Origin of the sequence: Streptomyces sp. NPDC059166, from assembly GCF_042755185.1 — a bacterium.
Taxonomy (GTDB): Bacteria; Actinomycetota; Actinomycetes; order Streptomycetales; family Streptomycetaceae; genus Streptomyces.
Genome location: NZ_JBHZCI010000035.1, coordinates 1 through 81,864, shown reverse-complemented (window position 1 = coordinate 81,864; position 81,864 = coordinate 1). Strand labels below are relative to the sequence as shown.

The window sequence follows — 81,864 nt, the reverse complement described above, 5'->3', positions numbered from 1 at the left end:
ACCACCCCCCCCCCTCCGGCCGCCCCCTTTTTTTTTGATTCCGCCCCGGGGGGGGGGGGGGGGCGTGGGGGGGGGCGGGCGGCCCGCCCGGCCGCCCCCGGGCGCCCCCCTCTCTCATTTCCCGGTGCTGTTCAGAACAGGGGGCGGGTGGCCGGTCCGTACCCGGCGCGCCCGTACCAGCTGCAGCACCGCCGGGTTGTCGTCTCCCGGCGCCGGAAGGAGATCCACGGCTTCCACGGTGAAGCCGTGGCCACTCAGGAGCTCCTCCCACAGCCCTGGTGCGAGCACCCACATCCGTACGGGAATGGGCTCGTCGTCCCGGAGCCGGACCGGCAGCTCGCGGGCGGAGACAGAGTCGGAGGGGCCGACACCGTCGCTGTCGGTGTGCAGGGCGCTGAAGACGAGCGGCGCGTTCGCCGTGAGACCGTGCCGAAGGGCCGGAAGCAGATCCGACGGGTCGATGCAGGCGACGCTGCGGACGCTGTAGGCGGCGTCGTACGGCTGGGACTTCCGAAGGTGCTCCGCGACGTCCGAGTGGAAGAAGCGGACCCCCGGCTCGTCGCTGTGGGCCTGCATCGCGCGGCGGTGCTGGGTGGGGGACAGGTCGACACCGTCGACGAGGGCGCCGTGCGCCCGGGCCAGGTGGACGGCGTGATGGCCCGGCCCGGAGCCGATGTCCAGCACGCGCTTGCCGTGGACGGGGCCGAGCGCCTCGGCGCCGTGGCCGCCGCCGAACCCCCAGTCGATCCGGTCGGGGACCGGCGGTGTGTAGCCGTGGTCCAGCTGCCTCTGTCCGTAGAGGGTCCAGGCCTGTTGGTTCGCCGGTGATGCGGTCACGGCTTCTCCCAGGAGGAACGGATTCCGACGGGTCTCAGGGCTTCAGTGCGTAGCAGCGCAGTACGTCGAGTTCGGCGGTCCGGACGGCCGACCAGCCGGCGGTCAGGATCTCGGCCTCCGAGGCTGTGATCCCGAGGTGGTGGAGCGGGTCGGTCCGCTCCCGGCGGCCCTCGATCTCGGTGACGACCCAGAAGCAGCCGCCGGGTGCGAGCAGCCGGCGTACGCGGTCGAGGAACTGCGGCTTGGGTTCCACCCATCGGTAGACCAGCCGGCAGGTGATGACCGCGTAGGCCGGGTGCGGCAGGGAGGCAAGGTCGTCCGCACCGAAGTCGGTGCACCGCCAGACGGGGTTCGTGCCGGGGCGGGAGTCCTGTCCGGAGGCCAGGACGACAGCGCTCGGGGCGCAGTCGACGCCTGTGGCGCGGTAACCCATCCGGTGGTGCAGATGGCGTGCGAGAGCGCCGTCACCGCAGCCGATGTCCAGAGCGGGCCGGCCGTGGCCGGGGCCGAGGTGTTCGGCGAGCAGCGTCTCCTCGCGGCCGTCGATCCCACGGTAGCGGCGGCCGCTCGCCCAGTGCGGCTCCCAGTAGGCCCGTGGGGACGGGATCACCGGCGAGGCGTCGCCCACGTCGAGTGAGTCACGCGGTCCGTCGTGCACAGGCACCCACCCCCGGGGCACATGCTCCCCGGGTGCGCTTGCCGGCACAAGACCGCGTCGCGTGAGGACGGCGCACCGCCGGCCGCCTCACCTCAGGGGGGTCGGCGTCCTCGTCGGTGCCGGCCGGTGGTGACCGGGAGTCCGGCGGAGCGGCGTGTGCCGATCGCCGCGGGGCGCAGGCCCTACGAGACCGATTCCGCCCCCTCGCGCGCGTCCCTCTCCTCGTAGCGGCTCAGCGCCAGACCGAGACCGAAGAAGGTCGGGGCCCACTCGCCGATGAAGATGCCCCAGCGGTCGGCGCGGGCGTACCCCTGCTGCTCCAGCTTCACAGAGCCCAGCCACGAGACGAAGGAGAGGCCGATGGAGGCGAAGGCGGCGGTGTAGACGTGCTCACTGGTCAGACCGCTCTCGTGCAGTTTCTTGACGATCATCGTTCTCTCCCGACCGGAGGTGATCGGAGCGCGAATGCTCCGGAACCGGGCGGGGCACCGGACCACGCCCGGACCACCCACGATTCTCCGGGAGGGCCCCCGCCGCCTGTCGCATCGATTGTGCGTCGACCGGGCGAGGCGGGCGCGGTCGTCGGGTGTCCGGGGCGCGGGGGCGGGTGCGTCGCCCGGAGCGCGTAGGCCGGTTCGCCTCCGACCACCTGCATCCAGGGAGCGGGCGGGGAGCGAAGTAAGGGGTGTGGCGGGCCGTGCAAGGAGCCCGCCGCCACTCAGATCAGAGGTGAAGGTCATGACCGCCGTCAACAGCCGTCTCAAGGGACTCGCCGTCGCCGGAGCCGGAGCGCTGCTGGTACCTCTCGGACTCGTCGCCGCCGCACCCGCCGCACAGGCCGGCTCGGCCGCGGAGCCGTTCGGCCCCGCGTGCTCCTCGCTGCCCGCCGACGGCGAGGGGAGCGCCTCCGGCATGGCGGACGATCCGGTCGCCACCGCGGCAGCCAACAACCCCGAACTGTCCACGCTGGTCAGCGCGGTGCAGAAGGCCGGTCTCGTCGACACGCTGAACAAGGCTGAGAACATCACGGTCTTCGCGCCCACGAACGACGCCTTCGAGAAGATCCCGAAGGCCGATCTCGACAAGATCCTCAACGACGAGGAGCAGTTGAAGAGTCTGCTCAACTACCACGTGGTGGGCGAGAAGGTGACCGTCGACCAACTGCCGAACGGCACCTTCAAGACACTCCAGGGCGGTGAGATCACGACCTCCGGATCGGGCGAGAACTTCACGGTGAACGACTCGGCGAAGATCGTCTGCGGTGACCTGGAGACGGAGAACGCGACCGTCCAGCTCGTCGACACGGTGCTGATGCCCGCGTCCTGAGCCGTGGTCCCCGCCTGGGCGGGCCGTCTCAGAAGGCGTATCTGATGGGCAGCCAGGGGGCGTTCTCGGCCACGAGGCGGCGGACGGTCTCCACCGACGCCGCCTTGACGGCGCCCCGGTAGCGCACGTTCCAGCTGCCGTTCTGCGAGAGCTTCGGTTCCTGGAGTTCCGGGCGCCAGACGGCCTCCTCGGCGCGAGGGTGCCACAGGAGGTTGACGTCGTGCAGATCCTGATTGTGCGTCAGCATGATGACCTCGGCGGCCGCCTGGCGTTTGACGGCCTGCGGCAGGACCTCGTCCATGTGCTGGAGCAGCTGCCCCCACGCCTCCTTCCAGCCGGGGCGCACGACCACGGGGGAGAGGTTGAAATGCACCTCGTATCCGGCCTCCACGAAGTCCGCGGCGGCGGCGATCCGCTTCTCGACGGGGCTCGTGCGGATGTCCAGCAGACGTGAGTCGTCCGGTGGCATCAGCGAGAACCGTACGCGGGTGCGCCCGCGCGGCTGGAGCAGCAGGAGGTCCGGGTTGACGAACTTGGTCGCGAACGACGCCTTGGCGCCGGGCCAGGCCGAGAAGGCGTGCACCAGGTCCGCGGTGTTGTCGCTGATCAGGGCGTCGACGGAGCAGTCGCCGTTCTCCCCGATGTCGTAGACCCAGGCCCGCGGATCGCACTGATCCGGCTCCTTCTTGGGCCCCTGGGCCGCGATGTGCCGGGCGAGCCGGGTCAGAATGCCGTCCATGTTGGTGAACACGGTGACCGGGTTGGCGTAGCCCTTGCGCCGGGGGACGTAGCAGTAGGCGCAGGCCATCGCGCACCCGTTGGAGGCCCCGGGGGCGATCCAGTTCGCCGACCGGCCGTTCGCCCTGACGGTGAGTGTCTTCTTCTCGCCGAGCACCAGGACGGTGCTCTTGATCCTGACCCACCGCTCGGCGTTGCCCCGGTTCCCGTGCAGCTCGGGGACGAGCCAGTGGGAGTCGACCGGGATCACCTCGGCGTCGGGGAAGCGGGCGAGGATCTGCTGCCCGCGCGGTGAGGCCGCAGCTGCGGGCTCCGCGTGGATCTCGCGCACCGAAAGGAGTCGACGCGCCTCCACGGAATCCCGGAAGAACGGGCCGGCCGCTCCGGGAGGGCCGCCGGGGCCGCCGCCCCCGCCGACGTGGAGATCCGCGACGCCGAAGAGGCCGTCCTGGACGGCATCGGTGCCGCCGGAAGACCGGTCGGATCGCTCGGGCTGGGCGCGGGAATCTCTCACGTCACCGTCAACCGTACGAGATCGGCGGAGGATGCGGTCACGCGTACTCCGCATACCCCGGTCCTGTCCCTGCCCCGCTCACCGGGCCGCCCTCGCCGGCTGCCGTGATCCGGCCGGCCGTGCCGCTACGGCGCTACGGCCGGCCGTGCCGCTACGGCGCTCAGGCCGCGAGGCCACCGGATCCGATCCGGTCGCGCAGCCGGTGCAGCCCGCGGCGCGCATGGCTCTTGACCGTGCCGAGGGGGATGCCCGTGCGTTCCGCGATCTGGACGTGTGTGAGGTCCTCGTAGAAGGCCAGGCGGAGCACCTGACGCTGCGGGCGGGGCAGGCGCACCAGCTCGCCGGAGAGGACCACGCGGTCGAGCGCGCCGTCCGGGACGCCGCCCGTCCGGGGGGCGGGAGCCACGGCGAGTGTGCGGCCTGCCGCCTCCACGAGGCGTGCCCGCCTCGCCCTGGCCGCGAGGGCGTCGGCGGTCTTTCGATGAGCGATGCCCGATATCCAGGCACCGAGAGCACCCTGTTCAGGGCGGAAGCGCCCGCGGCCGAGCCAGGCCGCCAGGAAGACCTGCTGGGTCACGTCCTCGGCCTCCTGCGCGTCGCCGAGCGCCCGCGCCGCCATGGCGTGGACGAGTGGACGCCAACGGCTGTGGACCACGGCGAAGGCCCGCTCGTCGAAGGCGGCGAAGGAACGTGCCAACTCGTCTTCGTCCGACATGATCTCGCCGACGGGAGCGGTGCGTCCGGTGGGAGTCTCGGTCGTGTGCATCGTCTCGTGCTCCTGGCGGGGAGATCATCGAGCAGCGGGTGGGGAGGCGTCGCCGGGACCGGCGGCTCCCGTGCGCCTCAGTCTTCGACGGGCGGGTGACGCGAGGCAACATGCCTCGTTTGTGCGTCGTATGGTGAAAAGTATGGTTTTCCCTGAGGCTGCGGGGCGGCACGGCGGAGGCCTGACGACGGGCGAGGTCGCCAGGCGGCTCGGGGTCGCCGCGACCACCGTGCGCTCCTGGGACCGGAGGTACGGCCTCGGCCCTGTCCGGCGCAGGGCCGGCGAACACCGGCGATGGACAGCGCCGGACCTGGCACGCCTGGAGCACATGTGCGCGCTGACGGCCACCGGTCTGCCGCCCGCCCAGGCGGCCGAGGCGGCGCGGGAGGCCCCGGGCCCCTCCGCCGGGCCTCCGTGGCCCTCGGATCCCTCCGGCCCCTCGCCGGCTCCCGGAGCCCCGGACCGGTCCCCGACCGGTGACCGGCCCGATCAGGTGCGACCGGAGTGCCGGGGGCTGGCCCGCGCCGCTCTGCGGCTCGACTCCGGAGCGATCGACGAGCTGCTGGACGCCGTGATCGCCGACCACGGACTGGTCTCCGCCTGGACCGAGGTGATCATGCCGTCGCTGCAGTCGGTCGGACGCAAGTGGGACACCTCGGGGGAGCGGTACGTCGAGGTCGAGCACCTCTTGTCGTGGCACGTCGTCGGCGCACTCAGGAGAGCGGCCCCGCCCGCTCCTCCCGGACCGAAGGGTGTCACCGCCCTGCTCGCCTGCGTCCCGGGCGAGGACCACACGCTGCCGCTGGAGGTGCTCGCCGCCGCCCTGGCGGAGCGCGGCGTGCCCTTCCGGAACTTCGGCGCCTCCATGCCCGTGGAGCCGCTCATCGAGGCCGTACGCAGAACGGGACCCGCGGCGGTCGGGCTCTGGGCCCAGTCGCGTACGACCGCGAGCAGACCCCTGGCCAGACATGTGGCCTCCATGGAGTGGGGTGTCCGCGGAGCGCGCAGGCGCCCTGTGGTGCTGACCCTGGGGCCGGGGTGGGCGGGACCTGCCACGCCGGGGCTGCTGAGGCCCGCGGGGCTGGACGAAGCGCTGTCCGCTCTGCAGCAGGTGCGGCACGTTCCCGCGCGCTGAGCCGTTCCTGCCCCGCTCGCGCCGGCCGGCTACGGCCGGGGCGTGCCGTTCAGCCGGACGTCTCCGGCGTGTGCCAGTCCAGACGCAGCACGGCGAGGTCGTCGGTGTGACGGCCGGCGTTCAGGGCACGGGTCTCCTTTATCAGGAGGTCGAGGTGGGCGCCGGGGTCCGAGACGGGCAGCCTCTCGATGAGAGTGAGCAGCCCGTCCACCCCCAGGCGTTCGCCGTCCTCCGTCCCGCTGTGCCCCTCGGTGAGGCCGTCCGTGAAGAGGGTCAGGGCACCGGTGGGCGGGAGCCTGATCACACTCTCCGGCCAGAAGCGGAGCTCCGGCGCGATCCCGAGGGCGATGCCGTGAGCCGCGTCCGTCGCCTCCGTTCCGGTCGCGGTGGTGAGCAGGGGCACGTCATGCCCGGCGAGGTGTACGACGACGGTTCCCGCCGCCCGGTCCAGGGAGAGGAGGGCGCAGGTGGCGAACATGGACCGGGTGCCGCGTTCCGCGATGAGGATGCGTTCGAGCAGGTGCAGAAGATCCGTGCCCCGGTGGCCGCCGAGGACCAGGGACCGCCACGCTATGCGCAGGAAGACACCGAGGGCCGCGGCGTCGGGGCCGTGTCCGCTGACGTCGCCCACCACCGCGTGGAGCAGCCCGTCGTCACCCTCGACGACATCGAGGAAGTCCCCGCCGAGCAGGGCCTGGTCCCGCCCGGGCAGGTAGCGGGTGGTGACGGTGACCGTGCTCGTCGCGAGCATCGGCCGGGGGAGCAGCCCGCGCTCCAGCCGGGCGTTCTCCTCGGCGCGCAGCCGCGTGGCCTGCGCCTCGGCGCTCGCACGTTCGGTCTGGCTGCGGTAGACGGCGTAACGCACGGTGCGGCCCAGCAGGTCCGCGTCGACGTTCCCCTTGACGAGGTAGTCCTGGGCTCCCGCCGCCATGGCGTCGGGGCCGGCCTGCGTCTCCGACATGCCGGTCAGGACGATCACCGCGGTGTGCGGGGCGAGCCGGCGGATCGCCGTGACCCCGGACGTCCCGGTCAGGTCCGGGAGGTGCAGGTCCAGGAGGATGCAGTCGGCCTCCCGGGCCGGCAGTTCGACACGGGCCTCGGCCAGGGTCCTGACCGTGGTCAGGGCGAAACGCAGACCCGTGTCGTACAGCAACTCCTCGACGAGGAGCGCGTCGGCCGCGTCGTCCTCGATCAGCACGATCCGGTACAGGGGATCGTCCTGCGGTGACGGTCTCACGAAGTCCGCTCCAGCCTGTGCTGCCCGGTCCCGGTCCCGGACTCCGTCTCCGGCTCCGGGGACGCGCCGGGCGACGCGGCGTCCGCCGGCAGTCCGGCGTTCTCCGGAGGAACCGTGGCGAGGGTGAAGACGATGCGGGCGCCCGCTGTGTACGTGGAGTCGATCTCGATGGTGCCGCCGTGGAACTCGACGATCTTCTTGCACATCGCCAGGCCGATGCCACTGCCGCTGTACGCGTCCTTGGTGTGGAGACGCTGGAAGATCACGAACACCTTCTCGGCGTACTCCGGAGCGATGCCGATGCCGTTGTCCGTGACCGCGAAGCGCCACAGCTCGCCGTCCCGCTCCGCGGAGACGTGGATCACCGGGGCCTCGTCGGGGCGGCGGAACTTCACCGCGTTGCCGATGAGGTTCTGCCAGAGCATCCCCATCTGGGTCGGGTCCGCCACCAGAGTCGGCAGCGGGTCGTGGGTGATCACGGCGCCCGACTCCTCGACGCTCATGCTGAGCGACGACAGGGTGCTCTTCAGGACCGCGTCGAGGTCGAGATCCTGGTGGGTGTGGTGGACCCGGCCCACCCGGGAGAAGTCGAGCAGGTCGTTGATGAGCGTCTGCATGCGGTTCGCGCCGTCGACGGCGAAGTCGATGTACTGGTCCGCGCGGGCGTCGAGCGCTCCGCCGTAACGCCGCTGGAGGAGCTGGGTGAAGCTCGACACCTTCCGCAGCGGCTCCTGGAGGTCGTGGGAGGCCACGTACGCGAACTGCTCCAGTTCGGTGTTCGACCGCTTGAGGTCGGCGGCCTGCGCGTCGAGCAGCAACCGTGCCTGTTCGGTGAAGGCCAGCTCACGCAGGAGCCGTTGCCGCATCGACTCGATCTCGGTACCGAGGCGTCGCACGTCGGCGGGACCGCTCGGCAGGATGGTGTGGGAGAAGTCGCCGTCCGCCACCCTGCGTGCGTCCGCGCCCAGCTTCTCCAGGGGGGTGGTGATGCCCCGGCGCATGCCCTCGAAGACCAGCCCGGCAAGGACCAGGATGACCAGGGCGATCGCCGAGAAGACCCAGTTCCGCAGGTCGTAGGTGGCCAGCAGGTCCGTGCGCGCCTCGACGCGGTCCGCCCGGAGCTGCTCCTGCTGTTCGGCCAGCGCCTCGCGGACGTCGTCGAACGCTGCCTTGCCCTCGGCGGCCCGGGCGGCGGCCAGGGGGGAGGCGGCACCGGCCGGGGAGGCGGCGACCGGGTCGGCTATCCGCTCCTGCCAGTTCCGCGTGGTCCTCTCGACGGCCGCGGAACCCGGGGCTTCACCGTCGAGCAGTCGCGCCAGCTCGGCGGTGTACGTCTTCTGGTCCTGGAGGCCCTGCCGGTAGGGGACCAGGAACTCCTCGTTCCCCGTGAGTCCGTAGCCGCGGATCCCGGTCTCCTGGTCGAGCAGGGCCGATTCCAGGCGGATCGAGGTCGTCAGGGCGGGGGACTTCACGTCCACCAGTTCCTCGCTGATCGTGGCGGTCCGTCCCAGGACCCATCCACCGGTCAGCCCGAGGAGCGTGAGCACCACCAGGGATGCCGCCACCCCCGAGCGAAGCCATTGCCGGGTCGTCCACGTGGAGAGACCGCGCGGGCGTGGCACCCCCGCTTCGCCAGTCATCTCGTATCCCTTCGGCTGCCTTCACGACTCCCCCACATCGGGGTGCAGTGTGCATACTTTAGAGGTACGGAGACAACCCTTGTTGTCGAGCCCCGTCCCGGGCGCCTAGAGTGCCGGGTATGCCGGGCAGGAACTTCGCGCACTTCGCATCGATGACGACCTCGCAGGACTCGGTGACGCTCATGGACGCGGCGGTCACGGATCTCGCCGACCGTCTCACCCGGCGTCTCCTCGACCTGCGGGTCGCGCCGCGAGAGGACGTGGCCCAGGGACCCGATCCCACGGAGGGCCTCGCGCTGCTCCACGTGCTCGACCAGGTGCGGCTGACCGCGGAACGCCTTCAGCTGAGGGCGGCCGCCGACGCCGCGAGGGCGGGTGCGGGGTATCCGCAGCTCGGTGACGCCTGCGGTATCACCCGGCAGGGCGCCCGTAAGCGCTGGCCCGGACTTTTCGACCACTCTCAAGACAAGCCAACGGAGCACCCGATGATGACCGCACCCGCCCGTCCTTACGACGTTCTGCTGGTCGAGGACGACATGGCCGACGCCATGCTCATCGAGGAGGCTCTTTCGGAGAGAGGTACGCGCAACCTGGTGCAGGTCGCCGACGGGGTCGCGGCGCTGGAGCACCTGCGTGCTCCCGGCAGTGTGCGTCCCGACCTCATCGTCCTGGACCTCAACATGCCCCGGATGAACGGGCGGGACCTGCTGCAGATCCTCAAGACCGACGAGAACCTGCAGAGCATCCCCGTCGTGGTCCTCACCACCTCGTCCGCGCCCGAGGACATCGCCGGTGCGTACGGCAGGCACGCCAACGCGTACGTGACCAAGCCCGTCAACCTCGACGAGTTCGAGAAGGCCGTGCAGAGCATCGACTCGTTCTACCTCGACACGGCCACCCGGGTGCCCCGCGAGCAGTGAGCCGGCGCGGTGCCCGGCCCGGGACCCGCGCCCATGAGGAGACCGCCGGTACGGGCAGTACCGGCGGTCTCCTCATGCGCAGGCGGCGCGGGTCGTGCCGGTCCCTCATGCACGGGCGCCGGTTCCCCGTGCACGGGCGGCGCGCGGCGGGACGGCCGGGCCGCGAGGGGCCGCCGGACCGCGGCCGTCGGGACCCGCGTCGCCGGAGGCGACCCGTCAGACCTGGGCGCGGGTACCGCGTCGACGCCTGACGAGGAGGACCCCGCCGGCCGCGATCATGGCCGCTGCGGCGGTGCCCACGGCGGTCGACGAGGCGCCGGTGTCGGCGAGTTCGCCGCCGCCCTGTGCGCCCGGCTGGTTACCGCCGGCCGAGCCGGAGCCCGAGCCGGAGCCCGAGCCGTCGTGGCTCGTCCCGCCGGTCGAACCGGAGTCCTTCACGTCCAGGGTGATGTCGGCCTTGTCGTTGTCCTTCTCCGGGTCGAAGGGCCGCTCATGGGGTGCCAGCGCCACCGAGCCCTTGGCGCCGGGCACCCGCTCGTCGATCTTCAGCTGGAAGGTGTAGAGGCCTCCCTCTCCCTCGTCGACCCACCGCTGGGCGGTGCCGCAGACGTACGTCCCGTCCTCGGCGTCGCAGAATCCGTCGCCCTTGACGACCGACGTTCCGGCGGGAGGCGTGATCAGGACCTGGCGAACGGGGTCCCCCTCGTCCGTCAGCACCCAGGCGGGGCCCGCGTTGGTGAACTTCACCTTCAGGGTCACCACATCGCCCACGCTGCCCGTGAGGTCGGCGCCCTGGACCTGCCAGTCCGCCGTGTTGACCGACGAGACGGGCACGTCCACCGCCTCCTCGGTGGCCTCGCCGCCTGCGTGGCTTTCCACCAGCTGTACCGCCGGGGCCGTTCCGGCCACCGGAGGGGTGGCGGCGTCGTCCAGTGGCGGATCGATGTCCCAGACGCTCACCCGCAGTACGTCGTTGAGGGCGTTGCCCAGTGCCTTGACGGCCAGCGGAGTCTCGGGTGTGTAGGCCCTGCCCGGCTCCAGCTCCTGGTCGAACGCGCACACCACGTTCGACTTGGCCGTCATCTCGTCGTACGAAGGCACAGCGTGCGTCCGGCAGTTGGAGGGAACGTCGGCGTAGTCCAGGCCACGGGTGACCGAGTACTGCACCCAGACCTTGTCGGCGCTCGCGGTGCCGTTGTTCGCCACGACGACCGGCCGGTCGAACGTACTGCCCGGCTTCACTCCACCGACGGGCGCGATGCCGCCCAGGGCGAGATCCGGTGCGTTCCGGTCGGCGAACGCGCTGGGTGCGGAGCCCAGAGCGATCAGTCCGGCCGTGCCCAGTACGACGGCGGTGGTGCGGACGGCACGGTGGGGGGAGAGTGACATGGAAATGGACCTCTGTGGGACGTGGTCGGGCGATGGGTGTCCTGAGAAGTGAACGGCCTCTCGATGGTCGAAGACTGTTTTCGTAATACATCGGTTGCACCCGGGCGCCGACTGCTCGTGCGGCAGGGGCGTGCGACGGGCCGTCAGCCCAGGTCGGCGGTGGTGGAGTCGGCAGAAACGAGCGGAGGCCGCATCGGAAGGTCCGATGCGGCCTCATGGCTTTCGCTGAACGTCAGGCGGTCCTGCCGGACCCGGAGGAGGCGCCCAGGCCCTCCGCCTTCTTGATGCCCCCGGTGATGTCGTCGAGCACGGAGAGCTTCGGTGCCTTGGCGTTGACGTCGAAGCCTGACCGGATCACCACCAGCATGTTCTTGATGTTGGGGGAGGGGAAGGCGAGCGATTCCACGTAGCCGTCGTCGCCGTTCTTCGTCACCACCTTCCAGCGCACCGCGTAGCCCTTCTGCCCGGCGACCGTGACGGCTTCGGACTTGAGCACCTCGTGGGAGGTGATCCCGCCGTAGATCTTCTCGCCGTAGGACTCCTCGGCGTTGGCCTTGATGTCGCCCTCGGCGGCGGCCTTCGCGGTGGTCGCCTTGTTCTTCAAGGCCTGCGCCGGTGCGGAGAACACGCCTCCGCGTACGCACTTCTCGCCGGTGTCCCCGGGGCACGCGTACTCGCCGGTCGTCACTCCGGCGCCGACCGGGCCCGACTGGCCGGTCCAGCCGTCGGGGACGGGAATGCTGATGCCACTGGCCGCGTCGGTGGCGTACCCGTCCTCGGTCTCGGGCATCTGTCCGCCGCCCTGGCCTCCGTCGCCCTGGCCGCCCTCACCTTGCCCTCCGTCGCCCTGACCGCGTTCTCCCTGCCCGCCCTCGCTCCGGTCTCCTCCGCCGGGGGAGTCCGGGAAGCGGGGGGTGTCCGAGGGGGCCGAGGCGGTGGCGTCGTCCGAACGGGTGCCGAGCGCGTAGCCGCCGCCCCCGACGGCGGCGAGGACGATGACACCGGCGGCGATTCCCGCGCCGATGCGTATGCGCCGGCGCCGGATCACCGCGGGGGGTATCCGGAGCTCGTCGGTCCATCGACCGCCGTCCCACCAGCGTTCCTGAACGGGGCCGGTCCCTGAGTGCCCGGGGTCTGGATGCCAGCCGGGCGGAGTCGTCTGCGTCACGGGAGCACCGTAAGCGCACCGGGTGAGAATCGTATGAAACGCACAGGGTGGTCGCGGTCACTCCCCGGCCGCCGCGCCCGCCGCATGCCCGAAGTGTCCCGAAGGCTCCGTTCTTCGGTCAAGCCTCGGCTCTTTGGTCCGACCACATGGCCTGTGTGACATAGTCGGCGCATGTGTACCGCCCGGAGCAGGGAGTAGCCGATGCCCGTCGAGTGGCAACCCGTACGGCAGTCCCGCACGCACGAACTGGTGCTCCAGAGCATCGAGGAGCGGGTCTTCGCCGGTGAGCTCAAGGCGGGCGACCGCCTCCCGCCCGAGCGCGAACTCGCGCCGGTCCTGGGCGTCAGCAGGTCGGCGCTCCGCGAGGCACTCAGGGTCCTGGAGACCATCGGCGTCCTGGTGGCCCAGCCAGGCCGTGGCCCGGATTCCGGGGCGCGCATCGTGCGCAACCCCGACGACGCGCTGGGGCGGCTGCTGCGGCTCCACTTCGCGCTCGGCAGCTACAGCCTGCACGACGTGCTCGAGGCGCGGGTCGTGCTCGAGCGCTCGAGCTGGGACGCGGCCGCGCGCCATGCCCGGGCCGAAGACCTCGACGAGGCGGGCGAGCTGGTCCGGCGGATGGCGGAGACGGACGTGGGCGTGGCCGAATTCAACGACCTCGACACCCGCTTCCACGTCCTCATCGCCGGAAGCTCGGGCAACGCGCTCACCTCCACGCTCACCTCCGCGGTACGGGAATCGGTCCGCCCGCTGATCCTGCGCGCGCTCGAGGACACCGAGGACTGGCCTACGACGGCGGCCGCGCTCAACGCGCAGCACGAGCGGCTGCTCCGCCTGGTCCGCGAGGGCCGGGGCGGGGAAGCGGCGGACCTTGTCGAGCTGCACATCCGAGGGCTTCACGGCACCCTGGTCGCCGAGACGGCCGAGACGGCCGAGACGGCCGAGACGGCCGAGACGGCCGAGACCGCCGAGACCGCCGAGAGGTAGTCGGGCCGTCGAACGCGGCGTGCCCTTGCTGACCGGCTACCGGCGTCCCGATCGCCGCTACGCCCCCCGTCATCTGTTTCGCGGTGCTGCAACGGGGCCGCCGGCCTCCGGGTCCGGCATGACTTGCCCCTTGTTGTTCACGATCCGGGGGGTGTCACCGGACCCGGAGGCATCGACACCTCACCGAGCGGTTTCGCGGTGAGACGGGCCTGTCGCCGAGGACCTACGACCACATCCACCAGAACAGCCGCGGCGCCGTCTTTGCCGCAGAGGTCATCGACACCGGGCTGCTGTCCGGGAGCGCGTAGCCGGTTCCGGTGCGGGCCGGCCGGACACCGTCCACCGCACGGAGACGGCATCCGATCCGGGCTGCTGACGTCCGCGCTCCCGAACCGTGCCGCCGGCGGACCGGGTCGGGGGTGCCCACGCGCCCCCCGCCCCCCGCCCCTCGCAACTCGTCCCGCCGTCCGCCTCCGCGCCCGGCGGGAACATCCCGTCGCCACGCTTCCCGATGAGGACCGAGGCTAGTATGGTCGGACCATAAAGATCGAGGAGGTCCCATGCGCATCGGACTCTTCGCCACCTGCCTGGGAGACACGCTCTTCCCGGAGGCGGTGAAATCCACGGCGGTGCTGCTCGCCCGCCTGGGACACGAGGTCGTCTTCCCGCCGGGGCAGACGTGCTGCGGGCAGATGCACGTGAACACCGGTTACCAGCGCGAGCCCGTTCCCCTGGTGCGCAACTTCGCCGAGCAGTTCGGTGACGCCTCGATCGACGCGGTCGTCATGCCCTCCGGCTCGTGCGCCGGATCCGTCCGGCACCAGCACGAGATCGTCGCCGAGCGCTACGGCGATGCCGCGCTGCGTTCCGGAGTCGCGACCGTGAAGGCGAAGACCTACGAACTCTCCGAGCTCCTCGTCGACGTCCTGGGCGTCACCCAGGTCGGCGCCTACTTCCCGCACCGGGTCACCTATCACCCCACCTGCCACTCGCTGCGGATGCTCAAGGTCGGCGACAAGCCACTGCGGCTGCTGCGCGCGGTGGAGGAGATCGATCTGGTCGAACTCCCCGAGGCCGATTCCTGCTGCGGCTTCGGCGGCACGTTCGCCCTCAAGAACGCCGACACCTCCACCGCGATGCTCCAGGACAAGATGCGCCACATCGCCGACACCAAGGCAGATGTGTGCGCTGCCGGGGACTCCTCCTGCCTGATGCACATCGGCGGCGGACTCTCCCGTATCCGGTCCGGTACGCGCACCCTCCACCTCGCCCAGATCCTGGGTTCCACGCGAACCGCGCCCTACTCCCTGATGGAGGCCGCCCGATGAGTACGTTCCTCGGCATGCCGGCCGCCCCGCCCCGTTCCCCGTACGGAACGGGAAATCTGCGCGGCGACCGGAAGTTCCCCGCGGCCGCGCACGACGAGCTCCGCAACGACCAACTGCGCCGCAACCTCGGCCGGGCGACGCGCACCATCCGGTCCAAGCGCCTCAACGTCACGGGCGAGCTGCCGGACTGGGAGGCGCTGCGTGACGCCGGCTCGGCGGTGAAGACCGACACGATGAACCGGCTGCCCGAGCTCCTCGAACAGCTGGAGCGGAAGGTCACGGAGCACGGAGGCACCGTCCACTGGGCGCGCGACGGCGTCGAGGCCAACGAGATCGTCACCCGGCTGATCCGGCAGACCGGCAGCAGCGAGGTCATCAAGGTCAAGTCCATGGCCACCCAGGAGATCGGCCTCAACGAGCATCTCGAAGCGGCGGGCATCACCCCGTACGAGACCGACCTCGCCGAGCTCATCGTCCAGTTGGCGGACGACAAGCCCTCGCACATCCTGGTTCCCGCCATCCACCGCAACCGCGACGAGATCCGGCAGATCTTCCTCGACCACATCCCGGGCGTCGACCCCGACCTCGACAACGTGCCCGCGCATCTCGCGGCAGCCGCCCGCGCCTATCTGCGCGAGAAGTTCATGACGACCAGGGTGGCGGTCTCCGGAGCCAACTTCGGCATCGCGGAGACGGGCACCCTCGCCGTCGTGGAGTCGGAGGGCAACGGCCGGATGTGCCTGACCCTGCCGGACACCCTGATCACCGTGATGGGCATCGAGAAGGTCCTGCCGCGCTATCAGGACCTGGAGATCTTCCTCCAGTTGCTGCCGCGCTCCTCCACCGGCGAGAGGATGAACCCGTACACCTCGATGTGGACGGGAGTGACGCCGGGTGACGGGCCGCAGAACGTCCATCTGATCCTCCTCGACAACGGACGCACCGCCGCCCTGGCGGACACCGTCGGCCGCGAGGCGCTCAACTGCATCCGCTGCTCGGCCTGCCTCAACGTCTGCCCGGTGTACGAACGGGCCGGCGGCCACGCCTACGGATCGACGTATCCGGGCCCGATCGGCGCCGTCCTCACCCCGCAGCTCGCCGGGATGCACGCGGCGAAGGACGACCCCAACAGCTCGCTCCCGTACGCCTCCAGCCTCTGCGGAGCCTGCTTCGACGCCTGCCCGGTGAAGATCGACATCCCCTCGATGCTGGTCGAGCTGCGCCACCAGCACACCGAACGGTCCGGCACGACGGCGGAGAAGCTGGCCATGAAGGCGGCCGCCGGCGTCATGAGGAAGCCGGGACTCTACACGGCGGCACAGAAGGCGGCCGGCCTCGGACGGGCCGTGGGAAGGGACGGACGACTTCCGCGCCTGCCCGCCCCGTTCGACGGCTGGAGCGACAGCCGGGACACCGCCGTCCCGCCGAAGCAGACCTTCCGCGCCTGGCTCGCTTCGGCCGAGGGCGCGGCGGTCATGCGGTCGGCAACCGAGGAGGGCGCCCGTCGTGTCTCCCGGGAAACGGAGGAGGACCAGTGACCACCACCCCCACCGCGCGGGACACGGTGCTCGGCAGAATCCGGGACGCCCTCGCCCTGGCGCCGGGCCCCGTGGCCGCGGTTCCCCGCGCGTACCGGACGGGGCGGACGCTGCCCGACGCCGAACGGCTGGCGCTCCTGACCGACCGGCTGGTCGACTACAAGGCGCAGGTCCACCCCTGCACGAGTGACCGCACCGCCGAGGTGATCGGGGGGATACTCCGGGACCGGGAGGCCCGGCGGATCGGTGTGCCGGACGGACTGGACGAGCAGTGGCTCGGAGGCTACGACGGCGAGGTCCAGCGGGACTCGGCGGACATCCCGGCACCGAGTCTCGGCACCCTCGACGGTGTGGTGACCGGCTCCGCCGTCAGCTGCGCCGAGACCGGCACGATCTTCCTGGACGGATCACCCGACCAGGGCCGGCGGGCACTGTCCCTGGTACCCGACCTGCATGTGTGCGTCGTCGACCTCTCGACCGTCGTGGTCGGCGTCCCCGAGGCGGTGGCCCGGCTCGAACCCCGGCGGCCGACGACGCTCATCAGCGGCCCCTCCGCCACGTCCGACATCGAGCTCGAACGGGTGGAAGGCGTCCACGGGCCACGCGACCTCGTCGTGGTGATCCGGACCGACGCCTGATCCGGAGGGACACCGTCTCCGGCGGGCACCCGCCGGAGACGGCACCGGGCGCCGCCGGGACTGCCCTGAGCGGTCCACGCGGCCGGCGCGCCGGGGGCACACATGCCACCGGTGTGAACGTGCCGGGAACCGGGTTCGCCCGTGCGACGCCCCGAGCACGGCCCGGCCGATCCAGCGCCCGGTGCCCGAGGGCGCGGCGGTGGAAGGGCCGCCGAGCGGAGTCACCGGCCGTGCGTGACCGCCAGCGGCGCGAACGAGACGCGGGTGAGCGCACCGTCCTCGGCCCAGGCGACCTCGGCGGTGTCCCCGTCGACGTTCACCCCGCTCACCGCCGCAGCGAGGGGCCCGGAGGCGGGTTCCGCCGTCAGTGAGGCCAACGCCACCAGCAGCTGCGTCCCCTCCACGTCGGCACCGAGCCGGGGCAGCACCGCCCAACGGGTGTACGCGGTGCCCTGCGGGGCGCGGACCTCCTCCGGCTCCTCCCAGCCGTACAGCCCCTGCAACGAGGAACGCACCGCGCCGCGGGGGTCGGTCGCCCATCCGGTCTGCTCGGCACGGGCACCGGCCGGAGCGCCCAGGACCCGGTGCACCCGGAGTTCGTACCTGCCCCGGACCACGGTCACGCTCTCCACCCGGAGGCCCGGCACGGTCGGAGCGCCCTCGGCGAAGACCGGCACATGCCAGGAGGCGGCCCAGCCCCAGTCCTCCCCGTGCCCCGCTCCCAGCGGGCGGATCCGGACACGGGCGCTGCGCGAGCCGCCGACCGCCACCGACACGTGGTTGTCCGCGGTGTTCCCCGAGGCGGTCGGGCCACTCGCCGTCGAATAGGCGAGGCGGGCGTAGAGCGGATCCGAGACGTCCGCCTTCTCGGCCTCGTGCGGCCGGACATGGTCGCTTCCGTGGTTGTGCAGCCGCACGATGCCGTCCGCCCGGGTCGACTGGACCAGCAGGCCCGGCGCGGGAAGCGACAGCACGCGGTCCGGTCCCTCGCTGGGCGCAGGCTCCTCCGTGTCCGTCCACAGGGGATGCTCCGCCGGGGCCAGCAGCGCGACGAAGGCCTTGGAAGCCCAGTACGGAGACGCGGGCCCGGAGTACATCTGGAGGGTGGCGTCGTGAGGTCCGTGCCAGCCCAGGCTGAGCAGGCCGTCGTCCCCGGCCGCGCCTCGGTCCAGGAAGTAGCGGAGCGAACCGCTGACCAGCCGCCGTGACGCGCCGGGGGACAAGGGGGTGTGCCCGGACACCGCGCCCATACCGACCGCCGCGCCCGCCGCGAAACGGTAGGTGAGGGAGCGTCCGAAGTGCAGCGGGGCGCCGTCCGCCCCGAACATCAGGCCGAAGCTCTCCAGATGTTCCCGCAGCCGGGCCCCATGGTGCGCGGAGAGTTCCGCGTCACCCGACAGATGGGCGTCCAGCACCGGATACAGGTGCAGCGCCCAGCCGTTGTAGTGGTCGAACGCGCGCCCGTCACCGTCGGCGTACCAGCCGTCGCCGCGGTACCAGCCCTCCAGCAGGTCGAGAGCGCGCTGCCGTGCGCGCGCCGTCTCCGAGTCGCCACGGCCCACCGACTCCAGGAACCCCGCCACGGAGAAGGGGAAGAGGTACCAGTTGTTGGGTGCCGGAGTGTGCCGCAGCGCACCCCGCAGCCACTCCTCCGCCCGGTCCTGGGCCGCCGCGTCGAGCCGGTCCCACAGCCATGGGCGTGTCAGCCGCAGCCCGATCGCCACCGAGGCCGACTCCACCATCGGCTGGCCGAACACGGTGTGGTCCTGGATCAGCGGCCACGACTCGGTGTCGTCCCGCCCGGCCGTCCGGGTACCGGCGCTCAGCCCGTCGGCATACCGCTCCAGCCAGTTGTGCGGGTCCTTGCCCCCGGCGCCCGCGACCCGGAAGGCGGCCGTCAGGAACGTCCGGGCGTAGCCCTCCAGCCCGTCGGAGCGCACACCGGAGCCGGAGGGGCGGCCGGGCAGGTCGAGCAGGGCACGGCCGGGGGTGGACCACTTCCAGGCGGCGCCCAGCAGACCGTCCGCCACCGCCTCCCAGTGGGCGCGGGTCCAGCCGGTGTACGGGCTCGTGACGCGGTCCTCGGGCGGAAGGTCCAGGGGGAAGGAGGTCATGCGAGGAATGCCAGCCTTTCGCGTCGTACGGGATGGGCGAAGCCGTCGCCCGCGGCCCAGCGTGCGATCTCACCGGCGGCGAGATCGGTCAGCCGGCGCAGTTCGTTGCCCTGGGAACCCGCGAGATGCGGTGTGATGAGCGCGTTCCCGCAGTCCCACAGGGGGTGTCCGGGCGGGAGAGGGTCGGGATCGGTGACATCGAGCACCGCCCGGATCCGGCCCGTCCGCAGGACGTCGGTGAGGGCGTCCTGGTCGACGACCGCACCGCGGGAGGTGTTGATGAGCACGGCGTCGGCCCGCATCGAGGCCAGCAGCTCACGGCTGACCAGCCCGGTGGTGGCCGGCAGCAGCGGGGTGTGCACACTGACGACGTCACTCTGCTCGAAGAGGCCGCTCAGTGTCACCGGCCGCACGCCCAGCGCCTCGGCCTCCTCGTCCGTGACGTACGGATCGTGGAGCAGGACCCGCAGATCGTACGGGCGCAGGAGTTCGATCACCCGGCGGCCGATCAGCGAGGCCGACAGGATGCCGACCGTGCGACGGTAGTTGCCGACGTCCGGGGGCTGCGCGAGCCAGTCGTCGCGCAGCCGGACCGAACGGAACGCTCCCGCCCGCTCCAGGACCCGCTTGCCGGAGAGCAGGATCATCGCCAGGGTGTACTCCGCGACCGGCAGGGCGTTGGCCGCCGCGGCCGAGGACACCTCGACGCCCCGCTCCCAGCAGGCATCGGTGACATGGCCGCGTACGGAACCGGCCGTGTGCACGATCGCGCGCAGCGCCGGGGCCGAGGCCAGCACCTCCGCGTCGACGGGCGGGCACCCCCAGCCGGTCACCAGGAGCTCCGTGTCCGCGAGCACGGCACGGGCCCGATCCGTCGTGAAGTCGCCGATGGCCGGCAGCGGAGCGAGGTCGCACACCCCTGCCAGTGCGGCGAGCGAGTCGGGGGTGAGCACCGCGGCTGCGGCGTCGGCCCCCATGGCGAGTGCGGCGCGCGGCCGGCACGGTTCGGGGGGAGTGCTGGACATGTTTCTCCTGTGCGGTCGTACGGGCACGGCGGCGGTACTACTTGACGGATCCCGCCGTCAGCCCCGACCGCCAGAACCGCTGGAGCAGGGCGAAGGCGAGGACCAGGGGCACCACTGCGAGCAGCGAGCCCATGATGACGGCGGGGTAGTACTCGGGGGACACGGACGCGGCGCTGTTCCAGGTGTACAGGCCGAGGCTCACCGGATAGAGGTCCTGGTCGGAGAGCATCACCATGGGCAGGAAGAAGTTGTTCCAGATCGCGGTGAGCTGGAAGAGGAAGACGGTGACCAGCCCCGGACCCAGCATGCGCAGGGCCACCTTGAAGTAGGCCGCGAGCTCGCCCGCGCCGTCCATGCGCGCGGCCTCCAGCACCTCGTCGGGCACATAGCCCTGACTGAAGATGCGGCCGAGGTAGACCCCGAACGGGTTGAACAGGACGGGGATGAACACCGCCCAGAAGGTGTTCACCAGCCCCGCGCCTGACGCCATCAGGTAGAGCGGCAGGGCGAGCACGGTCTGCGGGACCATCACCGCCGCCAGCACCAGCCCGAACAGCTTCTCCTTGTGGGCGAAGCGGTACTTGTCGAAGGCGTAGCCGCAGGCGACGCTGACCAGCGCGCCGAGCGCCGCGCCCAGCACGGCGTACAGCAGGCTGTTCCCGTACCAGCGGCCGTAGAGACCGCCGTCCATCGCGAACAGGTCCTTCACGTTCTGGACGAAGGAGAAGTCGCCCAGCGACAGGATGTTGCTGCTGAACAACGCGTCCCGGTTCTTGGTGGCGGCCAGGACCAGCCACAGCACCGGGAGCAGGGTGTACAGCACCGACACGAACACCACGACGTTGACGACGGAGCGCCCGAGCAGACGGGGGCGCAGGGGTGCGGCGATGCGGGACGCGGTCGACGCGCTCATCGGGCGTCCTCCTCTGCGGCGGAACGGTTGGTCCAGCGGGTGACGCCGTAGGAGAGTGCGATCGTGCACAGCAGCAGGATGACCGAGGACGCGGCCGCGAGCCCGTAGTTGTTGCGGGTGAAGGCGGCGTCGTAGATGTACATGCTGGGCGAGAAGCGCGAGTTGATCATCGGGGTCGACTGGCTGAGCAGCATCGGCTCGGTGAAGAGCTGCAACGCGAAGATCAGGGTGAACATCGCGACCATGACGATGGAGGAGCGCACCAGCGGGGTCTTGACCTGGAGAGCCGTGCGGACGGCGCCCGCACCGTCGACGACCGACGCCTCGATCACCTCGCGGGGGACCGCCTGCAGGGCGGCGTAGAACACCACCATGTTGTAGCCGAGGTTGCTCCACAGCGCGATGTTCACGATGGACGGGAGCACCATGTGCACCCCGAGGAAGTCGACCGTGACATCGGCCTCGGCGAGCAGGTCGATCACCGGACTGATACCGGGGGTGTAGAGGTACAGCCAGATGAGGGCGGCGATGATGCCGGGAACCGCGTGCGGCAGGAACAGCGCGAGCTGCACGGTGCCCCGCATGCGGGTCACGCCGGAATCCAGCAGCAGGGCCAGCGCGAGCGCGCCGATCACCATCAACGGGATGTAGACCAGGCAGTACAGCGCGACGACGCCGAGACCGGCGAGGAACGTCGGATCCGCCAGTACAGCGGTGTAGTTGCGGAATCCGGCGAAGACCGTCCGCTCGGGGCCGAAGCCGAGTCCGGGCTGGTCGTCGCTGAAGAAGCTCAGATAGACGGCTGTGGCGACCGGGATCAGGAAGACGGTCACCAGAAGGACGAAGAACGGTGTCATCAGGGCGCCGCAGGCGCCGAGTTGACGACGCCGCGCGGACCGGCGGGCCGTGGGCGCGGGCGCGGCGGCGGCCGGGTTCTTCGGTGACGGACGGGTGAGGGCGTCCGCGGCCACGGGTGTTGTGCTGGTCATGGGGTGTCACCTGCCTCTCTGCTGCTGGGTACGGGGGATCGGGCCACCGGTCAGGTGGAGCGCTGCGTGGTGGAGAGTCCGAGCGCCTTGAGGTCCGGCATGGTGCCCTCCTGCGCGGCGCGGACCGCGTCGAGGATCGAGCCCTGGCCCCCGCTCGCCCGCGCCAGCCCGTCCTTCATGATCTTCCCGGTGGCCGTCATACGCGGCCCCCACACCCAGCCGGGCCGGATCTTCCGCGCCTCGCGCTCGAAGAGGGAGTAGATGTCCTGACCGCCGTAGTAGGCACGGTCGAAGGCCTCCCGGCCGATGGCCACCAGCCCCGGCGCGGCCGGGTACTGGCTGCTGGCGCCGCTGGAGAGACGGGCGCGCAGGGCGTCGGGATGCGACACCTGCCACTCGATGAACTCCATGGCGGCCTCGGGGTGGGTGCTGTCCTTGGTGACCGCGAAGGTCGACCCGCCATGGGTCCCGACAGCCGGATCGGCGGGATCCCACTGAGGGATCGGTGCCAGTGCCCACTGCCCCTTCTGCGCGGGACGGGCCTTCATCTGGGCCCCCGCGTCCCACGCGCCGCTGAGCCGGCTGAGTACCAGGCCCTGGGCGATCTGCACATCGCTCTGCCTGCTCTCCACCGGATTCATGAACACCAGGTTCTGGTCGGTGAGCCGCTGCCAGAATGCGGCGACCCGCCGGGTCGGAGCATCGGCCAGCGAGAGGTTCCAGGCGCCGCCGGAGGTGTCGAACCACTGGGCACCCGCCTGCCAGGCGAACGCGGCGAGCTGGGTGTCGCCGTCCGTCGGGAAGAGCGCCAGACGGCGCTCACCGCCCTTGCGGCGTACGGTTCTCGCCGCCTCCTCGAACTCCTCCCAGGTGCGCGGCGCGGTCAGCCCGTACCGCTCGAAGAGGTCGGTGCGGTAGTGCATCACCATCGGCTCGATGTCGAGCGGGACGCTGAACACCCGCTTCTCGAAGGTGGTCAGGCCGAGGGCCTGCGGTAGCAGCCTCGCCCGCAGCCGGTCACTGACCAGGTCCGAGACGTCGCGGCACACACCGTCGATGGCGAACCCGGGCACCTGCGGATATTCGATGGTCGCGACGTCCGGGGCGTTGCCGGCCCGCGCCGCGTTGCTGAGCTTGGCGTACCCGCCCTGCCCGCCCGAGGGGATCTGCTGGAAATCGACCTCGATGGTGTCGTGGCCGCGGTTGAACGCCTCCACGACTTCCTGACTGCCCCGCAGCGCGGACCAGAAGGTGATCCGCGTCTTCCTGCCGGTCCTGCTGCTGACTGACTTCCCGGTACTGCTCGTACCGCCCGACCGTGTGTCCCCGCCCCCGCCCCCGCAGGCGCTCAGAGCGCCCGTCAGGGGAAGTGCGGCGATCGTGGCGAGCACGGATCGACGGCTCTGTCGACCAGGCATGTGCGCCTCCCGCGGCTCCTGATTCGAGACACCGGGAATACTGATCGGCTGAGCGAACGCGGTCAATAGATCGATCAAAAGAAGCTTGAAGTAGTCAATCGATCAGCCTGTGGAGCGCGGCACCTCCCTGGTCGATCCGCGCACCACGAGGTGGGGGAGAAGCTCGGTACGGCGTACCGGGCCCCCGTCCGACGGATGAGCCAGCCGGTGCAGCAGGAGTTCGGCCGCGGCCCGTCCGATCTCGGCCCTCGGCGGGGCGACCGCGGTCAGGGAGATGCTGCCCATGGCTGCGACGACATCGTCGTACGCCACCACCGAACAGTCCCGCGGGACCAGGATTCCCCGCTCGGCCATCCGCTGGACCAGCATCAGTGCGTCCTCGTCGCCGTGCAGGACGGCACCGGTCACCCGGCGTTCGCGCAGCAGGGACGGCAGATCGGGCGCCGCCTCCGACGTGCCCGGCTCCCCGGGGCCCGCGTTCGGGGAGCTGAGCACCACCGACCACTCCTCCACCTCCGGCCGGGAAGCCGCGATCTCGGCGAAGGCGGCCCGGATGGAGCGGGCCGTGGGGCTGTCGTTCCTGGCCGCCATCACCAGCCGGCGGTGGCCCAGTGAGATCAGGTGGTCCACGGCCAGATGGATCCCGTACCAGTGGTCGGAGCACACCGTGTCCAGCGCGTGCAGGGCGCTGCCGGGCCGGGGCCGCCGCTCCATCAGTACGGTCGGCACCTCCAGTCCGCCGAGCCAGCCGTGGTCGGCCTCCTCGCCCGCGGCGCTGCGCCACCGGGGCGCGATGAGCAGACCACGCGCGCCACCGGCCAGCGCCCGCTCCACCTGGGGCCGTTCGGCCCCGGCGGCCTGGGGCGCGATGTGCAGCGCGATCCTGGCCCCCGCCTCCTCCAGGGCGGTCCGGGCGCCGTGCAGCGTCTCGTGCAGGTAGGAATGCCGCTCCGGGACGACGAGGGCGACCGTCGCTCCCTCACCCGCCTCGCCGGACGGCCCGCCGCCGCGCGCGGCCGGCGTGGACGGTTCGGCCTCCCCCATCGGCCGGACCACGCCGTGCGCCCGCCGGAGCATCCCCGTCCGGGCCAGCTCCTCCACGTCCCGCCGGAGCGTGACCGCGGAGACGTCCAGCTCCGAGGCGAGCGAGCTCACCTTGACCGCCCCCCGTGCGTGCACCACCGCGAGGATGCGCTTTCGCCTCAGCTCGACCGGCTCCCGCATGCTGGCTCCCTTGCCCACTGCCGTGCGATGTTCGTTTGAACGTTTTCGTGAACGATCGCAGCATAGCGAGAGGGCCGTGAGCCAGGAGGTCAAAGGGTGGACGATGATCCGTAAAGAGGAAGATGCGTCTACCATCTGACCCGCGATGGACACCCTCACACTCTGGCAAATTGCCCTTCTCGCCGCGGCGGCCGCCCTGGTCGGCTTCTCCAAGACCGCTGTCAGCGGCGCCAACACGATCAGCCTCGCGGTGTTCGCGGCGGTACTGCCGGCCCGCGAATCGACCGGGGTGCTGCTGCCGATCCTGATCGCGGGAGATCTCCTCGCCGTACTCGTCTACCGGCGCCACGCCCACTGGCCCACCCTGCTGCGGCTGTTCCCCGCCGTGGCCGTGGGTGTGGTGGCGGGCACCTTCTTCATGATGTGGGCCGACGACGAGGCGGTGCGTACCTCCATCGGCGCGATCCTGCTCTTCATGGCCGGTGTCACCGTCTGGCGCCGACGCGGTGGACCCGAACCGTCGCCGGAGGGCGACGGGCCGTCGCGCGGCGGCCGCCTCAAGGCCCGCTCCTACGGTGCGCTGGGCGGGTTCACCACCATGGTCGCGAACGCCGGCGGTCCCGTGATGTCGCTCTACCTGCTGTCCGCGGGGTTCAGGAAACTCGGCTTCCTGGGCACGTCCGCCTGGTTCTTCCTGATCGTCAACACGTCGAAGGTCCCCTTCAGCGTGGGACTCGGCCTCATCGACACGCACTCCCTCCTGCTGGACGCCACCCTCGTGCTGTTCGTCCTCCCCGGGGCGTACCTCGGCCGCGCGTGCGTGGGCCGGATCAACCAGAAGCTCTTCGACCGGATCGTGATCGGCGCCACCGTCCTGGGCGGCCTCCAGCTGCTGCTGCGCTGAACCGTCCCGCTGAACCGCCCCCTGGAGAGGCGACCGGACGCGACGCCCCTCGGAGATCTCCGCCTCTCACGGGCGTTGCCGTACGGCGACGGGGCGCCGTACAGGAACCGTGATCAGGGGATCAGCAGCCAGTCGGCGCCCACGGCCGCGACCAGGCCGACCGCCAGCAGCCAACTGCCCAGTCTGGTCCTGCCGTTCCTGCTGAGCTCGATGACCACGCCGCACAGGATGAGCGCCAGCCCGTACACCCCGACGACGAGGACCGAGGAACGGCTCGCGATCCTCAGGGCGAGCACGACGGCCATGACCGCCATGCCGACCGAGGAGAGGGCGATCCGCAGTCGGCGTGCCTGACGCGGTGTCAGTTTGCGTCCCGGGCCGTCGGCCGCGGTCGCCGCGTCCGGGCCGTCGGCCGCGGCTATGCCCTCGGGGCCGGCCTCCTGCTCCCCGTCCGGCGCCGGGCCGAGGTCCCGCGCGGGCCCGCCGGCCCCGGACGTGTCCTGCCGGCGTTCCGACTTCTGGTCGTGGTCCTGGTCCGAGATGCTCATGAGGCCGGATCGTAACCGCTCGGCACCATGGTGTTCGCCCCGCTGTGCGAACACCGGCTGTCAGGCGATGGAGGCCGACACGATGGCGGAGACCGCCAGGTTGCACGCCGCGGTCACCCATACCGCGGGGTGCGGTTCACGCTCCACCAGCGTGGCCCCCAGCTTTCCCGGAGTCACCAGGTCCACGACGAGGAAGGCCACCGCCATCATGACCAGGCCCAGCAGCCCGAAGGCGGCGGTGGAGGCGAGCCCCTTGCCGAAGTCCTCGTACGTCGTCCAGATCGAGGTGAACACGATGCCGCCGATGCCCAGCAGGGCCGAACTCAGCAGAAGCGCCGCGTTGCGGTTGCGCTCCTCCCATATCTGACGGCCGAGTTTGCCCGGAGTCAGGGCGTCGATCAGAAATATGCCGAGTACGAGCAGTACGACGCCGAGGGCTCCGTATGCGGTGGCACGGCCGAGGCCGTTGATGATGTCGGTCATCGGGGCGTCCGTCTCCTGAGCGAGTGGTCGAGGAATGGCACGTGAACCTGAACCGCGTGATCAACACGCAGTCAAGAAGCAGCAAAACCTACCGCACGTGCGTGCGTGTCAAATCGACCGGTCCCTCATCTCAACCGGGGGGCCTCCGCCGCCGCATCGACGACCCGCGCGTCCCCGGAGGTCCGGCGCCGGCCGTCCGCGGAAGAGCTGTCGTCCGGCGAAGCCCCTTCGTGCGGGGACCGTCCGTCCTGGAGGGAGTGCCCGTCGTGGAGGGATCGCCCGTCTTCGGGGGAGCGTTCGTCGTGCGGTGGGCGCCCGTCGTGCGGTGAAGGCCCGTCCTCAGCGGTGCCCCCGGACGTCTCCGCGGCCCGGCCCGGATCCACCCGGTCCGCCAGTTCGCCCGCCCAGCCGATCAGCCCGTCCACGCCGAGCCCGTACGGCGCACGCTCCCGGAACGGCGCGAGAGACGTGGCGCCGCGCCTCAGCAGCCGCGCCCCACCGACCGTGTTGCCGCGCGCGGCATGGGTCAGGCCCACCGCCAACTGTGCCAGCCCGCGCCAGAGTTCACGCTCATCCTCCGGCCCCGACTTCCAGGCGTCCTCGAAGACCTCATGGGCGTGGAAGGGCATTCCCGCGTCCAGCAGCCGCTGAGCCTCCCACACCGTCTCGTCGGGGGAGCGGACCACGCCTTCGGGCTGTCGCCGCACCCCCGGAGTCCCGTACGGCAGGGGGCGCCCCAGCCCGTCCCGGGGGCGCGCGTTGCGCGCCCGCCCTTCCTCGTCGCGGTCCCTGCGATATGCGTCCACTCGTCGATTGTGCCTCGCACCTGCGAGGAAACCTGCGAACCCTGTCCGCGAACCCCCGCGCGCGACTAGGCTCGGAACTCTCCGCAACCACCCTGGAAGGGGAGGCATGAAGCCGTCTCGGCCGTTGTACGAGCGCGAACCGGAACTCGCCGCAGCCGCACAGGCGGTGGACGCCCTCTGCGGCGGTCAGTCGGTCGGCGGACTGCTGGTGTTCAGCGGGGAGGCGGGCATCGGCAAGACCGCCCTGCTCGGCGAGATCCAGGCCATGGCCGCCGACCGCTGCACCGTCTGGTCCGCGCGCGGCGGCGAGACGGTCACGTCGGTGCCCTTCCATGTCGTACGCCAACTGCTCCAGCCCGCACTGGACCGGTTCCCCGAGGACGAGATCCGTGCCCTGTTCGGCGACTGGTTCGAGATCGCCGCGCCCGCCCTGGGCCTCGCGCACCCCAGTGGCCCGCAGCCCGACCCGCAAGGAGTCAGGGACGGCCTCGATCACGTCGTCGCCCGGCTCGCCTCCCGTCTCAGCCACCGCCCGCTGCTGCTGATCGTGGACGACGCGCACTGGGCGGACGGCGAATCCCTCGCCTGGCTCGCCGGGTTCACCGCCCGCCTCTCCGAACTGCCCGTGCTGGTGGTCCAGGCGCACCGCCCGCAGGAGTTCTCCGAGCGCGACGCGGACTGGGCACCGGCCGACACCCCGAAGGAAGGCGGCACCGCGTCGCACCCGTCCCTGACGCGGGTGGCGCTGCGTGCCCTGACCCCCGAAGCCACGGCCGAGCTGGTACGCGCGGGCCTGGGGGAGCACGCGGACGACCCGTTCTGCCGCGAGGTCTGGGCCGTCACCGGGGGCAACCCCTACGAGGCGGTCGAACTGGTCGCGAAGGCACAGGACCGCGAACTGGCACCGATCGAGGAATCCGCCGGTCTCCTGCGGGAGCTCGGCGCCTCGGCCAGGGGCAGCGGTCTCGTGGCCCGCCTCGAGCGGCTGGGCACCAACGCCAACCGCTTCGCATGGGCGGCAGCCGTCCTCGGCACCGAGATCTCCCAGGACCTCGCGGCCCGCCTGGCCGGCATGAGCTCCGCCGAGGCGGCCGACTGCACGGCGCGGCTGAGGGACGCCCGCATCGTCACCGGCTTCGACCCGCTCGAGTTCGTCCACCCGCTCATCGCCAGCGCCGTCTACCGCTCCATCCCGCCGGCCACCCGGACCGCCATGCACGGGCGGGCCGCCTGGGCCATCACCCAGGCGGGCCTCGGTGCCGCGGCGGCCTCCCGCCACCTCCTCGAGGTCCACCCCGACGACGACCAGGAACTCGTCGCCCAGCTCAGGGAAGCGGCCCGTCAGCACCTCGCCGTCGGAGCCCCGGAGGCCGCCCGACGCTGTCTCGAACGCGCCCTGGAGGAACCCCCGCGCCCCGACGACCGGGCGGCTCTGCTGTACGAACTCGGCTGCGCCACCCTGCTCTCGTCCCCGGCCACCACGGTCCAGCACCTGCGCGCCGCCCTCGACACCCCGGGGCTGGACGGTGCCATGCGGGTCGACGCCACCTTCCGGCTCGCCTCCGCCCTGTCCCACAACAACCAGCTCAAGGAAGCGGCGCTCTCCCTGGCGGCCGAGGCGTCCCGCACCGCGCCCGGCCCCGGTCTGATGCGGCTCCAGGCAGCGCACTTCCTCTGGGAGGGCATGCAGGCGACGGAGGACGACGGACCCGGCCGGTCCGCCAGGCTGGCCCGCAACGCCGACCACCTCAAGGGCCGTGACAACGCCGAGCGCGCCCTGCTCACCCTGCGGGCGTTCGACGCCATGCTCCGGGGCGAGAACGCCCAACTCGTCGTGGACCTCTGCGAACGCGCGCTCGTCGACGGGCGGCCCGCCCGCGGACTGGGCTGGACGGACACGGAATGGGGCTTCGAACTCCCCACGATGGTCGGCATCACCTACGCGTTCACCGACCAGCCCGACCGTGCGGAGGCTCTCTTCGGTGAGGCCGTGCGCGCCTTCGAGATCTCCGGCTGGAGCGGTGCGCACCTCGCGTTCGCGCACACCCTCCTGGGCCTCGTCCACCGCCGCCGAGGCCGTCTCGCGGAAGCCGAGGGCTTCCTTCGCGAGGGTCTGCGCCGTGCCGACCGGGCGGGAAGCGGCCTGCCCGTCCACTGGGACGCGGCATGCCTCCTCATCGACACCCTGCTCGCCCGGGGCCGGACGGCCGAGGCGCGACTGGTGGCCGACCGCTACGACTTCGGCCCTCCCTACCCCAGCGCCATGGTCCTGCCCGACGCGCCCTGCGTACGAGGCCGGTTGCTGCTGGCGGAAGGACGTACCGAGGAGGCCGTCGCCGAGCTCGAGGCGGCAGGGGCGGCGCTGGAGCCGCGTGGCCGGTTCAACGGTGTCTGGGCCCCCTGGGCGGGCGACCTCGCCCGCGCTCTGGCTGACACCGATCCGGCTCGCGCCGCGCAGCTGGCCGCCCGGGCCAGGGTCCACGCCGAACGCTTCGGCACGGACACGGCGATCGGAGAGGCCCTGCGCTGCATGGCCCTCTTCGCTCCGAAGGAGGAGGCCGAGCTGCTGCTGGCGGATTCCGTCCGCCACCTCGAGGCGTCCTCGTCCGCGTACGAGCACGCCCTGGCCCGCTTCGAGTACGGCGTCGCCATCAGCTCCCGGAGAGAGCTCGCCCGCGCCCAGAAGCTGGCCACCGCCTGCGGCGCGGAAGGGCTCGCCACCCGCGCCCAGCAGGTACGCGCGTCGATCCGGTCCCCGGAGTGAGGTAATGTTTGTCCTGCGAGGCCGACCGGGAGCACCGGGCGGAAGCGCATCGGGACGTGGCGCAGCTTGGTAGCGCACTTGACTGGGGGTCAAGGGGTCGCAGGTTCAAATCCTGTCGTCCCGACTGGAGACAGTCGCAGATCAGGGCCGGTATCGGAGAAATCCGAAGCCGGCCCTGAGCCGTTTCCGGGGACCAGCCGGGGACCAAGCCTTCTTGACCGGTCCCGAGGACGGACCCCCACCCGTCCTCCGCGCGCCAGAGGGATCGCCGCGGGCGGGAGGCGGGAGCAGACGCGAGCGTCGGGGACGAGGGCGGCGGCCCGGAGCCGCGAAGCAGAGCGCCCGGCGAACCGCCCTGCCCGCCCTTGATCGCCGCCGACCCAGGGCACCGTTACGCCGAGACCGTGTTCGCCCGGCACCACCAGGCAGGTACGGACCGGGAGCCGGCCGCTCGTCCGGTTCGGGCGCGGACGATCCGGGGCTCGCGTTGCCATGTCAGCCGGGACGGTCATGCCCGGGCGAGCCCGCGAAGCTCACCAGCGCCTCACCCGCGCCGAGCCCGGGCAGCGCCTCCCGGCCTCGACGTGCCCTCCGGCCGTCCGCCGGTCGGGCCGATGCGCGGCCGTCACACGGCCGGCATCCCGCCCCGCCAGGCCTCGGGCGGGATGCCGGCCCCGTCAATGAGCCTGGGCGTGGGCGGAGGGTGCCGCGATCAGGCCACCGTGCTTCGGGTCCCAGGCCGCCTGGCACAGGGACTCGGCCACGGCGGCCGCGTACCGGGCCGATGCGAGCCAGTGGGCGGCGAAGTCGTCGGTCTCGGCGGGGAGGAGCCGGCCGAAGCTGTCGCGGTCGCGCACGGCCGCCGAGCCGCACAGCGTTGTCAGGAGCCCGGCGGCCGTGGGGAGGCCCCCACGGCGCAGACGCTGCGCCTCGGCCGTGACGTCACCGAGCAACGCGAGGGCCCCCCGGCCCGCCGTCACCGTCTGTTCGACCCTGCGCTCCAGGAGGTACAGCGGCGAGTGCGTGCCGGATCCCGCGTCCGACAGGCGCGGACGGGGTACCGCGGCCGGCTCAGGGAGGTCGGCCCGGCGCAGGCGGTCGAGGCCGAGATCGATCGGCCCTCCGCCGGTGGGATGCGAACAGGCGAGGAGTGCCAGCCGGGCGAGCGGGGCGGGGACCAGGCGGCCGATGATCCTCAGCCGTGTCCCCCGCGCCGCGGCCAGCAGCATCAGGTTGTCGCGATACGCCAACGCGGGGTCGTCGTCGGCGACGGCTAGCCGGACCTCGGTGCCGTCGTCGCACCGCGCGTGCAGACAGCTGCCGCCCGGCTCCTCGACAGCGCCGAGAACTTCGACGTCCAGGAAGAGCAGGTCGCTGCCGGCCCCGTCCTGTTCCGGGCCGCGGGCGGCGGACCGCAGGGCGCGGGTCGCCTGGGCGGACGGCGACGGCTCCCACAGGGAGGCGAGCGGGGACTCCGTCCACCCCACCCCTCGGGCGGTGACCGCCTTGACGCCCTTCCCCGCGCCGAGCCTGCCGTCCGGGGAGACGGTGGCTCCCGCGACGGCCAGCCCCGCGCGGCCCAGCTCCCGGTGGGTCAGCGCGGTGTCCCCGAGCCGAACCGTCCGGTCCGCCACCCCCAGCGCGCGCCCGGCACCGCCCGGTGCCACGTCGCCGACCGTGAGGAGCCGGCCACCGGGCCCAGCGACCCAGGTACGCGCCCCACCGTGCCCGGAGTCCGTGACCACGGGTTCCGTGAACAGGCCGTACAGACGCAGCGAACCGTCGGGGCTGTACGGGCGGCGCGACCGGCCTTTGACAGCTGCCAGCTCGGTGCCCGTCGCACCGCCCACCCGGTGCGCGAGGCCGAGGAGTTCGGCCAGGGCCGAGACGAGATCCGCCGTCCGGTACGACGGGTCGCCCGCACGAGCCGCACGCAGCAGTGTGACGACCGACAGCGCGGCGCCCGCCGGACGCGGCAGATGCCGCAGGCGGGCGGTGTGCGCGGCGCGCAGCAGCGCCGACTGCACGACGGCGCCGGACCCCTCGACGCCTGCCTCCAGCACCGCGCGGCCCGCCGACCACAGGGATTCGGCCGCGACGCGCTCGGCCGGGCCCGCCGTCCCGGGCATGGCCGAGGGACCGGAACCGGGGACGACGTCCGCGGCGGGACTGCCGGAACTCCCGGTTGGGGAGGGGGCCTCGGCGCCATGGGCGGCCCCGGCGGCCGAGCCGGGTCGTGTGTCCGCGGCGTCCGGCGACGGCAGTGCCGGGGGAGCCGCGCATGCGGCTGCGGCACGGTGGACGCAGGCCGGGGCGAGGAGACAGCCGCAGGTGATGGAGTCCGCCGTCGCCACCACACCCTCCGGGGCGTGCAGGCGCAACTCGGTCTCCTCGTCGACCGCGATCGTCACGGTGTCCCCGTCGCGCTGCGCCGGACGGCTGCCGAGCTTGGTCACCGCCGCGTCCAGCCGCTTGCGCAAACGGGGCGACAGGCCTTCCACCAGCGTCGCCGTGACCTCAGGTGCTACGGGGGGCAACCGGTCGGTCGTCATGCTGTCTTCTCCCCTATCCAGCGGGCCAGTTCGAGAGGGCTGAGCGCCGCGACCGGCATTCCGGCGGCCACGAGCTGTCCGGCCACGCCCGTCGAGTAGCGTGGCCGGCCGGCGTCGTCGAGGCTCGCGCAGCCGAGGACGTGGCAGCCGGAGTCGACCAAGGCCCGCACCTCGGCCAGCAGTCCACCGAGGGGGGCTCCCTCCTCGAAGTCACTGATGACGACGACGAGGGTGCGGGTGGGCGTGGTGACGAGGCTCCGGGCGTGCCGCAGTCCCGCCGCGATGTGCGTGCCACCGCCGACGCTCACCTCCAGCAGGAGGGAAAGAGGGTCGTGCACATGGCCGGTGAGGTCCACCACCTCGGTGGAGAAGGCCAGGAAATGGGTGCTCAGGGTCGGTACTCCCGCGAGCACCGAGGCGGTGAGCGCGGACCAGATCGTGGATGCCTCCATGGACCCGGAGACGTCGGTCACCAGGATCAGCCGCCAGTCGGCCGAACGGCGGGCGCGACCACGGAACACCGGCTGTTCGGGTACCACCTGGACCGTGCCGTCGGCCGCCCGCCTGGCGGTGGCCAGACTGGCGCGCAGTGTGCGCGGCAGATCGAGCCGGCCCCCGGGACGCCGGGTGGGACGAGCCGTCATCGCACCGGTGAGCGCGGGCCGCAACCGGGTGGCCAGCTGCCGCGTCAGTTCCTCGACCAGGCGCCGGACCAGGGGCCGGAGCGCCGCGAGCCGGGCCTCCGGAAGTCCACCGGCGTACCGCAGGACCGTCCGCAGCAGCTCCACGGAGGGGGTGACCGCCGCGGGGTCGAGCTCGGCGAGCACATCGTGCCTCCCGGTCGCGGCCGCGGCGGCGAGCACCTCCTCGCGGACTCCGGGGCCGAACAGCGCGGCGAGCTCTTCGGACCACTCGCGGACGCCGGGGAAGGAAGGTTCCCGTCCGCCGCCCCCTCCGGGGCCGCCACCGGGCAGGCTTCCGCGGGAACCCTCCCCGCGGCCCGAACCGTAGAGCTCGTCCAGAGCGGTCGCCAGTCGGGCGGCTCCGGGCGCCGTCCGGCCGGGACGCCGGCCGAGTACCAGCCGCCACCGGTCGGCCCCAGGAAGGGTCTGCCCGTGGGAACCGGGGTGGGCGGGGGCCTCCGCCCCGGCGGGAGGAGGCGGGGTGTCGGGGGACGCAGGCGAGACGGGTGCCCCGGACGCGGGGGAGTGGTCGGGCGGCTGGGGGAACCGGTCCTCGGACGGAGGCGGCGGCACGGGCAGGCCGAGACCTGTGAGGAGTTCACGGGCCGCCAGGTCTGCAGCCGTCCGAAGGGCCAGCTCGGCGGGATCGTCCGCGTCCACGGTGCCGATCCGCTCGCCCAGCCGCTCCTCGACGGTGTCCAGCAACCGGTCCCGGGCCGCCGGACTCAGGGTCTCGAAGCCGCCCCGCAGGGCGGGCAGCCGGGTCAGGAAGCCGGCGTCGTCCAGCTCGACGACGCGGCGCAGCAACGGATTGAGGGCGTCGGCCGCCACGGTCAGCAGCGGGCCGGCCGCGGTGAGGACGCCGGTGAGACGGGCGGTCAACGCGGCCCGGGACCCGACGTCCACGGCTCCGTCCACCCACGAGGCGACGCGTGCCCCGAAGACCTCGGCCTCCTCGTGGCCGGTGAGCACGCGGACGGCCCCCGCGGCCGCCGACATCAGCGGGGTACCCGCCGTGGCCAGCCGCACGAGTGCGGCGGCGAGCCTGATCCCGCCCAACCGGTCGGCCCGCTGCGCGAGTTCGAGAAGGGCGCGGGCGTCCGCGGGCTCATCCGATCCCGTCAGGCCGTCCACCTGACGAACGGCCGCCGAGGTAAGGAGCTCCACGGCGTATGCGACGCGGCCCCCGAGACCTGTGCCGACCGACGCGGCGGGCGCCGGATCCGGGGAGTGCGACGAGCCCTCGACGGCCGTCCGGGCGCCGGGAACGGCCGTGCCGGGGAGATGGCCGGCACCGATACGGTCCAGGAGATCCAGACCGGCGAGGAGTTCGGGGAGAGTGCCACCGGCGGGGAGCACGGTCGTCAGTTCCGTGAGCCGCTCCTCGGCGAGTCCCGGGATCCCGCACTCGGCCGCCTCCGTCAGCCCCTGTACGACCTGGGCCGCTGTGGGCCCTCCCTCGGCCCGTTCCGCCGCGAGCCGTTGTCTCAGTACTCCCTCGGCGGCCTGGGCGGGGGTCACCCCGCGCGCACCGGCCGCGGTGAGCATCGCCGCCGTCGCCGGGGTCCATCGCACCTGCCAACGGGTCGTGATTCCCTCCGCTCCCGAGGCACCCACCACCTCCTGCTCCTGGGCATAGGGGATGCCGCACACCGTCAGCCGGCGGAGCAGCAGTTCACGCCGTGCGTCGAGTGCGGAGCGGGCAGGGTCGAGCCGGAGGTCGCGCGGAGTCCTCTCGTGCGCGTGATCAGGCCCGGGCAGGGAGAGCGCGGCGATCTCGGACTCGACCGCGGGGCCGAGGCCACCGCGCGGAGCGGAGGGAGCGGGCCGGCCGGTGCGCCCTCCGACGAGTACGCGCTCCAGCGCCCGGGCGACGGCACGGCCGGTGCCGTACGTCTCACCCCGCCCGAGCACCGTCTGCACGGCTTCGAGGAGTTCACCGCGTCCCGGGGCGGGGAGACCGCGGAGACGGGACAGATCCCCGGCGACCCGGACGACTTCCCGGCCGTCCGCCGGCCCGTATGGATGGCCCTGGTCGCGCAGGTCCGCGCAGACCCGGACGGCGGTACGGATCAACGCCTCGTGCAGCGCGTCCGGATCGCCGGCCGCCTCCAGGACGGTGTGCTGCCACTCCGGGTCCCGGATGCCCGCCGGGTAGCCGGAGCGTGAGTCGAGGAGGGGATAGGTGTACGGAATCAGCGAAACCGTGCACGCCGCCTCCCCGGCGTCGTCCGCCCGGTCCTCCGCTCGGGGCGGGACGGACTCCTCCCCTGCCCCGGAAGCGGTCACCGCGTGCCCCGGGGGCAGCAGCGCCGGGGTGTGGAAGGCGCCCACGACCACGGCGGGCCGCAGGCCCCCCGCCAGGCACTCGGCGATGTGCCGGCGCATACAGGCCTCGCGCACCAGGTCCGTGGCGTCGACACCTCCCCGGGCCTCGGCCTCGTACCGCAGCGCCCATCCGGTGAGGAGGGCGGCACGGCGGAGGGCCTCGGGTGACGAGCCGGGTGCGGGAGCCTCCACCAGGCGGTCCCACAGGTCGTCGCCCTCGCGCCCGGTCAGGCGGGCCTTGAGGGCGCCGGACAGCCCGTGGCCCGTCCCCGGCACGGGCATGGAACCGGCGCCGGGGACCGGGGCCGACGTGTCGGGGACCGGGGCGTCGTCCGCCCCGTCGGGCCGTGACCAGGCCCGGTCGGCCAGCGGCAGGTCGCAGGCCACGGCCCGCACACCGTTCCCGGCCGCCCAGCGCAGGGCGACCAGTTCGGGCGAGAAGTCCGCGAACGGGTAGAAGGCGGGAGAGCGTCCGCCCCCCGGGCCGGGCTCGGTGGGCACTGCCGCCAGTGCCACCGGAGCCTCGGTCTCCTCGTGGGCCAGCCAGCCCAGCCACGGCTGGAACTCCGCGGGCAGCTCGACGAGGAGGACATCGGGGGCCGCCGCGTCCAGCAGCGCCGGGAGGGCGGCCGCCAGCGACGGGGCGTGGTGGCGCACCCCTATCAGGAACGGCAGACCGGGGCCCGCCGCCGCGAGGGCCGCCACCGCCGACTCAGGGGTGGTGGGCGGTCCGGCGGCGGTCTCCCGCGCGGGGACGGCCGACTCCGCAACCGGGACGGGAGCGGCCACGGAGTCATGTGGTGCGGCGGGGACGATCGACTGGCTCACCGTCAGTTCTCCAGGACGCCGCGCAGGTCCCACAGGGCACGCCAGGTGGCGGACCCCTGCTCGGCGCGCCTGCGAACCGGGCCGTCCCAGTACCCCAGCAGCCGTGCGGCGTCCGACGGGTCGTCCTTCCGGACCACGCCGAGCAGATGGCCGGGCAGGAGCGAGAGCACGTCCCGGTCGCCCGGGAAGTAGGCGGCCGCAAGCCCCAGGGAGCCCGCGACGGAGACCGCCTCGGCCGTGCTCATCACCGTGGAGGGGCGCTCGACCTCCCAGCCCTCCACGGAACGGCCCTCCCGGAGATCCCTGAAGGCCGTGACCAGGGCTTCGAGGACCGCGTCGTCCACCTGGTAGACGGCGCCGGAGCGCTCCACGGCGGCCCGCGACTGGCTCCGGACCAGGGCGGTCTCCGCTTCGACGTCCCCGATCGGGCCCACCGTCTCGAAGTTGAAGCGCCGCTTCAGCGCGGCGGACATCTCCGACACCCCCTTGTCCCGCAGGTTGGCGGTGGCGATGAGGGTGAAACCGGGGGCCGCGTGGACCAGCGCGCCCGCGCCGCCGGCGAGTTCGGGGACGGAGATCCTCCGCTCCGAGAGCAGCGACACGAGCGCGTCCTGGACCTCGGGAAGGCAGCGGGTGACCTCCTCGACCCGGGCGACCGCACCCCGTGTCATGGCCGTGAGGACCGGCGAGGGAACCAGGGCCTGTTCGGAGGGGCCCTGGGCGAGCAACAGCGCGTAGTTCCAGCCGTACTTGAGCTGGTCCTCGGTGGTGCCCGCGGTGCCCTGCACGGTGAGTGCGCTGGTCCCGCAGACGGCTGCCGACAGCAACTCCGAGAGCATGGACTTGGCCGTGCCCGGTTCGCCCACGAGCAGGAGTCCGCGCTCGCCCGCGAGGGTGACCACGCACCTTTCGACGAGGGCGCGTTCGCCGACGAACTTCTGCTCGATCACCAGACGCCGCGGTACCCCGGGGCCAGGCCGGGCGCCCCTGGGCAGGCCGAGGGCCTCTCCCGCGCTGCCCATCACGAAGGTGACGACGGCGCGCGGGGTGAGCAGCCAGCCGGGCGGTCGTGGCCCGGCGTCGTGAGCGGCGAGGAACTCGAGCTCCGTGGCGTACCGGTCCTCCGGCGGAGTGACCTGGCGGTGCTCCCCGGCGGGCCCCGCGGACTGGTTCGGAACCCCGGCGCGGGTGGTGTTCTCGGTGGTGGTGGTGTCGCTCGTCATCGGCGGCGGGCCTTCCGGGTCGCGCGGGTGTCCAGTTCTTCGAAGGCCGGGGCGTCGCCGCCCCGGACCCGTGACCATGCCGCGCTGAACAGCTCGGGCACGGGGAGACGGGGCAGGGTCCGGGTGGACCCGGCCACGGGATACAGCCGCTCCTTCCAGGTCTCCAGCGGCAGTCCGGGAGCGCCGCGTTCGAACCAGCCGCACGGGAGGAACAGGGTGCGGCCGGCACGGGAACGTCTGGCCTCCACGACCAGGGCGGTGCCTGCGAGCTCCGCCCGCGCCTGCTTGACCCGTGCCGGCTTCCAGCCGGTCCAGCGGACGCAGTTGCGGTCCGTCGGGTCGGGCAGGGCGAGCAGCATCAGGTAGAGCGCCGCCGCGTCCGCGCCCAGGCCGAGCTCCGCGGCGGCCTCGGCCACCAGGTCCGGTACCGAACGCGTCGGATCCTGGGCCGGGTGGTGCTCCGAGCCGTCCGGGGCACCCGCCGAGACCAGGGCCGCCGTCTCCTCGCTCAACAGGTCGCTCAGGGCTCGGAGCTCGACCGCCCTGTGCTCCGGGACCGTCCCCTCGACCAGGCCGAACACCGGATCCCCGGGGCCCTCCAGGCCGGACGGCCGGATCAGCAGTTTGTCCCGGTCGCCGTGCACGGGCGCCAGGAGCAGCGCGTTGCCCGCGCGCACCAGGCCGTCGGGGCCGGCACCGCCGGACTCCGGGAGCTGGTACGCGGCGCGGATGACGGGACCGATCGGCCCGCCCGCCTCGGTCCAGTCCAGCCCGAGGTCCAGCGCCAGGGCCGGGTCGGTCAGGCGGCGGCGCAGTGCGGCGAGGCCCGCGGGCAGATGTTCCCGCAGCGCGTGCCCGTACGGCAGTGCGTAGGCGAGGGTCCGCAGGGCGGTCAGGGCGGAGGAGAGCGAACCATGCCCACCGACCAGGCGCAGGCCCGGTCGGCCGGTGCCGTCCTCGACCGCGTCGCCATGGGCCAGCCACGCACGGGAACCTGTGTTGAGGACCAGTTCGACGGCGCCCGGGGCGGTGCCCGACAGGTCGAGGTCCAGCTCCTCCGGCACGCGGACGAGGGACGCCAGGCGCTCCCGCCAGACCTCGGCGGCGGCCGCCACGTCCGGCCCCGTCGACCACAGCTCCCCCGGATCGGCGGGCAGCAGTGCGTGGAGCAGGGCATGGCGGTCGGCGTGGGGCAGGGAGTCCAGCGCGGCCTGGGCGGTCTCGAAGGCACGGGTCTTCACCCCGAGTGCGGTCAGCGCTGCAGCGCCGGGCTCGGCGACAGCGGCACAGAGCAGCGCGGTGGCCTGGAGCGGGCCGATGCCGGTGGCACCGTGGAACGCCTCGACGGCCTCCGGCCTCCACGGCGCCGGGCCCTGCTCCCCCACGAATGCGGCGAGCCGGGCGAGGCGGCCGGGGGCGACACCTTGCCGGTGGACGTGCTCCTGGTCGAGCACGAAGCCGGCGACGGGTCCGAAGGCACCGGTGGGATCGTGGTCCAGCGCCAGCCACTGTGCCGCGTCCTGCCGGTGGTTCCAGCCTCCGTCGGCTACCACCACGACGGTGCGGCCGCCCTTGCGGAACACATGCCCGAGCAGTGAGGCGGCCCCGTGACGGCCCCGGCTCGTCGTGCCGGAGGTATTCGGATCGGTGAGCCTCACCTGGCGGACCGTACCCGGGGGATCGGCCAGCGGGCCCTCGGCCAGGGTGCCGAGCAGGACCAGGAGGCCGGCGCGGTGTTCCGGTGAGGTGATCGCCGAGGCGGCCCGGTAGGCCAGCCCGGGCAGCCTGTCGAGGAGCGAGGTCCAGCGGAGGGACTCGCCCGGCACGGTGAACTCCTCCCGGTGCCAGCCGTCGACGGGGGTGAACGGGGCCTGCTTCGGCACCGGCGGGCCGAACGCGGGCTCACCGCCGAGGACATGGTTGACGGCGAGAACCTGCCGGATCGTGGTCCACCGCCTGCCGTTGCCCCACCAGCCGCCGTACATCCGCTCGGACCCCCAGGCGGTGGCCTGCTGCAGGGTCGCGTCGTCGGCGTGCTCGGGAGACCGGTCGTGGAACATGCCAAGGGTGCGGGCGGTGTCCTCGGGGGTGGCCGGCCGTGCCGGCTCGGAGGGCTCCAGGTACCGGGCGGTCGCGACGGCCCGGTCCACGGCGCTCCGTACGAGCGCGGTGACGCCGGTGAGGAGCCGGGGGTCGGACACCTCGGGCAGCACCGACGCGACGGCCCTCTCGCTGAGTTCCCGCGACGAGGGTCCCGTGTACTCCTCCACGGCCCGGAACGCCTGCAGGTGCCGTGCGACCGCTGCGGCGACCTCCTTGAGGAGGTCGCCCGCGAGGGAGTCGGTCATGGTCCGCAGGACGGCGGAACCGCGCTCGTCCCTCGGACGCAGGGCGTGCCAGTAGGAGACCGGCGGCACATAAGGGGTGCCTGCCGCGTGGCCGCTGTTCGAGGAGTCGGGGACCACGTCCCAGATGATGCCGCCGGTGCCGTCGGTGTCCGCCGGGAAGGCCTCGACGAGCCGCCCCGCCAGGGCCACGACGGGGTGTGACCCGCCGGGCAGTGCCAGGGTGCCGAACGGTACGGCGGAGTGGCCGTCGGGCATCGGGTGGGGCAGGGCCACCGTCCGGCCGTCCGGGGTACCCGCCACGATCCGGTGTCCGTCCGCCGGGTCCGCCGTGCCGGGCTCGGTGACGGTGCGGCGGACCCAGTGACCGAGGACCGCGCCGTCCGTGCCGAACGGTGTGGCCTCCAGACCGGGCTGGAGTGGCAGCACCCTGCAGTGTTCGGTGATCAGCCTGGTGCCCTCACGGACGCCTGAGCGGAGGAACCCGGGCAGGGAGGCGCGGCCGTGCGTGCCGCTGACCGGGTCGTACTCCAGCCAGACCCGCTGCGTGCCCTGGTGCCCCTCGCGCCAGTGACCGGTGCCGTCCGAGATGACGGCGCGCTGCGGCGGGAGAGTGGTGTCGCCCGCGTGCAGTGCCGTGCCGCCGGTGGCGCGGCCGCCGCCGGGAAGCGGCAGGGACACGTCGTCGGACGGGCCGGAGGCACCCCAGCGGGGGATCTGCTCACCCCCGACGGTGAACACCTCGGTGGGGCGGTTCGACCAGTAGCCCCGCTGCTTTCCGTCCTCCCACCAGATGACCAGCAACTCGCCGTCGACGAAACGGAAGGCGACATTCCTCCAGTGGTCGGTGGTGGCGGGCAGCCGCAGGGTGTGCCGCAGCAGGACTCCTTCCGGACCGACCACCACGGCTCGTTCGGAGGTGCTGAGGATGAGCGCGGGCCAGGCGCCGGTGACGCCGACCCGCTCGGACCGGTTGTGCAGCTGACGGGAGGCGGCCGCCTCCGCGGCCAGTTCGGAGTAGCTCTCGTCGAGCGCGGGCCAGCCCAGCTCGTCGAGGACACCGGAGCGCAGGGAGGAGGCGAGCAGCGGCACCACGTCATGGCCCTCGAGGAGCCGTACGGCCTCGGGAGCGACATCGGCGACGACCGGGCGGAACGCCGAGATCCTGTTGAGGGCCGTCTGCAGACCGGGAAGGCCCCGGGCCGCCGTGTACTCCCGGGCGCGCGCGGTGAGCCACTCCCTCAGGACGGCGGAGAGCACCGGATGGGTCGCCAGCCTCGCCATGCCCGCTTCGTCGGCGCCCTGCCCGCGCCCCTGACCCAGATCGCCGATGGTCCGGCTCAGCAGGGCCCGGAACACGGGGCGCTCGGCGACGGCGGTGAGGTCCCTGGCGCCTGGCGCGGTGTCCGTGAGCCACGTACCGAGCGGGACCCCCGGTGCGCGACCGGCGCCCGACTCCGTGCCGTCCGGCTCGGCCACGGGAATCCCCGAGGCCAGACACAGGTCGAGGAGATCCAGGTCGGCGTTCCGCTGCCAGCGGCCCTGGAACAGCTCGACCGGACGCCCGTCGGCACGCAGCCGGGCCGCCATCCTGGCGGCCAGTCCGAGAGTGGCCGGGCTCCGCCCGGCGGCGGCCCGGTTGCGCCGGCGGTGCGCCTCCCAGCGAGCGAGCCAGTCAGCGGGGGAGACCGAGGGGTCGGGGCTCACGGAGACGCCGGGCAGAGCGGTCAGCAGGTCCTCGGCGCCGGATTCACCGAGCAGCGTGAGCCATTCGTGTTCGCCGTCCGCCTCCCGCTTCTCCTCGCCGAACGTCTCCGGGAAGAATCCGAGGAGCCTGGCGCGCACGGCCTCGTCCTCCCGGGCGAGGGCGACGAGCGCGGAACGGTAGGCCGCCCAGAAGGAGGCGGGCGCGCGGACGACTCCCGGGGAGGCGATCAGATCGGCCACCAGGTCGCGTTCGGCGGTCTCCCGGTCCAGTCCGGCCGACTTCACCAAGGCGCGCACATCCAGCGGGAGAGCCGCGTACGGCGGCATGCCGGCGGCACAGCGCTCGACGAGCAGACGGCGGAACTGCGCCCAGGCGTCCACGGGTTCGAGCCGGGCCACCAGGTCGCGCACGTACTGCCGCAGAGCCTTGACCGTCAGCGCACCGGAGAAGGCGAACTCCAGGAAGACGGCCCGCTGCCGGTCCTCGTCCACGACCAGACCGTGCACCCGCTCGGCCTCGCGGGCCTTGCCGAAGAAGGAGGCCGCGTACGTGGCGTTCTCGGCCTGCAGGAAGAGGCGTGCCACCTGCTCGTAGTAGGTGGGGAGGAAATGCGGCACGGCCCGGCCGAGGCGGACACCGAGGGCGTCGAAGCCCTCCTTGGCGGCACCGGCCCGGGTCCTGGCCTGCCGTCCCAGCCGCTCGATGTCCTTGACCAGGGCGAGCGCGTGGTGCCCGTTGGCCGGGTCGTTGACCAGGGCCCAGGCGGGGAAACCGAGCGTCTCGCGGCGCACCTGCCCCACGACGGGGGCATCCGCGGTACGGGCCAGCCCCAGGAACTCCAGGGCCAGGTCCTCGGCCTCGCCGAGGGTGCCGGGCACGAGCCGGACCACGGGGCGGTCACCCAGGGCGCTGTGGGTGTAGGTGCGGGCGGTCAGTGTGTCGGCGTCGTCGCGCCCGGTGGTGCCCACCGGCAGGAGCGCGCCGGCGTCCAGCAGGGCCGCCGCGCGGGCGTCCGCCGCGGGCGTACCCAGGCCGCGTGCCTGAGCGGGAAGGGACGCCTCGCCGGCTGCCGCCGGCCGGCCGTGTGCCGTGTCCGTGTGGTTGTTCGTCGTCGTGGTGCTCATGCCGCCCGCTCCTCGTCCTCCACGTCGCGACCGGCGTAGAGCGCCGCCGCCATGCGCATGCCCTCGGACCACGCGACAGGGCCCACCTCGGCGGCCGTCAGCGTGCGCCCGGCGGGGTCCGTCCAGCCCAGCGGACCGGTCTCGGTGCCGTAGTCGTCGTATCCGTCGTGCTCGCCGATCCAGATCCGGGCCTCCACGGTTGCGCCGTCCTCGACGACGGGGCAGACCGCGAAGCCGCCGCGCGAGCGGTACCCGAGCTGGGTGGTACGGCCGTGCAGGAAGCGCAGCACCTTGAACACACCTCCGGCGTAGGTGTCGACGGAGGTGGTGCCGGGGGCGAGGTTCGCCGGGCGGCGCCACACCTCGCGGAACAACTGCTCCACGTTCTGCCGCACCCCCAGCTCGACCGCGAACTCCCGCAGCTCGTCGAGGTCGTCGAGGAGGACGGGGTGAGGCACGCTGACGACGTCCGGGGTGATCCGGACCGTGTCGCCGTCCAGGTCGACGAGACCGAGACCGCGGTCGGGGTCGACGTCGCGGAGGAACCCCGCGACCCCGCCGTCGGCCCCGGTGACCACCACGTCCCGCAGGGCCGCCTGCCAGGCAGGGTCGGGCCACACCTGGGCGAGCACGGCCGTGGGGACGGGGAGGGAGCGGACCATCCACTGCTCGACGTCGGTCAGGCAACGGCGCTCGTGCCGCTCCAGCCACTCCACCAGCTGCCGGAGTCCGACGACCGCCGGGTCCTCCTTCAGTTTGGCCGGTACGGACTTCAGCCGCTTGCCCTTGCCGTTGCGGCAGACCACCTTGCCCGCCTCCAGGGCGACTTCGTAGTCGCCCGCAGGTACCCACCCCATGCGCTGTTCTCCCCGATGTCCCGGACGGCCGCCGGACCGGCGGCACGCTGACGAAACCCGCCGACGGGCACGCACCGTGACGAGTGGGAGAGACTCTAGGCGTACCCGGTGACAATCGGTCCGTCAGCCTTCCGGTTCGGCGCCGGGGACGGTTCCTGGAGGGCGGAAGCCGTCGCGCACCACAGGCCGCGGCGGCCGTGACACCGGGGCCGCGGCATCGCCCGGATCAGGCGTGGCGCCGGTGAACGGCGGGCGGCGGACCGGGCCGTCGAGGAGACCCGCCCGGCGGGCCCGGCACCTCCGGAATCCGGCGCCGACGCGGGGGCTTCGTCGTCATCCCGGATCCGGTCGCCCGCGCCCGCCGGTCAGCGCCGGTCCGCCAGCGCCTGCAGGAACCTGGCGGCCACAGGCCCCGCGTCCGCGCCACCGGAGCCGCCGTCCTCCAGCATCACGCACCACGCGAGGTCGCTGCCGCCCTGATAGCCGATCATCCACGCGTGGGTCCGCGGCGGCTTCTCGTCCCCGAACTCCGCTGTGCCCGTCTTCGCGTGGGGCTCGCCCGGGATCCCCGTCAGCGCGCTGCCCGCGCCGTAGGTCACCGTCGCCCGCATCATGGCGCGCAGATCCGCGGTCACGGACGCGCCGAGACGCGCGGTCGCCTCGTGCTTCTTCTTCACCGCGTCGGGCACCAGCACCGGTTGCCTGAACGTGCCCTCCTTGACCGTCGCCGCGATCGAGGCCATCACGAGGGGGGACGCCTGCACACGCGCCTGGCCGATGGTGGACGCGGCCAGATCGTTGTCCGAGGTGGTCACCGGGACCGAGCCGTCGTACGTCGAGTCGCCCACGTCCCAGACCCCGCCGATCCCGAACGCCTCCGCCGCCTCGTGCAGGGCGGCGCCGCCCACCTTCGCGCGGTTCTCCACGAACATGGTGTTGCAGGACTTCGCGAACGAGTCCTCGAAGGTCGATCCAGCGGGCAGGGTGAACTGGTTCTGGTTCTCGAAGCGCTGCCCGTCGACATGGGCGAACTCGGGGCACCGAACGACGTCCGACGGCTTCATGCCCGCCTTCAGCATCGCCGCCGCCGTAACCACCTTGAAGGTCGACCCGGGCGGGTACTGCCCGGCGAGGGCCCGGTTCAGCCCTCCCGCCGGGCGGCTGGAGACGGCGAGCAGACTGCCCGTCGAAGGCTCCAGCGCGACCAGCGCCGCGTTCACCTTCACGCTCTCCATGGCCTCCGCCGCGGCGCTCTGCACCTCGGGGTCGATGGTGGTCCGTACGGGCTTCCCCGGCTCAGCGGAACTCTTGGTCAGGGAGGCGACGGCCTGGCCGGACCGACGGTCGGCGGTCACCACCTCACTGGTGGCGGAACCCCCTCCACCACGTAACTGCTTGTCGTAGCGTGCCTCGAGACCGAAGGTGCCCTTCCCCCGCTCGTCGACGGAACCCCGCAGGGAGGCCGCCTGCAGGTCGTCGCCGTTCTTGTCGAGCACGGCCGCGCGCCGGGCCACCGTCTTCAGCGCGAGGGTCTGCCCGGGCTTCAGCCGGGGGTGGACCATCGGCGAGCCGAACTCCACGGTCCACTGCCGGCCCTTCTCGACCAGGGTGGCCTCGGACTCGTAACGGAAGGCGCCGACGGCCGGCACGGTGAATCGCGCGGTGTACGGGACGGTCACCTCGCCCGCCTCGTTCTTCTCACCGTCGCCCGCCGAGAGCTCAGCCGCGGTGGGCTTCAGGTTCGTCATCACCGAGGTCAGCAGCGATTCGGCGTCCTCCGGCGAGTCGGACAGGGCCGCGGCCTCAGCGGCCCTGCCCGCAGCCCACGCGTCCAGGAAGGACTGCAACCGCTCGGTCGCGGCGGTCACCTCGGGGTCCTGCCCCGCACCGTCCCCGGACCAGGCCCGATAACCCCACCAGCCCGCGCCCGCCGCCAGGAGGACTGCCACCGCCACGCCCAGCACCGGCGCTCTGCGCGGCCCGCGACGCCCCGGGCGGTCATGACGTGCCATCTGCTGCAAGGTGGGGTCCGACACTTGGCGTTGTCTCCTCGTCCGCTGCGGATGCCTCTTCCGTGACCGGACCGCCTCCGGCCACCCTCCGACACGCTAACCGCTGCTCCCTGCCCGGGGGTGCCGCGGAGAGTGGCGGAAGAGTGAGCCGAGAGACGGCCGGCCGGCGGCCAGGGAGGACCGCCGGCCCGTCGGCTGTGCGGATGCGCGTCAGGCGCGGGGAGTGAAGGAGACCACGTCCCCGGCACGCTCGCCGCCGGACAGCTGTCCGTTGCTGTCCGTGCGTATGTACACGCGGTGCAGCCACCGGTCCGCGCCGTCCCAGCGAGGGGTGAACGGGGTACGGGCGTGTGTGGTACGGAAGTTGTCGATGATCAGGACGTCGCCGGGTACGAGGTGGACGGCTTCGGTCACCTCGTCGAGTGCCTTGGAGAGGGACTCCACGGCCTCCACGTCCCGAGGGTCCTCGGGAGCGAGCAGCTCCCGGTCGTACCCGAGGAGCGGGTCGGCCGGGTCTCCGTAGAGCGGCTTCACCTGCGCGATCGCTCCCGGGTCCTCGACACCCCCGCGGAAGGCCACATCGACGCAGCAGGGGACCTTGCGGTCCAGGAGGTGGCTGCGGAAGCCCTCGGGCACCAGCGGCAGCGCCTTGCGTACCGACCCGACCAGTGTCGCCGCCCTGCGCTCGTGGTCGGCCCGGGAGCAGGCGAGCATCACGTAGTTGGGCTGGAGACGGTGGTAGGCCATCTCGGTGTGGAATTCGAGCAGCGTCTCGGAGGTCTCCGAGGACAGGTGGTGGGCGCCCGGCGAAGGGTAGACGTCGTGGTAGACGGTGCCGCTGCGCAGTTCCCGGTACCCGGTGTGCAGACCGAGCCGCCGTCCGACGACGCCGAGCATCGCCTCCATGGTGAGAAGAGGACGCTCCACCGGGGCAGGCGTGGACTCGGGGGTCCGGGGCAGTTGCTCCTCGGGCTCCACGGGCAGGCCGCGCAGCAGCAGGTAACCGTCTTCGTTACCGGACGCGTTGAACGCGTCCAGTGCCTCGGCGATCGGGGCCGGGAGGTCACCGGACGCCGCTTTCGCGGCCTCCAGGAAGGCCGGGAGGTCCGCACGCGGTACCGCCGGCAGGCGGGAGGCGAGCTCCAGGAGCTCGTCGCGGAGTTCGGAGCAGTCGATGACGGTCACGCTTCGTTCCTTCCCTTGATGTGAGCACGTGCGTACTGGTAGAGCAGTTCGGCGCCGATCTCGGTGGCCAGGACCGAGGTGATCCCGGCGTGGTCGTAGAGGGGCGAGACCTCCATGACGTCGAATCCGACCGGGCGGAGCTCGCCGACGCAGCGCAACAGGGCCAGGACCTCGCGGGAGGACAGCCCGCCGGGGGCCGGCGTGCCGGTGCCCGGGGCGAAGGCCGGGTCGCAGACGTCGACGTCGACCGACACGTAGACGGGGCGGTCGCCGATGAGTTCCTGCACCAGGGCGTGCGTGCCGGCGACACCGGTCTCGACGAACTCGTCGGTGGTGACGACCCGGACTCCCTTGTCACGTGCGTAGTCCAGCGAATCGGGGCGGGGGTTGTGACCCCGGATCCCGATCTGGACCATGCGCCCGGGGTCGATCAGCCCCGCGTCGATCCCGTGCCGGAACGGCGTGCCGTGGTGGAACTCGCCACCGTAGAAAGCCGGATTGGTGTCGGAGTGCGCATCGAGGTGGACCACGGCGACCGGACCGTGCTGTTCGGCCACGGCGCGCAGAGCCGCCAGGGTGAGGGAGTGGTCGCCGCCCAGCATCAGGAAGGCGGCATTGGCCTGGAGCAGGCCCCGCAGATGACGGTGAGCCGTCTCCATCGCGATGTGCATGTTGAACGGGGTGAGGTCGATGTCCCCGGCGTCCACACAGTCGATGAGTTCGAAGGTGCCCGGCCCCCGGTCGATCCCGACGCCGTGGATCAGGCCGGACTCGTTCCGGATGGCACGCGGCCCGAACCGGGCTCCCGGGCGGTAGCTCGTACCGCCGTCGTACGGCGCGCCGATGACCACGACGTCGCGGCCGCTGGGGCGCGGGTCGTGCGGCAGACGCATGAACGTGGGGATCTGCGCGTAACGGGGTGAGACCGCGGTGTCGACGCGTTCCACGACGTCATCCCTCCTGTCGGTAGGGCCGTTGGCGGCCGGGGCGGGGGCTGAGGGCGGTCACCCGGACTCCTTCAGCCGTGCGGAGACCCGGTGGACGGTGTCGGTGGTGCTGACCTCGGCCGGTGGCACGCCCTCGACGGTCACCCGGTCGAAGATCTCCGTCACCACCAGGGACTTGGCCCGGTGGACGTCCGCCTCCGGCACCCCCGCGTCCATCAGCAGCAGGCTGAAGGACGACGTCGTCCCCGAGCCCTCGTGCACACCGAGCTTCGGCCGGGTGACCGTCTCGTGCGGGAGCAGGGCGCTCATGGCCTCTCTGAGCACCCACTTGTCGCGGCCGTGCCGGCGTTTGAGACCGGCCTCCAGCGGGACCAGGAGGTCAAGGACCTCTCGGTCCCAGTACGGGTGGGTCGTCCAGTGGCCCTGGACACCGGAGAGGACCGGGGTCATCTCGTTGAGCCCGTCGAAGGTGGCCATGTCATAGGCCACGGCGGTGTCCAGCTCCGGCAGCCGGTCCTCGCGGTGCATTCCGGCGAGTGGTATGTCCGCGCCGTAGCCGGTGAGGATGCGGCGGGCGGGTCCGTCGAGTGCCCTGTAGAGCGCGGTGAGCGGCAACAGGTACTCGATGATGTCCGGGTCCACGGACTCCGAGGCCCAGATCGCGTACGGAAGCTGTCCGAGCAGATCGGCCGTGGGCACGGTGATCTCCCGGTGGGCCGAGCCGAGATGGGTGGCGACCACCCGTGCCTCGGCGAACTCGTCCGAGGTGTCGGTCCCCATGGACAGGGTGTCCAACGGCCCGACGGTGTGGGCGGCCGCGAGAGCGGCGACTCCCGAGGAGTCGATTCCCCCGGAGAGGACCACCAGCGGTGTGGTGGTTCCCGTCCGGGCCCGGACGGCCCGGTCGAGCGTCTCGCGCACCGCGTCGGCCGCGTCCGACTCGGGCAGGATCCGCCGCGACACGGGAGGCACCCAGGTCCGGGAGGGGACCGCGGTACCGGTGCGGACGTCGATCTCGAGCACCGTGCCGGCGGGCACCTGATGGACCCCGGGCACTCGGCGGACCCTGCGCGCCTCGGCGACGGGACGACCGGTCGGCGGTGTCCGTACCGTCGCCGGGACCAGGGCCTTGATCTCGGTGGCGGCGAGCACACGGCCCGGCGCCGGAAGTGTGTAGAGGGGGACGGACCCGGCGTGGTCGGTGGCCAGGAGCACCCGGCCGCCGACGGCCGCGGCCGCCGCGAACCGGCCGTTGAGCAAGCGGAAGGCGTGCGGGCCGTAGACGCCGAGCAGGGCGAGGAGCAGCCGGGCGTCCGTGCCGCCGTCCGCACCGGCGGGGAGCAGCGTGAGCAACTCCTCCCTGTTGTAGAGCTCGCCGGCCAGGACGAGCGCCGTGTCCCCGGTGCGGGCCACGGCGTCCCCCGCCGAACCCGAGTGGACGAGTACGGCGTTCAGGGTCTGGGTGCGCAGGGGTTCGACCACGGTCTCGTGGGCGCCCCGGGTCGCGAACACGGGCACGGGCCCCTGGCCCCCGCCCTGCTGGGCGGAGACCAGGAATCCCGTGGCCGCGGGAGTCGTGTGCGCCATGATCAGATGCTCAGTGCACCGAAGCCGCCGGAGGTGAAGTCGTAGTTCACCGGGACCTCGATCAGGAACGGCCGGCCGAGACCGGCGCCCTTGCGCAGCGCGGCGAGCAGGTCCTCGCGGGTCTCGGCCCTGACCGCCTCGACACCGTTGGCCCGGGCGAGTTCGGTGAAGTCCACCCCGGTGAACTTGACCGCCGGGTCGTGCGAGCGCTGGTGACCGAGGTTCTGGTAGAGCTCGATCAGCCCGTTGGTGTCGTTGTTGACGACGACCGTCACGATCGGCAGGTTGAGCCGTGCGACGGTCTCGAGGTCGGCGCTGTTGGAGTGGAAGCCGCCGTCGCCCGCGATCAGGAAGGTGGGCTGGCCCGGGCGGGCCATCTGGGCGCCGATCGCTGCGGGGATGCCGTAGCCGAAGCTGGAGCAGCCGGCCGAGGTGAGGAACCCGAAGGGCTGGTCGGCGCGCGCGAAGAGGACACCGTAGTGACGGAAGAACCCGATGTCGGAGACGATGGTGCCCTCACCGGCCTCGGCGGTCTCCGCCATGACCGTGTTCATCGAGTCCATCACCTGGTGGACGCGCATGCCGTCCTCGTACTCGGTGGGGTCGGCCAGGAACTCGGCGATCCGCTCGCGCAGCGGGGCGATGTCGTGCGGGGTCTTCGCGGCGACGTCCGCGGTCGCGGCGTCCAGGTGCTCGACGAAGGCCAGGACATCGGTGACGACGTCCACGTCCGGACGGTAGACGCGCGGGATCGGGTTGACGGTGGGGGAGACGCGGACGGTCGTCTTCTCGCCGCCCCGGTCCCACATCGAGGGCCGCAGGTCCTCGGCGTAGTCGTAGCCGAGGGTCACGATCACGTCCGCGGGACCGAAGAGTGTCTCCAGTGCGGGGAAGGACAGGATGCCGTCCATGTACCCGGTCACCGCGCCGTAGTTCAGAGGGTGACCGTGCGGCAGGACGCCCTTGGCGATGTACGTGGTGATGACCGGGACGTCCAGGCGCTCGGCCAGTGCGCGGATCGCGGGCACGGCGCCGGAGCGGATCGCCGCCGCGCCGACGACGAACACCGGGTGCTCGGCTCCGGCGACCAGGGCGGCTGCCTCGTCGGCGGTGGCCTCCCAGCCCGCCTGGACCGCGCCGACCGGCTTGGACGGCGTCAGGGCCGCGGGGTGGGTGACGGAGGCGTCGATGTCCGCACCGAGCAGGTCCACGGGGACGGAGATGAAGCTGGGGCCGACGGGCTCCGTCATCGCGGCGGCGACGGCGGAGTCCACGAGATCGGTGATCTCGTCGGGACGCTGGAGTTCGACGGCGTACTTCGTCATGGGGCGCATGACGGACACCGAGTCGAGGCACTGGTGCGTGTCGTTGGGGAAGATGTCGTGCGACTCGGACTGGGCCGCCAGCGCGATTACCGGCGAGCGGTCCAGGATCGATGTCGCCACGCCGGTGGCGAGGTTGGTCATTCCGGGCCCGAGCGTCGCCCAGCATGCCTGCGGCCGGCCGGTGATGCGGGCCAGGACATCGGCTGCGACGCCGGCGGTGAACTCGTGCCTGGTCAGGACGAAGTCCATTCCGGGCGCCTCGTCGAAGAGGATGGAGGCGGCTTCGCGGCCTACGACACCGAACACCGTCTCCACACCGTGTTCGTGGAGACGCTTGAGCAGTGCGTGTGCGGCCGTAGGGTTGTCGCTGGGCTTGGTCGATACACGGGACATGCGGCGTCGTCTCCAGGATGTCGACGGGAAGCGGAATGCCGTCACCGTGCCGGTGAGCTCTCTCCACCGCCTCTCCCGTGCCTATCCGACCCCTCTGTAGTGCGCTTCGAGCACGGTCGGAAGGCTTCGCGGAGAGGCTGTGACCGGTGCGGCAGGCACGGGCCCACGGCGTCCGGCACCGCGTCCCGTGCCGTCGTCCGACGGCTCCGACGCATCAGGCACGCCGGGACACGCCCCGCTTCGCGACGCACCGTGCCGGACTCCGCGAGCTCCGCCGTGGACCCTTTTCGGCCGGAGCACCGGTGGCCGCCCAGCTCCTGTGGTACATGTATAACCATGCGGAACTCTGCATAATGACATCGTGAAGAGAGAAGGCGATCATGACCCGTACGACCACCCGGGAGCCCGCCGGATTCGTGGTGCACACCGCGCCGGTGGGCCTCGTCGATGACGGTCGGGACGACTTCACCGTGCTTGCCTCCACCGAGCCCACGCAGGTCAGCGCGGTGTTCACCAAGTCCCGCTTCGCCGGACCGAGCGTGGTGCTCAGCAGGGCCGCGGTCGCGGACGGGCAGGCGCGTGGCGTGGTGGTCGTCGCCCGCAACGCCAACGTCGCCACCGGCCCTGAGGGCGCGAGCAATGCCCGCGAGGTGCGTGACGCGGTGGCCGCGGCCACCGGGATCCCCCAGGACGAGATGCTGATCGCCTCCACCGGTGTGATCGGTCTCCAGTACCCGATGGAGCAGATCCGCGCACACGTCAAGACGCTCTCCTGGCCCTTCCCCGAGGGCGGATTCGACCGTGCCGCGCGTGCGATCATGACGACCGACACCCGGCCCAAGGAGGTCCGGGTGCGGTGCGGCGAAGCGACGCTCGTGGGGATCGCCAAGGGTGTGGGGATGCTCGAGCCCGACATGGCCACACTGCTCACCTTCTTCGCCACGGACGCCGGGCTTCCGCGGGACGTCCAGGACCGGATCTTCCGCGGCGTCATGGACCGGACGTTCAACGCGGTCTCCATCGACACCGACACCTCGACCAGTGACACGGCGGTCCTGTTCGCCAACGGGCTCGCGGGGCAGGTGGATCCGGCCGAGTTCGAGGAGGCGCTGGAGGAGGTCGCCCTCGCCCTGGTGAAGGACATCGCCTCTGACGGTGAGGGTGCGAGCAGACTCATCGAGGTGCGGGTCACGGGCGCCCGTGACGAGGCACAGGCCAAGCGCGTCGGCAAGACCGTCGTCAACTCGCCGCTGGTCAAGACCGCTGTCCACGGAAGCGACCCGAACTGGGGCCGGGTGAACATGGCGATCGGCAAGTGCACCGACGACACCGACATCCTGCCGGAGAACGTCACCGTCCGGTTCGGTGGAACCCTCGTCTACCCCCAGAGCGCCGACGGTCCCGGTGACGCCGAACTGCGCACGGCCGTCGCCGAGCACATGCGCGGCAGCGAGGTGGTGATCGGCATCGGACTCGGCATCGCCGACGGCGAGTTCACCGTCTACGGCTGCGACCTGACGGAGGGGTACGTGCGCCTGAACTCCGAGTACACCACCTGATCCGCCATGATCCGACCCGCTGACTCAAATGTGCCACCCCGCCCTCACGACTCCGTAGGGTGACGGGTGATCAGCACGATGTGAACGAGGTGGCGCATGGGTCAGTCGCGAAGGTCGGTTCTCCAGGGCGCGTTGGGTGCCGGGGCCGCGGGGCTGCTGGTCGGCGGCGCCGCCCCGGTGCCCGTCGCCCACGCGGGCCGGCCGTCGAAGCGGCCGAAGGGCACCGCACTGGGGCTGCGCTGGCTCGGAGTCGCCGGCTGGGAGCTGAGCTTCGCGGGCCGCAGCGTGCTCTTCGACCCCTACCTGAGCCGGATGCCCTACGCCGCCGAGGGTGGAGCCCTCGACCCCGCGCTGCCCCTGGCCCTCGACCCGGAGGCGGTGGAGCTCGTCGCGGAGGAGTCGCTGACCGGTGCGCCCGAGCTGATTCTCATCAGCCACGGCCACTTCGACCACCTCGCGGACGTTCCGCACCTGCTCGCGCGGCCGGCCTGGCGCGACCGGCGCGTGCGGACGCTGTGTGACATGACGTCACGTCACCTGCTGGCCGCAATGGGAACTCCTGCCCACCGCATGGCGGACGTGGTGGCGGTGAACGGCGGAGACCATCTGCAGTTCGACGGGTACAGCGTGGAGGTGTTCCGCAGCCTGCACAGCAGGCAGGAGGACTACTCGTCGTTCGCCGAGGGGACCCGGAGCGAGGCCCCGCCGAGGCCCCGTGTCCTCGGCGATCTGGTGGAGGGACGGACGCTGGCCTTCCAGGTGTCCGTGGAGGGAGGTCCGTCCGTCCTGCTGACCGGCACCAGCAACGTCGCGGAGCGGGAACTGGCGGGCGCGCGTCCCGATGTCGCGGTGATCGGGATGAGCGGCCACGCGGCCGTCCACGGGTACCCGGACCGGCTGCTCGCCGCGATCGGATCGCCGTCCGTGCTCCTGCCCTGTCACCACGACGACATGGTGACCCCCCTGAGGGATCCAGGGCTCGCACGTTCCGTGATGCCGGATGCCGTCCGGGCACTCGAACAAGCGGCGGTCCGTCAGGGTCGGGAAGGCGGCAGTCGGGTGCTTGCGCCTCGCCACCTCGAGCTGCTCGACGTCACGGCGGAGGCCTGAACCGGAACCGGCCGAGGCCCACAACTCCGGCTCGTGGCACGCCGGATGGCCGAGCGGGGCTTCCGTACGGTCCTTGAGGCGACGACGTGTGGGGTCGCACCGCACCGGTTTCTGCCATCACTGGTCTATACCGCTGAAGAGGCTGCTCCCGGAGCCGGTCCGGTGCTCTGGGTAATCCTTTGCGATGTGCGCGCGCTCCCGTCGGGCGCACAGCGGAGGCACATCCTCCGCCAGCGCCCGGAATCCGGCGGTCCGGGGCGGGGCCGGTCGGCGAGACCGCCATGCCGCGGCCGTCACTCCATGCGATGTGCGAACGCTGTACGCCGGGCGGCCCGACCCGCCGGCGCTCGCTGCGGCAGTCCCCTGAGGCGCCGTCCGCCCATACCGGCACCGCAGTTTTCAGCCGCCCCCATTTCGGCTCCGTTGACGGGGCAAGGTTGGCTGATTACTGTCCCGAATCGATAGGACGGAGCTTCGCTGCGCGCGTCATGGCTCGGTCCGCTTCTTCGCACAGTCGTCAAATGGCCGGCGCACTCGAGAACATCGCATGCGAAAATCCAGCAGTTCATGGCGGGAAAGCCGGCCGTGGACCGACAGAACGGGAGAACCCTGTGGTCGGCGTGCAGATTCGCATATTAGGTCCGGTCTCCATGACGTACCGGAACGTGGCGGTCCCACTCACCGGGCAGCGGCAGCTCAGGGTCCTGGCCGCTCTCGCACTTGTGTCCGGCAGGGCGGTGGGCACACCCGAACTCATCGGCCAGCTGTGGGGCGAGAATCCTCCCAGAACCGCCTCCGGCCAGCTACAGACGAGTGTGTGGATGATCCGCCGCTCGATGGCGGCGGCCGGCGTACCGCAGGAAACCGTCCTGTCGACGGCCTCCGGTTACCAACTGGACCCCGATCACAGCGAGATCGACAACGAGATCTTCCGGCGCGACATCGCGACCGCGAAAAGGCTCGTCCGTGCCGGCCTCAAGGAGGAGGCGCTCGATCTGCTCAAGGACGCGCTCGCTCTCTGGCGAGGACCGGCGCTCGCGGGGATTTCCAGCAGTGCATTGCAGACACGGGCCGCGCGTCTGGAAGAAGAGCGTGTCGCCGCACTCCAGCAACGAATCTGCCTGGAAATAACGTTGGGTGAATACGAGGAAGCCATCGGGGAACTCACCGATCTGATTGCACTTCACCCGCTCAGGGAAGAGCTCTACGGGCATCTGATGCAGGCGCTCTACCTTTCCGGCCGTCAGGCCGACGCGCTCGCGGTGTTCCGCCGGGCGAGGAACACGCTGACCGACGAACTGGGGATCTATCCGGGTCCCAGGCTGACGACGCTCGAGCGGGCGATCCTGCGCCAGGACGCCGACATGCTCGCGGCGGTTCCGGGGATGGCCCGGCGCTGAACCCTGGCCGGCTGGGCCACCCGGGCCGCGGGCGAACCCGCACCAGGTATCCGAGTGCCGCGCTCCCCAGCAGTGACCGGGGAGCGCGGCACGCCCGTGTCAGGTGCCGAACCCCATCCCGGCGGCCGTCGCGGCGATCGCGGCGCTCCCCAGCGCGGTCACCTGGACCGCCAGGGTGACCCAGGCCCGCAGGGCTGCGGCGACGCCGCCGGAGACCAGGAGCAGGGTGAGGCAGACCAGGGCCGCACGGGAGGCCTCGCGGTGCACCGCGGCACGGTCCGGGCTACCGGTCAGGCCCCCGGAGACGAGCACCCCCAGCAGCAGGACGGCCACCAGGACGGCGTCCACCGCAAGGAGCAGTGCCGCCGCCCCGATGTCGCCGCGCCGGGACACCCGTCCCAAGGCTCACCTCCTTGCCCGGAGGGCCCTCCCCTGGAAACCGCCGGACGAGGAGGGCCCAGTCGGATGATCCGGGTCAGAGACCCATGCCTGCCATGGTCCGCTCCAGCGAGTCCGCGTACAGCCGGGCTCCACCGATCTTCGGGTGGAAGGACTGTGCGGAGGCGCCGAGTTGCAGGATCGGCCAGTCGATGGCCGGTTCGTCGCTCTGGACGAGGTCCAGCACGATCCCGTGGACCTGCTCGGGGTCACCGCAGACGGCCTTGCCCGCGAAGTTCTGGGCGGGGTTGGAGAACCACGCCTTCACCCCGGCGGACTTGGCGTCGTCGACCGCACCCTGCATCTCCGTGGCCAGGGTTCCCGCCATGCTGTTGAGCCAGGGAGCCTCCTCGGTCCCGATGCCGGGGATGCACCCCCCGACCCCTTCCAGCAGCGGCGGGTACCCCATCAGGACGATCTTGGCGTTCGGCGCCTTCGCCGCGATGTTCTTCAGGGCCGTGGTGATGGCCGGCCGCACCCTTTCCTTGGCCAGGCGTTCGGCCGCCACCCCGATCTTCAGCCCCTGGTAGGCGGCGTCGTCGACGTTCTTGTCGTCGTCGTCGAAGGTCTGGTCCTGGCAGAGCGTCGGCCAGCCGATGCCACCGAAGATGCACTTCTGGATGATGTAGGCGAACCTGGCGTCGTTGCCTCCGATGGACATGGTCACCAGCGTCGTGTTCTGGTCGAGGTACCCCTTCGAGAGCTGGGGCAGCTCACCGTTCTCGCCGTTGGCCGCGATGTTGTACGTGCGGGCGCCCGAGCAGGCCACCAGGTGGTAGTCCATCGCCGAGGAGCGGCTGTCGTCCATGGAGCCGACGGAGGCCGAGCGCCCCGGGATGGTGGCCTGACGCGACCATGCCTTGGTGGAGCGGTGGCAGGCGTTGCGCGTCGAGGGGTTGTTCTCGTCGCGGTAGTTCGTCTCCTTGTAGTAGTCGACCCCGCCCGAGGCCGAGGCCCCCTCACCCGACGAGTAGGAGTCGCCCAGGGCGACCACCATGTCCTTCGGCTTGCCCGGCAGCGGCTGGAATCCCGCGGCGTCCCAGGCCACGTCCTCGGAACCCGTGCCGTCGGCCGCGTGGGTGGAGAGTGAGACCTTCGGCGTGGAGGTGAACTGGAACACCCCGAGGGACACCCACCTGTTCTCCAGGACCCGCTGCGGATGCACCCGCACCGGACTCGTGCTGTTGGTCCCCGAGATGGTGTACGAGGCCTGCCGGGTGTGGGCGCCGTGGTCGGGGAGGTGCACCCAGACCCTGGCCCAGCCCGTCATGCCGTTGGTCAGCGTCCAGGTGCCGGTCGTGCGCAGCCGGGCGCCTTCCGCGGTCGCCTGGTTCCTGGTGTGGGAGAACCAGAAGTGGTTGCCGTAGCCGGCTCCGATCTGATGGGTGTCGATCTTGCCCGGGTAATTGGCTCCGTCGGCCGTGAAGTTGAAGCCGAAGGTGCCGGGTGAGGTCGTCGCCCCGCAACTACGCCCGGAAGAACCGGCCGGTGTGACCCCCGAGGCCACGTCGTCGATCACGTACGTTCCCGAGGGGAGGCCGCTGGAGCACCGCGGCGGGTAGGCGCTGCCGTCCGGCTGTTCCGGATACGTCGCGTCGAAGCGGTGGAGGGCGTATCCGCACGCGCCGCCCAGACAGCTCTTCCAGCTGGCCTTCTTGTTCCACCAGCAGTGCAGGTAGAACTCGTCGGCAGGGTTGTTCAGCTGGCACGCACCGTTGGTGCCGGTGTCCCCCTCCTTGATCTTGCTGGGGTCGCAGTTGTTGGACGTGTCGCAGAACAGCCCGACCGGGGGCTTGGCCAGCGTCCGCTGGTCCGCGGCCGTCCACCAGGCGGCGCGGTAGCCGGGCTGGAAGTCACCCGGGGCGAACATCGCGGAGATCGGGCGGGCGGCCCAGCCGATCACCTTCTCCTGGTAGGGCCAGTCCTGCGGGTGGGCGGCGTGCGAGTAGTCGTCCCCGCCCGCGGCGCTCTCCAGGAAGGGGGTGCGGTTGGCCTTCCACAGCGGGTTCGCCGGGTTGTTGGTGAAGCCGACGCCCCAGTGGCCGCCGTGCTGCCCGGCGGTGGACTGCGGGTAGAAGCCCGAGTTGTACGCCCAGAGCGCGAAGAACCAGTTCTCGATGTACGAGGGTCCGTCGTCGTTGATGGTCATCCCGGCGTTGTACGTCTGGTTCCACTTGTCCACGAGGATGTTGACCCCGGCGGCGATGTTCGCGGTGTAGTCGAGTGCCACCGCCTCCTGCTTCTGCACGGACAACGCGGTCTCGCCCGGCTTCTCGTGGCCGGCCTTGCGCATGCCGTCGGTCACCTGGGCGATGCCGTAGCCGCAGTCGGAGGAACCCCAGTTGACGGCCCACGGGTCGTTCTGGCCGCCGTCGGCGTCGTAGCTGATGCCGTAGTAGTTGCCGATCAGCGTGTTGGCCGTGACACCGGGGACGGCGAAGCGGGTCGCCTGCCACATGTTCGACTCCTGGGCGGTGATGCCCAGCATGACCTGCGCGGGGATGTGGTAGTCGTCGGCCGCGTCGGGGACGCCGTTGGGGTCTCCGGCCATGGTCTTCAGCGGGAAGAGGGACTGCGGCTGGTACGCCGACATCCCGGTGTTCTTCCAGTTGGCGGGACGCGAGACGTGTGAGTTCAGCTTGCCGACCACCGCCTGGTCGACCGCCCATTCGACCTGGCGCGGGGTCGGCTGGAAGGCCTGCTTGCGGACGTCTCCACGCGGGACCGAGCAGTAGCGCTCGTCCTCCACGGGGTTGGTCGGCGAGGCGGCGGCGAGTTTCGGCGTGGCCGCCGAGGCGCCCGAGGCCAGCGCCGGGGAGGTGGCGAGGCCCGCCGCGGTCTTCGCGGTGGAGCCGACCGTCATACCGGGATGCGAGTCCAGGGTGACATCGCGTCCGGTGTCCAGGAGGTGCATCCGGGTCCGGGCGGTGCGCGCCGAGGCGGCCTCCTGCGGGGCGATCCGGGAGTCCTTGCCGTCGGCCCACGCGGTGCTGACGGCGGCTTCGCCCCTCGTGGAGAGGACGGCGTCCTTGGCCACGCCGGCGGGCATGCGCACGGACGCCGGCAGGGTTCCGGCGGCCTTGGCCTTGCCCGTGACGTAGACCTTGCCGCTACGGGCGGAGCGGGCCAGGTCGAAGTCGGTGAGTGCGCCGGTGGCCACTCGCTGGGTGGTGCCGGCCGCCAGGGAGGCGCCGAGGAGCGCCGCTGGTGCCCGGCGGACCTCGGCCCTCTCGCCCGCTGTCTTCCCGGCTGCCCCGGTGCGGTCGATGAAGACGACGGAGCCGTCGTGCGCCGCGGTGAGCTGGAAGGGGACGGCGGTGGTGTGCGCGGCGACCCGTACGTCGCCGGAGGGGGCGACCTTGACCAGGCGGGCGCCCTGCGCGGCCGCGTAGCCGTCGTTCAGCGGGACGGCCGAAGTGACCTGGCCTGGCAGTTCCAGCGGCTTCGCCGCCTTGCCGGTCGCGGTGTCCACGCCGATGAGCCGGGTCTCGTTGCGCTCGGAGTCGTCGTCCGAGAACTGCGAGAAGACCGCCTTCTCCGTGGTGCCGCAGCCCGGTGAGAAGTAGCTCAGGCTGGACTGGACGGGGAGCTTGGTGACAGCGCCGGTCGACAGGTCGACCACCGCGGTGAAGGCGCCGCGCGTCATCAGAGCGGGCTTGTTGGTGAACGTCCGCGGAGCGTAGGTGACGGCGGCGCGCTTCCCGGAGGCGGTGAGGCAGGCGTTGCCGATCCAGGTGTCCGTGTCGAAGCCGGGTTCGGACAGCGTCGCGGCGGTACGCCACCGGTAGCCGTCCTCGGCCGCGGCCACCATGACGTGGAAGCCGGTCGCGTCACCCGACGTCGTCCATGCCAGGTCGTCGGAGCTGCGGTAACCGGTGCCGAGCACCTCGGCACGCTCGTCGGCGGGGACGGCCTCCGGCAGCGTCGCGGGGCCCGGCTTCGCGGCGTCCGCCTGGTCCTTCCCGGTCCATCCCTGCGCCGCTCCGGCGGGCGGCTCAGGGGTCTTGGCCATCGACAGCGACGGATATCCCGCCAGCAGGGCCGTAGCCGCCAATGTTATGACGGGTACATGCCATCGTTTTCTTCGGAGCACGCTCGGTTCGCCTCTCGTCAGGGCATCCGCATCGCGCGTGGGTAAGCGGCCGTCCGCTTCGCGCGTGAGGGGACGCGAGCAAATCAGCCACGGCTCTTCCCCGCCTCTCACCCGGCTCTCCCGCTATACCGACCGGCTGTCGGCTATGCACCCGTGCTCGGACAGCTCCGCCCGGAGCCCGTCACACCCGCAGAATGGCGCGGAATTCACCGCGAGAAGGGCTGGGACATGGAGACCGAACAGCCGGGCACCACCGGCTTCGACGCCGCTGTCGGCGCAGTGGTCGCCCCTACCGACGAACTGGGCGGGACCCTTCGCCTCGTCCGTACCGACGACTTCGACTCGCTCGACCCCGGCAACACGTACTACGCCTACACCTGGAACTTCTTGCGCCTCATCGGCCGGACACTCGTCACCTTCGCCACCGAACCGGGCAAGGGCGGTCAGCGGCTCGTCCCGGACCTGGCCGAATCGCTCGGCGAGGTGTCCGACGGCGGGAGGACCTGGACGTACCGGCTGCGCCCGGGGCTGCGCTACGAGGACGGTACGCCGGTGGTCGCCGCGGACGTCAAGTACGCCATAGCCAGGAGCAACTACGGCTCCGACGTCCTCGGAGTCGGCCCCACCTACTTCCGTCACCTGCTGGGCACCGACTACGGCGGCCCCTGGCGGGAGCCCGACGTGGACGGGCCCCTGACGATCGAGACCCCCGACGAGCGCACCCTCGTGCTGAGACTGACCGAGCCCTTCGCCGGCATGGACCTGCTGGCGACCATGCCCAGTACCACCCCGGTCCCGAAAGCACGCGACACCGGCATCGGGTACCGGCTCGGCCCCGTGGCGACCGGACCCTACCGCGTCGCCTCCTACGAGCGCGGCTCACTGGTGGTCCTGGAACGCAACCCGAACTGGGACCCCGGAACCGACCCCGTGCGCCGTCAGCGCGCCGATCGCATCGAGGTCCACCTCGGCAAGGACCCGCACGAGGTCGACCTGATGCTCCTCTCCGGAGAGGCCCACATCGACCTCGCGGGCTTCGGAGTGCAGCCCGCCACCCAGGAACGCATCCTCGCGGACCCCGCGCTCAAGGCGAACGCCGACAACCCGCTGACCGGATTCACCTGGATCTACTGCCTGTCCAGCCGGATCGCCCCGTTCGACGACGTCCACTGCAGGCGGGCGGTGCAGTTCGCCACCGACAAGGCGGCGATGCAGCAGGCATACGGGGGCCCGGTCGGAGGCGACATCGCCACCACGATCCTTCCGCCGACCATCGACGGCCACCAGCCCTTCGACCGCTACCCGGTCGGCGAGGACGGCACCGGGGACCTCGACGCGGCCCGCGCGGAACTGGCCCTGGCCGGAATGCCCGACGGGTTCCGTACCAAGATCGCCGCCCGCAAGGACCGCCTCAAGGAATACCGGGCGGCCGAGGCGCTGGCGGCCGGCCTGGCACGCGTCGGCATCGAGGCCGAGGTGCTGGACTTCCCCTCCGGCGACTACTTCGACCGCTACGGGGGCAGCCCCGAGTACCTGCGCGAACACGGCATCGGAATCATCATGTTCGGCTGGGGCGCCGACTTCCCCGACGGCTACGGCTTCTTCCAGCAGATCGTCGACGGCCGTGCGATCAAGGAGCGCGGCAACCAGAACATGGGCGAACTGGACGACCCGGAGATCAACGGTCTGCTCGACCGGGGAGCGGTCAGCGGCGACATGGAGGAGCGCGCGGCCATCTGGCACCGCATCGACCGGCTGACCATGGAGCACGCCGTGATCGTGCCCTACCTCTACCCGCGTTCGCTGCTCTACCGCCACCCGGACGCCCGCAACGTCTTCGTGACCGGGTCCTTCGGGATGTACGACTACGTGGCGCTGGGCGCACGCTGACAGCGTCGGCGCCGGTGGGCCGCCCCCACCGGCGCCACGGCGCGTTCAGTTCCGTCCGGCGGCGGCAGGCCGGCCCGCGGACCGCTCGGACGAGGACCTCCCGGGGCGTGCCCCACCGCCCCGGGGGGACCGGTGCGTACGGGGCTGGAAGGCCCCGCCCGGAGCACCGGAGGGCAGGCGGTCCGCCGCACCACCGAGGCCCACGGCGAGGAGCTCGGTCTCGAAGCCGGCCAGTCGGGCGAGGAACTGCCGGGTCGGGACCGTCAGGTCCGTCCCCCGGGAACTGCGCACCAGCAGGCGTGCGCCGAGGCGGAGTTCGAGGCGGTGGATGCGACGGGTGAGCGCGGACTGGCTGATGGACAGCACCGCCGCCGCCCGGTTGATGCTCCCGTGGTCGGCCACCGCACGCAGGAGGCGAAGGTCCTCCACATCGACCTGGACCGACTCGTCGGGCAGCGCCGGCGGTGGCTGAAGACTGCGCGCCGCCTCGATCCGGCGGTCCAGCAGCACCCGCTGCCCGTCCAGCCAGTCGGCCCACCACGGATCGCGCAGCAGGTCCCCGTGCTGCTCGGTGAACCTGCCCAGGCAGCGGGCGGTGAGCAGCGATGCCAACCGCTGCGCCAGCGCACCGGGTACGACCGCGGGGTCGACGAGCAGCCCCGCAGCCCGCCGAGGCCGCTCCACCAGGGATCTGCGCACCAGCGAGGGCGCGAAGACGGCCGGGCAGGCCGGTGAGCCCAGACCGATCGCGTCGCCCCTCCGCAGCATCCCGCGGGCCACCGAGGCACCGGTGACCTGGATGCGGGACGGCGGGGTGAGGCCGGCCCGCTGGTAGACCCGGCGCACCAGGACCTCCGCCCGGGGCCCAGCCTCGGAGACCCAGTTCTCCTCCCGGAGATCGGCGAGCGAGACCGTGTCACGGCCGGCCAGCGGGTGTCCGAGGGGAAGCGTCACCCAGAGGGGGTCGTCGAGGACCTCGTACACGCGAACGGCGCGGTCGACCGACTGGGGGAGGCCTTCCACACCCCAGGTGTGGGCGGCGTCGACCCGGTAGCCGGCGAGTTGCCCGAGCACCTGACGCGGGGTGTCGTGACTGACCGAGAGCAGGATGCCCAGGGTGTCCGCCGCGTCCTCGACGAGGTCCTCCATCAGCGGCTCCGCGGTCGCGATGTTCAGGACACGCGGTGCGTTCAGGGCCTCGGTGCCACGCCCGTAGATCTCGGTCTGAACCGCCTGGTCGACCTGGCGGAAGAACCGGCGCCCCGCGACGAGCAGCCGGGCCCCGTCCGGGCTGAGCCGTGCGACATGTGCGTCGCGCAGGGTCAGCCGCAGGCCGGTGGCCTGGTCCAGCCGCTCCAGCCGCCGCTGGGCGGCCGCCGCTCTCAGGCCTGACCTGCGGGCTGCCTCGGTGAGGTCGCCGCACTGCCCGACCGCGTCGAGCAGCCGCAGATCCGGACGCGCGAGCGGCAACCGCGTCGACCGGGGGGAAACGGAGGGCACGTGTATCGCAGAAGGCACGGACGGCTTCCTTACGGTTATGGATGACGCCTCTACTTCACCTGTGACGGCCTGTTGCGGCCCACGTTAGGCAGGCGCTCTCTTCGCTCGCTCCTCTCGGCGCGGCGCCCCGGACAGCACGACGGCGGACACCGCGTGCGCGGTGTCCGCCGTGACGGTGCCTCAGGCCTGGTCGGTGGGACGGATGAAGATCTCGTTGACCGTGGCGTGCGGCGGCGCGGTGACCGCGTACAGGACCGCTGCCGCGATGTCCTCGCTCTGCAACTGCCTGATCTTGGCGACCCGTTCAGCTATCGCCGCCTTCGACGGGGCGTGCGTGATGTGGTCGCGCAACTCGGTCTCCACGGTCCCCGGCTCGATGACGACCACCCGCACCCCGCGCTCGGTCACCTCCTGCCGCAGGCCCTCGCTGAACCCGTTCACCGCGAACTTGCTCGCGTTGTAGACCGCGCTGCCACGCCCCACCACACGAGCGGCGATGGACGAGATCTGGACGATCGTGCCCTGGTTCCTGATGAGTTCGGGGAGTGAGGCGTGCGTCATGTACATCAGGCCCATGACGTTGGTGTCCATCATCCGGGCCCAGTCCGTGGTGTCGGCGTTCTCCACCGGCCCCAGGAGCATCAGCCCGGCGTTGTTCACCAGGACGTCGAGCCTGCCGAGTGTGTCGACGGTGGAACGCACGGCCGCGGCGACGGCCTGTTCGTCGGTCACGTCGAGCTGGAGGACGTGGACCGCGGCGCCCGTCGCCTCCAGCTCGGCGCGCAGCTCCTCGAGGCGTCCGAGGCGTCGTCCGGCGACCGCGACCGAGGCCCCGGCGGCGGCGAGGGCAAGCGCCGTCGCGCGGCCGATGCCCGATCCCGCTCCCGTGACGAGTGCGACTCTTCCCTCTAGCGGTGAACTCATGTGTTCCTCGTTCCCGGGGTGTTGGGCCGGAGCGCGAATCCGGCCGAAGGGGTTGTCCGACGGTACGGCGCGGCCGAAAGTACCAGCCGTGCGCCCGCCCGGTGGGGGCCGTCGGTGCCCGGGGTTATGTGCGTCGGCGGCTCGTTATGCGGGTCCGTCCGGCCCCCGGGGGAGCGCGGACGGCGGACGGTGAGGATGGGGCCGCTACTTCACGTCGGCATGCCCGTGCAGCGATAGGTGGGACCCCATGACGCAGGACGCAGCACCCCCGAAGGTGACGGACTCGCCGTCCTACCCGATGGAGCGCGTCTCCCCGATCGATCCGCCTCCACCGCTCGCCCTTCTGCGGTCCGGCCCGGCCGCGAGCCGCGTCACCATGTGGGACGGCGGCCGGGTGTGGCTGGTGACGGCACACCGGCACGCGCGCGCCGTCCTCGCGGACCGCCGGTTCACCGCGGTGACCAGCGCTCCCGGATTCCCCATGATGACGACCACGTCCGTCCTCGTCCGGGACAAGCCGCACACCGCCTCCTTCATCCGCATGGACGACCCCGACCACTCCCGGCTGCGTTCGATGCTCACCCGGGACTTCCTGCACGGCCGGGCCGAGGCGATGCGGCCGGTGCTGCGCGAGCACCTCGACGAGATGCTCGGCCACCTCGTCAAGGGCGACCGCCCGGTGGACCTGGTGCGCGGACTGACCATCCCGGTGCCCTCCCGGGTGATCGCCCTGCTGTTCGGTGTCTCGGACGAGCAGCGCGAACTGATCGAGAACCGCGCCGGCATCCTCATCGACCGCGGCTACCGGCCCGAACAGGTGGCCGCCGCCCGCGACGAACTGGACGGCCTGCTCCGCGAAGTGGTCGAGGAACGCATGGCGATGCCGGAGCCGGGCGACGACCTGCTCGGACGACTGGTCGTGGACCAGGTGCGAAAGGGACGGCTGACCGTCGAGGAGATGGTCCCGATGTGCCGGCTGCTGCTGGTCGCGGGCCACGGGACGACGACCAGCCAGGCCAGTCTCAGCCTGCTGAGCCTGGTCACCGACCGGACACTGGCGGACACGCTCGCCGAGGAGCCGGAGCTGCTCCCCAAGGCGGTCGACGAACTGCTGCGCTACCACTCCATCGTGCAGAACGGCCTCGCCCGCGCCGCCGTCGAGGACGTGGAGCTGGGTGACGTCACGATCAGGGCCGGCGAGGGCGTGGTCGTGTCGCTCTCCGCGGGCAACCGGGACGCGTCGGTCTTCCCTTCCCCCGACACCCTGGACCCCGGCCGCGACGCCCGCCGCCACCTGGCGTTCGGCCACGGCATCCACCAGTGCCTCGGCCAGTGGCTGGCCAAGGTGGAGCTGGAGGAGATGCTGGCCGCCGTCCTGCGGTGGATGCCGGGCGCCCGCCTCGCCGTCCCCTTCGCCGAGCTGGACTTCCGGCACGAGGTGTCCAGTTACGGACTCGGCGCGCTCCCGGTGACCTGGTGAGCCCCGCCCGGCTGACCGTGTCCGTGGACACGGACGCCTGCTGCGCGATGGGCCGGTGCGCGGCGACCGAGCCCCAGGTCTTCGACCAGGACCCGGAGAACGGCACCGTGGTCCTGCTCCAGGCGGAGCCCCCGCCCGCACTGCACGAGGCCGTCCGGCTCTGTGCCGACCTCTGCCCGTGCACCGCCATCACCGTCACCGAGGACTGACATCAACGGGCGGCCACGGCCGTCGAGGAGCGACGATGACCGATCTGCCCGGACCCGACGCGACGAAGGGCAGGGACGCGCGGCCCCTGCTCGGCGCGGACACCAGCCCTCTCGGGCGGCGCACCGGCTGGGCGGTGGACCTGCTCACCGCGGCCGAGCCTCCCCGGGACGAGGACCTGACGGCACACTTCGTTCCCGTCTTCCTCGCCCGCCACCCGCGGGGCTTCGCCGCCACCGTCGAACAGTGGCGCGGCCTGGGCCCGTTCACGGTGGCCGACTACCAGCCGGTCGCCCACAAGTCCTGGGTCACCCTGGAGAACCCAGCCGGGGTCCGCTCCACCCTGTCCCTGACACTCGACTCCTCCGGTCTGATCCGGGTACTGCATCTGGGGCCGGAGGTCGTGACACCGCCCGTGCGGGCGTGGGACGACCTGGCACGTGCGATGGAGCAGCCCGGCGTCACCTGGTCCGCGCTGGTGACCCGCGCCGCGGGTGAGGAGACCGCCACCCTGTATGCGAAGGACGCCGACCGGCCCATGCCCAACGGCTCCTCGTACAAGCTGTACCTGATGCGGGCACTCGCACAGGCCGTCACCGCGGGAACGGTCCGCTGGGACGACGAGGTGACGGTGACACCCGCCCTTCGCAGCCTGCCCACCGGGGACATGCAGGAACTCCCGGACGGCACCAGGGTCCCGGTGCGCGAGACCGCCTACAAGATGATCGCGATGAGTGACAACACCGCCGCCGACCTGATCCAGGACCTGCTGGGACGCGACGCGGTGGAACGGGCCGTGGAGGAGGGGGGTCACCGTCAACCCGCGCTCCTGCGACCCTTCCTGACGAGCCATGAGGTCTTCGAGATCGGCTGGGGCGACCCGGGGCGCCGCGCCGCCTGGGCGGTCGCCGGCGAAGCGGGCCGCCGACAGCTGCTCGGGACGGTCGCGGGCCCCCTGACCGTACGCGGGTCGGACCTCGGCCCCACCGTCCACCAGCTCGGCCTCGACTGGCACATGAGCGCCTGGGACGTCCAACGGGTGCTCGACGGCCTCGCCGAGGACGGCGTCCGTGACGGGAGCGGAGTCGTCGACGAGATCCTGACGGCCTATCCGGGGGTGCCCGTCGACCGGGCGCGATGGCCCCGCGTGGTGTTCAAGGGTGGTTCGTGCCCCGGCGTGATGATGTTCTGCTGGCTGCTCGAGGAGCACGACGGTGTCCGGTACACCGTCGTGCTCCAGCAGTCCGCCGACGACCAGAAGCTCATCGGGGACGGTCAGTTCCTCCGCGGCATGGGCGGCCGTGTCATCGGGTCCGGACTCCTGTCCGGGCAGGCGTCGTGACCGCCCGGGACCGCTCCCTCGCGGTGCTGGTCGCCGTGCTCTGGGGGCTCAACTTCCTCGCGGTGCGCGTCGGCCTCGACCACTTCCCGCCCTTCTTCCTGGCCGCGCTGCGCTATCTGGTGCTCGCGGTGCCCGTGGTCCTGTTCGTGCCACGCCCAGGGGTGCCGCTGCGCTGGCTGCTCGGGTACGGACTGGGCTTCGGCGTCGCCCAGTTCGGACTGCTGTTCCTCGCCATCGACCAGGGCATGCCGTCGGGGCTCGCGTCCGTGGTCGTCCAGGCGTCGGCGCCGTTCACCGTGCTCCTGGGGGCGCTGCTGCTCCGCGAGCGGGTCACCGGGCGGCAACTGGCCGGCATCGGGCTCGCGGTGCTGGGCATGGTCGTGATCGCCGTGGACCGCGCGCGTACGGCGCCCCTCCTGCCCCTCACCCTGACCGTGCTGGCCGCGATCGGCTGGGCCGTGGGCAACCTGGCGAGCCGGCAGGCCAAGCCGCCGTACCCGCTCAGGTTCGCCCTGTGGATGGCCGTGGTGCCGCCGGCCCCGCTGCTCGCGCTGTCCGCGGTCAAGGAGGGCCCGGGCACGGGGTGGCGCGCGCTGGGGGCCGCTTTCGGCCCCGACGGCTGGCCGGGCCTGGTCGCGCTCGTCTACATCGCGCTGCTGGGCAGTGTGGTCGGTTCCGGCATCTGGACCGCCCTTCTGAAGCGCTACCCGGCCGGAGTGGTCGCCCCGTTCTCGATGCTCGTCCCGGTCGTGGGGATCGCGGGCGCCTGGCTGGCCCTCGGTGAAAGGCCCACGGGATGGGCCCTCACCGGTGGGGCTGCCGTCGTCGCCGGTGTACTGCTCGGCACGGGATGGCTCCCCGCCTTCCTCCGGCGGGGGACACGCGCGGCGACAGTCCCCCCGCCCCCCGGGGGGAGCCGGAGCCTGCCGCCGGACGGTCAGACCGCGGGGCCAACCGGAGCCTCCCAGGGGACCCAGAGTTCCTGAGGCACGAAGCCCATCGCCTCGTTGACAGCGATCATCGGACGGTTGTCGTCCGCGTTGGCCGTCTCGATCAGACGGACCCTCGGTTCGTACTCCCGGAGATGGGCGAGATTGGCGAGCTTGAGCAGCAGCCCGAGATGGTGGCCCCGGTGGGAAGGGGCCACCACCGTCATGCCCTGGAGGGCGTGTTCGGGGTTGCCCGAGGTCTTCGAGACGCTGGTGAAGCCGGCCAGTTCGCCGGACTCCTCGTGGACGGCGCCCACGTGATAGGCGCGCCTGCCACGGCCCACCCGCATCCGTTCGAAGCGACGCACATGGCTCGTCCGGATGGCCTCCGGGCCCTCGTCCCAGGTCTCCGGCGCGCTCGCGCCCAGTGACCGGCCCAGTTCGGACACCGCGACCGCGAATCCGTCCGGCGTGATCGTCCCCCACCGTTCGAGCCGGTAGCCGGCGGGGACCGCCGGTGTCCCGTCGGTCAGCGGATCGTGCAGGTCCAGCGCGAGCCACTGGTGGATCCCACGCGGCCCGCCGGCGGGAGCGGCGCCCACGGACACCGCGAACGCCGAGGGGCCCTCGTCCCGGGCCGGCCCGCCCGGCAGCGCCTGGACCAGGTCGGCGACCAGGGCACCACGCCCGTGCGCGCCGGCGAGCCGCCGCGCCCGGCCGAACAGGGCGGTGCCGATGCCCCGGCGGCGCTGCTTCGGTGTGGTCAGCAACTGGTCGACGACGGCGACCGGAGCGCCGTCCGGCAGGACCAGCCGCAGCGCGCCGACCATCTCCCCGTCGAGGAAGGCGACCTCGTCGACGAGCGCGGCGTCCGGGGGCGCGAACCGCACCGAGCCCGCGAGGTCGGCCTCGCAGGGCGGGGCCGTGGACAGCGGGACGTCCTCGAAGCTGCCCACGGTGAGCCGGAGCCAGGCGTCGAGGATGCCCGGGTCGCCGGCGTCCAGCGGGAGGAAGCGCAGGTCCGCTGCTGTGTCGTTCATTCTGTGTCGGTCTCCCGCTCGCTGCTGGATTCGGTGACGCCCATGGCCTGGATGTCGTACAGGCCGAAGGCGGGATGGACGTAGACGTTGGTGGCGCGGGGGCCCCGGTAGTGCAGGGTCTTGTCGTGGACCAGGGGGAGGATGACCGCGTGGTCCATGACACGGCGCTCCACCTCACGCCACAGTTCCGCGCGGGCTGCCGGGTCCGCGGTGTGCAACCCGGTGTCGATCAGCTCGTTGACCTTCGGGTCGTCGAGCTCGGAGATGTTCCAGTTGCCGCCGCCCGGACGGATGAGCCGACCGTCGACCAGGGGCGCGAGGAAGCCGTACTCGGTGGGGAAGTCGGCGCCCCAGTCGGTGACGACCAGGCCGAGGCCGTGTTCCCGGACCGTCTTCGGGGACCCGGCGCCCTGGCTGAAGTACGTCGCGACGTCGAGCTCCTTGACGGTCAGTCCGATGCCGACCCTGGCCACGGACCGGACGACCGCGTCCGCGACCATCCGGAACTTGCCGCGCTGGGTGCCGATGACGGCGTCGAAGCCGTCGGGGAGCCCCGCGGCGCGCAGTTCGGCGCGCGCGGCGTCGAGGTCGCCGCGCAGGTCCGGACCGGTCGGATACCGGTCCAGCGGCTGATGGGCGGGGAGACCGGGCGGGAACAGGGCGGTGGTCAGATCGCCTCCGGTGACCGGGCCGCCACGGGCCTCCTGGAGGAGGATCTTGTCGGCCGCGTGATGCACCGCCCGCCGCACGTGCACGTTGTCGAAGGGCGGGACATGCGGCTGGAGCGAGACGAAATGCAGGAAGCTCGTCTTCGGGTTGTCGGTGCGTGAGCGCAGCACGGGGTCGGTCGCGAGTCGCCGCTGGGCGGCGTGCTGAAGGCCCCGCCCCTCCAGGTTGATGTCGAACTCCCCGGCCGTCAGACGCTCGTCCATCTCGTCCGGGCCGAGTCCCATCGTGATGTCCACCCGGTCCGGCAACGCGGGGCGTACCGGGTCGGTGGTCCGGTCCCAGTGCGGGTTGCGCTCCAGGAGCAGTCCGCTGCCGGGGCGGTGCGCCGCGATCCGGTAGGGGCCGGTGCAGCGCGGGTCGTCTCCGTAACGCGCACCGGTGTCGGCGTAGCGGGGCACCGGGGACACACAGGGCTGGGTCATCAGGTGGTCGAAGTCGGAGAACGGGGTGCGCAGCCGGAAGACGATCGTGCGGGGATCCGGGGTGAGCACCGCCGCCAGTCCGTCCTCGCCGTCCCGGTAGGGTCCGGCGTACGGCCGCTCCGGGTCGTCCAGCAGCGGCACCAGGTACGTGGGACCGCCGGGGAGCACGTCCTGCGCGAAGATCCGCCGCACGGCGTATCCGACGTCGGCCGACGTGACCGGCGTCCCGTCGTCGAAACGGACCCCCTCGCGAAGCCGGTAGGTCCAGGTCCTGTTGCCGTCGCCCGCCTCCCCGGGGGCCTCCGCGAGGTCGGGCACGGGGACCAGTCCGGCCGGTCCGGGGTCCGTGGGGTAGGCCATCAGGGTCCGGTTGAGCAGACGCTGCAACAGCCACACCCAGACGTAGTAGGTGCGTGCGGGATCGAGCGAGTCGACCCCGGCCGAGGAGACCAGTCGCAGCGTTCCCCCGCGCCGGGCGGAGGGGTTGACCGTCGCGCCCACGGCGGCGTCCCAGCCCGCGCCCTCCCGGTGTTCGGTGACAGCGCTCATGGTGTGCTCGTCTCCCGGTCGTCGGCGGGCGTGCCCGCGGGGCCTTCGGCGCGGGGTGTCCGCAGCAGGTAGGAGCGTTGCTCGCTCGCGAGGCAGCCGCGGGCCAGCTTCGCCTGGACGCTGCCGATCCCGGCGTGCAGGACGGTGGCGCCCTCCTTCGCCGCCGCGTCCAGCACCTCGTAGTAGAGGACGTCGTAGTAGAGGGGCAGCTTGCCCTGGGCCTCGTAGTCGAAGCCGGCCCGGTGGCCGTACCACTGTTCCTCCCCGCGGGCCCGGGACCGCAGTTGCATGCCGAACCCGATGACGGTGCCGTGCCGGCGTGCCACCGACACCAGGACGTCGTCGCCCATGATCTCCGCGATCCTCCCGATCATGCGGGCCGAGCCCTCGTCGCTGGCCGGATTCCCGTACTTGCGCAGGAGGTTGGCGTCGAGCTGCCCGAGGCGTGGACACAGTTGCCGGGTCAGCGGCTCGACGCTGACCTCGACACCCGCATCCGCGAGCGCCCGTCGCTCCAGGCGCACCCGGCGACGCCGGTGCGCGCTCATCTCGTCGACGAACTGCTCGAAGCCGCCGGGCGGGATGGCCAGCCAGGCGTAGTGGTCGGACGGGTGGTGGCGGTAACCCCGGTCCTCCAGCAGAGCGACCAGAGCCGTGTCCCGCACGTCGACGTGCGGGAAGCAGACGGTGGCCGCCCCACGCTCCTCGGCCATCCTCTCGGCCCTGTCCAGCAGCGCCGCGAGGTCCTGCCGGGTCGCACCGGGTGCGGCCAGCGCCCGGGTGCGGCCCAGATGCCGCCCGCCGCAGACCAAGGACGGGAGCAGACGGTCCGGATCGCCTCCGGCGACGTCCCGCAGCACGCCGGCCGCCTCGGGGACCCCCTGCTCCAGGGCGCGCCGCAGCATGGCGTCCGGCCGGGCCAGCAGCCATGCGACGGAGTCGTCACCCCAGGCGGTGACCAGACCGGCGACCGGGACGCCGTCCCGTTCACGCACCAGGAAGTCCATCGCCGTACCGGAGTTGTGCTCCTGCACGGTGAGCCACCGGGAGGTCTGGAAGAAGTCCTCCGGCCCGAGCAGGGAGGACCAGTCGGCGGCCTCCAGCGCGGCGGCGCCGTCCACCGTCCGTATGCCGTCGAGACCTCCGGTGTACGGGCTCACCGGAGGTCTTCCTCGACGACGAAGTCGAGCAACGCCGCTGCCTTGTCGGCGAGTTCCTGCGCCTCGAGCCTGTCGGGCCCGCTGCAGTAGGTGAAGCCGACGCACGAGGAGTTGTCCATCCGCTGGAGCAGGTGGTCACCCTTCTCGACGTGCAGGAGCACCTGGACGCCCTCGACGGCCTGCGCGGCCTCCAGCCCGTCGACACGTGAGAGCGTCCCGCGCCGGGCCGGATAGATCATGCGCACGGCGGCGCCGCCCCGGTGGACGACGGGTTCGATCGGCGGGGTGACGCCGATGGCGAGCAGCCAGGCGTCCAGGATCGGGCTGCGGCCGGTGACATCGGTCACCAGCATCGTCATGCAGCTGGACGGGGTCCGCGGATTGGCCTCGATGACGCGCCAGCCGGACTCCGTACGCCGGACCTCCGTGTGGCAGGGCCCGTACCGGTATCCGATCATCTCCAGCGTCGTGCGCACCACGGAGTACAACTCGTCGCGCTCGTCGTCGGGCAGCGGCACGGGGAAGGTGTGTCCGCACTCGATGTACGCCGGATCGCCGAAGAGGTCCTTCGAGGTGACGCCGAAGACATGGGTGTGCCCGTCCACGGTCATCGTCTCGACGCTGACCTCCTCGCCCTCGACGTACTGCTCCAGCAGGACGTCACCGCTCCGCGGCTGCCCGCGCAGACTGTGACGCACGGCGGACAACTCCTCCCAGGCCTCGATCAGTTGTGTCATGTCGTCGACCCTGCGCACCCCGTAGCTGATCGCCTCGGCGGGGGGCTTGGCGATCATCGGGAAACCCAGTCTGCGGGCGGCCTCGTCGAGTTGGCCGCGGTGGCCGACCAGCACGTGCGGGATGTTGAACGGCTGGTCGCCCAGCGCGATCCGGAGCCTGTCCTTGATGTTGGCGGTCCGTACGGCGTCGGGGTCCGGGCCGGGCAGGCCGAGACGCCGGGCGGCTCGCGCCGCGAGCTCGGTGTGGTAGTCGGAGAACGAGGTCAGCCCGTGCACCAGGGACGAACCGTCCTCGCCGGTGACGACTCCGAGCACGGCGTCGAGGTCGGTGGTGTCGACGTCGATCACCCGGTCCACGACGGCCAGCGGGTGGGTGTCCCAGTCGTGTCCGTGGGTGTACCAGGACCGGTCACCCGTCAGCAGCCACACCTCCAGGCCGTGCTCCTGCGCCTGCCGCAGCCCCAGGACGAAGGGATGGTTCTGCATGTGCTCGACGATCGCGATCCGCTTCCCGGCGAACTGCGCGTAGTCGGCCAGAGGTGTTGTCATCGGACGCCTCCCGTGTGGGTGATGTGCAATCGACCGGTTCCGGGTTGTCGGGGGTTCGCTGAACCGCGTTCCCGGAGTTCAGTTGAACCGCCGGCGGGCCTGCCGGGCCATGCGCCGGGAGGCAGGACGCATAGGCGCCGGGCGAGGCGCATAGGAAGCGGGGCGCCGGACGTGCCGAACCGGGGTGCGCAGGCGGAACGCGCGCCGGGTGGTCCGCTCCCCGAACCGGCAGCGGCCGGGGCGCCCAGCGGTGTGGACGCGCTGTCGAGGTGCGCACGGGCGATCACCGGCGGGCGGCTCCCGCGGTGTGACGCGGCGAACGGGCCCCACCCGCGGAAACCCGGGTGGAGCCCGTTCGTGGACCGGGTACGGCGTGCTGCGGCCCCCGGCCGTCAGCGACGCTTCATCCGGGGGAGGAAGCCCCGGTGCCGCCATGGCGGGGGAGGACCGCGCCGGGGCTCGACGGCCCCTCTCCCGGATCCGGGCAGCGACCGGTTCCGGAGGCGCGGGGTCATCCTTGGACGTCCCCGCCGGCCGCGATACCCGCCGGCGGGGACGTCCTGCCCGCCCGGGGACTCAGCTCTCCTCGTCCTCCTCCTGGATGTGAACCGCGGCTTCCTCCGCGGAGGCCGCGCCCCCGTCGATACCCACGTCGTGGCCCAGCACCCTGTTGTTGCGGCGGTTCGCCGGGTCCTCGTCGGCGACGGCGACCCGGCCCGCGCGCTCGCCGCCGGCGTCGTTCTCCTCGGGACCGTTGTCCTCGGGCTCGTCCCCCGGGTCGTCGGCGGCGAGCGCCCCGGTCTCGGGGACCTCCTGCGCGAGGCGGCGGTCGAGCGACTCGCCCTCGCGCTGCTCCTCGCCGGTCGTGCCGTACTTCGACACGCCCAGCGGCTTCTCCGGCGGCGAGTACCCCGTGTCCAGGATGTCGTCGAGGCCGGGCTCGTCGATCACGTTCTCCGGGTCGAGGTCGTCCGTGGGCCGGTCGTCGCCGTCCGAGCCGTTCGGCTGGTAGACGTCGTCACCGCGTCCTTCTTCCGGCATCGGGATGCTCCTTACCTCGAGGTTGTGCCATGTCCGCCGGCGCCCCTGGCCGGGGCGCGCGGCGTCGCCGCTCTCCTGCCCCACGCGCCGGCCGTCGATGCGTGTCCCCCGGAGGCCGCGCGGCGCCCGGGGCGCCCGGGCCGGTCCGGCCGTAAGGGCTGGTCGGGCGGCCACGGCCGGACCCCGTCGGCTTCGGCAGCCTATGGCCGATCCCCGGCCGCTGCGACCGGGGACCGGCCCTCCGAAGGGGACGTGGCGCGCTCCCTCCGCCGGGCGGCAGGTCTGGAGCCCGGCGGAGGGGGCAGACGGCGGACGCCGGGAAAAGCCCTGCCCCCGCGAGAAGACGAGGGGCGCCGACCGACGGGAACGCGATGCCGACCGACACACCGGACAGACGTACAGCCTTCGCCGGCGGGCACGTCTCCGCCGTACCGACCGCCCCCGTCCAGCGGCCGTCGGCGCCGCCGCCCCCGTCCGCCGGCGAAGGCCCCGGCCGGGCCCCGGGGCGCCCCGGAGGCATGGGGCGGGCCGGAGGCATGGGGCGGGCCGCCGGAGTCATAGCCTCCACGGCCGTCTGCCAGGCCGCGCTGATGGTGGGGCTCGGTCTCCTCATCACCGGACCCGCGGCCGGGCTGTGGCCGCTGACGGCCGAGGACCGGGTGAACGAGGCGTTCGAACGGGCTCGCACCGGCACGTTCGACACGGTGTCGCTCGTCGTGTCGGAGGCGGGCAACACCCTCACCGTCGTCGCCGTGACGCTCGTGGCGTGCCTCGCCCTGCTCTTCGTGCCGAGGCTTCCCCGGCGGCGGGAGGCGCTCTTCCTCGCGACCGCCGTGTCGCTCCAGGCCCTGGTCTTCCTGGTGATCACCGAGGCCGTGGACCGCACCAGGCCGGATGTCGAACGGCTCGACGCCTCGCCTCCCACCTCCAGCTACACGTCCGGCCACACCGGTGCGGCGACCGCCCTCTACGCCGGGCTCGCGGTCCTCGTCCTGCACCGTGCGAGGGGCCGCTGGCGGGGGCCCGTCGCGGTCCTGCTGATGCTCGTGCCCCTGCTCGTGGGCCTCGCACGCGCCTACCGGGGCATGCACCACCCGACGGACATCGCCGGCGGCATCCTCAACGGCGGGCTGTCCCTGCTCATCGTCGGCCGCGCGCTGCTGGCGGGGCCCCACGTGCCGGGCGGCAGGCCGGAGGGCGCCGGCGCCCCCCGCACGGAGACCGCGGTGGCGCCGGGCCGCACGGTGGTGGTCCACAACCCCACCGTCACCGACCGGAGCTCCTGCGCGGAGCTGCGGCGCGTGCTCGACGCGCACGGCCGTCCGGGAGCGGAGTTCGTGCCCACCACCGCCGACGACCCGGGGGAGGGCCAGACACGGCGGGCCGTGGAGGAGGGCGCCTCGCTCGTCGTGGTCTGCGGAGGGGACGGTACGGTCCGCGCGGCGGCCGAGGCCCTGGCGGGTACGGGCATACCGCTCGCGGTGGTGCCCTGCGGCACCGGAAACCTCCTCGCCCGCAACCTCGGCCTTCCCGTCAAGCCCGAAGAGGCGCTCGCCGTGGCGCTGACAGGTGTCCCGCGCCGCATCGATCTGGGCCGGCTCGAAGGCGACGGCATGGCTCCCGCGCACTTCACCGTGATGTCCGGCGCGGGGCTGGACGCGGCGATGCTCGAGAGCACCAGCGACCGCGCCAAGGCAGTGCTCGGCTGGCCCGCCTACGTGGTGGCGGGGCTGCGGGAGCTGCGAGCCCCCCGGATGCGCCTGACCGTCGTCGTCGACGACGCGCCGCCGCTGCGCCGCACCGCGCGGATGGTCCTGCTCGCCAACACCGGAAAGGTCCAGGGCGGAGCCGCCCTCGTCCCGGAGGCACGGCCCGACGACGGTCTGCTGGACCTCATGATCCTCGACCCGCGCGGTCCCGGCGGCTGGCTGAGCGCCGTCGTCTCCCTGCTGCGCCGGCGTACGGAAGGAACGCCGAACCAGGACGGTGCCCCTTCGGTGGAGTACTTCACCTTCCGCCGTGCCGAGCTGCGCTTCGACGCCCCCCAGCAACGCGAGCTGGACGGGGATTCCGTCGGCCCGGGCCGACGGCTGACCGCCGAGGTCAGGCCCGGCGCGCTGACCGTGCTGATGCCCGTGGGAGGGGAGTGACATGGGCACCGCCACCAAGGTCCCGCAGACCCGTGACATGGCAGGAAGCGAGCTCTCCGGTGACGAGGCCCTGGTCACCCTGAGGCGCTACGGCCGGTGGCCGCTGCTCCGGGACTCCTTCGTCCGGTTCCGGTACGCCGACGGGTTCAGCCACTCCCGTGCCCTCGCCCTCCAGACGGTGCTCGCCGTGGTGCCGCTGGTCATCGCCTTCGTGGGGCTCTCCTCCGCACTGCACACCGAGGACCTCGGCAGGGTGGCGGAACTGACGATCCAGCGCATCACGGCCGGGCCCAGCGCGCAGGTCGTCGAGGACGCTCTCGACCGCAGCCGGGAGCACGCCGACGACGGCGCCCAGCTCGCCCTGTGGTTCGGGCTCGTCTTCTCCCTGACCAACACCACCACGGCCATGTGCCAGATAGAGCGGGGAGCCAACCGGATCTACGGGGTCGAACGCGACCGGGACTTCCACCTGAAGTACCTGCGCGGCCTGGTCATGTCGTTGACCGCGGGCATTCCGCTCGGCATCGGATTCGTGGCGATGGTGGCCGGCGGTGACCTTGTGGCCGCTGTGGTCGACGTGTACGACCTGGGTTCCGGAGCCCGTTCCGCCTGGGACGTCCTCCGCTGGCCCGCCGGGGTGGTGCTCGTGATCCTCTCGGCCAGTGCGATCTTCCGCCGTTCGCCCAGACGGCGTCAGCCGGGCTACACGTGGCTGGCCTTCGGCGCCGCGGTCTATCTCGTCCTCTGGACGACCCTGACCTGGCTGCTGAGCCTCTACCTCGACATCAGCGGGTCCTTCGACACGGTCTACGGCCCGCTCACGGCCTTCATGTCCCTGCTGCTGTGGGCCTACCTCACCTCGATCGCCCTCTTCCTGGGCCTCTCCTTCGCCGCACAGCTGGAGGCCGTGCGGGCAAGGAAGCCCGGACCCGTACAACCCGACCCAGGAGCCTGAATGCCCGCACGACCCGCTGTCCCCGGACTCCGGCGGAAGCGGAGGGACGCCGACCGCAGATTCGGTGTCCGGCTCTTCGCCTCCTCCGCCGTCGCCGCCCTCGCCGCGGTGCTCTTCGGCCTGCTCCTCGTTCTCGTGGAGAGCGGCTGGCATCCCCTGCGGCGCCTCGACGCGGGAGCGGCACGGTGGCTGAACCGGACCGCGCTCGACCATCCGGCGTGGACGGGCACGCTGCGATTCCTCTCCGACGTGGTGTGGGACCCCGTGACCCTGCGGGCGGCGGTCGCCCTGCTCACCCTGTGGCTGCTCCACCGCCGGGCGTGGCGGCTGGCCGCGTGGGCGGCCGTCACCGCGGTGGCGGGCGGGCTCGTCGGCCTCCTGGTGAAGGTGGTCGTCGAGCGTGCGCGGCCCTCGCTCCCGGACCCGGTGGCGCACGCACCCGGCTACTCGTTCCCCTCGGGACACGCGATGACCGCGACGACCTCCTTCGCCGTGCTGCTGCTGGTCCTCCTGCCGATGGTGCGGCGGGGCCTGCGGCCGCTCTGCTGGGCCGTGGCCGTCGTCTCCGTGCTCGGCGTCGGGTTCACCAGGATCGCGCTCGGCGTCCACTGGTTCAGCGACGTCGCCGGCGGGTGGACGCTCGGGCTGGCCGTGGTCGCCCTCACCGGCTGGTCCTTCGAGGCGTGGCGCGCGGACGCGGGTCTCGGGCGCAGCGAGATGACGCAGGGGCTGGAGCCGGAGCTGAGCGACGACGACCCGGAGGCCGATGCGGACGGCCCGTCCGCCGGCCGGGACGCCTGACCCCGGCGGCTTCGGCGGGCAACGGACCACGCACCGGCCCCCACACGCGAGACCGCCGCCTCCCGCCCGGTGCTCCGGGGCGGAAGGCGGCGGTGTCCGGTCACGCGAGAAGCTTCGCCTTGGCCTGGTCGTACTCCTGCTGGCTGAGGTGACCCTGGTCCTTGAGTTCGGCAAGCTTGGCGAGGTCGGCCACATGCCCCTCGCCCTTCCCCGAGCCGCCCTCCGGCTGTGCGGCCTTCCGTACGTACGAGCGGAACGCCTCCTCCCGCTCCTCGGCCTCCTTGACGTCGCGTCGCCCCATGCCCTTGCCCCTGGCGATCAGGTAGACGAGTACGCCCACATAGGGGAGCACGATGACGAAGATGACCCAGGCCGCCTTCGCCCAGCCACTCAGGGAGTGGTCCCGGAAGATGTCGGTGATCACCTTGAACAGGAGGAAGAACCACAGAACCCAGAGGAAGACGTACATCATGGTCAGGAAGAGGTTCAGCAGCGGATAGTCGTCCATGGGGCTACTCCGATCGTGCGGATGGTCCCCTATTCGTACATCTGCTGATGAAACATCGCATTTCTGACGTTCCGGCGCTCAGGTGGAGAGGGTGTCGAGGAAGGCCGACAGCTTCTGCCTGGTGCGCTCGATCTGCTGCTCCACCGTCAGTGACTCCTCGAAGCGCCCGCCGGGGGCGGGTGACTTCCTGCCGCGCACGTACAGCGAGCAGTCGAGGTCCGTGCACAGGTAGATCCCCACCGAGTTCCCGTCCCGGCCCGCCTGGCCCCGCTTGCGCGCGGTCATCAGGGAGACCCCGCTGCCCGGGTGCGTGGTCAGGCAGACCGAGCACATGCTGCGGTGCAGGAAACCGCGCTTGTGGGACGGGAAGCGCAGCGTGACCCCGATCAGCTCTCCGCGCAGTTCGGTGACGAGATAGCTGCGGTCCGGAGCGGAGAGGTCGCGCCATCCGAGGAAGTCCAGATCGGCCCACGGCCGCTCCTCGAGGTCGCGCGGCAGCGGCAGTCGCTTCGCCTCCCCCTTGGAACAGTTGACGAACGACGCGCGGATGTCCTGCTCGGTCACGGCTCTCATACGGTCGACGCTAACTCTGCCTATGACACCTAGGCAAATAATTATTGACCCTAGGCCGGTGCGTGCCCGGTGACCCGCAGCACATGCGCCGGCGGGTGCGTGACGCCGAGGTCCGGACGCCAGGCCGCGAGGATCTGGGCCGACGGATGGAACAGAGGGCCGGGGAGCGCGTCGAGCGCGGTCCACCGCCACGCGCTGATCAGATGGGGCTCGGTGACGCGGGGGTCCCCGGATTCCGCCCGCACCAGCGCCGCCATGCTGATCCGGTTGATGCCGCCGGCCACGTCGTGCACCATCGCGATGACCTCCACCTCGGCCTCCGGCACCACGAGCCCGGTCTCCTCGCGCAGCTCACGCGCGGCCGCGGCGGCGACCGACTCGTGCGTCGGGTCGACCTTCCCGCCGGGGAGCTCCCAGGTCCCGTCGCGATGGCGGCCGAGCAGGATCCGGTCCTCCGCGTCCTGGACGATCACCCCCACCCCGAAAGCGGCCTGGGCGAGGGGCGGACGGGTGTTGCGGGCCGGGGTGCCCGCGGTGTCGCTGCTCATGCGTCTCACTGCTCCCGGTCGCCGGTGACAGGCCCACCGTCCGCTTCGCTGCGGGGCCGGACGGGTCCACGGAACGGCCCATCCTCACACGCGTGGTCAGGTGACGAGGCGGAGCGCGGTGTCGGAGACACCGATCCGGACGGACTGGCCCCACGTCAGCTCCAGGGCGTCGGACTCCATCCCGTCGCCGAAGACCACCATCCGGTCGGACTCCACCGTCAGTCCGAGCCAGTCCCCGGCAGCCAGCTCACCGGCCACCGAGGAGGTCCCGGTGGCGGGAGACGGCCACGCCTCGCGCACGAACCACACCAGCCGAGGATCCGTCGGAGCCGGGAGCGTCATCCGGCTGCCGCGCTCCAGCCAGAGGGAGCGCAGCCAGCCGGTGGATCCCGTGCCCGTGCCGACGAGGACACCCGAGGACGCCTGGACCTCTCCGGCGGCCCGCGCGCCGTTCCGCGTGATGCGGTAGCGGGCGGTCTGGTGGCCCGGCGAACCGAGGTAGATCTCGTTGAGGGCGAGTAGCCGCTGGGTGTCGTCGGCGACGGCCTCGGTCATCGTCAGCGCGTCCACTCCGGTGCCCGGTGAGACGGCGGCGTCGCACAGGGCCCCGGTGTCGCGGGGCCTGTGGCGCACGAGGACCCCCGGATTGCGGCCGGGGTCGGCGTCGATTCCCACGACGGGCTGCCCGGACAGGTACTTGGCGACGTTCGCGACCAGGCCGTCCTGCCCCACCACGATGACCACGTCCTGCGGTCCGAACAGGAAACGGTCCAGGTCCGCCCGCTCCACCCGGCTGCGCCGCCAGCGCAACGGCACCGCCGCGGCGACGTCGGCGAGAGCCCGCACCGCACGCCGGTGACGCTCGGCCACCTCCTCGACGGACCGGCCGCGGCCGGCCAGGACGAACGCGGCCTGGCCGTGCGTGCCGTGCCGGGCGAGGAGTTCCTCGTACTCGGTCCGCCGGTGCACCAGCACCGCACGGGGGGCCAGGCTCACGCCCGTTCCCCCGGCTCCGGACGGTTCAGCCGGGCGAGGAGCCCGGTCAGGACATCCGGCGACAGGGTGAGGCTGTCGATGCGCGGAAGGTTCTCCGCGAACTTCGTCGCGGCCAGGGCGTGGAGCGTGCCGGGGGTGACGCCGCCGTGCGCCGTGAGCCACGCGGCCTGCGCCTCCGCGCGCGCGGCGCCCACCTCCCGCGCGGCCTCGGCCTCGGCCCGGGCCAGCCGGACGGTGCGGGCGGCCTCGGCCGAGGTGCGAACCTCGTCGGCCGCCGACTTCTCCTCGGCCTCCCGGCGGGCGTTGGTGCCCCTCTGGTCCACCAGCTGCTCCTCGCGGCGCGCGAGCTCGATCTTGCTGGCGAGCTCGTTCTCCGCGATGGTGCGCTCACGCTCGACGGCGACCGCCCGCCGCTCGTAGACCGAGCGGTCCGCCTCCTGCTGGATCTGCTCCCTCGCCGGGGTGCGCAGGGCGCGCTCGACCTCGGCCTCGGGCCGGATGGCGACGACACGCACCGCGACCACCTCGATCCCGGTCGAGGGCAGACGCGGCTCGCCCGTCAGCCCTGCCGCGACCCGCTCCCGCACCGCCGCGACCCCGTCCACCAGCGCCGTGGCGAGCGGGGTGCGGGCGAGTACGTCCAGGGCGTGCTGCTGCGCCGTCTCGGTGAGCAGGGTCGCGATCTGCTCCAGCGGAGTTCCGCGCCAGACCCCGCTGTCGGGGTGCACGTAGAAGTCGAGACGCGCCGCCGCCAGGGCGGGATCGCTGATCCGGTAGGTGACGGTGGCCTGCACGGTCACGTCCTGGAAATCGGCCGTGCGCGCGTGGAAGGCCATCGCCAGCTCGCGGTCGTCGACCGGGACCTCGGAGAGCGCCGCCGAGAGCGGGCGGTACCAGAAGCTCAGCCCCGTGCCGTCGTGGGCCAGGCTGCCACGCTTGTGGTGGCGGATGTGTGCGGTCGGTGCGGAGCGCAGGTGCCGCCAGCCGAAGCGCCGGGTGATGTCTGCCATGTCGAGCCCCCTATTTCTCGTCAAGAAGACGATAAAAGGTGCCCCGTCCTCTCGTCAACAGGACGAGAAGGGGGGTGTGCGAGGGTCCGGAAACGGGTCGGCCGGTGGTCTCGACGAGAC

Annotated in this window: 61 protein-coding genes, 1 tRNA gene and 2 pseudogenes; 22 read left to right on the top strand and 42 right to left on the bottom strand. The window is 72.2% G+C overall.

The window, feature by feature from the left end:
• Nucleotides 1–114: 114 nt before the first annotated feature.
• From ACFXOA_RS24510 to ACFXOA_RS24500, 3 genes are all read right to left on the bottom strand, one after another.
• Nucleotides 115–837, bottom strand: coding sequence for an SAM-dependent methyltransferase (locus tag ACFXOA_RS24510; RefSeq protein WP_385032442.1), 723 nt, complete (start codon nucleotides 835–837; stop codon nucleotides 115–117).
• Nucleotides 838–871: 34 nt separating this feature from the next.
• Nucleotides 872–1,495, bottom strand: a complete 624-nt coding sequence (locus ACFXOA_RS24505; protein ID WP_385032439.1) for a class I SAM-dependent methyltransferase — start codon at nucleotides 1,493–1,495, stop codon at nucleotides 872–874.
• A gap of 182 nt (nucleotides 1,496–1,677) precedes the next feature.
• On the bottom strand, nucleotides 1,678–1,926 hold the full coding sequence (locus ACFXOA_RS24500) for a hypothetical protein (protein ID WP_385032436.1): 249 nt from the start codon (nucleotides 1,924–1,926) through the stop codon (nucleotides 1,678–1,680).
• Nucleotides 1,927–2,233: 307 nt separating this feature from the next.
• Here ACFXOA_RS24500 and ACFXOA_RS24495 point away from each other — a divergent pair, with 307 nt between their 5' ends.
• On the top strand, nucleotides 2,234–2,821 hold the full coding sequence (locus tag ACFXOA_RS24495) for a fasciclin domain-containing protein (RefSeq protein WP_385032433.1): 588 nt from the start codon (nucleotides 2,234–2,236) through the stop codon (nucleotides 2,819–2,821).
• A 28-nt stretch (nucleotides 2,822–2,849) separates the two neighbouring features.
• Here the strand turns inward: ACFXOA_RS24495 and ACFXOA_RS24490 are convergent, their stop codons facing one another.
• A complete protein-coding gene (locus ACFXOA_RS24490; RefSeq protein ID WP_385032430.1) occupies nucleotides 2,850–4,073 on the bottom strand; it encodes a spore photoproduct lyase family protein in 1,224 nt (407 codons plus the stop codon).
• A gap of 160 nt (nucleotides 4,074–4,233) precedes the next feature.
• Nucleotides 4,234–4,839, bottom strand: coding sequence for an RNA polymerase sigma factor (locus ACFXOA_RS24485; protein ID WP_385032427.1), 606 nt, complete (start codon nucleotides 4,837–4,839; stop codon nucleotides 4,234–4,236).
• 142 nt (nucleotides 4,840–4,981) lie between these two features.
• On the opposite strand from ACFXOA_RS24485, the gene ACFXOA_RS24480 reads away from it, so the two are divergent.
• Nucleotides 4,982–5,974, top strand: coding sequence for a MerR family transcriptional regulator (locus tag ACFXOA_RS24480; RefSeq protein ID WP_385032424.1), 993 nt, complete (start codon nucleotides 4,982–4,984; stop codon nucleotides 5,972–5,974).
• A 49-nt stretch (nucleotides 5,975–6,023) separates the two neighbouring features.
• Here ACFXOA_RS24480 and ACFXOA_RS24475 read toward each other — a convergent pair whose 3' ends face one another.
• Nucleotides 6,024–7,211 (bottom strand): PP2C family protein-serine/threonine phosphatase, encoded by a 1,188-nt coding sequence (locus ACFXOA_RS24475; RefSeq protein WP_385032421.1) that lies wholly within the window; start codon nucleotides 7,209–7,211, stop codon nucleotides 6,024–6,026.
• Nucleotides 7,208–8,851 (bottom strand): ATP-binding protein, encoded by a 1,644-nt coding sequence (locus tag ACFXOA_RS24470; protein ID WP_385032419.1) that lies wholly within the window; start codon nucleotides 8,849–8,851, stop codon nucleotides 7,208–7,210. The genes ACFXOA_RS24475 and ACFXOA_RS24470 overlap by 4 nt, the downstream gene beginning before the upstream one ends.
• Nucleotides 8,852–8,970: 119 nt before the next feature.
• On the opposite strand from ACFXOA_RS24470, the gene ACFXOA_RS24465 reads away from it, so the two are divergent.
• Complete coding sequence (locus ACFXOA_RS24465) at nucleotides 8,971–9,771, top strand: response regulator (protein WP_385032416.1); 801 nt, start codon at nucleotides 8,971–8,973, stop codon at nucleotides 9,769–9,771.
• Nucleotides 9,772–9,987: 216 nt separating this feature from the next.
• Here the strand turns inward: ACFXOA_RS24465 and ACFXOA_RS24460 are convergent, their stop codons facing one another.
• Together ACFXOA_RS24460 and ACFXOA_RS24455 are read right to left on the bottom strand one after the other, a co-directional pair.
• Nucleotides 9,988–11,160, bottom strand: a complete 1,173-nt coding sequence (locus ACFXOA_RS24460) for an LPXTG cell wall anchor domain-containing protein (RefSeq protein WP_385032413.1) — start codon at nucleotides 11,158–11,160, stop codon at nucleotides 9,988–9,990.
• Nucleotides 11,161–11,392: 232 nt separating this feature from the next.
• Nucleotides 11,393–12,328, bottom strand: coding sequence for a DUF2510 domain-containing protein (locus ACFXOA_RS24455; RefSeq protein WP_385032410.1), 936 nt, complete (start codon nucleotides 12,326–12,328; stop codon nucleotides 11,393–11,395).
• 201 nt (nucleotides 12,329–12,529) lie between these two features.
• Between ACFXOA_RS24455 and ACFXOA_RS24450 the strand changes: the two genes are divergently transcribed.
• The 5 genes and pseudogenes from ACFXOA_RS24450 (at nucleotide 12,530) to ACFXOA_RS24430 (ending at nucleotide 16,819) form a co-directional block, all read left to right on the top strand.
• On the top strand, nucleotides 12,530–13,315 hold the full coding sequence (locus ACFXOA_RS24450; RefSeq protein ID WP_385032407.1) for a FadR/GntR family transcriptional regulator: 786 nt from the start codon (nucleotides 12,530–12,532) through the stop codon (nucleotides 13,313–13,315).
• Nucleotides 13,316–13,536: 221 nt separating this feature from the next.
• Nucleotides 13,537–13,623 (top strand): annotated as a pseudogene (locus ACFXOA_RS24445) (SGNH/GDSL hydrolase family protein); the annotation flags it as partial.
• Nucleotides 13,624–13,875: 252 nt separating this feature from the next.
• Complete coding sequence (locus tag ACFXOA_RS24440; RefSeq protein ID WP_385032404.1) at nucleotides 13,876–14,643, top strand: (Fe-S)-binding protein; 768 nt, start codon at nucleotides 13,876–13,878, stop codon at nucleotides 14,641–14,643.
• The gene (locus tag ACFXOA_RS24435; protein WP_385032401.1) at nucleotides 14,640–16,181 is read left to right on the top strand and encodes a lactate utilization protein B; all 1,542 of its coding nucleotides are present in this window, start codon (nucleotides 14,640–14,642) and stop codon (nucleotides 16,179–16,181) included. The genes ACFXOA_RS24440 and ACFXOA_RS24435 overlap by 4 nt, the downstream gene beginning before the upstream one ends.
• Nucleotides 16,178–16,819: a lactate utilization protein C gene (locus ACFXOA_RS24430; protein ID WP_385032398.1), complete on the top strand. Its 642-nt coding sequence runs from the start codon at nucleotides 16,178–16,180 to the stop codon at nucleotides 16,817–16,819. The genes ACFXOA_RS24435 and ACFXOA_RS24430 overlap by 4 nt, the downstream gene beginning before the upstream one ends.
• Before the next feature lie 221 nt (nucleotides 16,820–17,040).
• On the opposite strand, the gene ACFXOA_RS24425 is transcribed toward ACFXOA_RS24430, so the two are convergent.
• The 6 genes from ACFXOA_RS24425 to ACFXOA_RS24400 form a co-directional block, all read right to left on the bottom strand.
• Nucleotides 17,041–18,933, bottom strand: coding sequence for a DUF2264 domain-containing protein (locus tag ACFXOA_RS24425; protein WP_385032395.1), 1,893 nt, complete (start codon nucleotides 18,931–18,933; stop codon nucleotides 17,041–17,043).
• Nucleotides 18,930–19,958, bottom strand: a complete 1,029-nt coding sequence (locus tag ACFXOA_RS24420; RefSeq protein WP_385032392.1) for a hydroxyacid dehydrogenase — start codon at nucleotides 19,956–19,958, stop codon at nucleotides 18,930–18,932. The genes ACFXOA_RS24425 and ACFXOA_RS24420 overlap by 4 nt, the downstream gene beginning before the upstream one ends.
• A gap of 37 nt (nucleotides 19,959–19,995) precedes the next feature.
• On the bottom strand, nucleotides 19,996–20,871 hold the full coding sequence (locus tag ACFXOA_RS24415) for a carbohydrate ABC transporter permease (protein WP_385032389.1): 876 nt from the start codon (nucleotides 20,869–20,871) through the stop codon (nucleotides 19,996–19,998).
• Nucleotides 20,868–21,860, bottom strand: a complete 993-nt coding sequence (locus ACFXOA_RS24410) for a carbohydrate ABC transporter permease (protein ID WP_385032386.1) — start codon at nucleotides 21,858–21,860, stop codon at nucleotides 20,868–20,870. The genes ACFXOA_RS24415 and ACFXOA_RS24410 overlap by 4 nt, the downstream gene beginning before the upstream one ends.
• Before the next feature lie 50 nt (nucleotides 21,861–21,910).
• Nucleotides 21,911–23,278 carry an ABC transporter substrate-binding protein gene (locus ACFXOA_RS24405; RefSeq protein ID WP_385032383.1) on the bottom strand — a complete coding sequence of 456 codons (1,368 nt, stop codon included), beginning with the start codon at nucleotides 23,276–23,278 and terminating at the stop codon, nucleotides 21,911–21,913.
• Nucleotides 23,279–23,380: 102 nt separating this feature from the next.
• Nucleotides 23,381–24,502, bottom strand: a complete 1,122-nt coding sequence (locus ACFXOA_RS24400) for a substrate-binding domain-containing protein (protein WP_385032380.1) — start codon at nucleotides 24,500–24,502, stop codon at nucleotides 23,381–23,383.
• Nucleotides 24,503–24,647: 145 nt separating this feature from the next.
• On the opposite strand from ACFXOA_RS24400, the gene ACFXOA_RS24395 reads away from it, so the two are divergent.
• The gene (locus ACFXOA_RS24395) at nucleotides 24,648–25,406 is read left to right on the top strand and encodes a sulfite exporter TauE/SafE family protein (RefSeq protein WP_385032377.1); all 759 of its coding nucleotides are present in this window, start codon (nucleotides 24,648–24,650) and stop codon (nucleotides 25,404–25,406) included.
• Nucleotides 25,407–25,519: 113 nt separating this feature from the next.
• Here ACFXOA_RS24395 and ACFXOA_RS24390 read toward each other — a convergent pair whose 3' ends face one another.
• From ACFXOA_RS24390 to ACFXOA_RS24380, 3 genes and pseudogenes are all read right to left on the bottom strand, one after another.
• A complete protein-coding gene (locus tag ACFXOA_RS24390; protein ID WP_385032374.1) occupies nucleotides 25,520–25,954 on the bottom strand; it encodes a hypothetical protein in 435 nt (144 codons plus the stop codon).
• A gap of 60 nt (nucleotides 25,955–26,014) precedes the next feature.
• Nucleotides 26,015–26,437, bottom strand: a complete 423-nt coding sequence (locus ACFXOA_RS24385; RefSeq protein ID WP_365526731.1) for a DUF350 domain-containing protein — start codon at nucleotides 26,435–26,437, stop codon at nucleotides 26,015–26,017.
• 353 nt (nucleotides 26,438–26,790) lie between these two features.
• Nucleotides 26,791–27,243: pseudogene (locus ACFXOA_RS24380) on the bottom strand (DUF309 domain-containing protein); the annotation flags it as partial.
• Nucleotides 27,244–27,349: 106 nt separating this feature from the next.
• On the opposite strand from ACFXOA_RS24380, the gene ACFXOA_RS24375 reads away from it, so the two are divergent.
• Nucleotides 27,350–30,007: an ATP-binding protein gene (locus ACFXOA_RS24375; protein WP_385032371.1), complete on the top strand. Its 2,658-nt coding sequence runs from the start codon at nucleotides 27,350–27,352 to the stop codon at nucleotides 30,005–30,007.
• Between the two features lie 50 nt (nucleotides 30,008–30,057).
• Nucleotides 30,058–30,131, top strand: a tRNA-Pro gene (locus ACFXOA_RS24370).
• Nucleotides 30,132–30,684: 553 nt separating this feature from the next.
• On the opposite strand, the gene ACFXOA_RS24365 is transcribed toward ACFXOA_RS24370, so the two are convergent.
• The 10 genes from ACFXOA_RS24365 to ACFXOA_RS24320 all read right to left on the bottom strand — a co-directional run bounded on the left by ACFXOA_RS24365 (nucleotide 30,685) and on the right by ACFXOA_RS24320 (nucleotide 51,104).
• On the bottom strand, nucleotides 30,685–32,559 hold the full coding sequence (locus tag ACFXOA_RS24365) for a hypothetical protein (protein WP_385032368.1): 1,875 nt from the start codon (nucleotides 32,557–32,559) through the stop codon (nucleotides 30,685–30,687).
• Complete coding sequence (locus ACFXOA_RS24360) at nucleotides 32,556–36,275, bottom strand: DUF5682 family protein (protein ID WP_385032451.1); 3,720 nt, start codon at nucleotides 36,273–36,275, stop codon at nucleotides 32,556–32,558. Before ACFXOA_RS24360 ends, ACFXOA_RS24365 begins: the two co-directional genes overlap by 4 nt.
• 125 nt (nucleotides 36,276–36,400) lie before the next feature.
• Nucleotides 36,401–37,621, bottom strand: a complete 1,221-nt coding sequence (locus tag ACFXOA_RS24355) for an AAA family ATPase (protein WP_385032365.1) — start codon at nucleotides 37,619–37,621, stop codon at nucleotides 36,401–36,403.
• Entirely contained in the window at nucleotides 37,618–42,798 is a 5,181-nt protein-coding gene (locus ACFXOA_RS24350) for a hypothetical protein (RefSeq protein ID WP_385032362.1), read from the bottom strand. Before ACFXOA_RS24350 ends, ACFXOA_RS24355 begins: the two co-directional genes overlap by 4 nt.
• The gene (locus tag ACFXOA_RS24345; RefSeq protein WP_385032359.1) at nucleotides 42,795–43,655 is read right to left on the bottom strand and encodes a DUF4132 domain-containing protein; all 861 of its coding nucleotides are present in this window, start codon (nucleotides 43,653–43,655) and stop codon (nucleotides 42,795–42,797) included. Before ACFXOA_RS24345 ends, ACFXOA_RS24350 begins: the two co-directional genes overlap by 4 nt.
• A 365-nt stretch (nucleotides 43,656–44,020) precedes the next feature.
• On the bottom strand, nucleotides 44,021–45,667 hold the full coding sequence (locus ACFXOA_RS24340; RefSeq protein WP_385032356.1) for a penicillin-binding transpeptidase domain-containing protein: 1,647 nt from the start codon (nucleotides 45,665–45,667) through the stop codon (nucleotides 44,021–44,023).
• Nucleotides 45,668–45,877: 210 nt separating this feature from the next.
• Nucleotides 45,878–46,852, bottom strand: a complete 975-nt coding sequence (gene cs1, locus ACFXOA_RS24335; protein WP_385032353.1) for a clavaminate synthase Cs1 — start codon at nucleotides 46,850–46,852, stop codon at nucleotides 45,878–45,880.
• Entirely contained in the window at nucleotides 46,849–47,799 is a 951-nt protein-coding gene (gene speB, locus ACFXOA_RS24330) for an agmatinase (protein WP_385032350.1), read from the bottom strand. Before speB ends, cs1 begins: the two co-directional genes overlap by 4 nt.
• A gap of 57 nt (nucleotides 47,800–47,856) precedes the next feature.
• On the bottom strand, nucleotides 47,857–49,389 hold the full coding sequence (locus tag ACFXOA_RS24325) for an asparagine synthase-related protein (protein ID WP_385032448.1): 1,533 nt from the start codon (nucleotides 49,387–49,389) through the stop codon (nucleotides 47,857–47,859).
• Nucleotides 49,389–51,104: a thiamine pyrophosphate-binding protein gene (locus ACFXOA_RS24320; protein ID WP_385032347.1), complete on the bottom strand. Its 1,716-nt coding sequence runs from the start codon at nucleotides 51,102–51,104 to the stop codon at nucleotides 49,389–49,391. The genes ACFXOA_RS24325 and ACFXOA_RS24320 overlap by 1 nt, the downstream gene beginning before the upstream one ends.
• Nucleotides 51,105–51,484: 380 nt before the next feature.
• Between ACFXOA_RS24320 and argJ the strand changes: the two genes are divergently transcribed.
• The 3 genes from argJ to ACFXOA_RS24305 all read left to right on the top strand — a co-directional run bounded on the left by argJ (nucleotide 51,485) and on the right by ACFXOA_RS24305 (nucleotide 55,173).
• Nucleotides 51,485–52,663 carry a bifunctional glutamate N-acetyltransferase/amino-acid acetyltransferase ArgJ gene (argJ, locus tag ACFXOA_RS24315; protein ID WP_385032344.1) on the top strand — a complete coding sequence of 393 codons (1,179 nt, stop codon included), beginning with the start codon at nucleotides 51,485–51,487 and terminating at the stop codon, nucleotides 52,661–52,663.
• Between the two features lie 96 nt (nucleotides 52,664–52,759).
• Nucleotides 52,760–53,773 carry an MBL fold metallo-hydrolase gene (locus ACFXOA_RS24310; protein ID WP_385032341.1) on the top strand — a complete coding sequence of 338 codons (1,014 nt, stop codon included), beginning with the start codon at nucleotides 52,760–52,762 and terminating at the stop codon, nucleotides 53,771–53,773.
• Nucleotides 53,774–54,294: 521 nt separating this feature from the next.
• Entirely contained in the window at nucleotides 54,295–55,173 is an 879-nt protein-coding gene (locus tag ACFXOA_RS24305; protein WP_385032338.1) for a BTAD domain-containing putative transcriptional regulator, read from the top strand.
• A gap of 99 nt (nucleotides 55,174–55,272) precedes the next feature.
• On the opposite strand, the gene ACFXOA_RS24300 is transcribed toward ACFXOA_RS24305, so the two are convergent.
• Nucleotides 55,273–55,566 carry a transporter gene (locus ACFXOA_RS24300; protein ID WP_385032445.1) on the bottom strand — a complete coding sequence of 98 codons (294 nt, stop codon included), beginning with the start codon at nucleotides 55,564–55,566 and terminating at the stop codon, nucleotides 55,273–55,275.
• 82 nt (nucleotides 55,567–55,648) lie between these two features.
• Nucleotides 55,649–59,623 carry a NocE gene (locus tag ACFXOA_RS24295; protein ID WP_385032335.1) on the bottom strand — a complete coding sequence of 1,325 codons (3,975 nt, stop codon included), beginning with the start codon at nucleotides 59,621–59,623 and terminating at the stop codon, nucleotides 55,649–55,651.
• Nucleotides 59,624–59,932: 309 nt separating this feature from the next.
• On the opposite strand from ACFXOA_RS24295, the gene ACFXOA_RS24290 reads away from it, so the two are divergent.
• Nucleotides 59,933–61,594 (top strand): ABC transporter substrate-binding protein, encoded by a 1,662-nt coding sequence (locus ACFXOA_RS24290; protein WP_385032332.1) that lies wholly within the window; start codon nucleotides 59,933–59,935, stop codon nucleotides 61,592–61,594.
• A gap of 45 nt (nucleotides 61,595–61,639) precedes the next feature.
• Here the strand turns inward: ACFXOA_RS24290 and ACFXOA_RS24285 are convergent, their stop codons facing one another.
• Nucleotides 61,640–63,112 carry a LysR family transcriptional regulator gene (locus tag ACFXOA_RS24285; RefSeq protein ID WP_385032329.1) on the bottom strand — a complete coding sequence of 491 codons (1,473 nt, stop codon included), beginning with the start codon at nucleotides 63,110–63,112 and terminating at the stop codon, nucleotides 61,640–61,642.
• Nucleotides 63,113–63,274: 162 nt separating this feature from the next.
• Nucleotides 63,275–64,018: an SDR family NAD(P)-dependent oxidoreductase gene (locus ACFXOA_RS24280; protein ID WP_385032326.1), complete on the bottom strand. Its 744-nt coding sequence runs from the start codon at nucleotides 64,016–64,018 to the stop codon at nucleotides 63,275–63,277.
• A 247-nt stretch (nucleotides 64,019–64,265) separates the two neighbouring features.
• Here ACFXOA_RS24280 and ACFXOA_RS24275 point away from each other — a divergent pair, with 247 nt between their 5' ends.
• The 4 genes from ACFXOA_RS24275 to ACFXOA_RS24260 are packed head-to-tail and all read left to right on the top strand — an operon-like array spanning nucleotide 64,266 to nucleotide 68,033.
• The gene (locus ACFXOA_RS24275) at nucleotides 64,266–65,498 is read left to right on the top strand and encodes a cytochrome P450 (RefSeq protein ID WP_385032323.1); all 1,233 of its coding nucleotides are present in this window, start codon (nucleotides 64,266–64,268) and stop codon (nucleotides 65,496–65,498) included.
• The gene (locus ACFXOA_RS24270) at nucleotides 65,495–65,707 is read left to right on the top strand and encodes a ferredoxin (RefSeq protein WP_385032320.1); all 213 of its coding nucleotides are present in this window, start codon (nucleotides 65,495–65,497) and stop codon (nucleotides 65,705–65,707) included. The genes ACFXOA_RS24275 and ACFXOA_RS24270 overlap by 4 nt, the downstream gene beginning before the upstream one ends.
• Before the next feature lie 35 nt (nucleotides 65,708–65,742).
• Nucleotides 65,743–67,047 carry a Cpe/LpqF family protein gene (locus tag ACFXOA_RS24265; protein WP_385032317.1) on the top strand — a complete coding sequence of 435 codons (1,305 nt, stop codon included), beginning with the start codon at nucleotides 65,743–65,745 and terminating at the stop codon, nucleotides 67,045–67,047.
• Nucleotides 67,044–68,033: an EamA family transporter gene (locus ACFXOA_RS24260; RefSeq protein ID WP_385032314.1), complete on the top strand. Its 990-nt coding sequence runs from the start codon at nucleotides 67,044–67,046 to the stop codon at nucleotides 68,031–68,033. Before ACFXOA_RS24265 ends, ACFXOA_RS24260 begins: the two co-directional genes overlap by 4 nt.
• On the opposite strand, the gene ACFXOA_RS24255 is transcribed toward ACFXOA_RS24260, so the two are convergent.
• The 5 genes from ACFXOA_RS24255 to ACFXOA_RS24235 form a co-directional block, all read right to left on the bottom strand.
• Nucleotides 67,985–69,016, bottom strand: coding sequence for a GNAT family N-acetyltransferase (locus ACFXOA_RS24255; protein ID WP_385032311.1), 1,032 nt, complete (start codon nucleotides 69,014–69,016; stop codon nucleotides 67,985–67,987). The two genes, ACFXOA_RS24260 and ACFXOA_RS24255, sit on opposite strands and share 49 nt — an antisense overlap.
• Entirely contained in the window at nucleotides 69,013–70,716 is a 1,704-nt protein-coding gene (locus tag ACFXOA_RS24250; RefSeq protein ID WP_385032308.1) for an ABC transporter substrate-binding protein, read from the bottom strand. The genes ACFXOA_RS24255 and ACFXOA_RS24250 overlap by 4 nt, the downstream gene beginning before the upstream one ends.
• A complete protein-coding gene (locus ACFXOA_RS24245; RefSeq protein ID WP_385032305.1) occupies nucleotides 70,713–71,876 on the bottom strand; it encodes a GNAT family N-acetyltransferase in 1,164 nt (387 codons plus the stop codon). The genes ACFXOA_RS24250 and ACFXOA_RS24245 overlap by 4 nt, the downstream gene beginning before the upstream one ends.
• Nucleotides 71,873–73,162 (bottom strand): ATP-grasp domain-containing protein, encoded by a 1,290-nt coding sequence (locus ACFXOA_RS24240; RefSeq protein WP_385032302.1) that lies wholly within the window; start codon nucleotides 73,160–73,162, stop codon nucleotides 71,873–71,875. The genes ACFXOA_RS24245 and ACFXOA_RS24240 overlap by 4 nt, the downstream gene beginning before the upstream one ends.
• A 576-nt stretch (nucleotides 73,163–73,738) precedes the next feature.
• Nucleotides 73,739–74,203: a DUF5709 domain-containing protein gene (locus ACFXOA_RS24235; protein WP_385032299.1), complete on the bottom strand. Its 465-nt coding sequence runs from the start codon at nucleotides 74,201–74,203 to the stop codon at nucleotides 73,739–73,741.
• Between the two features lie 371 nt (nucleotides 74,204–74,574).
• Here ACFXOA_RS24235 and ACFXOA_RS24230 point away from each other — a divergent pair, with 371 nt between their 5' ends.
• Genes ACFXOA_RS24230 through ACFXOA_RS24220 form a run of 3 tightly spaced genes read left to right on the top strand, consistent with a single transcriptional unit; the run spans nucleotide 74,575 to nucleotide 78,109 of the window.
• The gene (locus ACFXOA_RS24230; protein ID WP_385032296.1) at nucleotides 74,575–76,353 is read left to right on the top strand and encodes a diacylglycerol kinase family protein; all 1,779 of its coding nucleotides are present in this window, start codon (nucleotides 74,575–74,577) and stop codon (nucleotides 76,351–76,353) included.
• A gap of 1 nt (nucleotide 76,354) precedes the next feature.
• On the top strand, nucleotides 76,355–77,308 hold the full coding sequence (locus tag ACFXOA_RS24225) for a YihY/virulence factor BrkB family protein (protein WP_385032293.1): 954 nt from the start codon (nucleotides 76,355–76,357) through the stop codon (nucleotides 77,306–77,308).
• Nucleotides 77,309–78,109, top strand: a complete 801-nt coding sequence (locus ACFXOA_RS24220) for a phosphatase PAP2 family protein (RefSeq protein WP_385032290.1) — start codon at nucleotides 77,309–77,311, stop codon at nucleotides 78,107–78,109.
• A 100-nt stretch (nucleotides 78,110–78,209) separates the two neighbouring features.
• Here ACFXOA_RS24220 and ACFXOA_RS24215 read toward each other — a convergent pair whose 3' ends face one another.
• From ACFXOA_RS24215 to ACFXOA_RS24195, 5 genes are all read right to left on the bottom strand, one after another.
• Complete coding sequence (locus tag ACFXOA_RS24215) at nucleotides 78,210–78,617, bottom strand: SHOCT domain-containing protein (RefSeq protein WP_385032287.1); 408 nt, start codon at nucleotides 78,615–78,617, stop codon at nucleotides 78,210–78,212.
• Nucleotides 78,618–78,695: 78 nt separating this feature from the next.
• Nucleotides 78,696–79,190 (bottom strand): FBP domain-containing protein, encoded by a 495-nt coding sequence (locus ACFXOA_RS24210; protein ID WP_385032284.1) that lies wholly within the window; start codon nucleotides 79,188–79,190, stop codon nucleotides 78,696–78,698.
• Between the two features lie 50 nt (nucleotides 79,191–79,240).
• Nucleotides 79,241–79,738, bottom strand: a complete 498-nt coding sequence (locus ACFXOA_RS24205) for an NUDIX hydrolase (protein ID WP_385032282.1) — start codon at nucleotides 79,736–79,738, stop codon at nucleotides 79,241–79,243.
• Between the two features lie 96 nt (nucleotides 79,739–79,834).
• Nucleotides 79,835–80,734, bottom strand: a complete 900-nt coding sequence (locus ACFXOA_RS24200; protein WP_385032279.1) for a hypothetical protein — start codon at nucleotides 80,732–80,734, stop codon at nucleotides 79,835–79,837.
• A complete protein-coding gene (locus tag ACFXOA_RS24195) occupies nucleotides 80,731–81,744 on the bottom strand; it encodes an SPFH domain-containing protein (protein ID WP_385032276.1) in 1,014 nt (337 codons plus the stop codon). The genes ACFXOA_RS24200 and ACFXOA_RS24195 overlap by 4 nt, the downstream gene beginning before the upstream one ends.
• Nucleotides 81,745–81,864: the final 120 nt, after the last annotated feature.

Bases quoted from the DNA above. Each gene is read 5' to 3' on its own strand.
- ACFXOA_RS24500 (WP_385032436.1), bottom strand. From the start codon at position 1,926: ATGATCGTCAAGAAACTGCACGAGAGCGGTCTGACCAGTGAGCACGTC.
- ACFXOA_RS24495 (WP_385032433.1), top strand. From the start codon at position 2,234: ATGACCGCCGTCAACAGCCGTCTCAAGGGACTCGCCGTCGCCGGAGCC.
- ACFXOA_RS24485 (WP_385032427.1), bottom strand. From the start codon at position 4,839: ATGCACACGACCGAGACTCCCACCGGACGCACCGCTCCCGTCGGCGAG.
- ACFXOA_RS24480 (WP_385032424.1), top strand. From the start codon at position 4,982: ATGGTTTTCCCTGAGGCTGCGGGGCGGCACGGCGGAGGCCTGACGACG.
- ACFXOA_RS24470 (WP_385032419.1), bottom strand. From the start codon at position 8,851: ATGACTGGCGAAGCGGGGGTGCCACGCCCGCGCGGTCTCTCCACGTGG.
- ACFXOA_RS24465 (WP_385032416.1), top strand. From the start codon at position 8,971: ATGCCGGGCAGGAACTTCGCGCACTTCGCATCGATGACGACCTCGCAG.
- ACFXOA_RS24460 (WP_385032413.1), bottom strand. From the start codon at position 11,160: ATGTCACTCTCCCCCCACCGTGCCGTCCGCACCACCGCCGTCGTACTG.
- ACFXOA_RS24450 (WP_385032407.1), top strand. From the start codon at position 12,530: ATGCCCGTCGAGTGGCAACCCGTACGGCAGTCCCGCACGCACGAACTG.
- ACFXOA_RS24440 (WP_385032404.1), top strand. From the start codon at position 13,876: ATGCGCATCGGACTCTTCGCCACCTGCCTGGGAGACACGCTCTTCCCG.
- ACFXOA_RS24435 (WP_385032401.1), top strand. From the start codon at position 14,640: ATGAGTACGTTCCTCGGCATGCCGGCCGCCCCGCCCCGTTCCCCGTAC.
- ACFXOA_RS24425 (WP_385032395.1), bottom strand. From the start codon at position 18,933: ATGACCTCCTTCCCCCTGGACCTTCCGCCCGAGGACCGCGTCACGAGC.
- ACFXOA_RS24420 (WP_385032392.1), bottom strand. From the start codon at position 19,958: ATGTCCAGCACTCCCCCCGAACCGTGCCGGCCGCGCGCCGCACTCGCC.
- ACFXOA_RS24415 (WP_385032389.1), bottom strand. From the start codon at position 20,871: ATGAGCGCGTCGACCGCGTCCCGCATCGCCGCACCCCTGCGCCCCCGT.
- ACFXOA_RS24410 (WP_385032386.1), bottom strand. From the start codon at position 21,860: ATGACCAGCACAACACCCGTGGCCGCGGACGCCCTCACCCGTCCGTCA.
- ACFXOA_RS24405 (WP_385032383.1), bottom strand. From the start codon at position 23,278: ATGCCTGGTCGACAGAGCCGTCGATCCGTGCTCGCCACGATCGCCGCA.
- ACFXOA_RS24400 (WP_385032380.1), bottom strand. From the start codon at position 24,502: ATGCGGGAGCCGGTCGAGCTGAGGCGAAAGCGCATCCTCGCGGTGGTG.
- ACFXOA_RS24395 (WP_385032377.1), top strand. From the start codon at position 24,648: ATGGACACCCTCACACTCTGGCAAATTGCCCTTCTCGCCGCGGCGGCC.
- ACFXOA_RS24390 (WP_385032374.1), bottom strand. From the start codon at position 25,954: ATGAGCATCTCGGACCAGGACCACGACCAGAAGTCGGAACGCCGGCAG.
- ACFXOA_RS24385 (WP_365526731.1), bottom strand. From the start codon at position 26,437: ATGACCGACATCATCAACGGCCTCGGCCGTGCCACCGCATACGGAGCC.
- ACFXOA_RS24375 (WP_385032371.1), top strand. From the start codon at position 27,350: ATGAAGCCGTCTCGGCCGTTGTACGAGCGCGAACCGGAACTCGCCGCA.
- ACFXOA_RS24365 (WP_385032368.1), bottom strand. From the start codon at position 32,559: ATGACGACCGACCGGTTGCCCCCCGTAGCACCTGAGGTCACGGCGACG.
- ACFXOA_RS24355 (WP_385032365.1), bottom strand. From the start codon at position 37,621: ATGACGAGCGACACCACCACCACCGAGAACACCACCCGCGCCGGGGTT.
- ACFXOA_RS24350 (WP_385032362.1), bottom strand. From the start codon at position 42,798: ATGAGCACCACGACGACGAACAACCACACGGACACGGCACACGGCCGG.
- ACFXOA_RS24345 (WP_385032359.1), bottom strand. From the start codon at position 43,655: ATGGGGTGGGTACCTGCGGGCGACTACGAAGTCGCCCTGGAGGCGGGC.
- ACFXOA_RS24340 (WP_385032356.1), bottom strand. From the start codon at position 45,667: ATGGCACGTCATGACCGCCCGGGGCGTCGCGGGCCGCGCAGAGCGCCG.
- ACFXOA_RS24320 (WP_385032347.1), bottom strand. From the start codon at position 51,104: ATGTCCCGTGTATCGACCAAGCCCAGCGACAACCCTACGGCCGCACAC.
- argJ (WP_385032344.1), top strand. From the start codon at position 51,485: ATGACCCGTACGACCACCCGGGAGCCCGCCGGATTCGTGGTGCACACC.
- ACFXOA_RS24310 (WP_385032341.1), top strand. From the start codon at position 52,760: ATGGGTCAGTCGCGAAGGTCGGTTCTCCAGGGCGCGTTGGGTGCCGGG.
- ACFXOA_RS24305 (WP_385032338.1), top strand. From the start codon at position 54,295: ATGGCCGGCGCACTCGAGAACATCGCATGCGAAAATCCAGCAGTTCAT.
- ACFXOA_RS24295 (WP_385032335.1), bottom strand. From the start codon at position 59,623: ATGGCCAAGACCCCTGAGCCGCCCGCCGGAGCGGCGCAGGGATGGACC.
- ACFXOA_RS24290 (WP_385032332.1), top strand. From the start codon at position 59,933: ATGGAGACCGAACAGCCGGGCACCACCGGCTTCGACGCCGCTGTCGGC.
- ACFXOA_RS24280 (WP_385032326.1), bottom strand. From the start codon at position 64,018: ATGAGTTCACCGCTAGAGGGAAGAGTCGCACTCGTCACGGGAGCGGGA.
- ACFXOA_RS24275 (WP_385032323.1), top strand. From the start codon at position 64,266: ATGACGCAGGACGCAGCACCCCCGAAGGTGACGGACTCGCCGTCCTAC.
- ACFXOA_RS24265 (WP_385032317.1), top strand. From the start codon at position 65,743: ATGACCGATCTGCCCGGACCCGACGCGACGAAGGGCAGGGACGCGCGG.
- ACFXOA_RS24255 (WP_385032311.1), bottom strand. From the start codon at position 69,016: ATGAACGACACAGCAGCGGACCTGCGCTTCCTCCCGCTGGACGCCGGC.
- ACFXOA_RS24250 (WP_385032308.1), bottom strand. From the start codon at position 70,716: ATGAGCGCTGTCACCGAACACCGGGAGGGCGCGGGCTGGGACGCCGCC.
- ACFXOA_RS24240 (WP_385032302.1), bottom strand. From the start codon at position 73,162: ATGACAACACCTCTGGCCGACTACGCGCAGTTCGCCGGGAAGCGGATC.
- ACFXOA_RS24235 (WP_385032299.1), bottom strand. From the start codon at position 74,203: ATGCCGGAAGAAGGACGCGGTGACGACGTCTACCAGCCGAACGGCTCG.
- ACFXOA_RS24230 (WP_385032296.1), top strand. From the start codon at position 74,575: ATGCCGACCGACACACCGGACAGACGTACAGCCTTCGCCGGCGGGCAC.
- ACFXOA_RS24225 (WP_385032293.1), top strand. From the start codon at position 76,355: ATGGGCACCGCCACCAAGGTCCCGCAGACCCGTGACATGGCAGGAAGC.
- ACFXOA_RS24220 (WP_385032290.1), top strand. From the start codon at position 77,309: ATGCCCGCACGACCCGCTGTCCCCGGACTCCGGCGGAAGCGGAGGGAC.
- ACFXOA_RS24215 (WP_385032287.1), bottom strand. From the start codon at position 78,617: ATGGACGACTATCCGCTGCTGAACCTCTTCCTGACCATGATGTACGTC.
- ACFXOA_RS24210 (WP_385032284.1), bottom strand. From the start codon at position 79,190: ATGAGAGCCGTGACCGAGCAGGACATCCGCGCGTCGTTCGTCAACTGT.
- ACFXOA_RS24205 (WP_385032282.1), bottom strand. From the start codon at position 79,738: ATGAGCAGCGACACCGCGGGCACCCCGGCCCGCAACACCCGTCCGCCC.
- ACFXOA_RS24195 (WP_385032276.1), bottom strand. From the start codon at position 81,744: ATGGCAGACATCACCCGGCGCTTCGGCTGGCGGCACCTGCGCTCCGCA.